The sequence below is a fragment of the Aurantimonas sp. E1-2-R+4 genome (assembly GCF_036549515.1).
Taxonomy (GTDB): Bacteria; Pseudomonadota; Alphaproteobacteria; order Rhizobiales; family Rhizobiaceae; genus Aurantimonas; species Aurantimonas coralicida_A.
The window spans coordinates 1-91,016 of sequence record NZ_JAZHLK010000013.1 but is presented as its reverse complement, the minus strand read 5'-3'; the positions used below and the strand labels follow the sequence as shown (position 1 = coordinate 91,016).

Sequence of the window (91,016 nt, the reverse complement as noted above, 5' to 3'; positions counted from 1 at the left end):
CGACGATCTCTGGCGTGCAGTCGGCAACATCTGCGACCTGTTCGAGCCCGAAGAATGTTGGAACTACCTCAAGGCCGCTGGCTATGTTGCAGATTAATCGCCTGACGCTCTAGATCACCGGACGCGGAAAACCCGTTCCATTTTTGCTCAACGCGCGCTCGCGTCGGCGGGTTGACGGACCGGTGCGAGAGGGTCAGATTCGGTCACCTGCAACGAAGGAGATCGTCATGTCCACAGACGCTACCGAGCAAGGCAGGCTCGCCTTCCGCAACAACTTTCCGATGTCGTCCTGCCAGTATCCCGTCGGCTCGTCCTTGCGGGCAGCCTGGATGAATGGCTGGACCGAGGCGCGCAACGCTGCGCCAGAGAGTTCGGTCGGCCATCCCAGCATGATGAAGGACGCGCGGACCGCCGTGAATCTCGGCCGGATCGACGCACCACACGAATCCTGAGTTCCCGACAAGAAAACGGCGCCCTTTCGAGCGCCGTTTTCATTTACCAGGAAAGCAGGGTCAGGCGGCATTCGCCTCGTGCTGCTTGGCGTTGCCGTTATCGGCCGTCGCGATCTCGATCTTGCGCGGCTTCATCGCCTCCGGAATGACCCGGACGAGATCGATGTGGAGCAGGCCATTCTTTAGGCTCGCGCCCTTCACCTCGACATATTCGGCGAGCTGGAACCGGCGCTCGAAGGCGCGGCCCGCGATGCCGCGATAAAGGGTCTCGTTTCCGGACCCTTCCTCGGCCTCCGCCTTTTCGCCCTTCACCGTCAGCACGTTCTCGCGCGCTTCGATCGACAGCTCCTCGTCGCCGAAGCCGGCGACGGCGATGGTCACGCGATAGGCGTTCTCGCCGGTGCGTTCGATATTGTAGGGCGGATAGGTCGGGCTGTTGTCCGCGACACTCTGGCTGTCGAGCAGCGAGAAAAGCCGGTCGAAACCGACGGTGGAGCGGTACAGCGGAGCAAAGTCTACGTGACGCATGGTGTTCTCCATTCAGAAGCAACGATGTTTGCGTTTGGCGCGAAGCGTGCATCCCAAATCTGGCGATGCTGCCCGGCCAGCGGCCCCATATCGGCGACCGCACAAATAAAATGGTGAGCCGGATTTTGCGGTTCAAGGGTTTGTGGAGGGCTCGGATTGCGCCGTTCGGCAGAGCCGAAGGGCTTGCATCACGAAATATAACCCTTTGATTCGTCGCAATTTTTCTCCTGAACTGAAAATGAACGTTGCCTTCCGCAACCGTTCAGGTGGCTCTGGGCATAGTGGCGCTCATGGTTCGGTCGATCAGCCCAGCCGGCCCCCGACGGGAACGGGGTGCGGCGCCAAGATCATTGAGCCGGACAGTTTTCCACCGGACTCCGGTGGAACCGAAACGGTCGCAGCGTCCCGTCCCTTCCGCTGTGGCCGCTCCAGCCGGGAGCCTCGAAGGGGGCTCCCGGTTTTTTCATGCTCTCTCGCCGTTCGGTTAAATTTTGACCGGCTCCGCCTGCGACTCTACAAGCCGAATCGTCCATGCTGTTCGGGATGCGCCCGTGGCGGCGCGAAACGTTATTTGTAGGCCGAGTGGCGATGAACGAAGCCTTCGATCCAAGCGAACTGGTCAGCAGCGCTGGCAATCCCGCCCCGCCGGGGATCAGCGCGTCGAGTTTTCGCACTCCGGACGGCAAGCGCCTGCGCTATGCCATTGCGCCCAGTCAGCTGCCACGCACCCGCGGCACGATCATCCTGCTGCAGGGGCGCAACGAGGCGATCGAGAAATATTTCGAGACCATCGGCGACCTGACCGGTCGCGGCTACATGGTCGTGACCTTCGACTGGCGCGGCCAGGGCGGCTCCCAACGCCTGATTCGCAACACCCGGCTCGGCTACGTCCGCAAATTCCGCAATTACGTCAACGACCTGGAAAGCTTCGTCCAGGACGTGGTGCTTCCCGATTGCCGCGGCCCCTACGCGATCCTCGCCCATTCCATGGGCGGCCTGATCGCGCTGCAGGCCTCGCCGCGGCTGATGAACGTCATCGAACGGATGGTCCTCAGCGCGCCGCTGATATCCTTCCCGCCCGGCCGGATCGGCCTGCGTGGACTGAACCGCGTGGCGCGGCTGGCACAACTGGTCGGGCTGGGCCGCCTGCCGACGCATCCCTTCCAGAATCGCAACCACTCACCGAGCCCGGCGACCAGCGTGCTGACCAGCGACCCGCGCCGCCTCAAACGCAATCAGGCCCTCGCCCAGGCCGCCCCCCAGCTGTTTCTGGGCAGTCCTACGATCGCCTGGCTCGCCGCAGTCTCCGGCGCAATGGTGCGACTGACCGATTCCGACTGGATCGCCCGGCTCGCCATTCCTACCCTGATTATCGGCGCCGGCGACGACCGGGTGGTGGCAACCCCCGCGGCCGAGCGGCTGGCCTGGCGCATGCGTTCCGGCTCCAGCCTGACGATTCCCTTCGCCCGTCATGAATTGTTGCAGGAGGCCGACCGGTTCCGCGAGCCCTTCCTCGAAGCGTTCGATGCTTTCGTGGGCGGCGCTCTGCCGCTGGATTGATCGGGACCGGCGAACGCCGTCAGCCGTTGAGAATCGCCAGCGCCGCCGCATGCAATTCAGGTGTCGCGGCGGCGACGATATCGCCGCCCGCTTCCGGCCGGCCACCATCGAAGGTTGTCACCACGCCGCCCGCCTGCTCGATGATCGGCACAAGCGCCACGATGTCGTAGGGCTTCAGATCCGACTCGACCACGAGATCGGCGTGACCGGCCGCGAGCATACAATAGGCGTAGCAGTCGACGCCAAAGCGGGTCAGCTGCGCCCCGGCTTCCAGTTTCTCGAAGCAGCGGAGTCCCTCACCCGAAAACATCCGCGGCGAGGTGGTGAACAGAGTCGCCTCGTCAAGCCTGCGCGTCGGCCGCACGCCGAGCCGGCTTCGCTGGCCCCGATGCTCGCACCAGGCGGCTTCACCGTCGGCGAAATAGCGCTCGCCGGTAAACGGTTGCGACATCAGCCCCATCCGCGCCCGGCCCGCCTGACAATAGCCGATCAGCGTGCCCCAGACCGGAACGCCGGATATGAAGGCTCTGGTGCCGTCGATGGGGTCGATCACCCATAGATGCTCGCTGTTTCCTTGGGCGCCGAACTCCTCACCGAGCACCGCATGGTCCGGGTAGCGCGCGCCAATGGCCGCAACGATCGCCCGCTCGGCGGCCCGATCGGCCTCCGTCACCGGATCGAAAGCCGCGGCCAGCTTGTTGTCGACGCTGCCACCGGCGCGAAACCGGGGCAGCGTCTCGGCGTCGGCGACATCGGCGAGATGGAAGAGCGACGCGATCTCGGGCAGTTCCATGGCACGGACTCGCTGCTGGACGGTGAACGGTTGGAAGGATCCCAACTCGCTAAGAGCCACACGCCTCGATATGCGGCAATTTTACGCAACCCCACGAAATGTGCCAAAATGGGATTGACAGATTTCGCACTGCAACATAAATCCTGCCATGCGGCTTTGATTTGCCGCCGCCCTGATGGGCGTTTCCTCCCTAGACTCTTGACCGCACTGTTTCAACGCAGTGCGGTTTTTTTGTCCGCGTATCGCCCTGCGATCGGAGATCGCGACCGCGCTATTCGGCGGCCGCTGGCCAAGCGTAGTCCGCCGCAACCTCCGCGGCGAACCCGGCCACGAAAGTTGTGAGTCGCTGGCGCAGGGCATCGAACCCCGCATGGGGACGGAATTGGCGTTCGTCGGCGTAAAGGCCGCGATTGATCTCGATCTGCAAGGCATGAAAGCCCACCGGCGGGCGGCCGTAGCGTTCGGTGATGAAGCCGCCGGCATATGGCTTGTTGCGCGCAACGTCGTATCCGAGCGCGACGATGCGGCTGGTCGCGATAGAAACCAGCCGGCCGGCCGCGCTGGTCCCGAATCGGTCGCCGATCACGATATCGGGCCGGCGCCCCCCCGGCAGCGCGCGCACGCTCGACGGCATCGAGTGGCAGTCGATCAGGATCGCCAGACCGAAGCGCTCCCGCGTCCGCTGCAGGGCCTCTTCGATTGCTTGGTGAAACGGCTTGTAGAGCTCCTCGATCCGCCGCAACCCCTCTGCCAGCGGCAGGACGTCACGATAAATCTCCTCGTTCTCGGCGACGATACGCGGAATCGTGCCGAGGCCCCCCGCCACGCGAATCGAGCCGGCATTGACGAAGGCGGGCAGCGTCTCGGCGAACATCTTGGGATCGAGTTCGTAGGGTTCGCGGTTGACGTCGAGATAAGCCCGGGGAAAACGGGCCGCCAGAAGCGGAGCCCCGAGCTCGGGCACGAAGTCGAACAGCCGATCGACGTAAAGATCCTCCGACCGCCGAATCGATTCGCCCGACAGGCGCGTTGCCGCGATAAAATCCGACGGATAGTCCCGCCCGCTATGGGGCGAGCAGAAGACGAAGGGGATGGTCGGCTCGTCGGGTTCGAGGATTTCGAAGGCCGGGATCGTTCCGGCTGCGGTCTCGATTGTCGGGGTTTTCGCCAAACTGAGCCTTTCCAGCCGGGTGACGCATCATATTTTTTCGTACAGGTTGGCCAGACGTTCATTCCTTTTAGAAAATCTTGGGCCATTCTGCTATGGAATTGTCCCTAGAACGAACCAGCCGCCGGGATCGTTGCCCGACCGTATCCGGATAACATGAATGCCAAAGATACTACTCGCCGAAGACGACAACGATATGCGCCGTTTCCTCGCCAAGGCGTTGGAAAAAGCCGGCTACGAGGTCGTCAGCTACGACAATGGCGGCAGCGCCTACGAACGGTTGCGCGAGGAGCCGTTTTCGCTGCTCCTGACCGACATCGTCATGCCGGAGATGGATGGGATCGAACTCGCCCGCCGGGCGACCGAACTCGACCCGGACCTCAAGGTGATGTTCATCACCGGATTCGCGGCCGTCGCCCTCAACCCGGATTCGAAAGCGCCCAAGGACGCCAAGATCCTGTCGAAGCCGTTCCACCTGCGCGAGCTCGTCGACGAAGTCAGCAAGATGCTGGAAGACGCGGCCTAGCAGAGTTGTCGGGGGGTCTCTCGGCCCGGTTCGAAAACAGTCTTTCGGCCGGCCGCGATCCTATTGACGCGGGCTCAAATCTCGTGTTCTAAGCCGCCTCGTCGGATGGGCGTGTAGCTCAGCGGGAGAGCACTTCGTTGACATCGAAGGGGTCACAGGTTCAATCCCTGTCACGCCCACCATCCGCCTTCAACTCTTTGCCTGAGCGATAGACAGGCCGGATCGTCCGGCAATGTGCGGGCTTATGCTTCGCAGGGACCGAGAGCTTGACGCTCCGCCGCCGCCAGGGCCTGTCCGGGACATCGGCACCGACCACGGCAGATGCGGCCGCCGACCGACAACACGGAATACGCCAATATGCCCGCCATGGATGACCAAGCCGACGCAGATCGCTCCACCGCGCCGGTGGACCCCGAGCGCGCCGGGCAGGCCGAAACTGGCCACCGCGCCCGGCGAACCTTCGCCATCATTTCCCATCCGGACGCCGGCAAGACCACGCTGACCGAAAAGCTGCTTCTGGCCGGCGGCGCCATCGAAATGGCCGGTGCCGTCCGCTCGAAGGGCGACGGGCGGCGGGCCAAATCCGACTGGATGGACATCGAGAAGAGCCGTGGCATCTCGGTGACCTCCTCGGTGATGACCTTCGAAAAGAACGGCATCACCTTCAACCTCCTGGACACGCCCGGCCACAGCGACTTTTCCGAGGACACCTACCGGACCCTGACGGCGGTCGACAGCGCCATCATGGTGATCGACGCCGCCAAGGGCATCGAGACCCAGACCCGCAAGCTGTTCGAGATCTGCCGGCTGCGCGACATTCCGATCGTCACCTTCGTCAACAAGATCGACCGGGAGGGCCGCGACCCGTTCGAGCTGCTCGACGAGATCGAGGAGATGCTGGCGCTATCCGTCGCGCCGGTGGTCTGGCCGGTCGGCCAGGGTGGCCAGTTCAAGGGCTGCTACGACCTCGCCTCGAACGACTTCCTCGCCGCCGGCGGCACGCGTGACGTGACGCACACCGAGGGGCTCGACGATCCCGCCTTGGCAGCCCTGATTCCGGCCGACATCTACGCGCCGTTCCGTGACGCCGCTTCGCTGGCCAGCGAAGGTTATGCCGATTTCGACCCGGTCGCCTATCGCCAGGGCCATCTGACGCCGGTGATCTTCGGCAGCGCCCTGCAGAACTTCGCCGTCGACCGGCTGCTCGACCTCATCGCCGCACACGCGCCCTCGCCGCGTCCGCAACCCTCCGACAAGGGGCCTGTCGATCCGGACGGCGACCGGGTCTCCGGCTTCGTCTTCAAGGTCCAGGCAAACATGGACCCCAAGCATCGCGACCGTGTCGCCTTCGTGCGGTTCTGCTCGGGTCATTTCAAGCGCGGCATGAAGCTCGACCATGTGCGCTCCGGCAAGGCGCTGGCCGTGTCGAACCCGATCTATTTCTTCGCCCAGGAGCGCGCACGCACGGAGGAAGCCTTTGCCGGCGACGTCATCGGCATCCCCAACCACGGGACGCTGCGCGTCGGCGACACGCTGAGCGAGGGCGAGAGCTTCCGCTTCACCGGTCTGCCAGCCTTCGCGCCGGAAGTGCTGCGTCGCGTGCGCCTCGAGGATTCGATGAAGCTCAAGCAACTCCGCCGGGCGCTCGACGATCTCGCCGAGGAGGGCCTCGTCCAGGTGTTCCGGCCGTCGATCGGCTCGACCTGGATCGTCGGCGTTGTCGGCCCGCTTCAGCTCGACGTCCTCGCCTCGCGCATCGCGGCCGAATACAAGGCGGACGTCACCTTCGAGCCGGTGACCTCCAGCGTCGCCCGCTGGATTCGCTCCGACAGCGAAAGCGCGCTTGCCGCGTTCATCAAGGAGAACATCACCCATGTCGCGCGCGATCGCGACGAGCGGCCGGTATTCCTGTGCCGCGACGATTGGGACCTGCGCTTCACCATGGAGCGCAACAAGGACATTATCTTCGACGCCACCCGCGAGATCGTCGGTCAGTAAGCCCACCAGGGTCGGCGTGAGCGGCTGCTCGTAACCTGCGGAGATGCCGTGACTCGTCTATCCGACAGGACGATCGCCTACGGACATCACAACGACAAAACCGGACGCACCTGCCTCTGCCTACTCAACGGAAAGCCTCCAACCAGTCACGACGATTCCTTTGTGATAGTATTCTTCCGCACCTAACTCTGGGGAGGATGGCATCCATGACTTTCGCGCCTGACAACATCATGAAGCTTGGAATGGGGTTCTGGGGATCCAAGGCCCTTTTGAGCGCGGTCGAACTGGGCGTGTTCAGCGTTCTGGCAAAAGCTCCGGCTGATCTGCCGACCTTGCAAAGGAAGCTCGATCTCCATCAGCGTGCATCTCGCGATTTCCTCGATGCTCTGGTCGCGCTCGGTGTGCTCGACCGGGAGAACGGGGTTTATCGTAATGCCCCTGACGCCGACCTTTTTCTCGACAAGGCCAAGCCGTCCTATGTCGGCGGCATGCTGGAAATGGCAAACGCCCGACTGTTCGGATTCTGGGATTCCCTGACCGAAGCCTTGCGGACCGGCGAGATGCAGAACGAAGGCAAGCGCGGCGATACCGACCTGTTCGATTCGCTCTACGCCGAACCCAAGCGGCTGGAATCCTTCCTGCAAGCCATGAGCGGGCTCAGTGCCGGAGCAGCCCAGGTTCTTGCTGCCCGGTTCCCTTGGAGCGACTACAGCAACATGATCGACGTCGGCACCGCGCAGGGCATGGTTCCTGTCACGCTGGCGCGGACGCATAGCCATCTCACGGGGGTCGGCTTCGACCTCCCGCCGGTGCGACCGATCTTCGAAGCGTTCGCGGCGCAGAACGGACTGTCGCAACGCGTAAAGTTCCACGCCGGTGATTTCTTTCAGGACGAGTTCCCGGCCACCGACGTGATCGTCATGGGACATATTCTGCACGACTGGGATTTGGCCACGAAGAAATCACTCATCGAAAAAGCCTTCAGCGCAGTTCCGAAGGGCGGCGCGCTGATCGTCTACGACACCGTCATCGACGACGATCGCCGCGAGAACGCATTCGGCCTTCTGATGAGCCTGAACATGCTGATCGAGACCCGAGGCGGCTTCGACTATACCGGCGCCGACTGTCAGGAATGGATGCGCGAGGTGGGGTTCTCGGCAACCCGCGTCGAGCCGTTGACCGACCCGGATTCCATGGTAATCGGCATCAAGTAAGTCCGCCACAACAAAGCCGTCTCTGCCGCAAGTGCCGGTACCGGACCATCGGAGCAGGACCGTCACGCTCAATTTCCGGTGCAAGGAGGCGTTATCTATTGCGTCAACGTCGATGCCTTTTACGACAGCGGCGGCGCCGGGATCGGCGACTGCCCGAGAAGGCCGGTGCCGGCACGCTCCGTCCATTGCTGGCGAGCGAGACTCTACAATTTCGGTGATGTTATCCGCATACCGCTCGGCGCCTACGGGTTGTAGCCCGCCCGATGATCGCGCGCTACAGCCGCCGGTAGCGCACCCGCGCCGAATGCTCGATCGCTCCGCTCACCAGCCGATCGAGTTCGAGCCCGTCGCGCAGCATTTCCAGGAACCGCAACTCCGCCTGCGTCGCGTGAACGTCGGAGGCCGCCACCTCGATGGCCAGCGCATAGGCGGTCTCGTACATTTTGGCCGGCAGCACCTGCTTCACATTGGCGATGATCGTATCGAGGCCGTCCTCGCGCTCCAGGATGTCGCTGCAATGGCGCTCCATCTCGGCGAGGCTCGCCATGTCGAAGCCTTCGAACACCGGAAGCGTGTGCAACAGGGCCTCCAGCTCGCGCATTTCATTCTCGCTGATCGCGCCGTCGGCTGCGGCCATCGAAACCATGAGATGGACGAGGGCTTCCTGCGGTTCGAGGTCGGCCATGATGCGCTGCTCCTTCAGACTTGCGATTGCTCGAAGCTAGCCGTCGACCGGCACCGCAACAAGGCGTAAGCGGGTTTTGTTGACGGCCCCCCCGCTTCTTTCTAGACCGGGCGCGACCTTCCCTGCCCGCAATGCCTTCTGTTACCAAGAGGAGCCGAGCGCAGCGGAAAAGCCAACCATGCAAGGACGCACCATGCAGACCCCGGAGACGGACACGGTCGCCGAACGACCGTTGCGCGAGGAAGCCCTGGCCTCCAACGCCTGGCCCTTCGAGGAGGCGCGCAAGCTCCTCAAGCGCTTCGAGACCAGCGGCATGCCGGCGACGGTGCTGTTCGAAACCGGCTATGGTCCGTCCGGCCTTCCGCATATCGGAACCTTCGGCGAGGTCGCCCGCACGTCGATGGTGCGCCACGCCTTTCGCGTCCTGACCGACGACGCGGTTCCGACGCGCCTCCTGTGCTTCTCCGACGACATGGACGGCCTGCGCAAGGTGCCGGACAACGTGCCGAACCGGGAGATGATGCTGACCCATCTCGGCAAGCCGCTGTCGCGGGTGCCGGACCCGTTTTCCAATGAGCACCCCTCGTTCGGGGCGGCGAACAACGCCCGTCTGATGGCATTTCTCGACCGCTTCGGCTTCGACTACGAATTTGCCTCGGCGACCGATTATTATGCCTCAGGGCGCTTCGACGCGACGCTGATGAAGATGCTCGGCGCCTATGACGAGGTGATGGAGATCATCCTGCCGACGCTCGGCCCCGACCGTCGCGCGACCTATTCGCCCTTCCTGCCGGTCCATCCGAAGACCGGCATCGTCCTCCAGGTGCCGATGGTCGATCGCAACGCCGACGCCGGCACCATCACCTATCTCGATCCCGACAGCGGCGAGCGGATCGAGACGCCGGTAACCGGCGGCGCGGTCAAGTGCCAGTGGAAGGCGGACTGGGCGCTGCGCTGGGCGGCGCTCGGCGTTGACTATGAAATGGCTGGCAAGGATCTGATCGATTCCGTCACCCTGGCGTCGAAGATCTGCCGGGCGCTCGGCGCGACACCACCGGAAGGCTTCAACTACGAGCTGTTTCTCGACGAGAAAAGCCAGAAGATCTCCAAGTCGAAGGGCAACGGCCTGACCATCGACGAGTGGCTCGCCTATGCCTCCCCGGAGAGCCTCGCCTTCTACATGTTCCAGAAGCCAAGGGCGGCCAAGCGGCTGTTCTTCGACGTCATCCCGAAAGCAGTCGACGACTATTACCAGTTCGTCGCGGCCTATCAGCGCCAGGAACCGCGTCAGCGGCTGCAGAACCCGGTTTGGCATGTCCATGACGGCCACCCTCCGGAAAAGGCCGTCGCGGTACCCTTCGCGATGCTGCTCAATCTGGTCTCGGCCTCCAACGCCTCGAACACGGCAACGCTTTGGGGCTTCATCACCCGCTACGCGCCGGGCGTCACCCCCGAGACCGATCCGGACCTCGACCGGCTCGTCGCCTATGCGCTGCGCTATTTCGAGGATTTCGTCAGACCTTCGAAGACGTTTCGCGCGGCCGACGACGTCGAGCGCGAGGCGCTGGAGGCGCTCGACGCCAAGCTTGCCGCCTTGCCGAAGGATGCCGATGGCGAGGCGATCCAGAACGCGCTGCTCGATGTCGCGCGGCCGATCGAGCGCTATCAGGACCATAAGAAGACCGGACCGCAGGGCGGCCCCGGTGTCTCGGTCGAATGGTTCCAGGCGCTATACCAGATCCTGATCGGGCAGGAACGCGGACCGCGTTTCGGTTCGTTCGCGGCCCTGTATGGCCTCGACGAGACCCGGAAGCTGATCCGCGACGCGCTGAACGGGCGGCTGATCGCGGAGGGCTGACGCTCCACGAAGGCGCAGCGCGGCTCCCGACGGTCTCATTATCCGGCCTTAAGCCGAGTCGGCCGCCTTGGCGCGCACGACCCGCTCGAACGCCGCCAGCGTCTCCTCGCTGACGTGATGCTCGATGCCCTCGGCATCGCGCTGGGCGGTCTCATTGCTAATGCCGATCGCGCGAAGGAAGCTGACGACGAGTTCGTGCCGTCGCCTTGAGCGGACCGCCATTTTTCGGCCGGCCTCGGTCAGAAACACCGCCCGGTAGGGCTGGCTCGAAACCAGTCCGTCCCGCTGCAATCGCGCAATGGTCTTGACGACGGTGGTGTTGGCAACGCCCAGCCGCCGGGCGATATCGACCGCGCGGGCCTCCCCGGTGCTGTCGATCAGGTCGGCGATCAACTCGACGTAATCTTCCGCCACCTCCTGCTGATGGACTTCTCGCACCCGCTGGAAATTGGCCGCCTGCTGATCCGCATCGGGCAAGGCGGGAATGGCGCTCGTTTGAACCTTCGTCATTACCGTCATGCATAGCCAATCGGGTTGGCATCGCCAACCGCGAAATCGGACACCTTTGTTGGTTGACAAAACTCCCGCTTCAAAGTCATTTGTAGCCAAGGCTATATTTTATAGCATCATGCAATTATGACGAATGCCGAGATTCCTTCAACGGCCAAGGAATCGACACGGGAGCAGCTACGCAATGCCATCTTGGTTCGAATATCCCACCACACGCCGCTTTCTGCTGGGGGCAGGAGCGCTTCTCGGTGGATCGTCGGCGGTTCGCCTGGCGTTGGGCCAGGCGTCGACATCGCCTGCCGCCCCGCAGGCCGCGGCTGACAGCGAGCAACATGCTGGCCACCAGACATCGGAGGACGCACACAACACCCATGACGGCATGACCACGGTCGGCGAGGTGGATTACGAGCGCAATGGCTTCGACCCGCATGACATCCTGACCGACTGGGACACCGGGACCGCGTCGCGTTTGCCGGACGGCCGTACACTCCGAGAATTCGATATCATCGCCGAAGACAAGGAGATCGAGATCGCGCCGGGGATATTCTTCCCCGCCTGGACCTATAATGGCCGCGTGCCCGGCCCGACCTTGCGGGTCGGCGAAGGCGATCGCGTTCGCGTTCGCTTCCGCAATTTCGGCTCGCATCCGCACACGATCCATTTCCACGGCATCCATGCGGCACGGATGGACGGAGTTCCCGGCGCGGGCAACGTGCTGCCGGGCGGCGAGTTCACCTACGAGTTCGACGCCTTTCCCTTCGGCTGTCACCTCTATCACTGCCATTCGGTGCCGCTGAAGCGGCACATCCACAAGGGGCTTTACGGCGCCTTCATCATCGATCCGGACCCGGCCCGTCACCTCGAGCTAGCCGATGTCGCCCGTTCGCGCGTTCTCGGCTCCCCCGAAAACGCGCTCTGGCAGGAGTTCGTTCTGGTGATGAACGGCTTCGACACGAACTTCGACGACGAGAACGAGATCTACGCGGTCAATTCGATCGCGCACGCTTATTCCAAGCGCCCCATCGTCGTCGACCGGGCGCGGCCGATCCGGCTCTATCTGATCAACATCACCGAGTTCGACCCGATCAACTCGCTGCACCTGCACGCGAATTTCTTCGACTATTTCGATCACGGAACGACGCTAACACCGACGCTGAAGACCGTCGACACGATCATGCAATGCCAGGGCCAGCGCGGCATCGCCGAGATCAGTTTCAGGGACCACGAGCCGGGTCTCTACATGTTTCACGCCCACCAGTCGGAATTCGCCGAGCTTGGCTGGATGAGCCTCTTCGATGTGCAAGACGGCACAACGAAGCCGGCACGGGAAGGTTGATCGCGATGACCCGAACCATTCTTCGTATTGCCCTGCCCCTCGTGTTGATCCTCGCGGTCGCGGCGGCTTTTCTGGCCAGCGATCCCTTTCGCTATTTGAACGGAGGGACACCGCCCACCGAAGAGCTGACGGTCGAGCGGACCGTCCTCGACAGCGATGGCATCGCGCTACACGTCCGCGCTGGCGGGTCCGAACCGATGACCATCGCCCAATTACAGGTCGACGGCGCCTATTGGACCTTCACCCAGGAGCCCGCCGGGGCATTGGAGCGTATGAGCGACGCGTGGCTCCGCATTCCCTACGCCTGGGTGCAAGGTGAAACTCACCATGTGACCCTGCTGACGTCGACCGGCGTCACCTTCGATCACACCATCGATGTCGCGATCGCCACCCCCGTCGCCACGGCGGGCATGCTGGGTGCCTTCGGCCTCATCGGATTGTTCGTCGGAGTGGTTCCCGTCGCGCTGGGCATGCTGTTCTACCCCGCGCTTCGCTCCGGCGGCAGGCGGACGTTTCAGTTCGCCTTGGCGCTGACGATCGGACTGCTGGCGTTTCTGCTGATCGATACACTGGAGGAAGCGCTGGAACTGGCGGGCGAAGCCGCGCCGGGCTTCCACGCGGGCGTTCTGGTCTGGCTGGTCGCCGCGCTGACATTCGCGGTGCTGATGATCGTCGGCAGGCGGAAGGGCGGCACACTGGAGGGCGTTCGCCTCGCCACCGCGATCGCGCTGGGGATCGGTTTGCACAATTTCGGCGAGGGATTGGCGATCGGCTCCGCCTTCGCGACGGGCGCGGCGGCGCTCGGTTCGTTCCTGGTGCTCGGCTTCACCCTGCATAATCTGACCGAGGGCATCGGCATCGTGGCGCCAATGACGAAAAAACGGCCGAGCCTATGGGTCTTCGTCGCCCTGGCGGCGTTGGCTGGCTTACCTGCCGTCGCCGGAATATGGATCGGCAGCTACGCCTTCTCCCCGCATTGGGCGGCCCTGGCCTTCGCCGTGGGAGCTGGCGCGATCCTTCAAGTCATCGTCGAGGTCGGCGCCCTTTTGATCCGGCAGGCGCGCGCCGAGGGGCAGCCTTGGCTGTCGGCCACCGCGCTGTCCGGCATCGGCGTCGGCGCGGTGGCGATGTACGCAACTGCGCTACTCGTCCAGGTTTGACGGTGCCGCTCTCACCCTTGGTGATCGGGCAGAGGCCGCTAGATGGTTCGGCACGGATGGCAGGCCGAGGCGACATCGAGGGCCATAGCAAAGGTGAACGAAATGAAGAACGCGATGACGATGCGCTGCGACAAGTGCGGAGCCGAGAATCGGATCAATCTCGACGAGAGCACGCCCGATCATGAAAAGATCGCGTGCAGCGCGTGCGGCCATGCTCTCGCGACGGTGGGGCAGCTCCATGCGAAGATCGCCCAGGAGGCGCTTGGGCTCGGTGCGGATGATTTGTCCGACGACCACGTCCCGCTCGGCGGTCCGCCCTTCGGCGAGACGACCTAGCAGCACCTGCGAGAGTCTGGAGGCTGGAGCGGGCGATGGGGATCGAACCCACGACATCAAGCTTGGGAAGCTTGCGTTCTACCGCTGAACTACGCCCGCGCTCCGGCCGGGACCATGACCGGGCGCCGTTGCCGCGTCAAGATGCTTGTGCGCCGTGGTCGACATCGCCCCGACAAGGGTCTGAACCGTGCCGCGAAGAGCGTGCCCCCGGATCAGGCACGGCGCGAGGCACCGCGGCTCAGCCGCCGCCGCGAAGCGCCACGGCCTCCCGCGCGAGGCGGGTGATCTCCGCCCAGTCGCCGGCCGCCACCGCGGCCTTCGGCGCCACCCACGAGCCCCCGACGCAGATGACGTTCGGCAGCGCGAGATAGTCGCGTACGTTGCTCATGGACACGCCGCCGGTCGGGCAGAAACGCAAGGCAGGAAAGACCGGAGCGATCGAGCGGAGGAAGGCGGCGCCGCCGATCTGTTCGGCCGGGAAGAATTTCAGCACCTCGTAGCCCTCTTCCAGCATCGCCATCAATTCGCTGGCCGTTGCCGATCCCGGCAGCAACGGAACGTCCGAAGATCTCGCGGCGTCGAGAAGTTCCACCGTCGCGCCGGGCGATACGATGAACTTCGCGCCGGCCTTCGCCGCGCGGTCGAATTGCTTCGGCTCGAGAATGGTGCCAGCGCCGCAGGCCGTCTCCGGCACTTCGCTGCTGATCGCCCGAATCGCGTCGAGAGCGGCCGGCGTACGCAGCGTGACCTCGATGGCCTTCAGGCCGCCGGCGGCCAAGGCGCGCGCCAGTTCGACGCCTTCCGCGGCGCTGTCCACCGCAACGACGGGGATGACCGGCTGGGCGGCCAGGATATGGAGCAGGTGCTTGGTTTTCTGAGCCATGTGTCCGACCGTTGCAAATGAGGAGCTTTGGGCTCTAGCGCATTTTTCGGCGGCGGCAAAATGACCGGGTCGCGCGATCCGACCGATACAGCCGAATGCGGAAATATTTCACGCGGGAATGAGCGCTCGAAATTCGGCCAAAGCCGGGGGATTCGCGATGGCGCGTGCTACTTACCAGCCGCCGTTGAAGGTACGGTAGAAGATGTGCTTGCCGATCTTATCGACCTTTTCCATGGCGCGCGCCCAGCGCGGCCGAACGTAATTGGCGTGATAATGGGTCGCCGAGCCGACCGCGTTGATCCAGAGTTCGCCCTTGGTCACCTGTTCGGCGACGCGCGACACGCGCGCCCAAGCGCCGCTGTCGGCGATGCGATCACGCGCGCCATCGCAGGCGAAGGAGAACTGGCAGCGATTGCGCCAGCTCTTGTTCTGGTAGACGACGCCGCAGATCGTGTTCGGGAATGCCGGGTTGCGAACGCGGTTCAGGATAACCTGCCCCACTGCCGCCTGCCCCAGCGTCGACTCGCCTCGCGCCTCGAAATACAGGCCATTGGCAAGACACTTCTGCTCCTTCTCGGAATAGGCGGTCGCCGGCAGGGGCGTCGCGGCCCAGGCATGATCATTCTCGCCGATCGGCGGAATGAACGCCTGCGGCGTATCCTTCAGGATTTTCTCGAACAGCGAGGAAGCGCGGCCCGACTGCGGTCCCGAAGGTGCATAGCCGAGCGCGGCGGTCGCGGCGTCCGAAGGCTTCAGGGAAGCCAGCATTAACATGTCGTTGGTCGCCCTCTCCTTGCCCGGCTTGATCGTCGGCGGACCCTTGAGCTGGAAATTCATGGCGACGGTCATCGCGTCCTTGGTGGACTGCGTCACCTTGGAGAAGGCGCTCCGAATGCGCTCTTGGCCACCGGTGACCCGCGATCCGAGCAGCGACTGCCGCTCCAGGATCGAGCCGGCGGAGAAGCCGCGCGGCGGCAGTTGGGCGGCAGGCATGAGAGAAATGACCCGGCGCCCCTTCTCTGCTCGCGCCACCCGGTTCTCGTCGGGCGTGTCGAGCGCCTGCTGAACCGTGTCGATGGTGAAGAGGTCGCCATTGCCGGCCTTTACGCCGCTACCGGCCGGCAGGCGGCTGTTCTTGCCGGAATCGGCGAATGCGATCTTGGCGGTTTCCACCGAGCCCGCCGGCGATGGAACAAAATACGACTGCCAGCGGTTTGCTTCTCTGGAACCGCCGAGCAGGCTTGTCATATCCTGATAGGCGAGTTGACCGGTAAACGCGGTGAGAGTCGCGAAGCTGCCGGCCGCGACGACGATAGCGCGTGCGGCGCGTTTCGACGAACGGCGTTGCATGCGTCCCCCTGCTACCAAATCAACAGCCGTCATTACGTCCCCAAAACAGTCTTCATTCGATGGACTTCCACCGAATTTCCCCCATTAACCTTGTTTCTTGGTTAACAGATGATGGTGATTTCATGACCGCCGCTTCGCTTTTGCGGCGTAAGGATTGTCCGGTTTGCGCAATCCGAGACGGATCGGCACGCCGAGAAGCCCGAAACTGTCCCGTAACCCATTGATAAGATAGCGCGTGTAAGCGGTGCCAAGCGCTTCGGGACGAGTTGTGGACAACATGAAGGTCGGCGGGCGCGATTTGACCTGGGTCATGTATTTGATCGTCACCCGCCGGCCCGCCACCGCCGGAGGGGGATGGTGACCGACCATCCGATCGAGCCACTGATTCAATTTCGCGGTCGAGACGCGGCGGTTCCAGATTTCATGTGCTTCGGCGATCCCGCGCATCAGCCGGTCGATTCCTTCGCCGGTTTCGCCCGACACCGTCACGGCCTGTATGCCGCGCGCCTGGGGCAAGAGACGACCGGTCTTCTCGCGCAAATCGGCGAGCACGGCCTGCCGATCCTCCACGAGGTCCCATTTGTTGAAGGCGATAACCGGCGCCCGGCCCTCGCGCACGACGAGGTCGACGATCGAAAGGTCCTGACGCTCGAAGGGAATGGTGACGTCGAGCACCACGACCACGACTTCGGCAAATTTGATCGCGCGGAGCGCATCGGCGACGGAGAGCTTTTCGAGTTTTTCCTGGATTCGCGCCTTGCGCCGAAGGCCAGCCGTATCGAACAGCTTGATCTTGCGCCCGCGCCATTCCCACTCGACCGAGATGGAATCGCGCGTGATGCCGGCCTCGGGGCCGGTCAGCATGCGATCCTCGCCGATGAAGCGGTTGATCAGCGTCGACTTGCCGGCATTCGGCCGTCCGACGATGGCGATTCGCAGCGGCTTGGTCGCATCGTAGGCCGGCTCTTCCGTTTGATCCGTAAAGGCCGCCTCGCTCTGCGCGTCTCCGCTATCGTCGCTGTCCTCGTCCGCATAGTCCAGGACCGCGTCGCCCAATGCCTCGACAATGGCGTCGCGAAGCTCCGCCATTCCGACGCCGTGCTCGGCCGAAATGCCGATCGGCTCGCCGAGCCCGAGCGAATAGGCGTCGATGAGGCCCGACTCGGCGCCCTTCGCCTCGGCCTTGTTGGCGACCAGCACGACCTTTGCGGCGGTCCGCCGCATCAGATCGGCGAAGGCGAGATCTTGGGGATTGAGACCGGTTTTGGCGTCGATCATGAACAGCGACAGGTCCGCCGACGCGATCGCCGCTTCCGTCTGGGCGCGCATGCGCCCCTCCAGTGTCTCCGCCCCGGCTTCCTCCAGACCCGCCGTGTCGACGATCTCGAACTCGAGGTCCATCAGCGACGCGTCACCCGAGCGCCGGTCGCGGGTGACGCCCGGCCGGTCGTCGACGAGCGCCAGCCGCTTGCCGACGAGGCGGTTGAACAGGGTCGACTTGCCGACATTCGGCCGGCCGATGNCCCCCCCCGGCCGGTCGTCGACGAGCGCCAGCCGCTTGCCGACGAGGCGGTTGAACAGGGTCGACTTGCCGACATTCGGCCGGCCGATGATGGCGATGGTGACCATGACGGTCTCCGCGCTCCTCCGGAGCGATGGGGCGCCCGACGATTCGCCGGACGCCGATTGGGATCAGTTCGCGCCGGCTGCTGGCGCCGGTTCGCTCACCGCCTGCGAGGGCATCGAGGGCGGCGCGGCCTGCGAATTCGTTTCGTCCACCGGCGCGGCGGCGCTCGCCGGTTCGGGCGCATCGGCGGACGCCGGCTGGCTTGTCCGGCTGTCTGTCACACCGGAATCGGTGGCCGATTGTGTTGCCGGCGCTGCGTCAGCAGCCTCTCCACTCGGAGCCGCGGTGTCAGCGGGCTCGCCCGGTGCTGCGGCGGCCGCCATCGGGTCGCTGGCGGCGATCACTTCGAGCATCATGCGCGCTCGCCCGGCAATACCGTTGGGCGCCCCGGCATCGTCGAGGAGTTGCTGGAAGAGCAGGCGTGCGGTTTCCCGATCCCCCGCCTTCCAGGCCGCCAGGGCAATCGCCTCGCGCGCCGGAAAGCGCAGCGCTTCGCTGTCGCCGGTCAGACGTTCGACACGGCTGCGGACGTCGTCGAGCGTACCGCTGTCGACAAGAATGTAGGCCGCCCGGACGGCGGCCATATCGCGGATCGGCTGCGGCACGCCCGAATCGTTCGCAACGCCGTCGAAGGCAGCGACGGCTTCATCGGGTTTGTCCTGTTCATGCAGGACGCCGCCGATGCTCATCCGGGCAAGGTCGGGATAGGCTCCGTAGCCGTCCGCCGCGATCGCTTCGAGGGCCACCACGGCTTCGTCCCGTTTGCCATCCCGGGCCAGATCCAGCGCGGCGAGATATGAGTCTCCGGAGGCATTGGCCTGCGCGGTCCGGTAACGATCCCAGCCGACGACACCGGCCGTAATGGCGACAGCGAGGACGACGGCGGCGAAGATCCACGTACCGAACTTCGTCCAGACGGCCTTGACCTTGTCCTGGCGAAGCTCGTCGCTGACCTCCCGGAAGAAACTGTCGTCGCTCATTCACCCACTCTTCGAAAAATCATCGCGGCACACCATCCGTCGCAGCTGACGCACACAACGGACATGGCGTCTTCTAACGATTTTTCGCGTCTGTGAAAGGGCAAGCTCTTGCCGATCCTATCCAAGCAGCGGCACGCCGATGAGCCAGTCATGCAGTCCGAACAAAAAGGCGGCGGAAAGGACGAGGCCAATGACCACCGCGATCATGTCGCCGCGAAGGCTTTTGACGGCGGCCGCTTGCACGACGTCCGTTTCGGTTCGCCGAAGCGCACTGGCATAGTCGACGAGCGCCCAGGCAAGGAAGCCGCCGAACAGCACGAGGTCGGCGTCGGTGCCGTTGACGAGAAGATGGGCCAAGGCCCAGACCGCGACGCCGAGCACCATCGGATGACGAACCATGGCCTTGATGTGACCGGCCGGGGAGTAAGCACTGGCAATAAGGATGAACGCCACCGGCACGAGAAGGAATGCCAGATGGCGAAGGCCGGACGGCGGTGACCAGAGCACGCTGGCGTCCGCCCTCGCCTGCCCATAGCCGAAGATGATCAGCAGCAGCCCGATCAAGGACAGGGCCGAATAAGTAAGCTTGAACTGGCTCTCGCCCAGGCGAGCGATCAGCCGGCCCCGCCCATCTTCAGCGAAGATCTGCAAAGAGTGAACCCCGAAGAAAACGATCAGTCCCAGCAGCAGTGGCATCATAGTTTCGCCCCTTTGGTTCGCACGCGCATGACATCAGCCGAAGTCCTGCCGGCAAAACGAAGACTAACTGAAAGATGCGGTGAACGCGCCTCCCTTCATGCCGGCACAGGTCTGCCGCAGGGCAATAGATGGAGACAACCTGGGGTTACAACCCGGATCGACATCCCGGCGACACCGCCTTAAACCCTACGGATCAGGCCGCGAACGCGCCGCCGCTACGGGATGAACACCATGTTGGAAGCGACCACCGATGCGATTGGGGCTCTCGCGATCTACGCGGGCCTCAACACGCTGATTCTCGTCTGGCTGGCGTTCCAGACCGGGCGCGTGCGCCAGAGCGAGAAGGTGTTAATGGGCGACGGCGGCAATCCGCGCATGATCCGGATCATGCGCGGCCACGCGAATGCCATGGAATTCATCCCGGTGACGCTGATCACGCTGCTTGCCGTGGCTCTTCTCGGCGGGCCGGCCTGGGCGATCCACGGATTCGGCCTGCTTCTGACCGCCGGCCGATTCCTGCACGCGCTGCATTTTATCGCCGCGGATGCGCCCGGCTGGCAGCGCTCCGCGGGTACGGCACTGTCGCTGCTGGCGATGGTTGGCGCCGCGTTTTGGGCCATTGTCGCCGGGCTTTCCACGATCATCTGACGAATGTCGCTTACGGCAGCCCCGGCGTATCGATAAAGCGCGAGAAGTTAGAGCGCTTCCTTGACCTTCTCGGCAACCTCCGGCGAGACCCACTTGGTCCAGACCTCCTCCTCGGTGTCGAGGAAGTAGAGCGCGGTGTCCTCTCCCGTCGCCTGGTTCTCGTCCTTCCAGGCCAACATCTTGTTGACGGTCTCATTGCCCCAGGCGCGCTGCTCGAGATAGGCGGCGGCTTCCGGCGAATCCTCGGCAAGCTTCGGCGTCATCAGCGTGTAGACCTCGGCTTCCGTCCAGGCGTTCAGCTTGGGGTCCTCGCAATCCGCCTGGGTCGTGCAGTTCAACCACTCGGCGTCGTCGTAAGGAACGTCCCACTCAAGCTTCTTCATCGGATACCGCGCGATGATCGCGGTGGGGGACCAATAATAGCCCAGCCAACCTTGCCTGGCTTCGAAGGCGTTTGCGATGGAGCCGTCGAGACCGGCGGCCGATCCGGTCGGCACGAGTTCAAACCCCTTTTCCTCGGCATCATAAGCCTTGAAGAAGTTGTGGAGGACGATCTGGCAGCCCCAGCCCGCCGGACAGTCATAGAAGGCGCCCTTGTCCGACGATTGCGGCGACGGGAACAGCTCGGGACGCTTCAACGCATCCGAGACCGTGACGATGTCCGGATTCGCGTCGGCGAGATATTGCGGAATCCAGAATCCCTCTTCCGACCCATCCTTGAGCACCTTGGCGCCATAGGCAATCCGGCCTTCCTTCAGCGCCGTCTCGATCTGCTCCTTGAACTGCTTGACGTAGATCTCCGGGGCGACGTCCGGCTCGCCCTTTTCGGTCATCGACGTGAAGGTCGGCATCGTGTCGCCGGGCACGAGTTGCGCGTCGCAGCCGAAACCGTTCTCGAGGATAAACTGGTCGATCGCGGCCATCACCTCGGCCGAGGCCCAGTTCATCGAGGCGATCTGGATGGTGCCGCAACCTTCTTGAGCCTGACCGGCGGAGGGTATCGCGACGAGTCCGGCAAGGGCGGCGGTGACGGCGAGAACGGATTTCATGGCAATGGCTCCAAGGCACGGCGTCGGGGGGCAGGAATTGGTGTTGGGGCTATGACATAGGCGCCGCTCCCGCCGGGAAAAGGACCGCCGATTCTCACGGATTCGTGGCTGGCTTTCGTCTTTTGCGGACGGTGCGCTAATCTGCGCCCGGACAACGAGGATGCACCTCAATCCCGGCGGTGATTCCGCTAGGGTCGAATGCCTGCATCACGGCGGATCATGAAGGAAGCGGCATGCAACGAACCCTTTCACTGGCAATCCTTTCGGGTGTGGCGATCATCACGGCCGGCTGCACCGCGAGCAACCGCGCCGAGCCCGTACCGCCGCCGCAAAGCTTGCCCATGCCGGTCGGTGGGCCGAGCATGCCCGCGCCCGAGTTGGAAGCCTGCAACGCCAACGCCGCGCGCGTCGTCCTCGGCCGAATCGCCAATGTCGAGGCGACGGAGGCGGCGAAAGCGGCCTCCGGGGCCGAGGACGTTCGCGTGCTCTATCCCAATCAGCCGATTACCCAGGAATTCGTCGAGACCCGACTGAACCTCGAAACCGACGCGGAGAACCGGATCGTCAAGGTTCGCTGCGGATAAGGCCGACGGAGCGTCGCGAACCACATTCCTCGGTTGACGCTTCCCTGATCCTCCGCTTAGTCTGATTGTCGGACAATGAGAAACGTCGACGGCCGGAAGAGCCGCGGCACTCATGGGAGGAGGCCCGGCCTTTGTCGGGACGTGTGTTGCCAATGGCGGATCGAACGCCGGGGGCGGTATCGAGTGTTGCCGCGCCCCAGCAGACCCAGGACACCGCGACGCATTTTGCGGCGATCGAGTCCGCGCCGGCCTATCGGCTGGTGTTCGAGACGATCGAGCGGGAGATTCTCGACGGCCGTCTCGCGCTCGGCGATCGGCTGCCGACCGAGGCCGAACTGGCGGCGCGCCTCGGCGTCCATCGCTCTACCACGCGGGAAGGCTTGCGGCTGCTCGAAGAGAGCGGCCTGGTGCAGCGCCGCACCGGCCGGCGCCTTTATGCCTCGGCACCACGCGCCGAGGATCTAAGCACCCGCGCCAGCCGCGCTCTGGCGCTGCAGCGCGTCAGTTTCGACGAACTCTGGCAATTGCTGCTGGCGCTGGAGCCGGCGGCGGCGGCGCAGGCGGCGCTCGCGATCCAACCCGAGCAGATCGAAGCGCTGGAGGACAACCTCGCCCGCACCCGCGTGGCCGTGGCCGAGGGAAGCATCCTGACCACGCTGGATCTCGAATTCCATGCGCTGATCGCCGAAGCAACCGGCAATGCCACCTGGCAATTGGCGCGTGAACCCGCGGCGATGCTGCTGTTTCCGGCAAATGAACGGATGCTGCCACGCCTGAGCCAGGCCGGCGCGCGGCTGATCGAGGCGCACGAACACATCATTGCAGCCTTTAAGAAACGCGACGCGACCCTGGCGGCGGATTGGATGCGCCGGCACATCAACGACTTCCGGCGTGGCTACGTCCTTGCGGGCTGCGATCCGGACGAGCCGGTGCATCTGTCCGCGACGCAAAAGGGAGGCGCCCGCCGTTAACGACAGAGCTGGCCGACCGGTATGGGAGACCGGCGGCCCTGAACACCCACCGCAAACCGATAAACAAGGTCCGCCGCGGTCTGCGCGAAACGGACCTCCAAAGAGGAGGAAACGTCAATGAAACAGAAATCTTCACACGCCGGCATCGCCGCCGCGCTGATGGCCACCACGGCCGCCTTCGCCTTGACCGGCGCAGCCGCGGCGCAGGAAACGTTCAAGATCGGCGTGGTCACCTTCCTGTCCGGCCAGGCCGCCCAGAGCTTCGGCGTCCCCGCTTGGGACGGCGGCAAGATGCTGATCGAGAAACTGAACGCCGGCGAGGCCCCCGCCCCTTACGACACCAAGGGCTTCGGCGGCTTGACGATCGAGCCGGTGGTGATCGACGAAGCCGGCGGCGCCACTGTGCAGGTGCAGGAATACCGCAACCTGGTGCAACGCGAGAACGTCGACGTCGTGGTTGGCTATGTCGGCTCCGGCGACTGTCTGGCCGTCGCGCCGGTGGCCGAGGAACTCAAGCAGTTCACGATCCTCTATGATTGCGGCACACCCCGGGTCTTCGAGGAAAATGACTACGAATACGTCTTCCGCACCGCGGCTCACGCAACCCAGGACAACGTCGGGCTGGCCCGCTACCTGAAAGCACTGGATATCAAGGTCGAGACGTTCTCCGGCATCAACCAGGACTACGCCTGGGGTCAGGACAGCTGGGGCGACTTCAAGGCCGCCATGGGACAGATCTATCCCGACGCGACCGTGACCGCCGAGCTTTTCCCCGCCTTCGGCGCCGGCCAGTACGGCACCGAGATTTCGGCCCTGCTGCAGGGCAAGGCCGACGTTGTGCACTCCTCGCTCTGGGGCGGCGACTTGCAGGCGCTGATCCTGCAGTCACTGCCGCGCGGCCTGTTCCAGCGCAGCCAGGTAGCATTTTCCGCCGGCGATCACTCGCTGCCGCCTCTCGGTAAAAACATGCCCGAGGGGGCGATCGTCGGCGCCCGTGGTGCCTACGGTTTCATGGCGCCTGAATCCGAGCTGAATACGTGGTGGAAGGACAACTACGAGTCCACCTACGACGTCATGCCGGTGCAGGCGCCTTACCGCATGGCGCAGGCGATCCTCGGCCTGAAGACCGCCGTCGAAAAGGCCATGGCTGAAAACGGTGGCAAGAAGCCCAGCAGCGAGGAACTCGCCGCGGCCATGAAGGGGCTGAGCTGGGAAAGCCCGGGCGGTCTGATCGAGATGGTCAACGGCAACGGCCACCAGGCGATCCAGCCGATCGGCTTCGGCCGTTCGAAGAAGGATGAGAACGGCGAGATCATCCTCGACGACATCATTCGGTTCGACGCGCGCTGCGTGAACCCGCCGGCCGACATGAAGGGTCTCGAATGGATCAACGCCGGCTTCCCCGGCGCCACATGCAAATGATGATCTGACACGGCAAAACGACCGGGCCGCTCGGCGGCCCGGTTTACCGCAATCCTGCGACGGGTGGACCACGCCGCGATGGACATCGTTCTCACCATCATTCTCGACGGACTGATCTACGCTTCCTGGCTGTTCATCGTCGCGCTCGGGCTGACGCTCGTTTTCGGCGTGTTGCGCATCCTCAACTTCGCCCATGGCGGCCTATACGCCCTCGGCGCCTATGCCGCGGCGGTCGCCGTGCCCTTGTTCGCCGGCTGGGGCTTGCCCGAATGGTTCAGCCTCGTTGCGATGTTCATCGCCGCGCTGGCCGTCGCCATCGTCGTCGCCCCGCTCATCGAGCGCGGGCTGCTGCGGTTTTTCTACGGCCGCGACGAGGTTCTCGTCCTGCTGGTCACCTACGCGGTGTTCCTGATGCTGGAGGACATCACCAAGATGGTCTTCGGGGTCGACCCCTATTACGTCTTCGAGCCGCGCAATCTGTTCGGCAATGTCGAGGTCGGCAGCCTGTTCTATGTCGGCTACGACATCGCGCTGATCGGGCTGGCGATCGTCTGCGGCGTCGGCGTCTGGCTTGGTCTCACCCGCACCCGGATCGGCAAGATCACCGTCGCGGTGATCAACGAGCCGGAGGTGAGCGCGGCGATGGGCGTCAACGTCACCCGCATCTATCTTCTCGCCTTCGGCCTCGGCGTCTTTCTCGCCGCCCTCGGCGGGGCCTTCACCAGCCCGCTCATCTCGGTGCAACCGGGCATCAGCGTCAGCGTGATCATCGTCAGCTTCGCGGTCGTCATCATCGGCGGCCTCGGCTCGATTCCCGGCGCCGCGATCGGGGCGCTGATCGTCGGACTGGCGCGATCCTTCGCGGTCTACGAGATACCGGAGGCGGAGATTTTCATCATCTATCTGGTCATGGTCGTCGTGCTGATCTTCCGGCCCGAAGGCCTGTTCACGCCGGTCCAGGCGCGCAAGATATGAGCGCGCCCATGCGAACCCTCGTCATCGCGGTCCTCGGCGCCATCGTCTTCATCGCGCTGGGCTGGATGCTGCCGCTCTGGCTGCTCTTCACCATGACCAAGGCGATCGCCTTCGGACTGATCGCGCTCGGTATCGTTGCGCTGATGCGCGGCGGTCTCGTCTCCTTCGGCCAAGGGCTCTATTACTGCGTCGGCGCCTATGTGTCGGGCATGTTGGCCAGCCGGCTCGGGATCACCGACGTCTTCGTCCTGCTGATCGTCGGCGGGCTTTCCGGCGGCCTCGTCGCCGCCCTCGTCTCGCCGCTGATCGCGCGCTATCGCGGCATCTTCTTCGCCATGCTCACCATGGCGCTGTCGATGGTGCTGTATGGCGTTCTCGCCAAGGTCACGGCGATCGGCGGTTCGGACGGATTCAACGTGCCGCAGCCCACTTTTCTCGGCTATCTGCCGGGCACCGGGTCCGCCGATTTCGCGCTCTACGCCGTGGCAGTGGGCGTCGCCGCCATCTCTGCCACGGTCTGCCGAATCTATTTCGACAGCGGCCCGGGGCTAATCTCGCTGGCCGCGCGGGAGAACGAACTGAGGGTCGAATATCTCGGCGCCTCGGTCTTCGCCGTCACGGCCCGTAATTTTATCCTCGCGGGCGTTCTGGCCGGCCTCGGCGGCGTTCTGAACGGCGTTGCGCTGGGGCATATCGACCCGTTCTTCGCTTACTGGACGACGTCGGGCGAAGTGGTTTTCATCGCCGTTCTCGGCGGCTATGCCAGCGTCGTCGCGGTGTTCGGCGCGGCGCTGATTACCGAACTCGTGCGCTCCTTCGCCAACCAGTATTTTCCCGACAGCTGGCAACTGGCGCTCGGCCTGTTCCTGCTGCTGGTCATCCTGTTCCTGCCGCGCGGCTTCGGATCGCTGTGGGCCGGCGCTACGGGCGGGCGGGCCGCATCGAAATGGCGCGCGCGGAACACCACCCCGGACGAGGAGCCAGCCGAATGAGCGAAGCCGTTCTCGAGGCGCGCGGCCTCATGAAATCCTTCGGCGCGCTGGTGGCGGCCAATGACATCAATATCTCCGTCACCCCGACAGCGCGGCTTTCCCTGATCGGCGCGAACGGAGCAGGCAAGACGACCTTCGTGAACATGGTCACCGGCTATCTCAAACCCGATTCCGGGCAGGTGCTGCTCGACGGAAAGGACGTGACCGGTCTTGCGCCACGGCACATCACCCGGCGCGGCATGTGCCGCTCCTTCCAGATCCCGCAGCTTTGCGAAACCATGACGCCAGTCGACAACATTCTGGTCGCCGTGGACATCGCGAAAAAGGACCGCCCGTCCTTCTTCCGGCCAGCCCATACCGAGGAATCGCTCGACCGAGCGCATGAAATGCTGGGCCGTTTCGGCCTGTCCGACTATGCCGAACAGCCGGTCGACGAATTGCCCGGCGGGGTGCGCAAGCTGATCGATATCGCCATGGCGCTGGCGAGCCGCCCGAGGGTGCTATTGCTCGACGAGCCGACCTCCGGCGTCAGTTCCGAAGAAAAGTTTCCCCTGATGGACCGGGTAATGAAAGCCCTGTCGGGCGAGGACGCCGCGGTGATCTTCGTCGAGCACGACATGGATATCGTGACCCGCTACGCCGACCGGGTGCTCGCCTTCTACGCCGGCGAGATCATCGCCGATGATGCGCCCGACGAGGTGCTCTCGGACCCGGCGGTGCAGAAATACGTCACCGGAACGGCGAGGTAGACCGATGCTCAGCCTGAAGGACGCCCATGTGAAGATCGGCTCGGTCGAGGCCGTGCGCGGCTTTTCGCTCGAGGTCGGCGCCGGCGAGATGGTCGGCCTCGCCGGCCGCAACGGCGCCGGCAAGACCACGGTGATGCGCACCATCATGGGCATCACCAAGCTGACGCGCGGGTCTCTGCATTTCGACGGCACCGACATCACCGGCCTGGAAGTGCATAAAAGGGCCGGCCTGGGCATCGGCTACATGCCGGAGACGCGTGGACTGATCCCCGATTTGACGGTCGAGGAAAACATCCTTCTGCCCACTTGGGTGACGTCCGTCGATGGCGCCGCGCGCCTCAAGGTGGTCTACGAGATCATGCCGGAACTGGCGAGCATGTCGGACCGCAAGGCGCTGTTGTTGTCCGGCGGGCAGCAGAAGATGGTGGCGCTGGGCCGGGCGCTGACGGTCGGCACGCGCCTCCTTCTGCTCGACGAGCCGTTCGAGGGCGTGGCGCCGGCGCTGGCGCAGCGCCTGTCGGACGTGATCTCGGCGTTAAAGGGCGACGCGCTCTCGATCGTCATGAGCATGTCGGAACTCACCCATTCGCACACCGTGCTCGACCACGTCTGGGGCATCGAGCGCGGCGCCAATGTGGTAGCCGAGGCCGCATGACAGCCTCCCGGCGCTTCTGGAAAGACGCGCCCGGGACGCGCGCCGAGGCGCATTTTGGCGACCGCGTCGTCACCTGTTTCGTGGATCGTCCGGCCAACGCCGACGCCATGCTTCGCGCGGCCGCCGCCGCCAACCCGCAAGACGAGGCCGTCGTGGACGGGACCGTCCGGATTTCTCACGCCCAGCTCGACACGATGAGCGACGGCGTGGCCGGCGGGCTGGCCTCGCGCGGCGTCGCAAAGGGCGACCGGGTCGGCCTCCTGGTGCGCAACCGCTGGCAATTCGTCGTGGCGCTCACCGGCATCGTGCGCGCCGGCGCCATCGCGGTGCCGTTGAGCGTCAGGGCGAGCGCGCGGGAAATTGCTTTCATTCTCGACAATTGCGGCGCCGGCCTGACCATCTGCGACGCTGAAAAGACTAAGATATTGCCCGACACCATGCCGCGCGCGGCGATCGACGGGCCGGCGGACAACAGCTTCGAGGATCTGCTTGCCGAGGCACCGACGGCGAAAGCGCCGGATGTCACCGAGGAGGACGTCGCCGTCATCCTCTACACGTCCGGCACCACCGGAACGCCCAAAGGCGCGATGCTGACCCATCTCAACATCGTCCACTCCTGCCTCCACTACGCCCACTGCTTTGCCCTGACGGCCGCCGACCGCTCGGTGGTGGCGGTGCCCGCGAGCCACGTCACCGGGCTCATCGCGAGCGTCTATGCGCCGCTCGCCGCTGGGGCAGCGGTGGTCATGATGGAAAAATTCGACGCCGACGCCTTCCTCGCCCTCGCCACCGACGAACGGATGACAGTGACGATCCTCGTCCCGGCGATGTACAATCTGTGTCTGCTGCGCGCCGACTTCGCCCGGCACGACCTCGGCGCCTGGCGCATCGGCGCCTTCGGCGGCGCCCCAATGCCGGTCGCCACGATCGAACGCATCGCCAAGCTCTTGCCGAACCTCGACCTGATCCAGGCCTATGGATCGACCGAAACCACGTCGCCGGCCACGATCATGCCGCCCGGCGGCCAGGCCGCCGCTCCCGCCAGCGTCGGCGCGCCCGCGCCCTGCGCCGAGATCCGCGTCATGGACGCGGCGGGACACGAGGTCGCGACACGGGAATCCGGCGAGGTCTGGATCGGCGGGCCGATGGTCGTGCCGGGCTATTGGAACTTGCCGGAAAAGACCGCCGAGAGTTTTCACGCGGGGTTCTGGAAATCCGGCGATGTCGGGCGTTTCGATGGAAACGGGCTGCTTTATATCCACGACCGGCTCAAGGACATGATCAATCGCGGCGGCTACAAGGTCTACAGCGCCGAGGTCGAGAACGTCCTGTCGTTCCATCCCGGCGTCGCCGAAGCCGCGGTCGTTCCCCGGCCCGATCCGGTGCTCGGCGAAAAGGTCCACGCCTTCGTCCACCGGTCAGATCCGGACCTCGACGAGGCGGCCCTCAGAACCTTCTGCGGCGAGCGCCTGTCCGACTACAAGGTGCCGGATTTCTTCACCTTCACCAGTGAGCCCCTGCCACGCAACGTCAACGGCAAGCTGATGAAACAGGCTCTTCGCACCAGGGCGGCGGCGGCCGACGATCGGGACGGCGACTGATCGCGTGTGTTTCAGTCGTCGCCTCGATCTCTGGCGACGCGGTGGATCGGACCGTCCGAAGCCCCCTCGACGACGCGGCGCGCCGCCTCGGCCACCGCGCTGATCTCGGCCTCGCTCGACAGACGCGTCCAATCGGCCGGCGCCTGCGACCGGCTCACCTGATCGCGCACCACCTGCGGCGTGGCATCGGAGGGATCGCCGCGACGGGCGGCGACGCGCTCGACCAGCCGCTCGGGCGGCGCTTCGAGCCAAAGACCCAGGAAGGGGAGCGCCCCGCCCTCGCCGATGCCGGCGATCCGCTCCCGGTCGGGTGCGCGGTCGAACACCGCGTCGGCGACGACGCCGTGCCCGAGGGGCAGGATCGCGCCGGCCTGTTCGGCCAGACGCGCGTAAACGGTTTCCGAGACCTCAGGCCGGTAGCACTCGGCCGGCAAGGGGGTTTCGGCGGCAACGCCGAACAGATGCTTGCGGATCCGGTCGCTGGCGAGGATTCGCGCGCCAGGCGGTGGCCCGATTTGCGGCGCGATTGCCGCCGCGACGGTGGATTTGCCGGAGCCCGACAGTCCTCCGACCGCCACCAGGCGGCCGGCCCGGGGCCGCAGGAGATCGACCGCGAGATCGAAATAAGCATGCGCCTCGGCTCTCAGTGTCGGCGCGTCGGAGCCCGCATCGGCGACCCGCGTCGCGGTGACATGGGCGCGAACCGCGGCACGCAGCGCCATCAGATACGCCAGCAGCGGCAGGCCGTCCGTCTCGTCGCTCTCGTCCAGATAGCGGTTGAGGACGAGGTTCGCGACTTCCTCCAGCCCCCGATGCCAGAGATCCATCAGCAGGAAGGCCAGGTCATAGAGGATGTCGGTAGTGGCCATCGCCTCGTCGAATTCGATGCAATCGAACAGCGTCGGCTCGCCCTCGAAGACGCAGATGTTGCGCAAGTGCAGATCGCCATGACAGCGGCGGACCTTGCCCGCCGCGCCGCGCGCGTCGAAGAGCGGCATCAGGCGAGCGAAACCCTCGCGGAACCGGCGATTGAAATCGGCGACCGCCTCTTCGGGAAACACCTCGGTGGTCGCCAGCGCGCGCTCGTTGATATCGAGGACCAGGGCCACCTGAGCCGAGCCGCTGACGCTGCGATCGGGCGCGATGCCGGCATGGAATGCCGCGATCCGGTGAGCGAGCCGCGCCATCAGAGGCGCCGTCAGCGTGCCCTCCATCGCCATGCGATCCAGCAGGCAATCCTCGTCGAAACGGCGCATCTCGACAAAGGCGTCGACGAGCTGCCCTTCGCCGTCGATGGCGAGACTGCCGTCCGGCTCGCGCGTCACCCGGCGCACGGCGCGGTAGAGCTTTGGTGCGGTGCGCCGGTTGAGCACGAGTTCCCGCTCGCAGGTCGCGAGCCGGCGCTCGGGCGTCGAGAAATCGACATAGGGCAGATGCACCGGCCGTTTCAGCTTGATCGCCCGCTCACCCGCGAGAAGGACAGTGGAAATATGCGTGACGATCGTTTTGACCGTCGACGCATCGCCATCGTCGAAGGCCTCAGACGTCAGGAAGGTGATCGTTTCGTCCTGGCTATGGGCGGGCATCGTGCGTCACCGGTGATCGTTCTGCCGAGCGGCCATTGGGCGGGAGGCGTCAGTGCGCCATGAGCAACGCAATCGTGCTGCGTTCCAGGAGTTCGCGGGTGACGCCACCGAACAGCATTTGGCGAAGCCGCGTACGCCCGTATGCGCCGACGACGATCAATTCCGCGCCGAGGCTCGAGGCCTCGTTCAAAAGAACAGCGGCCGGATCGTCCGACTGCGGCAGGTGCCGTATCTCGACGGCGACGCCGTGCCGCGCGAGATGCCGGGCCATATCGGCCACCGACTCCCGATGCCGTTCCTCGTCCGAGGACGTCTCCGCGACCGAAACCAGATACACCCCCTTCGCCCGTTGGAGAAACGGGAGGGCCGCCTTGATGGCATGGGAACACTCGGTCGCATCCTTCCAGGCGATGAGAATGGTCTCCGGTTCCCTGGCATTCACCGCATTCGGCGGAACGACATAGGCGGGAGCTCCGGCATCGAAGATCACGGCCTCGAACATCTCCGGCCACTGCCCCCCGTCGCCATGCGGGCGTCCGACGACCACAAGATCGACAGAGCGCGCCGGCGGTCCGATCCGCGCGCCGAGTTCCTGGTAGGCATAGTCGATCCGTCTGATCTCGCTGGGCGCGTGCAACCCGGCCAGACGCTCCCGCGCGCGTATTTCCGCGGCATCGCCCTGTTCCACGCCACGCTTCCGGAGCTCGGCGTTGAGCCATGAACGGCCGGGCCCGGGCGGGATGGGAGCCGCCTGCAGATAATTCATCAGGAGAGCGATGAGCGGAGCGTCGAACATCGTCGCGATCATGTCGGCATGGCTCGTCTTCGCCGCATCACCGTCCGAACCGTCGACATGGACGGCAATGTCCCGGATCGCCTGGGAAGGCCTGGCAAGGTTCATGGATGACGACCTTTCGATTCTGCGGACACGCGACCGGCATCATCTTTGTCGGCGAATCCCGTTGTCGCCCTTGATCCCGGTCAATCGTTTCCACGCTATCAGGAATCGAACGGGCCACGTTCAAGCTTCCATCCAGCACCCTGTAGGCCCCGCTGCCGGTCCTCGCCGCGCGGTCAAACGTGCCGGATGCCGGAACGCGCGCTCGTCACGGTGGCACGCAGGGGTGGCGAGCAAATCATGGCCCGTCAGGTCAAGCCTTGCTGGCTGACGATGAACGTCGCGATCGCGGCGACATCATCCAGATCGAAAACCGGAACGACGGTCTCATCCACCGGGTGATCGGCGGCGATGGCGGCAATCGCCGGAATGGTGCCGAGCATCGGCGTGCGCTCTTTCGACGCCGTCCGGCGGCATTCGATCTTGGGATGCGGCGCGGCCTTGAACCCTTCCACCAACACGATGTCGCACGGTTCGAGCCGGGCGATAATCGCGTCGAGCGTCGGTTCGCTCTCGCCGCGCAATTCGTGCATCAATGCCCAGCGCATGGATGAAACGATCGCCACCTCGCTCGCGCCGGCCGCACGATGGCGAAAGGAATCGGTGCCCGGCGTATCGATCTCGAAGGCATGATGCGCATGCTTGACCGTCGAGACACGATATCCGCGCTGGGTCAGTTCGGTGACGAGACGCTCGGTCAACGTCGTCTTGCCGGAGTTCTTCCAGCCGGTGATGCCGAACAGGCGTTGCGTCATGATCGAAGCGATTCCAAACAGGTTCCTGCCCGCCGGGCGATGTGCGGTCAGGAACGTGTAAACGTGGGCTCGGCGGCGTCAACTCCGGGGGCCCGCTTTTCCCGGCGCGCGATCCTTTGCGTCGCGGTTTGCCGCGACCGCCCCGACGCGGCTAAATGCGGCGATGTCCGAATCGACGCCCCCCTATCTGACGACCCGCGAACTCGCCGATCTGCTGCGCATCAAGGAACGCAAGGTCTACGACCTCGCCGCGAATGGCGAGGTCCCGTGCGTCCGCGTCGTCGGAAAGCTGTTGTTCCCGGAAGATGAAGTGGCGGCCTGGATAGCGGCGTCGCGCTCTGGCCCTGTCGTGGCCAGCCGCCAATTGCCGTTGATCCTCGCCGGCAGCCATGATCCCCTTCTGGAATGGGCGCTGCGTCAGTCCGGCAGCGGATTGGCTGCCTTTTTCGATGGCAGCCTGGACGGGATCACGCGGCTTGGACGGGGAGATGCGGCGGCCTGCGCGACCCATATCAGGGAAAGCGACGGCTGGAACGTCGACACGGTTCGTCGAATCCTCGGCGAAGCGCCTGTGGTGCTGATCGAATTCGCGCGGCGCCAATGCGGCCTGATCGTCGAGTCAGGCAATCCCAAACTGATCGCCGCAATCGCCGATCTCAAGCCGCTTCGGTTCGCCCGCCGCCAGCCGGGCGCCGGTGGCCAGCGCCTGTTCGAGATGTTGGCGCAGGAAGCCGGCGTCGACGTCTCCAGTCTCGCCGGTCCGCAAGCGCCGGCGAAAACCGAGGACGACGTGGCCCGCCTCGTGCTCGACGGCAAGGCGGACGCGGCTTTCGGCCTCGCCGCGATGGCCGAGCAATATCGGCTGGGATTCATCCCTCTGGCGGAAGACCGCACCGATTTGCTGGTCTGGCGCCGAGCCTATTTCGACCCGCCGTTTCAGCGACTGCTGCGGTTTCTGGTCTCCGACGAATTTGCCGACCGCGCTTCCGAGATGTCCGGCTACGACGTCAGCGGGACCGGGACCGTCCACTACAACGCGCCCACCCCATAGGATCCGACGCCCTTGTTCCGTTCCGCCGGGCGCAAGGTTTTCGTCCGGCGGAACAGCTTCGGCGACGATGGGTCGGGCCGGCAGCTCAACCCGAAGGTTTGCGTCCCGACATCGACATGTCTGCCGTCACTTGGCGTTCGAAAAGAACAGCTGCTGGCCGTCGACCTTGTAGTTGGCGATCGCGGCCTGCCCCTTCTCGCCCGTCAGCCAGTCGATGAACGCCTGCCCCTCGGCGACCTTGACGCCCGGATGCTTCTTCGGATTGACGAGAATCACCCCGTATTGGTTGAAAAGCTTGGGGTCGCCTTCGACGGCTACGGCGAAATCGCCCTTGTTGCCGAAGGAGATCCAGGTGGCGCGATCGGTCAAGATGTAGGCGCCCATGCCGACGCCGGTGTTCAGCGTCGCGCCCATGCCCGAGCCGGTCTCCCGATACCAGTCGCCGGAGGCGGCGCCGACATCGACGCCGGCTTGCTTCCACAACCGCTGTTCGGCCTTGTGGGTCCCTGAATCGTCGCCTCGGGAGGCAAACGGCGCCTTGGCTTCGGCGATCTTCCGCATGGCGGCGACGGCGTCGTTCATACCACTGACGCCGGCCGGATCGCTCGGCGGTCCGACGATGACGAAATCATTGTACATGACGTCGAAGCGCTCGACACCGCCGCCTTCGGCGACAAATTTTTCCTCCGCCGGTTTGGCGTGGACCAGGAGAACATCTCCGTCGCCGTTTTCGGCGTTCTTGATCGCCTGCCCCGTACCGACGGCAACGACGCGCACCTCAATGCCAGACTCTTTCGAGAATTCAGGAAGAATGGCGTCCAACAGGCCGGAATTCTGCGTCGAGGTCGTCGACTGGACGACGATGAACTTGTCCTGTGCCACCGCCGAAGTCGGCCCGGTAGCGGTCAGTGCGGCCAACCCCATGGCCAGGGAAAAATAGACGCGTTTCAACATGGTATTCTCTATCCTTGCTGGTTGTTGTCTTGGTTCAAAACAGAAGTGCCCCGGCGAGAAATGCCCGCGCCGGTTGTGTGCTCGGTTGCTTGAAAAACGCGGCCGCCGAAGCCTGCTCGACGACCCGCCCTTGGTGCAGGAAGACGATTTCGGCGCCGAGCCGGCGGGCTTGGCCGATGTCGTGCGTGACCATGACGACCTTCACACCCCGCTCCACCGCCTGGAGGATCAGGGCCTCGATCCTGTGGGTCGCCGTCGGATCGAGGCTCGACGTCGGCTCGTCGAGAAACAGGATGTCCGGCTCGGTCGAGATGGCCCGCAGCAGCGCCAGCCTTTGTTGCTCGCCGCCGGAGAGGGTTCGAGCCGGCTGCCTGGCCTTGCCCGCGAGATCTCCGATTTCAAGCAGCGAGCGGATGCGGCCGGCGCGCTCGCGGCGGCAAACACCGTGCGCCTGGAGGGCGAAATCGATATTGGCGGCGACCGAGCGACGCAGGACGACCGGCCGCTGGAACACCATCGCCTGACGGCGGCGTATGCGCGCGCACATCGGCTGACCGCCATACAATACCTGCCCTTCCGCCGGATCAATCAGTCCGTGGAGCAATCTGAGGAGCAAGCTCTTGCCGGCACCGTTCGGTCCCATGACCATGGTCGACCCGCGACCCGACAGGGTCAGAGCATCGATATCGACGAGACGCTTTCCGGATGCGCTGAGCACCAGCCCCTCGGCATGGATCGGCAGGACCGACGCCGAGGCCGAGGCCTCGTCCAGGGAGCGCAACGGCGTGTCCAGCCCGCCATCGCGTGCTTGCGGGATCGCCCGATCAGGCATTGAAGCGATTGGCATAAGCCGCTCCCTTCGTCGTGCTGTCGAGCAGGGCAACCGACGCGTTCACCGCGACTGCGAGGAGGATCAGAATGGCCCCGAGCGCCAGGGCCAGCGCCAAATTGCCCTTCGATGTCTCAAGGGCGATCGTCGTCGTCATGACCCGGGTAACATGATTGATATTGCCGCCGACGATGATGACGGCGCCGACTTCCGCGATCGCCCGCCCAAAGCCGGCGAGGAAGGCGGTCATCAGGCTGGCTCGTCCGTCCCAAAGCAGCGTCGGGATGGAGGCAGCGCGCGAAACTCCCAGCGAACACAGCTGTTCGGCATATTCCGCATGCAGGTCTTCAACGGCCTGACGCGTCAATGCCGCGATGATCGGCGTCACCAGCACGAACTGCGCGATGATCATAGCCGTCGGCGTATACAACAGTTGCAGCACGCCCAGCGGGCCGGCGTTCGACAACATCAGATAGATCACCAGACCGACCACCACCGGCGGCAAGCCCATGAGCGAATTGATCACGATCACGGCCGCGCGCTTGCCCGGAAATCGGCCGACTGCCAGCGCGGCGCCGAGGGGCATGCCGAACAGCGCGGCAAGGGCGACAGCGCTCAGCGAGACCCGCAATGACAGAAGAACGATCGCCCAAAGCTCTCGATCGCCCCCGACGATCAAGCTCGCCGCATGGCTAAAGCTTTCTGCAAAATCCTGCATTTTTTACATTTCAACACGGATATTCGGATATTTCGCAGGACTTATGTCAAGGACAACGCCGTAAGTCCACCCGTACCAAGCCACGCGCCGTCGAAAGCCGCCTCTCTTGTACGGCGCTGCGCGTTACCAGCCACCGCTAACGCGCTGTAAACCGGTCGTGTGGGAAGCCGCGGGCTGGCGCAGAAAAAAGCCGAATCACCGGCTCGGAAACGGCGCTTATACGTCTTTAGTCTTATGCAAATCGCGTTGCCGAATCCCGGATTTGCTGGTTTAGTTGCGCTAGGGAGAATCCGGTTGCCACAGGAAAACGTCGCCATTTCGCACGGACTGCCAGAACCGGAACAATTGCGCGTCAATCTCTACCGTTTGATGGCTCGCCTCTTGGCATTGCCGGCCGATCGCACGTTGCTTGATATGCTGGGCGCCCTGTCGGGCGACGACACGGACTTGGGCGCCGCGATTGGCGATCTGTCCATGGCGGCGCAGGCGCTATCCGAGGATGCTGCGCGCGAAGAATATCACGATCTATTTATCGGCGTCGGCCGGGGCGAGTTGGTGCCCTTCGCCTCCTACTATCTGACAGGCTTTTTGAACGAGAAGCCCCTGGCCCGCCTCCGCGACGATATGGCGCCGCTCGGCATTGCGCGCTCGACCGGCGCCAAGGAGCCCGAGGATCACATCGGCGCCTTGATGGACATGATGGCCGGCCTCATCGACGGATCGTTCGGTCAGCGCCAGCCGCTAGAAACGCAAAAAGCTTTCTTCAAGAAGCATATCGGCTCTTGGGCCGGACATTTTTTCGCCGATCTGGAAAAGGCGCCATCGGCGCGATTGTTCCGGCCGGTCGGCGCGATCGGCAGGCACTTCCTGGAGGTCGAGGAAGCCGGCTTCGACATGTAATCGACGACGTTATGCCGACTGACCGGGTGGGTGAGGCTCGCAACGGTTTTTGGGAATATTGGAAACGGGTCTCGCGAACAGAGGAGATACTCATGAGCGCCAAGGGCAAAGACGCCAGGACAGATCGCCGCGCTTTCCTGAAATTCGCCGGCTTGGGGACCGTCGCGACCGGCGCGGCCCTCGTGACGGGCGGGCAGGCCGATGCCGAGGTCGCGGATGCAAAATCCGTGGCCCCCGGCTACCGGGAAACCGACCATGTGAAGACGTTCTATCAGACCGCGCGTTTCTGACGCGAACCACTAACAGGCCAGTTTGCAGGCGACTGCGACGGAGGAAACGGAGACAACCATGCTCAGGAAGAAGGCTGTAGGGACTGCGAGAAGTCCCCGGGTGTCATCTGCGCTGTCGGAATTCGGAAACCGAGCGGTCGATCGCCGCACGTTTCTGAAACGATCCGGGCTCGCCATCGGCGGCGCGGCCGCGATTTCGTCGCTATCCGGCGGGATGGTGCGCCGGGCGGAAGCCGCGACAGACGCCGCTAACGGCAACATCGAGATCAAGAAATCGATCTGCACCCATTGCTCTGTCGGCTGCACGGTCATCGCGGAGGTTTCCAACGGCGTCTGGATCGGCCAGGAGCCGGGCTTCGACTCCCCGTTCAACCTCGGTGCGCATTGCGCCAAGGGCGCTTCGGTGCGCGAACACGCTCATGGCGAGCGCCGGCTGAAATATCCGATGAAGCTCGTCGGCGGGAAATGGCAGCGCGTCAGTTGGGACGAGGCCATCAATGAAATCGGCGACAAGATGCTCGAGGTTCGCGAATCCAGCGGGCCCGATTCGGTTTATTGGCTGGGTTCGGCCAAGCATTCCAACGAGCAGGCCTATCTGATCCGCAAATTCGCCGCCTATTGGGGGTCGAACAACATCGATCACCAGGCGCGTATCTGTCATTCCACCACTGTCGCGGGTGTTGCCAACACCTGGGGCTATGGCGCGATGACCAACTCCTACAACGACATCCACAATTCCAAGGCGATCTTCCTGATCGGCGGCAATCCGGCGGAAGCCCATCCGGTTTCGCTGCTGCATCTGTTGAAGGCCAAGGAAGAAAACAACGCCCCGCTGATCGTGCTCGATCCGCGCTTTACGCGCACCGCGGCGCATGCCGACGAATATGTCCGCTTCCGGCCGGGCACCGACGTGGCGCTGATCTGGGGCGTCCTCTACCACATCTTCGAGAACGGCTGGGAGGACAAGCAGTTCATCCAGAGCCGCGTCTGGGGCATGGACCAGATCCGCGCCGAAGTGGCGAAATGGACGCCGGAGGAAGTCGAGAGGGTCACGGGCGTGCCAGGTTCGCAGCTGAACCGCGTTGCACGCACGATGGCGGAAAACCGTCCCGCCACGCTGATCTGGTGCATGGGCGGCACCCAGCACACCAACGGCAACAACAACACCCGCGCCTACTGCATCCTGCAGCTGGCCCTTGGCAACATGGGCACGGCCGGCGGCGGCACCAATATCTTCCGCGGCCACGACAATGTGCAGGGCGCGACCGATCTGGGCGTGCTCGCCGATACGCTGCCCGGCTATTACGGGCTCAGCGACGGTTCGTGGGCCCACTGGGCGCGTGTCTGGGAAGAGGAGCTGGACTGGCTGAAGGGTCGGTTCGCGGTGATGCCGGGCGCAGGCGCCGACGGCAAGGATCGCATGATGATGAACGAGACCGGTATTCCCGTGTCCCGTTGGATCGACGGCGTTCTGGAAGCCAAGGAAAACCTGCAGCAGCCGGACAACACCAGGGTGATGGTGTTCTGGGGCCATGCCCCGAACTCGCAGACCCGCTTGCCGGAGATGCAGAAGGCGATGGGCATGCTCGACCTTCTGGTCGTGATCGATCCCTATCCGACCATGACGGCGGTTCTGCAGGATCGCACCGACGGCGTCTATCTGCTGCCGGCGGCCACGCAGTTCGAGACCGTCGGTTCGGTCACCGCGTCGAACCGCTCGCTGCAATGGCGCGAAAAGGTGGTCGAGCCACTGTTCGAGTGCCTGCCCGACCACACGATCATGTACAAGTTCGCGGAAAAGTTCGGCTTCGCCGATCGCATGTTCCGCAACATCGAGGTCAAGGACGGGGAACCCCTCGTCGAGGACATCACCCGCGAGTTCAACCGCGGCATGTGGACCATCGGCTACACCGGTCAGTCGCCGGAGCGGATGAAGTCGCACATGGAAAACCAGCAGACCTTCGACAAGACCACCCTGCGCGCCGTTGGCGGCCCGCATGACGGCGAGTTCTACGGCATGCCCTGGCCCTGCTGGGGAACGCCAGAGATGAAACACAGCGGCTCGGCCAATCTCTACGACACGTCGATCCCGGTGGCCCAGGGCGGCATGGGTTTCCGTGCCCGCTTTGGCGTCGAGCGCAACGGCGACAATCTACTGGCCGAAGGCTCGTGGCCGGTCGGCTCGGAGATCGAGGACGGCTATCCCGAGTTCACCATGGCGATGCTGAAAGAACTCGGCTGGGACAAGGACCTGACGCCGTACGAGCGCAAGTATATCGACTATGTCGCAGGCTTCGCCGACCAGCGTCCGACAGCGGGTCAAGAGGTCGGCGAAACGTCCGATCAAGGCGAACTTCCGTCCGACTACGAGAAGAAGATCGGCGGCGTGAACTGGAAAACCGACCTCTCCGGCGGCATCCAGCGGGTCGCCATCGCACACGGTTGCACGCCTTACGGCAACGCCAAGGCGCGGGCGGTCGTGTGGACCTTCCCCGACCCCGTCCCTATCCATCGCGAGCCGCTCTACACGCCGCGCCGCGACCTGGTCACCGACTATCCGACCTATGAGGACAAGACCTTCTGGCGCGTGCCGACGGCCTATGCGTCGATCCAGAAGAACGACTTCTCCAAGGACTTCCCGATGATCATGACATCGGGGCGGCTGGTCGAATATGAGGGCGGCGGCGACGAGTCGCGGTCGAACCCCTGGCTTGCCGAATTGCAACAGGACATGTTCGTCGAGATCAATCCGTCGGATGCCAACGATATGGGCCTTCGTGATCGCGACACGGTCTGGCTGCACAGTCCGGAGGGCGGCAAGATCCGCATCATGGCGATGATCACCGAACGTGTCGGCAAAGGCGTCGTCTTCACGCCGTTCCACTTCGGCGGCTATTTCCAGGGCGTCGATCTTCGCTCGAAATATCCGGAAGGGGCGGATCCCTACGTTCTCGGCGAGGCCTGCAATACCGCGCAGACCTACGGCTACGACTCGGTGACCCAGATGCAGGAAACCAAGACGACCCTGTGTCGGATCGAACGGGCGTAAAGGGAGGAATAAGACAATGGCTAGAATGAAATTCCTTTGCGACGCCGAGCGCTGCATCGAGTGCAATGCCTGCGTGACAGCATGCAAGAACGAGAATGAAGTGCCGTGGGGGGTCAACCGCCGGCGTGTCGTTACCATCAATGACGGCAAGCCCGGCGAGCGCTCGATCTCGGTCGCCTGCATGCATTGTTCGGACGCACCGTGCGCGGCGGTGTGCCCGGTCGACTGCTTCTACACGACGGACGACGGCGTAGTGCTGCACTCCAAGGATCTGTGCATCGGCTGCGGATACTGCTTCTACGCCTGCCCGTTCGGCGCGCCGCAATATCCACAGGCGTCGAATTTTGGTTCGCGTGGCAAGATGGACAAGTGCACCTTCTGCGCTGGCGGCCCCGAGGAAGACAATTCGGCGGTCGAGTTCCAGAAATATGGCCGCAACCGCCTCGCCGAGGGCAAGCTTCCGCTCTGCGCGGAAATGTGCTCGACCAAGGCGCTTTTGGCCGGCGACGGTGACACCGTTTCGGCGATCTACCGCGAGCGTGTCGTTGCCCGGGGCTTCGGCGCCGGGGCTTGGGGTTGGGGCACCGCCTACGGTCAGAAGACCGGCGGCTGAGCCAGCCATCGTCTGTGACCGGCGGGCGGCTCCGGCTGCCCGCCGTTTTGTCCGAACAGTAAGGCGCGGTGTTTGCCGTCTTGCCCGGCAGTCTATGCTGGGTTCGGTGTTTTCGATCCGCTCAGGAGAACAGCAAATGCCCAGCTTGAGGATGCTCCGCGCTCGCTTGACCCGGCTTGTGTCGATGCGTTTGCTGACGGCGATCGCACCCGTCATTGCCGCGGCATTATTCATGACATTGGCGGCAACCAGTGCAGGAACGGCGCAAAGTTCGGTCAGACCGCCTGAGAGCGCGATCTCCGCGACCGGGTCGCCGACCGGCGGCGCGGTGCCCGGAGACGCCCTGGGCACGACCTCGGATGCGGAAATCTGGCGGGCTGTCCGCCAAGGCGTGTCGGGCAACGTCTCGATCCCGGACAAGAAGGCCGGGGTGCTGGTCCAGTCCGAAGGCGAGTCCTGGCGCTTGCTGCGCAACGGACCGATGTTCGACTATCTCGGCCTCGCCATGATCGCCACGCTGATCCTGCTGGCGCTGTTCTTCGCCATTCGTGGCCGCATCCGCGTCGAACACGGCCTGTCTGGCGTCAAGATCAAGCGTTTCTCGACCGTCGAGCGCACCGGCCATTGGCTGATGGCGCTGTCGTTCATCATCCTGGCGATCAGCGGCCTCAACGTCTCGTTCGGGCGAAGCGTCATCATTCCGCTGATCGGCAAGGAGGCGTTCGGGCCGATCTCCGAATTCCTGAAGCTGTCCCACAACTACGTCGCCTTCGCCTTCATGCTTGGTCTGGCGATCGCATTCGTCACGTGGATCGCGCACAATCTGCCGAGCCGGCACGATCTGGTGTGGCTCGCCCATGCCGGCGGCTTGTTCTCCGAAGGCGTCCATCCGCCAGCAAAGAAATTCAACGCGGGCCAGAAGATTATCTTTTGGCTGGTCATGCTGGGCGGGCTTTCGCTCGCCGTCTCGGGCTGGGCCTTGCTGTTTCCGTTCGAGCACAGTTTCTTCGGCGACACTTTCACCGGCCTCGCCTCGATCGGCCTTGATATCCCGGCGCTGTTGGGACTACCGCAGCCACCTTATTCGGCAATTCTGGAGCAACAGTTCAACACCGTCTGGCACGTCGTCATGGCCGTCTTCATGATCTGCGTGATCTTTGGTCACATCTATATCGGCAGCATCGGCATGGAGGGGGCTTTCGGTGCTGTCGGCAGTGGCAAGGTCGACCTGAACTGGGCCAGAGAACACCACTCGCTTTGGGTCGATGAGCTCCGCGAGAAGGACGCCATGCCCCCGGCCGCGGCCAATCCCGAGCCCGCGGAATAACAATCGGAAAGCAGGCGCGATGGACCGGACGCTCCGGCGGGTGACATTGGCAGCGCTCCTCACCTTCTTTGCGCCGGCGCAGTCCGCTTCGAGCGAGCAGGAATGGCCTGAGAAGCTCGTCGGCCATGGCGGCCCCGTCATGGCGATCGCCCTGTCCGATGATGGCTCCGAGGCGCTGACCGCATCCTTCGACTATTCGATCATTCGTTGGCGAATGCAGGGCCCGGAGGGCACGATCGTCGCGCGGCTGGTCGGACACAATGCCGCCGTCAATGACGTCGCCTTCGTCCCCGGCGCCGCAAAGGCTGTTTCCGTCTCCGATGACGGCGCGTTCGCGATCTGGGATCTGCGGGAAAACCGTCTCGAAACCCTGATCGAGGATACCAAGGACAAGGTCCAGGACGTCGCGGTGAGTCTCGACGGCCGGTTTGCGGCCGCGGCCCGCTGGGACGGCACGGCGCGAATCTTCGATATCGCCGCGGGGCGTGAAATCGCCCGCGCCGAGGGTCATCGCGGCAATGTGAACGCCGTTGTCTTTTCATTGGACGGCCGGCAGCTCTTCACCGCCGGTTACGACGGCACGGTTCGCGAGTGGCCGCTCGACGACGGGCTGATCGCCGGCCCCTCGCGCCTGCTTTACGCCCATGGCTGGGGCGTCAACGTGCTGGCTGCCCTGCCCGGCGGTTCGCTGCTGGCCTTCGGAACGCTGAACGGCGTCAGCGGCGTCATCGATCTTCCGACTGGCGAGGTCGCCGAACTGGCATCGAACGAGCACCCGATCCTGTCGATTGCTTCGTCGCCGCGCGCGGGATGGTTCGCCACCGGCAGCGCCAACGGTAAAATTCGCGTCTTCGATGCCGATTCGGGAAGCCTCGTGGAGGAATACGGCGATATATACGGTCCGGTCTGGGGTCTGGCGTTTACCCCTGAAGGCGCTCAGCTCTATCGCAGCGGGCTGGACGATTTCGCGATCCGTTGGCAGGTCGCGCCGCGCCATCCTCGCGAGCCCATCCAGTCGGTCTATCCGCGCCGGTTTCAAACCGTTAACCGGGCTGGCCCCGGCGAAATCGAGTTCCTGCGCAAATGCTCGGTCTGTCACACGCTGACGTCGGATGACGCCAATCGCGCCGGACCGACGCTCTACGGCCTGTTCGGCAGGGTGGCCGGGACGGTACCGGGCTACAAATATTCTCAGGCCTTGGTAGAATCGGATATTGTCTGGACTCCGGAGACGGTTTCGCGGCTATTCGACGATGGACCGGATATCGTAACGCCGGGGACCAAAATGCCGGTCCAGCGGCTCAAGAGCGTCGAACGGCGGGACGCACTGATCACCTACTTGCTGCAAGCCACGGCGGCGGACGAAACAACGCCGCTGCCGGGCGAACAGCAGAACACGAACTGACGGAGTCGAACCGACGATGAGAGCCTTTTTGTTGAGCATCGTAATCATGCTGGTCGTCGCCCTCGGAGTCGGGTTTCTTCTCGATGAACCCCTCGAAACTCCGGCGAGCCAGGCCTATTCGACGGAGAACGTCCGGCTGTAATGCACATCACCCGCGGCCTCGCAGCTCTCCTTGCGCTGGCTTTAGCGGGGTTTGCGGCTGGCGCGGGCACGGCGGACGCTCTTGAAGCCGGCAATTGGCGCACGGCCATCGCAACCGTCGCGACGCAATCCGTGGTCGCCGTCCTTCCGGTGTTGCCGACGCACGAGATCAACCAGGAAGAGCCCGAGGGCACCGGGTTCGCGATCCGCGACGGCCGCACCATCGTGACGGCGGACCACGTGCTCGGACGTGCCAATGCGGTGCGGTTGCGGCTGTCCTCGGGAGCCGTCCGGAGCGCGGACATCGCTCTGCGTGACGCCGATACCGATATCGCCTTGTTGCATGTCAGCGATGCCCTTCCGCCCCTGGCCTTCTCCGCCGACGCGCGGACAGGCGCCGATGCTTGCGTCCTCGGAAACGCATTCGGCCTCGGGATCAGCCTTGCCTGCGGCGTGATTTCGGCGACCGAGCGACGTGGCGTCGGCTTCAACCGTATCGAAGATTTCATCCAGACCGACGCGGCGATCAATCCTGGAATGTCTGGAGCGCCGCTCATCACGGAAGATGGACACGTCGCCGGTATGGCCAGCGCGATTTTCACCAAGTCGTCGGACGGCAATCTCGGCGTGAATTTCGTCGCCTCAGCGCGGTTGCTCGAAGCGGTGCTGGATGACGCCGAAGATGGCCGTATCGACCGGCGCGCGGCGGGCGTCATCCTGCGCCCGCTTCCCGCGCCCGGCGAGACCGGAGAACCCGGCGCCGAAGTCGTGCGCGTGGCACCGGGATCGCCGGAAGATCGGGCCGGAATCACTGCGGGAGACCGAATCCGAGCCATCGGCGATCTGCCGGTGCGGGGCCAACCCGACTATCTCACCGCGCTCGTCCTCGACGCCGGGCAAGAAACGCTCACCTTTTCGATTGAACGGGCCGGCGAATTGTTGGACATCCTCGTCCACGACAAAAGCGAAAAGGGAAAAAACCGATGAGCGAAGAAGCCTTCAACATGTCGCTGAGAAAATTCCTGAAACAGGTCGGGGTGACCTCGCAGCACGAAATCGAGGATCTGGTGCGCACGGGAAAGGCGGGCTCGGGCTCCCTAAAGGTCAAGATCGTCCTGACCGCCGAGGGCGCGCCGCTCAATCATGTGGTCGAGGGCGAAATCCAACTCCCGTGATGACCGCAGCGCCTGAGGTCCAGCAACTGGCCGATCCGGAATTTCCGCCTGTCTTCGCCGGTCACGCGGTCGCTGCGGACGCGGATCCCTTCGCCGTCGCGGTGGAGGGTGCAGCGTCCGGTTCGTATGGAGCTGGAGATGTCGTCTGGAGCGAGGATCGACGCCGCGCCGCGGCTGCGTTCATTCTCGAACCGGAGACGCCTCTCGTCGTTGCGGCGCAGATGGTCCCCGTCATGATGGTTGCGCTCGGCGACGCGGTGGGCGCCATCGGCCCGCCCAATCTGGCATTGACCTTCCGCTGGCCCGGCACGATTCTGGCCAATGGCGGGATCGTCGGCAAGGTCGCGTTCCGCGCTCCGGACAACGCTGCCGCTGCCGATATTCCGGACCAAATCGTTGTCGGTTTCGAGCTGGCGCTCGACACGTCGGCCAATTCGCGCGGCGAACCCGGCCTCGACCCGAATGTGACCGCGCTTTACGAGGAAGGTTGCGGCGAATTGGACCGAACCAGCATCATCGAGGCCGTGGCGCGGCACTTCCTGTCATGGATCGACGGGTGGACGCATGATGGATTCCGCACCGCCCATCAATCCTGGTTGTCGCGCGCCAACGATCTGGATCAGCAGATCGACGTGGCTGTCGAGGGCGGTAATCGCTCTGGCAAGATGGTCGGCCTTGATGAGGAGGGCGGCCTGCTTGTTCAGGCGGAAGGGCAAACGGTGCTGATCCCTCTTTGCACAGCCTTGGGAGTCGGCGCGTGATGGTCGCTCAACCCGCCCACTCCGATGACGAGAAACGGATTATCTGGAAATCCGCCGGGCTGCATTTGACGCACCGGCTCGAAAGCGGCTGGCTGGCCGTGACCCCGGACTTCCTGCGCGCCTATTATACGCGCCCGGAAATCCATCCGATCGAAGAGAGCTGCGAGAACGAGCATCGCCTGTTCGAAAAGTTGATGGAGACACCGACCATCCCGGTCCTCGACGCGGAGCTCGCCGCGATCGCCGATACGGACGCCGCCGACAATTATCGCCTGGTGCTTGGCTATCGCGATCACCTGCTGAAACATGGTTCGATCGAAGCGGGTTATCTGGCACTGTTTCAGCCGGGCGCACCGCAGGTGCCGCCGGTCTTCATTGAGCAGATGGTTCATCTCATACTGTCCGGCCTGTTGGCGGATGAGCGCGATCCCTTCGTGCTGCGCGCCGCCGAATTGTTCTTCCGCGACCAGAAGGCGACGACGAGCGATGGGCAACTCATGCTCGCGGACGCGGAAGTGGTCGAGATGTATTCGGAATCCGGCGGTTTCGGCGGCCTTGGAGCCTTGCTGGCCGAGGCCGGAACGCCGATGCGCGAGGTCTCGCTCGACGTGATGACCGAGGACAACGCCGCCGCCTATTGGGAGCGTGCCGATCAGTTCAACTTCGCGCTCGACTTCCGCTTTACTCAGCCGGGACAGGACGCGCTGGCGCGCGTCATCGAACGATGGGTGGGTCATTTCATGCGGCTGCCGGTGCGCGTGCAGGCCATGCAGGCGATCAGCGACGAGCGCTGGACCTGGCATATCGGCCTCGACGCGGAAGCAACGCTGATACTCAACGGGCTCTATGAGGGGGAGCAGGTCGACGAGAACCGTCTCAACCGCATCGCCGCGCTGTATCGCATGGAGTTCCTGGAATCCGACCGCCTGATCGAGACGATGCGGGGCAAGCCGGCTTATCTGGGCCTCGCGGCGTCGGGCGATAATCTCATTCGACTGAAACCGCAAAACCTGTTGACGAACCTTCCCCTGACACCGGGCATACAGTGAGCAAGGAAACGATATGACGACCTCATCGACAAAGATCGTGAATACCCCGTGGATGCGGCTCGTGGCGTTGCTGCTCGCGGTCCTGCTCGCAATCGGTGCCTATTTCCTCTGGCTGAACACCGAGGGATGGGTGTCGACCGTCGGAGAACGGGCCGAGCGACTTCAGAAACTGACCGTCTCGGACGAGGTAGCCGCCTGTATCGACAAACGGAGCGCCGATATCGACGCGATGGTCGAGCAAGGTATGATCAGCGCGGACGCCGCCGAGCAGTCCCGCTCGCAGGCGCGCTCGCTCTGCTACGACCGCAACTGAGGAACTTCGGTCAGTCCTCGCTGAAGAAATCGTCGATCGACAGTCCGCGCTTGCCGGCCTCGAGATAATCGTCGGTGGTGCGAATTCGGGACCGGTGGGCGATCGCGAAGGGATCGCCACCGTCGGCGGCCAGGGCTTCGAGCCGACAGCTTTCGCACATCTGCAACAGCGCGACACGCTCCTCGCTCTGGAACATCCAGTGCTTGCCGCCGAGTTTCTCCTTGACCTTGTCAAGCATGCCGCGCGCCGCGAATGGTGTGCCGCAGCGGATGCATTCGGCCGGCTCGTCCTCGTTCAACGTCACTGGCTGCATGACGGTCGGCGCGAAATTATAGCGCGGCTCCAACGAAATCGCCGTCTCCGGGCAGGTGGCCGCGCAGATGCCGCACTGGACGCAGGCCGATTCGACAAACCGCAATTGCGGCTTGTCAGGATTGTCGCGCAGCGCGTCGGCGGGACAGGCCGAGACGCAGGCCATGCACAGCGTGCAGCGTTCCTGGTCGACGTTGATCGCGCCATAGGGGGCGGATTCGGGCAGTTGGATGAGGTCGGACTCCGCATGCCCCGCCTTGGCGAGGATCGCGATGGCGGCCCGTGCCACCTCCCGCTTGCCGCCCACCGGCGCAAAAGCCGTACGCGCGATTTCCGCTGCGGGTTGCAGGTCGTACAGAGCCGATTCCACGAGATCGGGATCGCCTGCGTCGAGGACCAGAACGCGACCGTCTCCGAGCGCCATCCCGCCGGTCAATGCATCGACGAGAAGGATCTCCTCATTCAGCGCATCCAACTCGCCCGCCTTACGCGGATCGACCAGCACCACCAGAGAGCGGAACCCGGTGGCCAGCGCCGAGGCCATCAGATCATGTCCGACGCCGGTAGCCGAGTGCAGTTCGAGCGGAATGACGTTGGCCGGCAGGCCGCGGCCGAGCCGCGCCATGGCATTGATCAGCGGCGCGCCATGTCCGCGATCGTGAACCAAGAGGACCGGCGATTTTCCACCTGCGGCGAGATAGGTCTGCGCCAGCGTCTGGACGCGCTCGACCAGTTGGGTGCGCGCCGGATAATCGTAGGAGACGGCGCCCGTCGGGCAATGGGCGGCGCAATTGCCGCAACCACCGCAGATATCGGCGTCGATCAGGACCTCGTCGCCCGCCGGCGTGATCGCGCTCGGCGGACAATTGTCGATGCATTTCGTGCAGCCGGTCTTTTTCGACCGCTCATGGGCGCAGATCGAGGCGTCGTAGGAGACATAGATCGGCTTTTCGAACTCGCCCTCATAGGCGCTCGCCTCGAAAACGGCGCGCATGACGGCGGCCGGATCACGCGGCTCAGCTCGGAAGTAGCCGTCGCGACCCGTCGGCCGCGGAAACAGGGCGGCGTCGCCGGTCATGTCGAACAGGACGCTGCAATTTGATTTGGCGCCATCGCGGGCGAGGCCGAACTGCGGCTCGCCGCGCGAAGAGGGCAGCATCGCCGCATAGCCATCGACGACGACGTCGAACGCGCCGAGCGAGCCATGCGCCATGGAGACCTTGCCGCGGAACACGGGAAAATCGAGAACGGCCGGCAGCAGAATATCGTCGGCTCCGGTCAGGAGCAGCGTGACCGAAAGGGACCGATTGAGCATCGCGGCGGCGTCGAAGGCCGCCTGCCCCTCGCCCATGACGAGGCACAGCCCGTCGCTGGCGATGGTGCGCAGACGGGCCGGCTTGATCGGCAGGGAGGCAGCGGCGATCAGCGCGGCCATCTTCGGCGCTGTCGACGTCTTGTCCGTCGTCCAGCCGGCGGTCTCGCGAATATTGACGAAGGCCGCGACCTCGCGTCCTCCCTCTTCCGCGACTTCGGCAAAGAGCGGGCTTTCCTGTGTACACGCGACGACAATCTCGTCGCCGGACTCCAGTGCGCCTTCGAAAACGCCGATCTGGCTGCGACAAAGATTGGTATGAACGGTCAGTTCCGTCTCGCCAAACGCGCGCGCAATGGCTTTCCCATCCATTTTCATGGACTTCTCGCAATTGCAGATCAGGACCCGTTTACTCTTTGCAGACATGGCTTCTCCCTTGTGAGCGAGCCTTAACACGTTATTCTATCGGCGGAAGCGCGCAAATGCGCCCGTCTCATACGAAAGGATGACCCTGTTTGGCCCGGGAGTTGACGATCATGTTGGGAGTGCTCGCCGAGAAGCGGCGATCGGTCTCGAAATGGGCGAAGGAGTACTGGATTCCGGTCGGTGTGACGCCCGCTTCCGGGAACTTTTCGGCCGGCGATGAACTTCTGCGCGACGACACCATGACCCGCTATTTCATGGGCGTCCACAATCTCACATGCCACGCCGCCGACACCGAGGCCTATGTCCATAATTTCAACAGCCAGACACCGGCCTTATTCGTCATCTTGCGGCGCTCTGAGGACGATACCCACCCATTGCCGTGGTTTGTCCATTCGGTGACCGCCTCGCCCTATCTGGCGCAGGACTACGACGACAGCGCCGAGGACATCGTCGAGCGGGTCGCGATGCCGCCTGAAATTGCCGGGGCGATCATGGATTTCGTCGATCGCTATCACAAGGAAGAGGTGTTCAAGAAGCGGCGGCGCGACAAGCTCGATACGGACGCGCACAAATTCGGCCAGGAGCCGATCTTCCTTCATCGCGAGCGACCGGCTGGAGGCAAGTACGATGGTTGACGACGCCGGCAAGACAGAAGGCTTCTTGTCGCGCTGGTCGCGGCGCAAGCGCGAGCCCGACGAGATCGAACCGGCGGTAGAAATCGCGCCCGACGATGTCACGCCGGTCGTCGAAGCCGACTCGCCCGATCCGGAAGCGGAGGAGAACCGCATCGCCGCCGAAGCGGTCGACATCGATTCGCTGGTTCAGGGCGACGATTTTTCGCTCTTCCTTAGGCGCGGCGTTCCAGAGCTTTTGCGCAAGCAAGCCTTGCGGAAGCTATGGCGAACCAATCCCGTTTTCGCCAATCTCGACGGTCTTAACGACTATGACGAGGATTTCCGCAATCCCGCGCACAATGCCTACAAGTCCCTCTGGCAGGTCGGGCGCGGTTTTCTGAGCGTCGAAGAGCAGGAGATCCAGCAGGCGACCGGCCGCATGTCGCGCGACGTCATGGTTGACGAGCCGGTCGCCGGTGAAGCCGATCCCGTGGAGGAGATGCGCGACGCCGAAGCTCCAACGATTGCTGGCGACGAAGAAGGCGCAACGGCGGCGTCAACGGGCGAAGAAGAACCGCCCGTCGAGATCGCCATCGAAAGCGATGAGGCGGATGAACTCGCGTTCGCGCCTGTGCAATCTATCGAGCCGGAAGAGGCGGAACAGCCGCGACGGCGCGTGTCTATACGCAGCCGCCTGGAGGGGTAGGACTGAGGCTTCGGGGCCTCGGTCGGCCCTCCGTTCACACGTCCGGATCGGCCAGATGTGTCCGCAGCATTTCCTTGTAGATGCCCGCCATTTCCTCGACGTACACCTCGTGGTCTGCGACATCGCGGACATTGCGCCCGACATGGGCATTGTAGCGCGCCGCGGCATAGAGGAAGGCCATGTGAATGTCCGTCGCGGGGACCTTCCGATTGGCGCGGTTGGCGACATCGATGAATCGGTCGGCCAGCCTGACGAATGCCTCCGGGCTGCTCGTTTCCAGCGGTTCGCTCGCTTGCCCTTGCGTGCCATTTCCCTGCGACGGCATATCCGTGTCTCCTCCTGGCGCGTCCCGGCGGCCGGCATTATCTGCAATCACGAAGCGCGATTGGCCGCGCGACCGCATTTGCCGTATGTGACGGTCCAGACTTCCATAACAGCGAGAGTTCAGTTGGCAATCAGCAAGGACAACATTCTGGAGCAGCTCAAGCGGGTCAAGGGACCCGACCTGAGCGGTAACATCGTCGATCTCGGCCTGGTCTCGGAAATTTTCCTCGCCGACGGCAAGGCGTTCTTTTCGCTGACGGTGCCGGCCGACCGTGCCGAGGAATTGGAACCCTTGCGCGCCGCCGCCGAAAAGGCGGCGATGAACGCCGAGGGCGTCGAGAAGGCGGTCGTCGCGCTGACCGCCGAGCGCAGCGGCTCCGCCTCCGCGTCGGCCGTGCGTCCGGCACCGAGCGCCCAGCAAGCCGCCGCCGTGCCCCCGCCAATGGCGGCCCACGCCGCTCACGCCAGACCAACCCCGCCGGCAAAGGCCGGAGTTCCCGGCATCGGCGCGATCATCGCCGTCGCCTCGGGCAAAGGTGGCGTCGGCAAGTCGACCACTTCGGTCAATCTGGCCCTCGGCCTTCAGGCGAACGGGTTGAAGGTCGGCATTCTGGATGCCGACATCTACGGTCCCTCCATGCCCCGTCTGCTGCATATTTCCGGCAGGCCGCAGACGGTGTCCGGCCGCATTCTCAAGCCGATGGAGGGCTACGGCCTGAAGGTCATGTCGATGGGTTTCCTCGTCGATGAGGAAACCCCGATGATCTGGCGCGGGCCAATGGTCATCTCCGCGCTGACCCAGATGCTGCGCGAAGTCGAATGGGGCGAACTCGACGTGCTCGTCGTCGATATGCCGCCCGGCACCGGCGATGCCCAGCTGACCATGGCCCAAAACGTGCCGCTGGCCGGCGCGGTCATCGTCTCGACGCCGCAGGATCTTGCTCTGATCGACGCTCGCAAGGGCCTCGCCATGTTCCGAAAGGTCGATGTCCCGATCCTCGGCATCGTCGAGAATATGAGCTATTTCATCTGCCCGAGTTGCGGCAGCCAGCATGACATTTTCGGCCATGGCGGAGCGCGCAAGGAAGCGACACGAATCGGCGCGCCGTTCCTCGGCGAGGTGCCGCTCGACATGGCCATCCGCGAGACGTCCGACGGCGGCACGCCGATCGTCGTTTCCGATCCGGATGGCGCGCATGCGAAAATCTATCGGGAGATCGCCGAGAAGGCATGGACCAGGGTGTTGGAGGAGCGCCAGATGAGCGGCGGGCCGTCGATCGTCTTCGAGTAAGGCCTCCGCGCGGCGCCTGAGCCGGGCCGGAAGCGGGCCCTCCCCCGTCCAACTGGTCCGGCTTTGGCGCGCTACCCCGATACAGCGGCTTCCTGGCGCTTTTCGATCAGGAAAACCACGCGGTCTTTACCCCGATCGGTGATCTCGACGCTATCGCCGGTCTCGCGGATCAGATTCGGGATGTCGATCGTCGCCAGCGGATCGCTGCAATGGACTTCGAGGCGATCGCCCGCGGCGAGACCGCCGAGCGCCTTGCGGGTTTTCAGGGCCGGCCAGGGGCATTTCAGACCGACGAGATCGAGTTTGGTTGTAACGGGCATGGCGGGCAAGTTGGCCGAGGCGGCCGGCGTCGTCAATCGCTTTGTCAGTAGAGGCTCGAATAGGGAATGAAGCCCACGATATCGCCCTGCTGGATCTGCGTCACGTCCTCGGCAAGCTCGATGAGCCCGTCCGTCTCGACCAGCGACGACAGCAGGCCGGCACCCTCGCGGGGAAACTTCACGGCTTCCACCGATCCATTTGCGGCAGGGCGCAGGTTGACACGCACATATTCGCGGCGGTCCTTTTTCTTCTTATAGGAAAACGCTGTCCGGACCGGCGTCGAGACGATCGGCTTGCGCCCGGCTCCGGAAAGCGCCAAAATCGCCGGTCGCGCGATATAGGCGAAGGTGACGAAGCTCGCCACCGGATTGCCCGGCAGCCCAATGAACGGCGTCCCGTCAATAACGCCCATCGCCACCGGGCGTCCCGGCTTGATCGCGACGCGCCAGAACACCAGCGACCCGGCGCTTTCCACTGCGTCTTTGACGAAATCCGCCTCTCCTGTCGACACACCACCGGAGGTCAGGATCAGATCGTGCGCCGATGACGCCTTCCTCAGTGTGTCCGTGATCGCGGCCCGATCATCCGGCAGAATACCCAGGTCGGTGATCGCACAGCCGAGCCGCCCGAGCATCGCCATCAGCATGAACCGGTTGGAATCGAAAAGCTGCGTCGGTCCACGCGGTGTACCGGCGGCGACGATCTCGTTGCCGGTCGAGAACACCGCGACGCGGACACGGCGGCTGACGTCTACCCGGATCTCACCCAGCGCGGCAGCGAGGGCGATGTCCTGGGGACGCAGGCGACGGCCGGCTTTCAAGACGACCGCCCCCGCTTCGACGTCCTCGCCCACGGGCCGCATATTGGCGCCGATCGTCAGACCGGCGGGAAGGGTCACCTCGCCGGAATCGCCGAGCCGCACATCCTCCTGCATAAAGACCGTATCGGCGCCGGCCGGCATCGGCGCACCGGTGAATATCCGCACGGCCTCACCGGGCGCTACGGTGACCCTCTCCCCCGAACCCGCCTGAATCCGTCCGCTGACCTGAAAGCCGCGCTCCCCTGTCGCCGGAAGGTCGACGCCACGCATGGCATAGCCGTCGACCGCGGAATTGGCATAAGGCGGCAACGCTATCGACGCGATCAGGTCACGGGCGAGAATCCGTCGGTCCGCGTCACAGAGTGGAATCGATTCGGTTTCCGCAAGCGGTAGCACCCGCGATGTGATCAGTGCGACCGTCTCGGCCACCGTCATCATCGGTCTGCCGAATGCGAAGCAATCGTCCGAAAGTTGAGCCATCGTCTAAAACCCGTATTCGTCGCGCCATCGCCGGGAATGACCGGGCGCCCTGTAATGCGCACTATATGACATGGTAACAACACTCTAACCTTATGCCGCAATCTTCCGCGGCCGGCGACGCCGCCCACTCACATCATAGACTGGCAATAGGAACACCATGCAGGAATTGAAGGATCGCGCCTCGGTCGGCGTCGTCATGCCGGATCCCGGCAATTCGCGCCTGACGGAGCGGGTGACGGGCATCGACCAGACCGGCGCGCCGGTGGAACTCAGCGTCCCCGTCGAGCGCGCCCTGACGCTCTATCTCAACGCCCAGGAGATCGTCACGATGATGACGATCAACGACTATCCGGATTATCTGGCGCTCGGCTATCTGTTGAACCAGAACATGCTGAAGCCTGACGATGTGGTCACCAGCGTCGAATATGACGAGGATCTCGAGGTGGTGGTCGTAAGGACCGAGCGCGGCACCAATTACGAGCAAAAGCTGAAAAAGCGGACCCTGACATCGGGATGCGCGCAGGGCACCGCATTCGGCGACCTGATGGAGGCGCTGGATGACATCGAGCTGCCGACCGCGGAGCTCCGCACCTCGTGGCTCTACGCGATGACGAAAACGATCAACACGACCCCCTCGCTGTATCTGGAAGCCGGAGCGATCCACGGCTGCGTCCTTTGCGTGAAGGGCGAGCCGGTCTGCTACATGGAGGATGTCGGGCGGCACAACGCAGTCGACAAGATCGCCGGCTGGATGTTCAGCCACAAGATCGATGCGGCGGACAAAATCCTCTACACCACCGGCCGGCTCACCTCGGAAATGACAATCAAGACCGTGCGGATGGGCATCCCGATCCTGGTTTCGCGCTCCGGCTTCACCGCCTGGGGCGTGGCGCTGGCGCGGCAGGTCGGCCTGACGCTGGTCGGCCGTGCGCGGGGCAAGCGTTTCGCGGCGCTGTCGGGCGATGACCGGATCGTCTTTGACCAGGACATCGCGACCGTCGAGGACGAACCCTCGCGCAGCAAGCGAAAAGGCGCCGGCTATGACGAGTGATGCGACATTGCCGATCGGCGTCATCCTCGCCGGCGGTTTGGCGCGGCGTATGGGCGGCGGCGACAAGCCGATGCGGGCGATCGGCGGACGCACCATCCTGTCGCATGTCGTCGATCGCCTCGCGCCGCAATGCGCCGAACTGATCCTCAACGCCAATGGCGACCCGGCCCGCTTTGCGGCCTTCGGCCTGCCGGTGGTTGCCGACACGCTCGAAGACTACCCCGGACCGCTCGCCGGCATTCTGGCGGCGCTCGACTGGACCGCGGAGAATCGGCCCGGCACCGCATGGGTCGTAAGCGTGGCGGGCGATTGTCCGTTCCTGCCGCGCGATCTCGTGGCCCGTCTTGAGGAGGCTCGGGAGGCCGAGAACGCCGATCTGGCGGTCGCCGCGTCCGGTGGCTGGTCGCATCCGGTGATCGGTCTTTGGAAGGTCGCCTTGCGCGACGAATTGCGCGACGCCCTTGTCCGCGAGGACATGCGCAAGATCGACCGATGGACGGCGCGCTATCGCCTGGCGACGGTCGCCTGGCCGAAAGAGCCGGTCGATCCCTTCTTCAACGCCAATACGGTCGAGGATATTGACGAAGCCGAGACTCTGGCGGCTCTGCTTCCCGATTGACAATCAGGCGGGCCGGAAACCCGCCTGTTTCAACGCCTCGCGGCCTTCCGGAGCGTGGAGCGCCGACAGGAACGCTTGGACCGCGCTCCGCTGTTTCCGCGCCGAAACCAGCACGAAATCATAAGACTCCTCGGTGAGCGGGATGAAGCCGAGCCCCGCCGCTTGCGCCACCGGCTCGATAGTCACGCCCCAGTCGGCACGTGCTTGCGCGATCGCGGCCGCCACCGCGTTGTGCGAGCGCGGCTGGTTCCAGTAGCCGCCGGGGCGGTTCTGGCCCAGCAGCCGGTCGATCAGAATCCGCGTGCCCGCACCCTGATTGCGGTTGACCATCAGGCATTCCGGATCGGCGAGTGCGTTGGCGACGGCCTCGTTTGCGCCAGCGCCCTCGAAACGCGGATCGCCGAGGCGGAACGCGATCCCCTGCATGCGCCGCCAGCCGGGAACCAGTTCCAGACCTTCGACCAGGAACGGCGTGTTGTAGCTGTCGGTTTCAGGATCATAGAGATGGATCGGCGCAAGATCGCACTCGCCGCGCTTGGCCGCAGCAAGGCCGCCCAGACTGCCGACCGCGAGGGAGCGTACCGTCAGCCCGTCGCGGGCCAGCGGCGCCAGGATCGGGTCGAGGCCGGTACAGTGGCTGCCGATGATGACCAGATCGGGAATCCGCACATGCGGCGTGAACAGCGTGACCTCGGCTTGCGCCCCCGCGGGCAGATGGTCGGCCAGCGCTTCGATGCGCAAAAACCCGTCCGCCTGGGAAAACGACGTGATGGCGCCGGACCCCTTGCCGGTCGGATAGGCGATCAACCCGTCATCGCCCTGAACCAGCGACACCATCGCGAATTCGGTGCGGCCTAGTTCGGACGCGATCCGCACGGGAACGCGCACTGATACCCGCGTCTCGGCACGCGGCGGCAGGCCGGCCATGCGCCGCAGGATCGGCGCGACCATGTCGTGAAACGTGAACATCGCGGATGTCGGGAAGCCCGGCAGGATCACCACCGGTTTTTCGTCGCAGACCGCCAGACAAAGCGGCTTTCCGGGCTTCAGCGCGACGCCATGCGCGATGATCCCCGGCTCACCCAGCCTATCGACGATGCGATGGCTGACGTCACCAGCGCCCTTCGAGGTGCCGCCGGACAGGATAACCATGTCGTGGGTTTCCAGCGCCGCGCGCATAGCAGCTTCCAGCTTTTCCTCGTCGTCGGGAAACGCGCCGAGGAAATCCGGCACGCCGCCATTCTCGAAAATGGCCGCGGCGACGATCGCGCCGTTGGTGTCGTAGACCAACGCGGGACCGAGCGCCTCACCGGGCTGCACAAGCTCGTCGCCGGTCGACAGGACCGCCACCTTGACCTTCCGCACCATCTCCACGCGGGCAATCCCACAGGCGGCAAGCATGCCGATTTCGCGCGAGCCGATGCTGATCCCGGCACGCAGCAGCAATTCGCCGCGCGCGATGTCCGAGCCCGCATAGGAAATGAACTGGCCGGCCGAGGCGGCGCGGCGGACTTCGACCGCTCCGTCTTCAAGGGGCTGCGTGTGCTCGACCATGACGATAGCGTCGGCCCCGCGCGGAACCATCCCGCCCGTCGAGATCGGCGTGGCCGTGCCGCTGGGCACCGACAATTTCGGAGCAATGCCGCAAGCGAGCGTCTCGGGATTGAGAGCCAGACGCGCAGGCTTGGCCTGACCGCAGGTCGCCAGATCACCCGACTGCACCGCGAACCCGTCGACATTGGACCGATCGAAAGACGGCACGTCGATTGGCGAGACGATATCGGCCGCAAGCACTCGGCCCAGAACGTCCTGAAGCGCGCATTGCTCGCTCGCCAACGCGCGCGGGAATACAGCCGCTTCGAATCGTTGAAACGCCTCTTCGCGTGACAGGATCGACAGGAACTGCTCCTGCTCCACGCCCCCGCTGCGGGCTGTGGTCGGGGCGTTCGACGCGATTGTGAAATTCTTCGTCATGGCTCCTCGTGGAGAGAAAATCCGGCGACCGGCGTACCAGCGGCATGGCCTTCGCTCATCGCGGGAATCAGGCACCATGCGTCCGCCGACACAAGCTGTGCCGGGGACAGGGCGCCGACCGAAAGCGGCGTCCAGGCGCGTTCCGTCTGCTTCAGTAAAACGATCTCCGTAACTCCGATTCCCGACGATATCTTGCGCGCAAGCGGCATGAATACCGGGTCTCGCGGTCCCGATCCAGTCAACGCTCGCAGGATCGGCTCGACAAGGGCCAGCCAGACCGCCAGCGCCTGATCCGGCTGCCCCGGCAAGGCGATCACCGGAATATGCCCGACCCTGCCGAAGGCGGCGGTGCGTCCGGGTTGCAGCGCGATCCCATGGGCGAAGCGTTCGCCCGCCTGTGCGATGGCAGCCGGCGTGTGGTCGTTCCGGCCCGCGCCCGTGCCCCCGACGAGGACGATCAGGTCCGCAGGTTCGTCCAGAATGCCGTTCGCGATAGAGGCCACGTCCCGCTTGCACGTGACGCGCGTGACATCGGCGCCCGCCGATCCAGCCCTCATCTCGGCGAAATCCGCAGTGAGGCGCGCGGCATCGGCGGAGTCCAGATCGATCAGGCGGACCCGCGGCCGTCGGACGGGCAAGCGCGCGAGACCGCCCCGCCGCGCGCAAAGAATGTCGAAGGCGGAGATCCTGCGGCCAGGGATTGCAGGCAACTGCCCCACCGCGATGTCCTCGCCGGCGCGGCGCAGACCCTGTCCCGGAATGGCGTCGGTGAGGACCTGGACGAGCGGTCCTTGCGCATCGACACCTTGCGCATCGACAACACAGTCACATCCGGCCGGCATGACGTCACCGACCTCGACCCAGACAGGAGGAATCCCCGGCACGGCGGGCGCGAAAGACGAGGCGCCAATCAGATCCCGCGCCGCCAATGCCCAGCCGTCGACCGCCGCTTCATCGCGCGACGGAGAGGCGCGCGCAGCCGGTGCGGGCTCCGCGGCGATCGCGCCAAGCGCATCATCAAGCCGCAGATCGACGGGTGCAACAGGCGCCAGCTCATCCAACAGCCAGTCACGGACCACATCGAAAGCAGCCAAAGCCCCGTTGGTTTCCTCGAGAGCCGTCATTTTCCTCACGTCTCAGATAGCGACCCGCCCCGTATAACAGCGATCGTCTGCGGGGATATCCCAATCACCGCGATTTCCGGGAAGCGCTGACGGAGGAGGTGGGCGGGCAGTTCGAGACCGGGCGCCGCCGGCGTCTAACCCAAGGCTCAGGCGTCAGACCATCATTTGTGCATCGCCGTCGATGCTCAGGGCCTGTCCGGAAATGCTCGAACCTTGCGCAGATGCCAGGAACACCGCCATCGCCGCGAGGTGCTGCGGCGGAATGAGCTTTCTGAGCGACGTCACCGCGAGAGCCGCCGCCTCGACCTCCTCGTAACTCTTGCCGAGCGCGGCGGCCTTGTTGGCGAATACCGATTGGATGCGCGGTCCGTCGACGGAGCCGGGCAGGATCGCGTTGACGCGAATACCGAACTCGCCGAGCTCGATAGCCAGCGACTTGGTGAAGCCGACGACGGCCCATTTCGACGCGGCGTAGGGAGTGCGCATGGAAAACCCCAGTCGCCCCGCCAGCGACGCCAGATTGACGATACTGGCGTTCGAACTCCGCTTGAGCATCGGCACGGCCAGACGGGTGCAGTTGAACTGGCCGGTGATGTTGACGTTGAGGGTCTGGTCCCAATCCGAGGGATCGATGTCCTCGACCCGCCCCGTCGGCCCCGCGATGCCGGCATTGTTGACCAGAACGTCGAGCCCGCCGAGCGTCTTCTCCACTTCCGCGAACAGCCGCGCGACATCGCCGCGATCCGAGACGTCGGCCCGGCTGGCGGTTACGCCATCGAGGTCGGTTCCGGGCCCCTCCCCATCGCTGATGTCGCAGTAATGCACGCGCGCGCCGCCGGCCTGGAAGGCCCGCACCATCTCCAGCCCGATGCCCGACGCGCCCGCCGTCACCAATACCCGCAAACCGGCTATGTCCGATACCATCGTCACTCTCGTTCTCAGATTGAGGCGGACGGCAGATTGCCGTTCGCCAGGATGAAATCCGCCGCGTCCCGGATATCCGCCGCGACGGCGGCGCGGGCCTCATCGGCCTGCCTTGCCTTCAGCGCCGCGATGAGCCGGGCATGGTGCTTGTGGGCCTCGACCTCTTTCAGCCGGCGCCCGCTAGCGCGCAGATCGAGGTTGATGACCGGCCCGACCTGCAGCCACAACCCGTCGATGATCTGTTGCAGTTGCGGCATGTCCGCCGCCGCATAGACGGCGAAATGCAGCTCCTTGTTGGCCTTCAGCGCGACCGCCCCGTCGGGGTCGCGGTGCCGGCTCTCGGCGGCAAAGCGTTCGTGATGGGCGCAAGCGACGGCGATCTGCGCGGCGTCGGCCCGTTCCGCCGCGAACTGAGCGGCGAGACCTTCCACTTCCATGCGGATGATCGTCAATTCGCCGAACCGCTCGCGGGTCATGATCGGCACCCGGATCGCCCGGTTCGGCAGGATTTCCAGCGCCCCTTCCGCCGATAGCCGGCCGACTGCCTCGCGCACCGGCATCGGACTGGTGCCGACGGCCTCGGCCAGGCCGCGCAGCGTGAACTTCTCGCCGGGCGCCACCTGCCCCGCCAGAATCAGCTCCCGCAGATCACGGTAGACGTGCTCTCCGAGCGTGACCCGCGACACCCGCGGCATCTTGTCGGCGATACCCGTCTCGACGACGCTCATGAAATAAATTCCTCGTTTGCCAACCTTATGGCTGGACTCAGACACGAAAGCACGTTTTGCTAGATGTGTCATGTGTGATCACAAATGACAATCTGAGTGGAGGGACAGCAGGCCGTCCCCGCGGGTCCCGCGGATCACGAGCCGAGGGAGCCCCTTCAGACGGATCCATTGGGAGGAAGAAGAATGTCCAGTTCGCATATCCGGCCCCACCGCAGACAGGTCATCAAGGGCATCGGCACGGCGGCGCTCGTCGCCGGCCTCGGAACACCCTTTATCGCCCGGGCACAAAGCGAGGTCGTCAAGATCGGCCATTTGACGCCGCTGACCGGCTTTCTCGGGCCCCTCGGCGAATACGCCCAGCTCGGCGTCCAGCTGGCGGTCGAGGAACTCAACGCCGCCGGCGGCATCGACGGCCGCCAGATCGAGCTCCTGATGGAGGACAGCGTCAATCCGGCCACGGCGTCGACCAAGGCCGAGCGCTATATCACCCGCGACAACGTCGCCTGCATCATCGGCGAAATCAGCTCGGCGTCCGGCCTCGCGATCGCGCAGGTCGTCGAACGGAACAAGAAGCTGTTCTTCAACACCGGCTGCAACTCCGATGCCCTGCGCGGCAGCGACTGCAGCCGCTACATGTTCCACGTCGAGGCGTCGAACTCCCAATATGTGAAGGGGGTCGGCTCCGCCTTCCTGCGCGACGGCCTGATCGACGGCAAGAAGATCTACTTCCTCACCGCCGACTACGCCTACGGCCAGGATCTTTCCCGCGTCGGCAAGAACTTCATCGAAGCCAACAACGGCACCGTCGCATGGGAGGATCTGGTTCCGACCGACGCCACCGATTTCAGCGCCTACATCCTGAAGATCCGGCAGGCGAAACCCGATCTCATCATCTCCAACCTCGCCGGAAATCAGATCACCAATTTCGTCAAGCAGTATACCGAGTACGGCCTCGACTTTCCCTATGGCGGTTTCGGCTTCGACACCGCCGTCGCCTGGGGCGCCGGCAAGGGCAATTTCGGTGGCGAATGGCCGGTCGTGTGGCATCACAAGCTGGAGAACCCCGGCGCGCAGGCATTCGTCCAGGCCTTCACCGCCAAATGGGGCAAACCGCCAGACAACCAGGCCTGGGGCGATTATCTCGCCACCAAGCTGGTCGCGCAGGCGATGACCGAGACCAAGTCGACCGAGACCGACGCCGTTCTGGAGTATTTCGAGGGCGAGCCGAAACTGGATATCCTGAAGGCGCGCGAGGGCTATTTCCGCAAGCGCGACCACCAGCTCATCCAGGAAATGTACACAATGACGGCCAAGCCACTCGACCAGCTGGAGGACGAGTGGGATCTGATGCTGCTCGGCGCGGCGGTGCCGGGCGAAGGCGACGATCTGGAGGCGATCGCGCCGACCGAGGCCGAGAACGCCTGTAGCTTCAACGCCGCATAGGTTCGTCGTATCGGGTTCGTCGGCGCGGCGCCGCTCGTCGCGCCGACGGGTTTTGAAGTCTTCCGATCACCGCTGAGGGTCGTACCTTGCCCCTGGAAGCCATCTTTGTCCTCGAACAGGTCGTCAATGGCCTGTTCGTCGGCGTCAATTATCTGCTGATCGCGCTCGGCCTGTCGCTGATCTTTTCGCTCGGCGGCATCGTTAATCTGGCGCATGGCGGTTTCTACGCGATCGGCGCGTATCTGGTCGTCCTGCTGTTCGACACCATCGGCTATCCGGCCTTCGTGGCCGCGCCGCTCTTGGTGGCGGTTATCGGCGTGGGGGTCGAACGGGTCTTCCTGCGGCCTTTCTACAAAGCCGATCCGGCGCTGAGCCTGCTGCTGACCTTCGGGCTCGCCATGGTCATCGAGCAGTCGCTTCGCATGATCTTCGGCGCGAGCCCGCGTCCCTTTTCGATCCCGCAATTTCTCAGCGGCCAGATCTTTATCGGCGACTTCATCTATTCGCGCTATCGCTTCGCCATCCTGATCGTCGCCACCGCCGCGGTGGCCGGTCTCTGGCTGCTCTTGCAGCGAACGCCGTTCGGCCGGATCGTGCGGGCCGGCATCCAGGCGCCCGACATGGTCGGCGCGCTCGGCATCTCCCTGAAGCCGTATCTGACCGCCGTCGCCGCCCTTGGCCTCGGCCTCGCCGGACTGGCCGGAACGATGATGGCGCCCATCACCGGCATTCACCCGGCCATGGGAGCCGAGATTCTCATCCCCGCTTTCGTGGTCGTGGTGATCGGTGGGCTGGGGTCGTTCTGGGGGGTGATCGTCGCGGCGCTCCTCGTCGGAGTGGTCCGAGGGCTAACCATCTATTTCTATCCGCCGGCCGCCGAAGCCTCGATGTACATTTTGATGCTGCTCGTGCTGCTCGTCAGGCCTCGCGGCCTATTCGGCGAGCGGATCGCCAGGTTCGAGTAGGGCGCTCCCATGCTGTCACGGTCTCTCAACATCGTCATCGCGTTGGCGGCGCTTGTCGTCCTGCCGTTCTTCATGGAAGCGATCGGCCTGACGGTCGATTCCGCCATCGACGTGATCGTGCTCGCCACGGCCGCGCTCGCGCTGAATCTTTTGTTCGGCTACACCGGGCTGATCTCCTTCGGCAACGGGCTGTGGTTCGGCATCGGCGTCTACGCCGCCGCGCTGGCCCATCTCCACTGGTTTCCTGACCAGATGCTGCTGCCGGCGCTGATCTCGATCGCCACCGTGGCGATCATGGCCACCGTCCTTGGCTTCCTGATCCTGCGGCGCAAGGGCGTCTATTTCTCGCTGCTGACCCTCGCCCTCACGGCCCTCGGCTACGCCATCGCATTTCGCTGGACGGAGGTGACCGGCGGTGAAAACGGCCTCGGCGGCATTACCCGCCCGGCCCCGTTCGGCCTCTCGACGGTGAACAGCGACTCCTATTACGTGCTCGCCGCCATCGTGGTCTTCGCCGTATTCTTCGGACTGCAGCGCTTCGTCCGCTCGCCGATCGGCACGGTTCTCGTCGCGATCCGGGAAAACGAGGAGCGGGCGCGCTTCCTCGGCTACGCGACACCGTCCTACAAGCTGATCTGTTTCGTCGTCTCGGCGACTGTCACCGCCCTTGCCGGCGTCCTGTTTCTCTTCCATCACCGCTTCGCTTCGGCCGACCCCGTATCGCCGGCCTTTTCCGGCGAACTCCTTGCGATGGTGCTGATCGGCGGCTCGCGCAGCTTCCTCGGCCCGGCCCTCGGCGCGCTGTTCTACGTGCTGTTCCGCGAGTTCCTGTCGCAATGGACCGGCGATTGGCTGTTCTATTTCGGCCTGCTGTTCGTCGGTTTCATCATGTTCTCGCCCTCCGGTCTCGTGGGCGTGGCCGGGCGCATCATCGACCCGTTCCTGCCGAAGCGCACGGGCGCCGCCGCGATGGCCAACCGCAGCATCGCCGAGGGCGAACCGCTGCCCGCCTTTCTGCGCCGCAAGGATGCCGACCGCGAGCCGCTGCTTCGCGTCGCCGGGTTGGCCAAGAATTTTGGCTCCGTCCAGGCGGTGCGCGACGCAAGCTTCATCGTCCGCAATCGAACCCTGCATGCGCTGATCGGTCCCAACGGCGCCGGCAAGACGAGCGCGTTCAACCTCATCTCCGGCATGTTCGCGCCCAGTCGCGGCAAGGTGACCCTTGGCGATGAGAGCATTGCGGGCCTGCCGCCCGAGGCGGTCTGCCGCCGGGGTTTGGCCCGCTCGTTCCAGATCACCAATCTCTTCCCGACCCTCAGCGTCGAGGAGAACCTGCGACTGGGCGTCCAGGCGACCCACGCCAGCCGGTTCAATCCGTGGATCGGCGCGAAAGGGATCACGGCGATCAATCAGGAAACCGCAGAGATCATCCGCTTTCTCGGCGTCCGCGGCATGGAGACGGCCGAGGCCGGCGCGCTGTCCTATGGCGGACAGCGGGTGCTCGACATGGGACTCGCCATCACCTCGAAGCCGCGCATGCTGCTGCTGGACGAGCCACTGGCGGGCCTAGCCGCGGCAGAGCGCGAACGGATCGGCCGTCTGATTCGCCAGATCGCCGACGACATCCCGGTGCTCCTGGTCGAACATGACATCGACCGCGTCTTCGATCTGGCGGATGCCGTTACCGTGATGAATGGCGGCGAGGTCCTCGTCGACGGGAGCGCGGAAGAGGTTCGCACCGACAAGCGCGTCCAGGACATTTATATCGGCTCGGGCGTCGCCGCGCTCGCCGCGCGCGAACTCGTCTCGGCCGCCCGGCCGGAACTGCTGCTCGGCCTCAAGGGGATCGATACCTTCTACGGCAAGAGCCAGATCCTTTCGGACGTCTCGCTGGACGTCCATCACGGCGAGATCGTCGCCCTGCTCGGCCGTAATGGGGCGGGCAAGACCACCTTGCTGAAGACCTTGATCGGCATCGCTCCGCCCGCGACGGGCGAGGCGACCTTGGCTGGCGAGAACATCGCAGGCCTTGCCTCCGCCGAAATCGCGCGCCGTGGGGTTGGATACGTCCCGCAGGGCCGGGGACTGTTTTCCGGCATGTCGGTGCGCCAGAACCTCGAATTGGGACGCCTGCGGCGGCTGACCGGCAATGGCCGCCACTGGACCGAGGAACGGGTGCTCGAATTCTTTCCGCGGCTTCGCGAACGGCTCGACATCGATGCCGACCGCCTGTCGGGCGGCGAACAACAGATGGTCGCGGTAGCCCGCGCGCTCGTCGGCGACACCCGGCTGTTGCTGCTGGACGAACCCTTCGAGGGATTGTCCCCGGCGATCACCGAAGAGCTGTTCGATGCCTTCGACAAGCTGCGCAGCGAGGTTTCGATCCTGATCGTCGATCATCATCTCGATCTCGTGCTCAATCTCGCCGATCGGGTGACAGTGCTCGAACGCGGTCGCGTCGTGCATGAAGGACCCGCCCGGCCGCTGGCGCGCGATCTCGATCTGCGCCGGGAGGTCCTTTGGCTCTGAACGGCAAGGAGAATCCATGACCAAGATCGCCATCGTCGGTTGCGGCCTGATCGGCCGCGCCTGGGCCATCACCTTCGCCCGCGCCGGGCACGACGTCGCGCTGTTCGACCGCCAGGACGGCGCTCCCGAAAGCGCGCGGGCCTATATCGCCGAGGTCCTGCCATCATTGGCCGAATTCGACCTTTTGAACGGCGCGACGCCCGAGGCCGTGCTTCGCCGCATCGCCCTGGCGCCCTCCCTGCCCGCCGCGCTCGACGGCGCGGTGCATGTGCAGGAGAACACGCCCGAAGATCTGGCGATCAAGCGCGCGGTCTTCAGCGAACTGGAACAGCATGCCGACGCCGACGCGGTGCTCGCCTCATCGACCTCGGCGATCCTGCCGTCCTTGTTCAGCGAGCATCTTCGCACCCGTGAGCGCTGTCTGGTCGCCCATCCGATCAACCCGCCCTATCTCGTACCGGCCGTGGAAGTCGTTCCGGCGCCCTGGACCAGCGCCGACGCGCGCGATCGGACCGCGAGTTTGATGCGCCAGGCCGGCCAGTCGCCGATCGTGATGAAGCGCGAGATCGACGGCTTCGTCATGAACCGCATGCAGGGGGCGTTGCTCGAAGAAGCGTTTCGCCTCGTTCATGACGGCTTTGCCGATCCAGAGGACGTCGACATCGGCATTCGGGAAGGCTTGGCGCTACGCTGGAGTTTCATGGGGCCGTTCGAGACCATCGACCTCAACGCCCCCGGCGGCGTCCGCGACTACGTGACGCGCTACCAAGGCATCTATGAGACCATCGCGCCATCGCAGCGCCGGCGCGTCGATTGGGCCGGCCCGGTTATCGAGACGGTCGAAAAGGTCCGCCGCGAGCGCTTGCCTGAAGACGAGTTAGGCGCCCGGCAGCAATGGCGTGACCGGCGCCTGATGGCCCTTGCCGCGCACAAGCGGCAATCCGACCGCGACATCAAATCCTGAAGGAGACGGCTATGGCCCAACGCAAAGTCATCATCACCTGCGCCGTCACCGGCGCAATCCACACGCCGACCATGTCGCCGCATCTGCCGATCACGCCGGATGAGATCGTCACCGATGCCGTGGCCGCCGCCGAAGCCGGCGCGGCGATCCTGCATCTCCACGCCCGCGATCCTGAGACCGGCAAGCCGGATCAGACGGTCGAGGCTTTCGCGCGCTTCCTGCCGCGCATCAAGCAACAGACCGGGGCGGTCATCAACATCACCTCCGGCGGCAGCCCCTACATGAAGGTCGAAGAACGCATCCTGCCGGCGGCGCGGTTCAAGCCGGAGGTCGCATCCCTCAACATGGGGTCGATGAATTTCGGCCTGTTTCACCTGCTCGACAAATACAAGGAGTTCCAGCATCCGTGGGAGAAGGAACACCTCGCCAACACGCGCGATCTCGTCTTCCGCAACACCTTCAAGGACATCGAGTACATCCTGGAGACCTGCTACGATAACGGCACGCGCTTCGAGTTCGAGTGCTACGACATCGGGCATCTCTACAATCTGAAGCATTTCCTCGACCGGGGTCTGGTGAAGCCGCCGCTGTTCGTGCAGTCCGTCTTCGGCCTGCTCGGCGGGATCGGGCCGCACCCGGAAGACGTCATGCACATGAAGCGGACGGCCGACCGGCTGTTCGGGGATCAGTATCGCTGGTCGGTACTCGGCGCCGGCCGTCACCAACTGGCCATCGCCGCACAGGCCGCGGCGATGGGTGGAAATATCCGCGTCGGACTGGAGGACTCGCTATGGGCCGGTGCCGGCAAGCTGGCGACCTCGAATGCCGATCAGGTTCGCCTGGCCCGCTCCATCATCGAGGGCCTGGGGCTGGACGTGGCCTCGCCCGACGAAGCCCGCGAAATCCTGCAGCTCAAGGGCGGCGACAAGGTCGACATCTGATCCCTGCACCCGCCCGGGACGGCCTGGCGTTCAGACCTTCGGGCGTTTGGGGCGGCGCGGCTTGCCCTGGGGCTTATCCGAGGTTGGGGCGCCGTCCTGGCGCTTGCCTTGATAGGGCTTCTTGCCGCGCGGCTTGCCCGACGGCCCCCTGCCCGCGCGCGCTCCGCCATCGCCGGGTGAATCGGTCATCGAGATCGTGATGTCGTCGCCGTCGCTGACCTCGGCCGCGGCGGCGAATTTTTTGGCGACACTCTCGCTGATCTCGACCTTGGTCTCGCGGTCGAAGATCTTGATCGCACCGATCTCTTCGCGGGTGATCTTGCCGCGCCGGCACAGCAGCGGCAGAATCCATTTTGGATCGGCATTGTTGCGCCGGCCGACATCCATGTGGAACCACACCGTGGGGCCGCCGCGCACGTGCTCCTTGCCGCGCCCCGGCGTTCGGTCACGACCGGCCGCGTAGTCCTTGCCGGCCTTCGGATCGGGGCCGAAGCCGGGATCGAAGACGTCCTCCGGCGACGGCAGGCGCGAACGATAGAGCCGCGCCAATGCCGCAGCGATCTCTTCGGGCGATCGTGTCGCCAGCAAATTGCGGGCGGCGGCCAGATCGTCCTCGCTGGCTTCCTGGGTCAGGATCGGATCGGACAACAGCCGCTGTTCGTCCAGCCGGCGAATGTCGTCGGCGGAGGGGGCCCCGCCCCATGTCGCCTGGATCCGGGCCTCGGCCAGAAGCCGCTCGGCTTTGCGGCGTCGCGAAATCGGCACCAGCAGCACCGACACGCCCTTGCGGCCGGCGCGGCCGGTTCGACCGCTGCGGTGTTGCAGGGTTTCGGCGTCGCTCGGCAGATCCGCGTGGACGACGAGGCCGAGGCTCGGCAGATCGATGCCCCGCGCCGCGACGTCGGTGGCCACGCAAACCCGCGCCCGCCCGTCACGCAACGCCTGCATGGCCTGATTGCGCTCGCTCTGGCCAAGTTCGCCGGACAGCGTCACGGCCGAGAAGCCGCGCTCCAAAAGTCCCGAAGAGAGATGGCGCACCGCCTCACGCGTGTTGCAGAAGACGATCGCGCTCGGCGCGTCTGCCAGACGCAGCACATTGACGATCGCGTGCTCCATCTCGTTCGGCGCGATGCGGATGGCGCGATACTCGATATCCACATGGCCGGCGGCACCGCGCGTCGCCTCGATGCGCAGCGCGTCGCGCTGATAGCGCTTGGCCATGGTGGTGATCGTCTTCGGCAGGGTCGCCGAGAACAGCAAGGTGCGGCGCTCGCGCGGCGTCGCCTCGAGCAGGAATTCCAGATCCTCGCGGAAGCCGAGATTGAGCATCTCGTCCGCCTCGTCCAGGACAAGGGCCTTGAGCCCGCCGATCCGCAGCGCGCCGCGCTCCAGATGATCGCGCAGGCGGCCGGGCGTTCCCACCACGATGTGGACACCATGGGCCAGCTTCCGTTTTTCGGCACGCGGGTCCATGCCGCCTACACAGGTCACGATCTGCGCGCCGGTTTGCGCATAGAGCCAGGTCAGCTCGGTGGTGACCTGCATCGCCAATTCGCGCGTCGGCGCGACGATCAGCGCCAGCGGCTCGCCGGCCGGCCCCAGCCGCTCCGCGTCACCGAGCAGCGTCGAGGCGATCGCCAGGCCATAGGCGATGGTCTTGCCCGATCCGGTCTGCGCCGAGACGAGGAGATCGCGCTCTGCCGCCTCCGTCTCCAGAACCGCATCCTGGACGGGCGTCGGGTCTTCGTAGCCGCGTTCCGCGAGAGCGCGGGCCAGCGGGGGGCTCGTTGGGCGAAACGCCATGGGGCAGTCCTTGCATAGTGTCGGTCGCGGCATCGCATGGAGCATGCGACGTGCGCCCCGGCGCGTTTGCGCGCTTTGCTATGGCACAGGCCGTTACCAGGCTCAATCGACGCGGTATTCGCTCTTCCGCACAATCAGGCAGGAAGCGGCCGGCTCTCGGACGATGCGATCAGCTCAGATAGCGCTTGACGTCCTCAGCCAGCGACATTGGATCGAACGGCTTGGCGATCAGGCCGGCCGCCCCGAGCGAGAGAAAGCGCTCGACCTCGTAGCTCTGGGTTCTGGCGGTGATGAACACGACCGGGCACGAGGCCGTCCTGTCGTCGCTCCGGAGGGCCTTGAGGGTTTCGGGACCGTCCATTCCAGGCATCATCACGTCGAGCAGGATGAGGTCGGGCTGCCACGCCGGCGCCGCCATGAGCGCATCGGCCCCGGAGGAACAGGTTCTCACCTCGAATGCCGGATCCAGCTCCAGCGACATTTCCGCGACTTCGCGGATATCCGCCTCGTCATCGACATAAAGGATACGGTATTTCGACATAGGCTCACGCGGCCCCCTGCTTGATGAGATTATTTTGCTTCGACCGCTTGAAGGTCAGGGATTTGATCAATCTGGCCATCGATACCTCCGACGTCTTCGTTTTGGTCATCGCGGCATGCACTCTCGACGCCAGATCGTCGTCGATCTCGTAGGCCGAGAAGATGACGATCGCCGTATCGGCGGGGATGTCGCTCAGCAGACTTGCCCCCGTGCCGTCCGGAAGGGAAAGATCGAGAATGATGAGATCGAAGTGCGCGGCACCGAGTTTCTGTCGCGCTTCCGCGACCGTCCGGGCGCCGGTGATATCGACCCCGTCGCCAAGGCTGGCGGAAATCACCTGCAAAACTCCCTCATCGTCTTCCACATGCAGGATTTTAGGGCCGGCTCTCAAATCGTCCGCCGCGATATCTCGGATGACGGACGTAAGGCGATCGGAGTCGATCGGCTTCGCAAGCCAGTCCACGATGCCGACTGCCTGGCCATTCAGTGTTTTCCGTGTCTCGTCGGCGATGGCTGAAACGACGATCACCGGCAGATCGGCGCAGCGATGCATCGATCGCAGTTCATCGTAGAGCGCAATGCCGGACCCTCCGCCAAGCTTGATGTCGAGGGTCATCGCCATGTAGTGGTTCTTGGTGAGATAGGCCCGCGCTGTTGCCACATCGGGCGCGATATCCGTCGCGATTCCCAGTTCGTCGATCATATGCGCGATCACCGCCGCGACATCGGCGTCGTCTTCGCAGATGAGGATGCGCTTTCCCCCGGTGACCCGGCTGAAAACCTGGACAACTTCCTCGCCGCTGGTTTTGGCGCCTCGCGCCTCCGGCAGATCCACATGGAAGATGGTGCCGACACCAACCTCGCTGTCGAATGAAAGCTGACCGCCAAGGCGTTCGACGATCGCCTTGGCAATGCTGAGCCCCAGACCTGTGCCGCCCTTCGCGCGGGTGTCGGAGGCGTCGGCCTGCTCGAACTTGCCGAAGATCCGCTCTCGGAAGGCTTCGGGAATTCCGGCTCCCCCGTCCTTGACCGAGATACGAAGATAATCCGTCGAACGGGTTAGGCGCACCTCGATCTGGCCGTTCTGCGGCGAAAACTTGATGGCGTTGGAAAGTAGATTGGCAATCAATTGATGGAACCGGTCCGGATCGACGACGGCCACGGCTCCAGGTGCCTCATCCTTGATCTCGATGGAAACGCCGCGATCGCTGAGATAGTCCCGGCTCGCTTCCACGGCTTCCTCGGTCAGCGAGCGAAGCTGCAACGGGCGGGGCGCGAACGGCATGTTACCGGTTTCGATCTTCTCGATGTCGAGGATGTCGTTGATCAACCGGACGAGGCGTTCGCTGTTCGAATGGGCGATCGCGATGAGCTTTGTGGCCTTGGACGACATTTCGCCGGCCGCTCCGGCGGCGACCAGGCCGAGCGAACCGCGAATCGAGGTTAGGGGTGTGCGCAATTCGTGACTGACGGTGGAAATGAAATCGTTGCGGAGCTGCTCGTTACGCTTTTCTTCGGAGATGTCGAACAGCGTTCCGTCCCACACCAACGTTCCGGTCTGGTCCCGGCGCGGTTCGGCCGAGGCCCGCATCCAGAGCATCCGGCCGTCCGGCCGGGTGAATTCGGTCTCGATCGTCCAGGGAGCACCGCTTTCCGCCGATTGCGCGAGCAACAAGGAGAGCCGCTGCATGGTCTTCGGGGGCACCATCCCGGTCAGCATCTCTGGCTTGGCGAGCGCCTCCTCCGCCGAAATGCCGATCACGCGCTTCGCGCCGCCCGACAGGTATCTCAGTCGCGGCGTGTTGCTCGACGTGAGCGCCATTTGAAAAAGGACACCGGGCGCGTTGTTAGCCACCGCCTTCATCTGAGCCTGGCTATCGAGCAGCGCCGCCAGAGCCCAACGGCGTTGCTGTTCCCTCAGAAAGAGGATGCCGAAGACGATCACGCCTAAAAGATTGGTCGGCACGACGTAGGAGAGGATTTTGACGGCAATTTTCGGGTCGCTGATGGGCAGGAGAAACGTAACGCTAAACACCGGCACCGCAGCTGCCACGGTCGCAACGGCAAGAATAATCGTGAAATCGAGACGACCCTTTTTCCTGAAGTGAATCCAGAGCCATCCGAGAGTTGCGAATACGGCGACCAGCGTGATGCTGGCCACCCCGGTTAAAGCCCCTGCTCCGCCTTCCGATACACGGAAGATCGACAGCGTGAGCACGGTGAAAACGACGCTGACCGGCCCGCCGATGATCGCGGACAATGCGATCACGACATTCCGGGCATCGATGAAAATGCCGGGCGCGGGACTGACCGGCGATAACATGCTGATGAGGCCGGTCAGGCTGAAAACGATGCCCAAGAGTATGCTCTTGAGCCAGAACATTCGGTCGAGCCGATCGCCGATGAAGTTGACGCACAAAACCGCAAGCGTGATGACTGAGGCGCTTTCGATCAGATTCACGACTGGCATTGTGACGGTCTCGTGTAGTTGGTGGTCGAAGGAGGCATAAACGCCGTCGATCTTGCGGAACGATCGGTCATTTGGACCGCGTCGCCGGAAGGTTGGTGTGCCGCCCGGCATTCAGCCGCGGCATTGGGATAAGCGGTAAACGATAACTGGCTCTGTGTGATCGCGCGGTGCCATTTCTACCACGAGCCAATTCACCGCCGATCGTGCAGCCCCATCGTCCATGCGGTCCTGCAGAGCGGTCGCTCATCTCTGTCAGCGACTGCGGAACCGGGTGGCGCGGTGGGCAAATTCCATTGCTGTCGATCACGCTCTGGCGCCGCCGTAATGCACGACTTCCGGATCTTTCCCACCTTCCGCGATCATCAGAATCGTGTCCACGATCTGATCGTCCGGCGTTCTGGATTTCACCAGGCTCTGCCGTATGCGCGGATCCTTCTTGGAAAGATCGCTGGCCGACAAGACGATAACCGGCACGCCGGTGTCGGCCAGGCGCTCGTGATCGAGCAACCCGAGGCCATCCCCGTCCGGCAGCTCCAGGTCGATGATCACGAGATCGAATTCCTGGTCGTCAAGCCGCTGCCTCGCGCTAGCACAAGTTGCCGCATTTATCAGCATCACGCGATCCTTCAGTGAGGCGGCCAGTACCTCGCTGAAGTCCTTGTTGTCTTCGATATGAAGCGCTTTCGGCAGGTTCCGAGTGGCGTCGGTCAACGCGCTGTTCTCAATAGCCAAGACATCCGCATGCGACCGCATATCGAGAGCGGGAAGTTCGATCCAGAAGGTGGAACCCTCGCCGGCTTGACTGTCGAACCCGATGGTTCCCCCCATTTTTTCGATGAGCTGCTTGGAGATGTGCAAGCCCAGGCCCGTGCCCCCCTTCTCGCGCGTCGCCGAGCCATCGGCCTGTGAGAATCGGCTGAAAATCCTCGACCGGAACTCCGGCAAGATCCCGGTGCCATGATCGACGACCGAGACGCGCACGGTCTCGCCGAGGACCTCGAGGCGCACATCGACCGTGCCGGAGCGCGGTGAGAATTTGGCGGCGTTCGACAGGAGATTGGACAGGACTTGCTGGAGCCGCGCCTGATCAACATCGACAAAAAACTCGGCTTTCGGCCGCTCGAACTCCAGGGAAACGTCGAACTGTTCGGCGTAGGCCTCGTTCGCCTCGACCGCCTGAGCGACCAGGGATCCAAGCTCCTCGGCCTTCCTTTCGATATGCATGCTTCCGTCCGCGATCTTTTCGAGATCGAGGATGTCGTTGATGAGAAAGATCAGCCGCTCACAGTTTTTATGCGCGATCGTCAAGAGTCGCTGCACGTTGGTGGGAAGATCTTTTGACATCGCGCCGACGACGAGACCGAGAGAACCGCGGATCGAGGTCAGGGGCGTTCGCAACTCGTGACTGACCGTGGCGATAAACTCGGTCTTCACCCGATCCATTTCCTTGCGGTCGCTGATATCCTGGATCTGGGAAATGAAATATTCCGGTTTGCCCTCGGCGTCCTTCGGCAGGGAGACGCTCAACTGCCCCCAAACCGAATGGCCATCCTTGTGGATATACCGTTTCTCAAGCTGATAGGTCTGGATGTCCCCGCTCAGAAGCTGATCGACGAGCACGAGGTCGGTTTCCAGATCGTCGGGATGGGTGATCGACTGGAAATCCAGTTGTCGGAGTTGATCTTCGCTGTAGCCGAGCAGCTTGCAGAGCGCCTCGTTGACCCTGAACCATCGTCCATCGAGGTCGACCAGGGCCATCCCGACGGGCGCATGCTCGATGGCGGAGCGCAGCTTTTCCTCGCTTGCTCGCATCGCGGCTTCGGCAGACTTCAATTCCGTGATCTCGGTCTGGGTGCCGATCATCCGCAAAGCGGTTCCATCGGAAGCGCGTTCGATAACGATCGCATCGGACCGCAACCAGATCCACTGTCCGTCCTTTCGGCGAATCCGGTACTCGGACTGGGAGCGCGGCGCCCGGCCCTCCATGCAAGCGTCGTCGGCGGCCTTCACCGTAGCGATATCGTCGGGATGGATGCGGGACAGCCATTCCCGCTGAGCATCGATTTCTTCTTGGCGATCGAAGCCAAGCATCGACTTCCAAGTATCGGAGACGAATGACGTCCCGCGCGTCAGGTCGATATCGAAAACGCCGATACTGGCGCCTTCGAGCGCAAAGTTCCAGCGTTTCTCGGCTTCTTCGAGCGCCAGGGTGACGCGTCGCTGCACGGTGACGTCGCGGATGATGGCGGTGTATCGCAATTCGCCGGCTTCGGTGAACCAGTCATTGAGTTGCACATCGAGAAACAGTTCGGCGCCATCCTTCCGCCTGGCTTCCACCAGATTGGGGAGACGGTCGGTTTCCGGCTCCTGCTCGCCACGCTTGTGGAACTGGGCAAGGCTGCTCGCGTCGAAGCCATCGAGCAAGCGCGCGATCGGACCCCCGACGACTTCGTCGGCGGGAAAGCCAAAAATCAGCTCGGTGGCGCGATTGGCCGAGCGCACCTCGCCATTTCGGTCGAGCAGGATGATGGCGACGACGGCGGTGTCGACGATGGAACGGTTCTCATGTTCGCGGGCAGCGATCTCCCGCGTCTTCAAGGCGACAGTCCGCCGGATGGACGCTTCGCGACGGACGTAGGAAATCTGCAACGCGCCGAACAGCGCCGACAGAGCGATGCCGCCGAGAAGGACCAGCAACGGTTCCCCGCGGGTCACGCTCGCCTCGAACGCCGGCGTGCTTTCCCAGACCACGGTCCAGCGTTGCTCCATGGCCGAAATCACCTTCGTGATCTTGTAGGCCGCCGGCGCCGCGGTGCTGTCGCCGGCTTTGCTGGAGAAGATAAGCTGATCGCCGTTCGCGACCTCGCCGTCATAGACCGTCAGGTGAAGGTTGGTTCCCTGGCTCGACGTCAATTCGCCGAGAAACCGATTGCTGATGAAGGGAGCGTATATCCAGCCTCGAAAAGCTTGCCTGCGGGCCGCCACTGAATCGAGGCGCGGGCCATTGCGATAAAGCGGTCGCAGCAGCAAAAATCCGGCGCTTCTGGTCGAATCCTGAACCAGGAAAATCCGTTTGGTGATCGTCGCCTTCCCGGTATCGCGAGCGGCGGCCGCACCGTTTCGGCGATTGTCCTCGAAGGCAATGTTCAGACCGAGCGCCTTTCTATTCGGCGCAAGCGGCTCGATGAAAGTGATCGCGAAAACGTCCGGTGACGGCGTATCGGGATGGACAGCGAATTCGGGTACGCCCTGGAGCCGCATACGTGCTTCGAAGGAAGCGACGTCGCCCAGGCCGATCGGCTCGATATAGCCGATCCCGTTGATGCCCGGCAGAGTCCTTTCTATGTCGAGCTCGTCGACATAGGTCCGCCATTCGTCGAGAGAGACGGTTTCGGATGCTGCGAACAGACCGGCGCCGCCGTCCAGACTGCGTTTGTAGGATTCCAGCCGATCCCGCAAAGCGTGGGCGCTGTCCTCCGCCAGCGTTTCAAATGCCGCGTGATTGCGTTCGAAGGTGATCTCGCTCGTCAACTTCCACGCATAGAAGGTCACGCCCAGCGGGACGATCAGGCTCAGCATTGCAACCATCGTAAAGCCGGCGACCGGACCACCCGACCACCGCACACTCCACGGGCGCCACGGATTGAGAAGCCCGATCGGCACGAAAATCAGAACGCCGAGTATGTCTCCTAACCACCATGTCAGCCAATTGCCGAGCAACGCATCCGCTGAGAGGATGCCACTGACATAAAGCGTCGCGACGCCGACGCTGGCGGCGACAAGACAGGCGAGCGGACCGCAGATCGCGCCGAAAAACGTGAGATCTTTCAGACCTGAAAATTGCACCGGAATGCCGAAAAACCGACGCACCAAAGTTGCCGCCAGCAATGCCTGCAATGTCGATCCGACCGCGACGAGCCCTGCGACGGTCATCGCCAGAAGGTCAGGGCTGCTTTGATGGATCCCGCCACTCACGACGACGTTCAATACGAGGGATCCGAGGAAGACGCCTGGCCAAAGCGCTCGTCCATAGAGCAACAGCCCCACCGTCGCGATTCCGGATGCCGGCCAGATGATGGTTGCGTATCCGGGTGGAACGGCAAGCTGGAGACCAAGCGCCCCGCCGAGAACATACAGCAGCGCCATGAGCGCCACGCCGCCCAATTTTCGCCTGCTCAAGATCGACATGTCAGGTAGCGCGCGCATAAGCGGGTACTCGATTGCAATGGGCGCCGACCGTAGCCCTACAATACTTAAAGACTTCTCATCATAACGCGACGATCGTAATCATAACGCTTCGATCGTGAATGTCCGTATGCTTACGTTACGAATAAACCGCAATTTCACCTTGAATATTACGTGAGCCGTCGCGAATTCGCGGGATCGACTTGAATCGCTGTCATGCGCACAGCCTGGCCAAACCCTGACCTGCCGGAGGGCCGCTCCCCGCCTTCTCCGCGCGGCGGCCGAACGGTTGATCTGAAGGGAGCCGCGCCCCTCTGCATTCACCTCGCCGCCGAGCGAAGTTTTGCACGTCAGCAAGTTTTGCAACCGGTTGCAAAACTATCTCGCTTGTGTTTGTCTTGGATCAGCGACCCGAACCGGTTGGCCGTTTCCGTTCGCGAAAAACAGGGAGGACGATCACAGTGAAAAAACTCATCTCGAAATTCCTTGGCGCGACCTTCGCCGCTTCGCTGGCGGCGACCGCCATGGTCGGAGCCGCGCAGGCGGAAGGCGAGCGTTTTGTGCTGGTCAGCCACGCGCCGGACAGCGACAGCTGGTGGAACACCATCAAGAACGCCCTCGCCTTGGCCGGCGAGCAAATGGGCGTCGAAGTTGAGTACCGCAATCCAACGACGGGCGACATCGCGGACATGGCCCGGATCATTGAACAGGCCACGGCCACGAACCCCGACGGCATCATTACCACGCTGGCCGATCCCGACGTCCTGAAGGGGCCGATCGAGGATGCCGTCGCCAAGGGTATTCCGGTCATCATCATCAACTCCGGCACACCGGAGCAGGCAGCGGAACTCGGCGCGCTGATGTATGTCGGCCAGCCCGAATACGATGCCGGCCTCGCCGCAGGTCAGCGGGCCAAGCGGGACGGCGTCGCATCGTTCCTTTGCGTGAATCATGTGGTGTCGAACCCGGTCGTGGGCGAACGCTGTCGCGGCTTCGCCGACGGCCTCGGGGTTGACCTCGGCGATTCGATGATCGATTCCGGCCAGGACCCCGCCGAGATCAAGAACAAGGTCATGGCCTACCTGTCGGCCAATCCGGACACCGACGCGATCCTGACCTTGGGGCCGACGTCCGCCGACCCGACGATCGAGGCGGTCAAGGAAAACGGCATGGCCGGCCAGATCTACTTCGGGACGTTCGATCTCGGCACCGAGATCGTGAAGGCGATCAAGGACGGCACGATCCAGTGGGGCATCGATCAGCAGCCCTTCCTGCAGGCTTATCTGCCCGTGGTCGTGCTCACCAACTACAAGCGCTACGGCGTTCTGCCGGGCAACAACATCAATTCCGGCCCGGGCTTCGTCACCAAGGACGCCTTGGAGATGGTCGAGAAATACGCTGGCGAATACCGGTAGAGCTTAGGCCGGCGCGGCCCTCGGGCCGCCTCGCGACACACCGCATCGCGGCGCCGAAATCGGCGCCGCGATCTCACCAGATCGAAGGAACAATGGGACGCACGCCATCCGTGCTCCATCGGTTCGACCGCTGACGCGGTTGGGAGGAGAGACATGGCCGATCAACCGTCGCCTCAAGTGCAAGCCACCCCGGATGTGGACGAGCGGATCCGCAAGCGCTCGCCGCTTCGAACGGCCCTCATGCGGCCTGAACTCGGCGCGATCTGCGGCACCATCCTCGTTTTCTTCTTCTTCATCGGCGTTGCCGGCGACAGCGGCATGTTCGCCCCCGAGGGCATCGTCAACTGGGGCGTCGTCTCGGCCCAGTTCGCCATCATCGCCGTCGGCGCCTGCCTGTTGATGATCGCCGGCGAGTTCGATCTCTCGGTCGGCTCGATGATCGGCTTTTCCGGCATCGTCATCGCGTTGGTCTCGGTGACGGGCGGCTATCCGCTGTGGCTCGGTATTCTGGTAGCCTTCGCCTGCGCAATCAGTATAGGCGCGCTGAACGGCTATCTGGTCGTCAAGACCGGCCTGCCGTCCTTCATCGTCACTCTCGCCTCACTCTACATCCTGCGCGGCCTGACCATCTTCGCGGCCATCGTCACCACTCGCAAGACCATCATCGGCGGCATCAGGGACGTCACCGAGGGGGACCCGTTGGCGTGGCTGTTCGGCGGAACGCTATTCAAGGGCCTGTTCGTCTGGTTGGCCGATATCGGAATCGTCGGCAAGTTCGTCGCCGGCAGCCGGGCCGGCCAACCCATCGTCGACGGCGTCCCGATTTTGATCGTCTGGGCGCTCGGCCTGATCCTCTTCGGCCATATCCTGCTCACCCGCACCAAATTCGGCAACTGGATCTTCGCGTCCGGCGGCGATGCCCAGGCGGCACGCTATGTCGGCGTACCGGTGAACCGGGTGAAGATCCTGATGTTCATGTTCTCGGCCTTCTGCGCCACGGTCTTCGCCACCTTGCAGGTGATCGAGTTCGGGTCGGCCGCCGCCGACCGCGGCCTGTTGAAGGAGTTCGAGGCGATCATCTCGGTGGTGATCGGCGGCGCGCTTCTGACCGGCGGCTACGGCTCGGTGGTCGGCGCGGCGCTCGGCGCGCTGATCTTCGGCGTGGTGCAGCAGGGCTTGTTCTTCGCCGGCGTCGAGAGTTCGCTGTTCCGGGTCTTCCTCGGCGGAATCCTGCTGATCGCTGTGATCCTCAACACCTACATCCGCCGCATGATCACGGGGGAGCGCTGACCATGTCCACACCATTGATCGAACTCGTCGATATCGAAAAGCATTTCGGCCCGGTCATCGCGCTGGCCGGCGTGTCGCTGTCGATCATGCCGGGCGAATGCCATTGCCTTCTGGGCGACAACGGCGCCGGCAAGTCGACCTTCATCAAGACGATGTCGGGCGTCCACAAACCGTCGGCCGGAAAGATCCTCGTCGGCGGGAAGGACGTTCATTTCACCAGCCCGCGCGACGCCATGGCCGCCGGCATCGCCACCGTCTACCAGGATCTGGCGATGATCCCGCTGATGTCGGTCACCCGCAATTTCTGGATGGGTCAGGAGCCCGAAAAGAGCGTCGGGCCGTTCAAATTCTTCGACTTCGACAAGGCCAATGCCATCACCATGCAGGAGATGGCGAAAATGGGTATCCGCCTGCGCGAGCCGACCCAGGCGGTCGGAACGCTCTCGGGCGGCGAACGCCAGACGGTGGCGATCGCCCGCGCGGTCTATTTCGGCGCTGAAGTCTTGATCCTCGACGAGCCGACCTCGGCGCTCGGCGTGCGCCAGACCTCCAACGTTCTGGCGACGGTCGACCGGGTCCGCAAGTCGGGGATCGGCGTCGTTTTCATTACCCACAATGTCCGCCACGCCATGGCCGTCGGCGATCGCTTCACGGTGCTCAATCGCGGCAAGACGCTCGGCACCGCCAAGCGCGGCGAGATCAAGGCCGAAGAGTTGCAGGACATGATGGCGGGCGGCCAGGAACTGGCAGAACTGGAAGGCACGCTGGGCGGGACTGTGTAAGATCGCGAGCGCCCCGACCCCGCGTCGACACGGCCCAGACGATGGTAGCTCGCGCCAGCCTGCCCTCATATAAGGGCCGTCCATCGACATTTGCGGGAGTCGGGGCGGCGACGTCGAGCGGGGACCCGGCCGGCTGGATTTTTCCGCCTAGGATAAGGGAAACAACCGCTGAATGGCAGTAACCCTCAAGGAAGTGGCGGAACGCGCCGGGGTCTCGCGCTCGGCCGTGTCGCGCGCCTTCACGGAAGGCGCCTCCGTCTCCGTCAAGACCCGTCGCAAGGTCGCCAAGGCAGCAGCGGAGTTGGGCTACAGCCCGAATTTGTTCGCCAGCAGTCTGACGACCCGGCGCACCAAGCTGATCGGCCTGGTTTCCAACAACTTCCACAACCCGATCTTCCTGCAGGTCTTCGATCTCTTCACCCGCGGGCTTCAGGATCGTGGCCTCCGGCCGTTGCTCGTCAATCTGACGGACGAGACGGACCCGGAGAACTCCGTCCGGATGCTGCGGCAATATTCGGTCGATGGCGTAGTCGTCGCCTCCTCCACATTGCCGCCCCGCTTCGCCCATGCGTTTCGCGAAGCCGGCGTGCCGGTGGTTCATTCCTTCGGCCGCTATTCGAGCGCGCCCGAGGTGCACGTCGTCGGCATCGACAACCGCTACTGCGGCAAGATGGCGGCAGATTTGCTGGTCGCCCGGGGCTATCGCCGGATCGGATTCATGGGCGGCCCGGCGACCGCCACATCCACACAGGATCGCCTCGCCGGCTTCATCGCGGCGATGCAGGCCCATCCAGACGTTGCCGTCAGCCACAGCTACGCCGCCGCCTATTCCTTCGACGCCGGGCGGCAGGAGATGGCACGGCTGATCCGGGAAGAACCGGCGGAGGCCTATTTCTGCGGTGACGACGTCCTGTCGATCGGCGCCTTGAGCGCGATCCAGTCCGCCGGCCTGTCCGTGCCCGACGACATCGGCATCATCGGCCTCAACGACATGGAAATGGCGCGGTGGGAGAACATCAATCTCACCACCATCCACCAGCCGATCCGCCAGATCATCACCTCGTCGATCGAATTGATCGTGGCGATGCTCGAGGAGCCGGACCGCTATCCCGAATCCCGGCTGTTTCCCTGCCGGATCGTCGAGCGGGGAACGCTCAGACCGCCTGCGGCAGAGGCACACGAAACATAGGCGGCCGCGCGTCGACCCAGGCGCCCTGCCGGCCGGAAGAGGCGACCGCGCCATGCACGGCGGCCATGGAACGCAGCCCGTCCTCGGCACGCGGGTAGAGACCAGCGGCCGGATCGGGCGACCGGCCTTCCTTCTCGGCGCGGATGATTTCCGCCAGATCCGAATAGATGTTGGCGAAGGCCAGCGGCATTCCTTCGGCATGGCCGATCGTCACCCGCGACGCGCGATCGGCTTCCGGCGACAATCCGGCCTCGCCGCGTTCGATCGTCTGCACCCGGCCGCCGAGCGGCGTCCAATAGAGCTGGTTGGGTTGCTCCTGCGCCCAGCGAAGGCCGCCACTCTCGCCGAATACCTGCAGTGTCAGGCCGTGCTGGCGGCCGATGGCGACCGACGATGTCCACAACCGGCCGACCGCGCCGCCATCCATGCGGAAATTGACCATGGCGTCGTCCTCGAGCGTCCGGCTATCGATACAAGAGGCGAAATCCGCCGACAGCGTCTCGACCTCCTGGCCGGTGACGAAGCTTGCCATGTGCAGCGCATGGATGCCGCAATCGGCGAACTGCGCCGACACACCGGCCTGCGCCGGATCGTAACGCCAGCGCACGCGCGGATTGTCGGCATCGGCCGCGTTGGCATGATGGCCGTGCGCGAATTCGGCGACGACGAGGCGCACCCGGCCGAGATCGCCGCGCGCCACCATCGCCCGCATGTGCCGCACCAGCGAATAGCCGCTGTAGCCATAATTGACCGCGCAGATCCGTCCCGTCGCGCGGGCGGTTCGGACAATCTCCTCGCCCTCCTCGACGGTCATCGTCATCGGCTTTTCGCACAACACGTGGAAGCCGGCTTCGAGGAAGGCTTTGGTGATCTCGTAATGGGTGGCATTGGGGGTCGCCACGGTGACGAGGTCGACTCGGTCGTCGCGATCGCGCTCACCCGCCAACATCTCCCGCCAATCGCCATAGGCGCGGTCGGGAGCGATACCGAGGGTCCGCGCATAGGCCCGCCCGGCATCCGGCACATGGTCCAGCGCCCCGGCGGTGAAGGCGAAGGCGCCGTCGAGCCCGGCCCCCAGCCGGTGTGCCGGCCCGATCTGACTGCCCGCGCCGCCGCCGACCATGCCCCAGTTCAGCTTGCTCATGGCGTGTTCCTCAATTGAAACCGATCGATTCCAGATAGGCGCGGTTGGCCGCCGCGTCGTCGACCGGCGAGGTATCGCCCGCCGGGTCGCAGTCCTGCTCGACCGTGCACCAGCCTTCGAAGCCGGTATCCAGGAGAACCTGGCGCACGGCGGGAAAATCCACATCGCCCTCGCCAAGATTGCAGAAGATGCCCTGCCCGCAGGCGTCGTAGAAGCCGGTGCGGTTGGCGATCGCGGCGGCCTTCACCTTCGGGTCGATGTCCTTGAAATGCATGTAGGAGATGCGGCCGATATGGCGCCGCATGAAGGCCACCGGATCGAAACCGGCATAGGAATGATGGCCGGTGTCGAAGCAGATCTTCAAGATGCCCTCGTCCACCTCGTCGAGGAGACGCTCCAGTTCCGGCTCGAAGTCGATGAAGCCGGCCGCATGGGCGTGCATCCCGACGGTCAGGCCGTATTCCTCCGCGCCCATTCTGGCGATGGTGCGGATTCGGTCGACGAATGCCTTCCACTCGGGGGCGTCCATCTGCTCGGCCTCGCTCGCGCGGCCGGCGGTCGGCGCCCGGCGCGGCGAAATCGAATCGATCAACACCAGATGGCGCGCGCCATGGGCGCTCAGCGCCTTGCAGGTTCGCACGGCGCCGTCGCGCACATCGTCCCACTGATCCGGATCGTGAAACGCCAGGAACACGACGCCGCCGATCAGTTCCAGATCGTGCCGCGCGAGCCCCTCGGACAGCAAGGCCGGGTCCTCCGGCATGAAGCCCACCGGGCCGAGCTCGATGCCCTTGTAGCCAGCCTCCGCGCATTGGCTGAGCACCGTCTCCCAGGCCGGATTGCGCGGATCGTTGGCGAATTCCACGCCCCAGGAACAGGGGGCGTTGCCGATACGGATGGTCATGGTCGGATAAGCCTTTGCCAAACTCAGAAACTATCGAGCGACTGCCAGGATTTCGCCTGACTCGACGCCATTGCAGCCGCGACGACGCGGTTGACGTCCATGCCATCGCGAAAGGTCGGGAAGACCGGTTCACCCGTCGCGATCGCGGTGAGAAAATCCTTGGCCTCAATGATGATCTGGTCCTGATAACCGGTGCCGTGCCCCGGCCCTTGGCAGAACCCCGCATAGTCGGGATGCTCGGGACCGGTCAGGATCTTCGTGAACCCGCGCCGCTCCTCCGGGCCGTCCATGCGATAGAGCCAGAGCGCGTTCTGGTTCTCCTGATCGAAACGGATCGCGCCCTTGGTGCCCGTGATCTCATAAGCGTAGCCCATCTTGCGACCGGTCGCGACGCGGCTGAAGAACAGATGCCCCATCGCACCGTTCTCGAACCGGCACATGATCTGCGCCTGATCGTCATTGGTGACGGCCTCGTCACCGCCCGGACCCGGACGGGTGGCATGGACGGTCTCGACCTCGGCGATCAGGTCGCGGATCGGACCAGCCAGCGCCAGCGCGCCATTGATCATATGCGGCGCCAGATCGCCCATCGTGCCATTGCCCGCACCGCGCGTGCGCCAGGTCGCCGGAGCCTTGGGGTCGGCGTAGAAATCTTCCGTGTGCTCGCCCCGGAACCAGGTGGTGTCGCCGATCTCGCCGGCGTCGATCAACTGGCGGGCAAATTGCGAAGCCGGCGTGCGGATGTAGTTGAAGCCGACCATGTTCGCCGCCCCGCAGGCCTCCGCCGCCGCGACCATGGCCCGGCTGTCCGCCAGCGACGCGCCGAGCGGCTTTTCGCAGAACACCGGCTTTCCGAGGGCGAACGCCGCTTCCGCTATCGCCCTGTGAGTCTCCTGCGGCGAGGCGATGACGACCGCCTCGACCGCCGCGTCCGTTACCAGCGCGCGCCAATCCGACGTGCAGCGCGCGAATCCGAACGCCGCGCGATAACGCTCCGCCGATTCAGGGCTCGTGGCGCAGACCATCTCCAGCCGTGGGCGCAGCGCCGTCTGGAAAACCGCGCCGGCGGCCTGCATGGCGACCGCGTGCGCCTTGCCCATATAGCCGCCGCCGACGATACCGATGCCAATTGGGGTCACGGGTGATCCTGCCTCAAAAAGAGGTTTGCAACCGGTTGCAAAACACGTAACCTCAATAGCGGTTGGCCGGTCGTTCGACAATCGGCTTCTGAAGAAAATTTCACGCCGACCCACCAACGGAGGAAAGCATGCGCGCAGGAAGCGAAACGGTCCGTCTGACCACAGCGCAGGCCGTCATCCGCTATCTGGCCAGCCAGTACATCGATATCGACGGCAGCGAGAAACGTCTGTGCGGCGGTGGTTTCGCCATCTTCGGCCATGGCAACGTGACCTGCCTCGGCGAGGCGCTGTACGACCACCGCGACGAACTGCCGGTCTATCGCGGCCAGAACGAGCAGAGCATGGGCTTTGCTGCGGCCGCCTATGCCAAGCAGCAATTGCGCCGGCGCTTCATGTTCTGCACCGCCTCGGCCGGGCCGGGAACCAGCAATCTGTTGACCTCGGCCGCGCTCGCCCACGCCAACCGCCTGCCCGTGTTGATGCTGTGCGGCGATACCTTCATTACCCGCCTGCCCGATCCGGTGCTGCAGCAGCTGGAGCATTTCGGCAATCCGTCGCTGGGGCTCAACGATGCGTTCAAGGCGGTCTGCCGCTATTGGGACCGGATCACCCATCCAGCCCAGATCATCCAGTCGCTGCCCGCCGCCATCGCCACCATGCTCGATCCGGCCGATTGCGGCCCGGCCTTCCTTGCCCTGCCGCAGGACGTCCAAGGCTGGACTTACGATTATCCTGTCGAATTCTTCGACAGGATGGTGCATCGCATCCGCCGGCAGGCCCCGGACTTGTCCGAGATCGCCGATGCCGCGGCGCTGCTCAAATCGGCGAAACGGCCGATGATCATCGCCGGCGGCGGCGTGCAATACTCCCGCGCGGTGGCGGAACTGACCGCCTTCGCCGAGGCGCACGCCATCCCCGTGGTCGAAACCATCGCCGGGCGCGCCAACATGCTGGCGACGCACCCGCTCAATATCGGCCCGATCGGGGTGACCGGCTCCAGTTCCGCCAACGCGATCGCCGAGAAGGCGGACGTGATCCTGGCCGTTGGCACGCGGCTGCAGGATTTCACCACCGGCTCCTGGACGGCCTTCGACAAGAGCGCCCGGCTCATCTCCATCAACGCCGCGCGTCATGACGCCGGCAAGCACCGCTCGCTACCGGTGGTAGGCGACGCGAAACTTGCGCTGACGGCACTGGGCGAGGCGCTTGCGGAGTATAAAGCGCCAGACGCATGGACCGACACGGCCAAGGCCGAGCGCCACGCCTGGGATGCCTATGTCGCCGACAATGTGCGGCCCGGCAACCGGCCGAATTCCTACGCTCAGGCGATCGGCGTCGTGAACGATCTCTGCGACCCGCGCGACCGGATCGTCACCGCGGCCGGCGGCCTGCCGGCGGAGATAACGGCCAACTGGCGCACTCTCGACATCGGCACCGTCGATGTCGAATTCGGCTTCTCCTGCATGGGCTACGAGATCGCCGGCGGCTGGGGCGCGCGCATCGCCCAGTCGGAGACCGAGCCGGAGGCCGACACCATCGCCTTCGTCGGCGACGGATCGTACCTCCTGATGAACTCCGACATCTATTCCTCGGTGCTGACGGGCAAGAAGCTGATCATCCTGGTGCTCGACAATGGCGGCTTCGCGGTGATCAACAAGCTGCAGAACAACACCGGCAACACCTCGTTCAACAACCTCATCGCCGACTGCAACATCGCGGTCGAGCCCTTCGCGGTGGATTTCGAGGCGCACGCCCGCGCCATGGGCGCCGAGGCCGAAACGGTCGCCAATCCGGCCGAACTGGCGGAAGCCTTCGAGCGCGCCAAGGCAGCCGAGCGGACATCCGTCATCGTCATGCGGGTCGATCCCCATGACGGCTGGACCGCCGAGGGCCATGCCTGGTGGGAGGTCGGCACGCCCCATGTCACCGACACCCCGCGTATCCGCGCCGCCCATGTCGAGCAGGAGGCCGGCCGAGCGCGACAGCGCAGAGGCGTATGATGGATCGGATCGCGCGCGTCACGCGCAACGACTTCGTCATCGTCGGCCGGGCCGGCATGGACTTTTACCCCGACCCGCCTGGCACGAAGACCGAAGAAGCTACGCGATTCGTCGCCTGCCTCGGCGGCTCCTCCGCCAATATCGGTGTCGCGATCACCCGTCACGGCGGTCGTGCGGCGCTGGTGACCTCGGTTTCGGATGATGCGATCGGGCGGTTCTGCCTCAACGAGCTGGCGAAATACGGCGTCGATTCCCGCCACGTCCGCTCGGTCGGCGGCGAGGCGCGCAACTCGCTGGCCGTCGTCGAAAGCCGGGTCGAAGACCATCAGTCGGTGATCTACCGCAACGGCGCCGCGGATTTCCAGATGACGACGGAGGACGTCGCGGCTGTGGACTACGAAGCCTATGGCGCGTTGATCACGACGGGCACGGTCTTCGCCGCCGAGCCGTCGCGCGGCGCGGCGTTCCACGCCTTCGACCTGGCCAGAAAGGCCGGGCTGCCGCTGATCTTCGACATCGACTACCGCCCCTATTCCTGGCCCTCGCCCGACGTCGCTTCGGAGGTCTATTCGCGCGCTGGCCGGCTCTGCGACATCGTCATCGGCAATGACGACGAGTTCGGCTTCATGGCCGGCGGCAAGGATAAGGGCCTCGCCAAGGCGCGCGAACTGGCACGCAGCACCGCCAGTATCGTCGTCTACAAGATGGGCGAGCACGGCGCGATCACGATCACGCCGAACGAGGAATTCCGCACCGGGATCTACCCCGTCACGGCGCTGAAGCCGACCGGCGCGGGCGACGCCTTCATGGGCGGCTTCGTCGCCTCGCTCGCCCAGGGCCATGAGTTGCGCGACTGCGTCCTGCGCGGCTCCGCCTCCGCCGCGATCGTCGTGTCGCGGGTCGGCTGCGCGCCCGCCATGCCCACGACGGCCGAGTTGGAGGCTTTCCTCGCCGGCCACCCCGGCCCGACCGATTCCTGAAAGGAAAGCCGATGCATATCGCGCCCTATGACAACCGCAACAAGCCGATCGTCGATATCGACGACGCGCTGGTTCCGCTGAACTATTTCAACATCGTCAAGCTGACCAAGGGCCAGGCCTTCGAATATCGCGTGCCGGGCTATGAGACCTGCATCGTGCCCGCCACCGGCACCGTCGACGTGACGGTCGAGGGCGAGGCCTTCGCCGCGCTCGGGACACGCGGCGACGACGTCTGGGACGGCGAGCCGGAAGGCGTCTACGTGCCGACCGGCGCGACCGCCCAGATGGTTTGCGTATCGGACGCGGCGGAAGTGTTCGTCGCCGGGGCTAAATACGACAAGGTCCTGTCGCCCTTCGCCGTGCGCGCCAACGAATTGGACAAGGTGCAATACGGTTCCGACGACACCAAGACCCATCGCAAGATCAAGCACATCCTCGGCCAGAAGCAGCACGACAAGGTCGGCCGGTTGCTGGTCTCCGAACTCTACACCGTCGGCAAGGGCGGCTGGTCGGGCTTTCCCAGCCACAAGCACGACACCGATCGTCTGCCCGACGAGACGCGGCACGACGAGACCTACAATTTCCGCTTCCGCCCCAATCACGGCTCCGGCGTGCAGATGCTCCAGCGCGAGGACGGCAAGCCGGGCGACGCCTACCATATCGTCGACAGCTCGACGATCTGCCTCGACAAGGGCTACCATCCCTGTGCGGTGCTGCCGGGCTACGAGATGTATTATTTCACCATCCTCGGCGGCCTCAGCCAGCGCAGCCTGGTGCAGTATTTCCAACCGAGCCATGCCGACCAGCTCGAAACCATCCCCGGCATCAAGGACATGATCGCGAAGTTCAAATGACGCTGGCAACGCTTTCCCAAGTTCTGCAACCGGCGCTTAAGGGCGGCTACGCGGTCGGCGGCCTCGTCGTCCTCGGGTGGGAGGACGCCCGCGCCTATGTCGCGGCGGCCGAAGCGGAAAACGCCCCCGTCATCCTCCAGGCCGGTCCCGGCTGCCGGGCGCACACCCCGCTTCGCGTCCTCGGCGCGATGTTCCGAACGCTGGCCGAAGGCGCCAGCGTTCCGGTCGTGGCGCATCTCGACCACGGCTATACGGAAGACGAGTGCCGCGAGGCGATCGACTGCGGCTTCAGCTCGGTGATGTTCGACGGCTCGCGCAAGCCGCTCGACCAGAACATCGCCGAGACCGCCCGCATCGCCGCGATCGCCCATGCCGCCGGGGTCTCGATCGAGGGAGAGATCGGCTTCGTCGGCTATTCCCAAGGCGAGGCGTCGGCTGGAACCACGCCCGAAGAGGCCGCCCGCTTCGCCGCCGAGAGCGGCGTCGACGCCATGGCGGTTTCCATCGGCAACGTGCATCTGCAACAGGAAAAGGCCGCCGAGATCGACCTCGACGCGCTGCACGCCATCGAGGCCGTCACCGACCTGCCGCTGGTCATCCACGGCGGCTCGGGCGTTCCGGTCGCCATACGCAGCCGGCTGGCGCGCGAGTCGAAGATCTGCAAGTTCAATATCGGCACCGAACTGCGCATGGCCTTCGGTCAAGCGCTGCGCGAGGCGGTCGACAGCGACCCCAAGCGCTTCGACCGTCTGGCGATCCTGAAAGACACTGAAGCGCCGGTCCGCGACGCCGCCCGCGCCGTCATCCGGACGCTCCGCGGCCCGTCGCCGAAATAGACACCCGCGACGTACGGGTTCCTATCGCCGCCGGTTTGTGTAACGTCCGATCGGCTTTGTCGGGGGGCGGAGCCGAGTCGCGTTGCAGGGGGGGAGAGGCAGCCATGACCGCAAGCGAGGACACCGCGCCGGAGGCCGCCGAAAAACCCGCGCCGACCTTTGCGACCCGACTGCGGGACTATGCGCCGGGTGTGCTGGTTGCGGCGACGGTCGCCGTCGCGGCGAAGTTCCTGTCCGAACATTACGGCGCGCCGGCCATGCTGATGGCGCTGCTGCTCGGCATCGCCCTGAACTTCCTCACCGAGGAAGGCAAATGCGCGGCGGGCATCAACTTCACCGCCAAGACGATCCTGCGTATCGGCGTCGCGCTCCTCGGCGTGCGCATCTCCGTCGCCCTGTTGATCGGCCTCGGCCCCGGCCTGATCGCGCTGCTGGTCGCCGGCGTCGTCGCCACCATCCTGTTCGGCTTCGCCGCGGCGAAGCTGCTCGGCCGCGGCTGGCGGTTGGCGCTCCTGACCGGCGGCTCGGTGGCGATCTGCGGCGCCTCGGCGGCCATGGCGATCGCCGCCGTCCTGCCGAAGAACCAGTACTCCGAGCGCAACCTGATCTTCACCGTGCTCAGCGTCACCGTGCTCAGCACCGTGGCGATGATCGTCTATCCGCTGCTGATCCCGATCTTCGGGCTGAAGGACCAGGCCATCGGGGTGTTTCTCGGCGGCACCATCCACGACGTCGCCCAGGTCGTCGGCGCCGGCTTTTCGGTTTCCGACGCGGCCGGCGAGACCGCCACTTTGGTCAAGCTGATCCGCGTCACCATGCTGGCGCCGGTGGTGCTGGTGTTCACGCTGGTGTTCCGCGCCACCCACAAGAGCGAGGCCGAGGCCGGCAAGCGGCCGCCGCTGATTCCGGGCTTCGTGCTCGGCTTTCTGGCGCTCGCCGCGCTCAACTCCTTCGGCCTGATCCCGAAGCAGGCCGCCGACATCACCGCCGACGTCTCCGGCTGGGCGCTCCTGTTCGGCATCGCCGCCGTCGGCATGAAGACCGCGCTGAAGAGCATCCTTTCCGTCGGCCGCGAGGCCGTGCTTCTGGTCGTCGCCGAAACCGTCTTCCTCGCCGCCTTCATCCTCATCGGCATCAAGTATCTCGGCTGAGCGGACGCCTTGCGTTGAACGGTCGTCACCGTCTTTTTTCAGCATGATTTTATCCCCGCCCCGCCGCGCTCGCATAGCCTGAACCCGTCACGAGACGGGGAACGGCGCGGATGGAGCAAGGAAACGCAAACAGGATCGGCCCGGATTCTCTGGGAGAGCTTCGCCGAGGCTTCGCGGCCCGCCACGGGAATAGGGGTGGTAGGGTCGGACGACCCTCTCACGTCTTCTCACACCCGAACTTTTCGCGGTAAGCAGAGGATCATGAACGCTTCAGGGGATCAGCGCTCAATGTTTCAATTTCTCATTGCGTCCTTTGATCTCACAAGGCTGCTTGCCGTTGCAGGGCTCTGTATCTCTCTCGTCAGTTTATACGTTACCTGGCAGAATCGCCGGCTAACCTTAGCACAGGAAAGGCGTCGCTTTCCCCGCATCATCCCGACCCTAGTCCACGGCTACTACCAAGATAGTAATGACAATATTGGGCGCCTCTATGCCTTCCAAATCACGGTCAAAAATCCGACCGACAGCAATAACGCCATCGTAGCGGCAGATCTCTCGATCAGATACCTCACCGCCGATCGCATGCAGATGACGATGAAGCTCAGGGCAAATGAGCCGTTGGCCAAATCCTTTGTGAGGGATCAGGAGGAAGCGCTCGCAGTTCCGACCGCGATCTCAGCCCACAATGCCCTTTCAGGATGGCTCCGCTTCTACGCGCCCGCCGTCCTGGTTAATCGCGAAATCGAAGCCTATCGCCTGACACTCACCGATACCCATGGCGAAACCGCCAGTGTGGTACCCATCCTCGTTCAGGAGTACCGGGATGAGACTTAGACTGCGCCGACACCGACGCATCCCTATGCAGACCGCTGAGGAAGCGCAGGTCGCGCCGATCGTAGGCGATGCCGCAATTGCAAGGGTTGAGATCGGTCACGGCCGTCTCATCCCCCTCATAATCATCGACACTACAAAACGGCCTGACCTCGCAGAAGTCATCACGGCGCAGGCGCATCTACCCCCAGGTGACGTCATCATACAATGGGGTTCGCTAGCCAAACGTTACGGTCGCATCGCACTCATTTTGACGTTTCAGCGTCCGACCGAGCGCTCGGCTGTTATTGAGTTCGATGTCGCCACACAAGGAAACCTCGTCGAACACATCCTTCAATCCAACGCTCTTTATATTCAAGGCGGGAAAGTCGGCGACCGCCTAAAGCATGATCTCAACCGGCCTAATACCAACGGGCGCTGATCAAGACCCATGCGCCCAATCTCGCATTCCGATGGACGTGATTTTCCAGGGCTGATCGACGAGCTTGTTCCAAGCTGCGCAGCAGTGGGC

83 protein-coding genes, 2 tRNA genes and 1 pseudogene are annotated in these 91,016 nt (G+C 64.3%); 52 read left to right on the top strand and 34 right to left on the bottom strand.

Translation table 11 applies throughout. The features are described from left to right. The first annotated feature begins 227 nt into the window (after positions 1-227). The gene (locus VQ045_RS08495) at positions 228-452 is read left to right on the top strand and encodes a ribosome modulation factor (protein ID WP_327623387.1); all 225 of its coding nucleotides are present in this window, start codon (positions 228-230) and stop codon (positions 450-452) included. 60 nt (positions 453-512) lie between these two features. Here VQ045_RS08495 and VQ045_RS08490 read toward each other — a convergent pair whose 3' ends face one another. Further along, complete coding sequence (locus VQ045_RS08490; RefSeq protein ID WP_331829813.1) at positions 513-980, bottom strand: Hsp20 family protein; 468 nt, start codon at positions 978-980, stop codon at positions 513-515. 588 nt (positions 981-1,568) lie between these two features. Between VQ045_RS08490 and VQ045_RS08485 the strand changes: the two genes are divergently transcribed. Next, the gene (locus VQ045_RS08485) at positions 1,569-2,540 is read left to right on the top strand and encodes an alpha/beta hydrolase (protein ID WP_331829812.1); all 972 of its coding nucleotides are present in this window, start codon (positions 1,569-1,571) and stop codon (positions 2,538-2,540) included. A gap of 19 nt (positions 2,541-2,559) precedes the next feature. Here the strand turns inward: VQ045_RS08485 and hisN are convergent, their stop codons facing one another. Both hisN and VQ045_RS08475 read right to left on the bottom strand, forming a co-directional pair. Continuing rightward, complete coding sequence (gene hisN / locus VQ045_RS08480; RefSeq protein WP_331829811.1) at positions 2,560-3,333, bottom strand: histidinol-phosphatase; 774 nt, start codon at positions 3,331-3,333, stop codon at positions 2,560-2,562. 271 nt (positions 3,334-3,604) lie between these two features. Further along, the gene (locus tag VQ045_RS08475) at positions 3,605-4,504 is read right to left on the bottom strand and encodes an N-formylglutamate amidohydrolase (protein ID WP_331829810.1); all 900 of its coding nucleotides are present in this window, start codon (positions 4,502-4,504) and stop codon (positions 3,605-3,607) included. Positions 4,505-4,661: 157 nt separating this feature from the next. On the opposite strand from VQ045_RS08475, the gene cpdR reads away from it, so the two are divergent. From cpdR to VQ045_RS08455, 4 genes are all read left to right on the top strand, one after another. Continuing rightward, positions 4,662-5,027 carry a cell cycle two-component system response regulator CpdR gene (gene cpdR / locus VQ045_RS08470; protein WP_327623392.1) on the top strand — a complete coding sequence of 122 codons (366 nt, stop codon included), beginning with the start codon at positions 4,662-4,664 and terminating at the stop codon, positions 5,025-5,027. A gap of 107 nt (positions 5,028-5,134) precedes the next feature. After that, positions 5,135-5,209, top strand: a tRNA-Val gene (locus VQ045_RS08465). A gap of 184 nt (positions 5,210-5,393) precedes the next feature. Next, the gene (locus VQ045_RS08460; RefSeq protein ID WP_442879839.1) at positions 5,394-7,025 is read left to right on the top strand and encodes a peptide chain release factor 3; all 1,632 of its coding nucleotides are present in this window, start codon (positions 5,394-5,396) and stop codon (positions 7,023-7,025) included. Positions 7,026-7,231: 206 nt separating this feature from the next. Beyond that, positions 7,232-8,239: a methyltransferase gene (locus VQ045_RS08455; RefSeq protein WP_331829808.1), complete on the top strand. Its 1,008-nt coding sequence runs from the start codon at positions 7,232-7,234 to the stop codon at positions 8,237-8,239. Between the two features lie 274 nt (positions 8,240-8,513). On the opposite strand, the gene VQ045_RS08450 is transcribed toward VQ045_RS08455, so the two are convergent. Beyond that, complete coding sequence (locus VQ045_RS08450) at positions 8,514-8,924, bottom strand: tellurite resistance TerB family protein (protein ID WP_327623393.1); 411 nt, start codon at positions 8,922-8,924, stop codon at positions 8,514-8,516. A 193-nt stretch (positions 8,925-9,117) separates the two neighbouring features. On the opposite strand from VQ045_RS08450, the gene VQ045_RS08445 reads away from it, so the two are divergent. After that, the gene (locus VQ045_RS08445; protein ID WP_442879838.1) at positions 9,118-10,782 is read left to right on the top strand and encodes a lysine--tRNA ligase; all 1,665 of its coding nucleotides are present in this window, start codon (positions 9,118-9,120) and stop codon (positions 10,780-10,782) included. Positions 10,783-10,830: 48 nt separating this feature from the next. Here VQ045_RS08445 and mntR read toward each other — a convergent pair whose 3' ends face one another. Then, complete coding sequence (gene mntR, locus VQ045_RS08440) at positions 10,831-11,292, bottom strand: manganese-binding transcriptional regulator MntR (protein ID WP_327623464.1); 462 nt, start codon at positions 11,290-11,292, stop codon at positions 10,831-10,833. Between the two features lie 184 nt (positions 11,293-11,476). Between mntR and VQ045_RS08435 the strand changes: the two genes are divergently transcribed. The 3 genes from VQ045_RS08435 to VQ045_RS08425 all read left to right on the top strand — a co-directional run bounded on the left by VQ045_RS08435 (position 11,477) and on the right by VQ045_RS08425 (position 14,124). Next, complete coding sequence (locus VQ045_RS08435) at positions 11,477-12,628, top strand: multicopper oxidase domain-containing protein (RefSeq protein WP_331829806.1); 1,152 nt, start codon at positions 11,477-11,479, stop codon at positions 12,626-12,628. Positions 12,629-12,633: 5 nt separating this feature from the next. After that, a complete protein-coding gene (locus VQ045_RS08430; protein WP_327623396.1) occupies positions 12,634-13,788 on the top strand; it encodes a ZIP family metal transporter in 1,155 nt (384 codons plus the stop codon). Positions 13,789-13,890: 102 nt separating this feature from the next. After that, entirely contained in the window at positions 13,891-14,124 is a 234-nt protein-coding gene (locus VQ045_RS08425; RefSeq protein ID WP_327623397.1) for an MJ0042-type zinc finger domain-containing protein, read from the top strand. 24 nt (positions 14,125-14,148) lie between these two features. Here the strand turns inward: VQ045_RS08425 and VQ045_RS08420 are convergent. From VQ045_RS08420 to VQ045_RS08395, 7 genes and pseudogenes are all read right to left on the bottom strand, one after another. Then, positions 14,149-14,223 (bottom strand) — tRNA-Gly (locus VQ045_RS08420). Between the two features lie 139 nt (positions 14,224-14,362). After that, positions 14,363-15,007 (bottom strand): 2-dehydro-3-deoxy-phosphogluconate aldolase, encoded by a 645-nt coding sequence (locus VQ045_RS08415; protein ID WP_327623398.1) that lies wholly within the window; start codon positions 15,005-15,007, stop codon positions 14,363-14,365. Between the two features lie 171 nt (positions 15,008-15,178). Then, positions 15,179-16,357 (bottom strand): cell wall hydrolase, encoded by a 1,179-nt coding sequence (locus VQ045_RS08410; protein WP_327623399.1) that lies wholly within the window; start codon positions 16,355-16,357, stop codon positions 15,179-15,181. Between the two features lie 120 nt (positions 16,358-16,477). Further along, the gene (gene der / locus VQ045_RS08405) at positions 16,478-17,878 is read right to left on the bottom strand and encodes a ribosome biogenesis GTPase Der (protein WP_442879837.1); all 1,401 of its coding nucleotides are present in this window, start codon (positions 17,876-17,878) and stop codon (positions 16,478-16,480) included. An 18-nt stretch (positions 17,879-17,896) separates the two neighbouring features. Then, positions 17,897-17,986, bottom strand: a pseudogene (locus VQ045_RS21980) (GTPase); the annotation flags it as partial. 63 nt (positions 17,987-18,049) lie between these two features. Then, positions 18,050-18,964 (bottom strand): tetratricopeptide repeat protein, encoded by a 915-nt coding sequence (locus VQ045_RS08400; RefSeq protein ID WP_331829804.1) that lies wholly within the window; start codon positions 18,962-18,964, stop codon positions 18,050-18,052. 117 nt (positions 18,965-19,081) lie between these two features. Further along, the gene (locus tag VQ045_RS08395) at positions 19,082-19,660 is read right to left on the bottom strand and encodes an NnrU family protein (protein WP_331829803.1); all 579 of its coding nucleotides are present in this window, start codon (positions 19,658-19,660) and stop codon (positions 19,082-19,084) included. Between the two features lie 234 nt (positions 19,661-19,894). On the opposite strand from VQ045_RS08395, the gene VQ045_RS08390 reads away from it, so the two are divergent. Beyond that, a complete protein-coding gene (locus VQ045_RS08390; RefSeq protein ID WP_331829802.1) occupies positions 19,895-20,311 on the top strand; it encodes an MAPEG family protein in 417 nt (138 codons plus the stop codon). A gap of 47 nt (positions 20,312-20,358) precedes the next feature. On the opposite strand, the gene VQ045_RS08385 is transcribed toward VQ045_RS08390, so the two are convergent. Beyond that, positions 20,359-21,360, bottom strand: coding sequence for a glycine betaine ABC transporter substrate-binding protein (locus tag VQ045_RS08385; RefSeq protein ID WP_331829801.1), 1,002 nt, complete (start codon positions 21,358-21,360; stop codon positions 20,359-20,361). 233 nt (positions 21,361-21,593) lie between these two features. Between VQ045_RS08385 and VQ045_RS08380 the strand changes: the two genes are divergently transcribed. The 8 genes from VQ045_RS08380 (at position 21,594) to VQ045_RS08345 (ending at position 29,309) form a co-directional block, all read left to right on the top strand. Further along, positions 21,594-21,944 (top strand): I78 family peptidase inhibitor, encoded by a 351-nt coding sequence (locus tag VQ045_RS08380; RefSeq protein WP_331829800.1) that lies wholly within the window; start codon positions 21,594-21,596, stop codon positions 21,942-21,944. A 152-nt stretch (positions 21,945-22,096) separates the two neighbouring features. Continuing rightward, the gene (locus VQ045_RS08375; protein ID WP_331829799.1) at positions 22,097-22,915 is read left to right on the top strand and encodes a FadR/GntR family transcriptional regulator; all 819 of its coding nucleotides are present in this window, start codon (positions 22,097-22,099) and stop codon (positions 22,913-22,915) included. A 117-nt stretch (positions 22,916-23,032) separates the two neighbouring features. Further along, positions 23,033-24,337, top strand: coding sequence for an ABC transporter substrate-binding protein (locus VQ045_RS08370; RefSeq protein WP_331829798.1), 1,305 nt, complete (start codon positions 23,033-23,035; stop codon positions 24,335-24,337). 78 nt (positions 24,338-24,415) lie between these two features. Then, complete coding sequence (locus VQ045_RS08365) at positions 24,416-25,312, top strand: branched-chain amino acid ABC transporter permease (RefSeq protein ID WP_327623407.1); 897 nt, start codon at positions 24,416-24,418, stop codon at positions 25,310-25,312. After that, a complete protein-coding gene (locus VQ045_RS08360) occupies positions 25,309-26,304 on the top strand; it encodes a branched-chain amino acid ABC transporter permease (RefSeq protein WP_331829797.1) in 996 nt (331 codons plus the stop codon). The genes VQ045_RS08365 and VQ045_RS08360 overlap by 4 nt, the downstream gene beginning before the upstream one ends. After that, on the top strand, positions 26,301-27,053 hold the full coding sequence (locus VQ045_RS08355) for an ABC transporter ATP-binding protein (protein WP_331829796.1): 753 nt from the start codon (positions 26,301-26,303) through the stop codon (positions 27,051-27,053). Before VQ045_RS08360 ends, VQ045_RS08355 begins: the two co-directional genes overlap by 4 nt. A gap of 4 nt (positions 27,054-27,057) precedes the next feature. Continuing rightward, entirely contained in the window at positions 27,058-27,708 is a 651-nt protein-coding gene (locus VQ045_RS08350; protein ID WP_331829795.1) for an ABC transporter ATP-binding protein, read from the top strand. Beyond that, positions 27,705-29,309, top strand: coding sequence for a class I adenylate-forming enzyme family protein (locus VQ045_RS08345; RefSeq protein WP_331829794.1), 1,605 nt, complete (start codon positions 27,705-27,707; stop codon positions 29,307-29,309). Before VQ045_RS08350 ends, VQ045_RS08345 begins: the two co-directional genes overlap by 4 nt. 11 nt (positions 29,310-29,320) lie before the next feature. Here the strand turns inward: VQ045_RS08345 and VQ045_RS08340 are convergent, their stop codons facing one another. The 3 genes from VQ045_RS08340 to mobB all read right to left on the bottom strand — a co-directional run bounded on the left by VQ045_RS08340 (position 29,321) and on the right by mobB (position 32,548). Continuing rightward, entirely contained in the window at positions 29,321-30,895 is a 1,575-nt protein-coding gene (locus VQ045_RS08340) for a bifunctional aminoglycoside phosphotransferase/ATP-binding protein (RefSeq protein ID WP_331829793.1), read from the bottom strand. Positions 30,896-30,944: 49 nt separating this feature from the next. Next, complete coding sequence (locus VQ045_RS08335; protein WP_331829792.1) at positions 30,945-31,796, bottom strand: universal stress protein; 852 nt, start codon at positions 31,794-31,796, stop codon at positions 30,945-30,947. Positions 31,797-32,041: 245 nt separating this feature from the next. Beyond that, positions 32,042-32,548: a molybdopterin-guanine dinucleotide biosynthesis protein B gene (mobB, locus tag VQ045_RS08330; protein ID WP_331829791.1), complete on the bottom strand. Its 507-nt coding sequence runs from the start codon at positions 32,546-32,548 to the stop codon at positions 32,042-32,044. 163 nt (positions 32,549-32,711) lie between these two features. Between mobB and VQ045_RS08325 the strand changes: the two genes are divergently transcribed. Next, positions 32,712-33,599, top strand: a complete 888-nt coding sequence (locus VQ045_RS08325) for a helix-turn-helix transcriptional regulator (protein WP_331829790.1) — start codon at positions 32,712-32,714, stop codon at positions 33,597-33,599. Positions 33,600-33,725: 126 nt separating this feature from the next. Here VQ045_RS08325 and VQ045_RS08320 read toward each other — a convergent pair whose 3' ends face one another. From VQ045_RS08320 to VQ045_RS08310, 3 genes are read right to left on the bottom strand one after another with little or no spacing between them, the layout of a single operon-like run. Beyond that, positions 33,726-34,553, bottom strand: coding sequence for an extracellular solute-binding protein (locus tag VQ045_RS08320; RefSeq protein WP_331829789.1), 828 nt, complete (start codon positions 34,551-34,553; stop codon positions 33,726-33,728). Between the two features lie 34 nt (positions 34,554-34,587). Continuing rightward, entirely contained in the window at positions 34,588-35,400 is an 813-nt protein-coding gene (locus VQ045_RS08315) for an ATP-binding cassette domain-containing protein (RefSeq protein ID WP_331829788.1), read from the bottom strand. After that, positions 35,378-36,100 carry an ABC transporter permease gene (locus VQ045_RS08310; RefSeq protein ID WP_327646602.1) on the bottom strand — a complete coding sequence of 241 codons (723 nt, stop codon included), beginning with the start codon at positions 36,098-36,100 and terminating at the stop codon, positions 35,378-35,380. The genes VQ045_RS08315 and VQ045_RS08310 overlap by 23 nt, the downstream gene beginning before the upstream one ends. A gap of 159 nt (positions 36,101-36,259) precedes the next feature. On the opposite strand from VQ045_RS08310, the gene VQ045_RS08305 reads away from it, so the two are divergent. The 11 genes from VQ045_RS08305 to VQ045_RS08255 all read left to right on the top strand — a co-directional run bounded on the left by VQ045_RS08305 (position 36,260) and on the right by VQ045_RS08255 (position 47,123). Then, complete coding sequence (locus VQ045_RS08305; RefSeq protein ID WP_331829787.1) at positions 36,260-37,000, top strand: TorD/DmsD family molecular chaperone; 741 nt, start codon at positions 36,260-36,262, stop codon at positions 36,998-37,000. Between the two features lie 92 nt (positions 37,001-37,092). Continuing rightward, positions 37,093-37,290, top strand: coding sequence for a twin-arginine translocation signal domain-containing protein (locus tag VQ045_RS08300; protein ID WP_331829786.1), 198 nt, complete (start codon positions 37,093-37,095; stop codon positions 37,288-37,290). 58 nt (positions 37,291-37,348) lie between these two features. Continuing rightward, on the top strand, positions 37,349-40,339 hold the full coding sequence (locus VQ045_RS08295; protein ID WP_331829785.1) for a formate dehydrogenase subunit alpha: 2,991 nt from the start codon (positions 37,349-37,351) through the stop codon (positions 40,337-40,339). A 16-nt stretch (positions 40,340-40,355) separates the two neighbouring features. Next, entirely contained in the window at positions 40,356-40,952 is a 597-nt protein-coding gene (gene fdh3B / locus VQ045_RS08290) for a formate dehydrogenase FDH3 subunit beta (RefSeq protein WP_327623422.1), read from the top strand. A 136-nt stretch (positions 40,953-41,088) separates the two neighbouring features. Continuing rightward, positions 41,089-42,279: a formate dehydrogenase subunit gamma gene (locus VQ045_RS08285; RefSeq protein WP_327650841.1), complete on the top strand. Its 1,191-nt coding sequence runs from the start codon at positions 41,089-41,091 to the stop codon at positions 42,277-42,279. A 19-nt stretch (positions 42,280-42,298) separates the two neighbouring features. Then, on the top strand, positions 42,299-43,684 hold the full coding sequence (locus VQ045_RS08280; RefSeq protein WP_331829784.1) for a cytochrome C: 1,386 nt from the start codon (positions 42,299-42,301) through the stop codon (positions 43,682-43,684). 141 nt (positions 43,685-43,825) lie between these two features. Beyond that, positions 43,826-44,812, top strand: coding sequence for a S1C family serine protease (locus VQ045_RS08275; protein ID WP_331829783.1), 987 nt, complete (start codon positions 43,826-43,828; stop codon positions 44,810-44,812). Next, on the top strand, positions 44,809-45,000 hold the full coding sequence (locus tag VQ045_RS08270; RefSeq protein WP_327623427.1) for a DUF6494 family protein: 192 nt from the start codon (positions 44,809-44,811) through the stop codon (positions 44,998-45,000). The genes VQ045_RS08275 and VQ045_RS08270 overlap by 4 nt, the downstream gene beginning before the upstream one ends. Beyond that, positions 45,000-45,761, top strand: a complete 762-nt coding sequence (locus VQ045_RS08265) for a biotin/lipoate--protein ligase family protein (protein ID WP_331829782.1) — start codon at positions 45,000-45,002, stop codon at positions 45,759-45,761. The genes VQ045_RS08270 and VQ045_RS08265 overlap by 1 nt, the downstream gene beginning before the upstream one ends. After that, positions 45,761-46,810 (top strand): DUF6352 family protein, encoded by a 1,050-nt coding sequence (locus tag VQ045_RS08260; protein WP_331829815.1) that lies wholly within the window; start codon positions 45,761-45,763, stop codon positions 46,808-46,810. Before VQ045_RS08265 ends, VQ045_RS08260 begins: the two co-directional genes overlap by 1 nt. Before the next feature lie 13 nt (positions 46,811-46,823). Further along, the gene (locus VQ045_RS08255) at positions 46,824-47,123 is read left to right on the top strand and encodes a hypothetical protein (protein ID WP_327646609.1); all 300 of its coding nucleotides are present in this window, start codon (positions 46,824-46,826) and stop codon (positions 47,121-47,123) included. A 10-nt stretch (positions 47,124-47,133) separates the two neighbouring features. Here the strand turns inward: VQ045_RS08255 and VQ045_RS08250 are convergent, their stop codons facing one another. Then, positions 47,134-49,173 (bottom strand): 4Fe-4S binding protein, encoded by a 2,040-nt coding sequence (locus VQ045_RS08250; RefSeq protein ID WP_331829781.1) that lies wholly within the window; start codon positions 49,171-49,173, stop codon positions 47,134-47,136. A gap of 110 nt (positions 49,174-49,283) precedes the next feature. On the opposite strand from VQ045_RS08250, the gene VQ045_RS08245 reads away from it, so the two are divergent. Beyond that, positions 49,284-49,808 carry a DUF3305 domain-containing protein gene (locus VQ045_RS08245; RefSeq protein ID WP_327623431.1) on the top strand — a complete coding sequence of 175 codons (525 nt, stop codon included), beginning with the start codon at positions 49,284-49,286 and terminating at the stop codon, positions 49,806-49,808. Next, on the top strand, positions 49,801-50,493 hold the full coding sequence (locus VQ045_RS08240) for a DUF3306 domain-containing protein (RefSeq protein WP_327623432.1): 693 nt from the start codon (positions 49,801-49,803) through the stop codon (positions 50,491-50,493). The genes VQ045_RS08245 and VQ045_RS08240 overlap by 8 nt, the downstream gene beginning before the upstream one ends. Positions 50,494-50,527: 34 nt before the next feature. On the opposite strand, the gene VQ045_RS08235 is transcribed toward VQ045_RS08240, so the two are convergent. Further along, positions 50,528-50,818, bottom strand: coding sequence for a DUF3144 domain-containing protein (locus VQ045_RS08235; RefSeq protein WP_327623433.1), 291 nt, complete (start codon positions 50,816-50,818; stop codon positions 50,528-50,530). A gap of 123 nt (positions 50,819-50,941) precedes the next feature. On the opposite strand from VQ045_RS08235, the gene VQ045_RS08230 reads away from it, so the two are divergent. Next, a complete protein-coding gene (locus VQ045_RS08230; RefSeq protein ID WP_331829780.1) occupies positions 50,942-52,108 on the top strand; it encodes an Mrp/NBP35 family ATP-binding protein in 1,167 nt (388 codons plus the stop codon). 71 nt (positions 52,109-52,179) lie between these two features. Here the strand turns inward: VQ045_RS08230 and VQ045_RS08225 are convergent, their stop codons facing one another. Together VQ045_RS08225 and VQ045_RS08220 are read right to left on the bottom strand one after the other, a co-directional pair. After that, the gene (locus VQ045_RS08225; RefSeq protein WP_331829779.1) at positions 52,180-52,428 is read right to left on the bottom strand and encodes a sulfurtransferase TusA family protein; all 249 of its coding nucleotides are present in this window, start codon (positions 52,426-52,428) and stop codon (positions 52,180-52,182) included. 44 nt (positions 52,429-52,472) lie between these two features. Then, entirely contained in the window at positions 52,473-53,729 is a 1,257-nt protein-coding gene (locus VQ045_RS08220; RefSeq protein WP_331829778.1) for a molybdopterin molybdotransferase MoeA, read from the bottom strand. 157 nt (positions 53,730-53,886) lie between these two features. Between VQ045_RS08220 and VQ045_RS08215 the strand changes: the two genes are divergently transcribed. Continuing rightward, positions 53,887-54,780 carry a formate dehydrogenase accessory sulfurtransferase FdhD gene (locus VQ045_RS08215; protein WP_327646613.1) on the top strand — a complete coding sequence of 298 codons (894 nt, stop codon included), beginning with the start codon at positions 53,887-53,889 and terminating at the stop codon, positions 54,778-54,780. Continuing rightward, complete coding sequence (gene mobA, locus VQ045_RS08210) at positions 54,770-55,399, top strand: molybdenum cofactor guanylyltransferase MobA (protein WP_331829777.1); 630 nt, start codon at positions 54,770-54,772, stop codon at positions 55,397-55,399. The genes VQ045_RS08215 and mobA overlap by 11 nt, the downstream gene beginning before the upstream one ends. 3 nt (positions 55,400-55,402) lie before the next feature. Here mobA and VQ045_RS08205 read toward each other — a convergent pair whose 3' ends face one another. The 4 genes from VQ045_RS08205 to VQ045_RS08190 form a co-directional block, all read right to left on the bottom strand. Next, positions 55,403-57,373 (bottom strand): molybdopterin biosynthesis protein, encoded by a 1,971-nt coding sequence (locus VQ045_RS08205; protein ID WP_331829776.1) that lies wholly within the window; start codon positions 57,371-57,373, stop codon positions 55,403-55,405. After that, positions 57,370-58,497: a molybdopterin-binding protein gene (locus VQ045_RS08200; protein ID WP_331829775.1), complete on the bottom strand. Its 1,128-nt coding sequence runs from the start codon at positions 58,495-58,497 to the stop codon at positions 57,370-57,372. The genes VQ045_RS08205 and VQ045_RS08200 overlap by 4 nt, the downstream gene beginning before the upstream one ends. A gap of 153 nt (positions 58,498-58,650) precedes the next feature. Beyond that, a complete protein-coding gene (locus tag VQ045_RS08195; protein ID WP_331829774.1) occupies positions 58,651-59,421 on the bottom strand; it encodes an SDR family oxidoreductase in 771 nt (256 codons plus the stop codon). Between the two features lie 14 nt (positions 59,422-59,435). Further along, positions 59,436-60,149, bottom strand: coding sequence for a GntR family transcriptional regulator (locus VQ045_RS08190; protein ID WP_331829773.1), 714 nt, complete (start codon positions 60,147-60,149; stop codon positions 59,436-59,438). 183 nt (positions 60,150-60,332) lie between these two features. Between VQ045_RS08190 and VQ045_RS08185 the strand changes: the two genes are divergently transcribed. The 5 genes from VQ045_RS08185 to VQ045_RS08165 all read left to right on the top strand — a co-directional run bounded on the left by VQ045_RS08185 (position 60,333) and on the right by VQ045_RS08165 (position 66,991). Continuing rightward, positions 60,333-61,592, top strand: coding sequence for an ABC transporter substrate-binding protein (locus tag VQ045_RS08185; protein ID WP_331829772.1), 1,260 nt, complete (start codon positions 60,333-60,335; stop codon positions 61,590-61,592). Between the two features lie 92 nt (positions 61,593-61,684). Then, positions 61,685-62,557, top strand: a complete 873-nt coding sequence (locus tag VQ045_RS08180) for a branched-chain amino acid ABC transporter permease (RefSeq protein WP_331829814.1) — start codon at positions 61,685-61,687, stop codon at positions 62,555-62,557. Between the two features lie 9 nt (positions 62,558-62,566). Continuing rightward, positions 62,567-65,086, top strand: a complete 2,520-nt coding sequence (locus VQ045_RS08175; protein ID WP_331829771.1) for a branched-chain amino acid ABC transporter ATP-binding protein/permease — start codon at positions 62,567-62,569, stop codon at positions 65,084-65,086. Positions 65,087-65,102: 16 nt separating this feature from the next. After that, positions 65,103-66,050: a 3-hydroxyacyl-CoA dehydrogenase gene (locus VQ045_RS08170; protein ID WP_331829770.1), complete on the top strand. Its 948-nt coding sequence runs from the start codon at positions 65,103-65,105 to the stop codon at positions 66,048-66,050. Positions 66,051-66,061: 11 nt separating this feature from the next. Continuing rightward, on the top strand, positions 66,062-66,991 hold the full coding sequence (locus VQ045_RS08165; RefSeq protein ID WP_327623445.1) for a 3-keto-5-aminohexanoate cleavage protein: 930 nt from the start codon (positions 66,062-66,064) through the stop codon (positions 66,989-66,991). A gap of 30 nt (positions 66,992-67,021) precedes the next feature. Here the strand turns inward: VQ045_RS08165 and VQ045_RS08160 are convergent, their stop codons facing one another. From VQ045_RS08160 to VQ045_RS08145, 4 genes are all read right to left on the bottom strand, one after another. Next, positions 67,022-68,794: a DEAD/DEAH box helicase gene (locus VQ045_RS08160; protein WP_327646621.1), complete on the bottom strand. Its 1,773-nt coding sequence runs from the start codon at positions 68,792-68,794 to the stop codon at positions 67,022-67,024. 169 nt (positions 68,795-68,963) lie between these two features. Then, entirely contained in the window at positions 68,964-69,335 is a 372-nt protein-coding gene (locus VQ045_RS08155; protein WP_327646622.1) for a response regulator, read from the bottom strand. A gap of 4 nt (positions 69,336-69,339) precedes the next feature. After that, on the bottom strand, positions 69,340-71,805 hold the full coding sequence (locus VQ045_RS08150) for a hybrid sensor histidine kinase/response regulator (RefSeq protein ID WP_331829769.1): 2,466 nt from the start codon (positions 71,803-71,805) through the stop codon (positions 69,340-69,342). Between the two features lie 303 nt (positions 71,806-72,108). Further along, a complete protein-coding gene (locus tag VQ045_RS08145) occupies positions 72,109-76,011 on the bottom strand; it encodes a PAS domain S-box protein (protein ID WP_331829768.1) in 3,903 nt (1,300 codons plus the stop codon). 503 nt (positions 76,012-76,514) lie between these two features. On the opposite strand from VQ045_RS08145, the gene VQ045_RS08140 reads away from it, so the two are divergent. From VQ045_RS08140 to VQ045_RS08125, 4 genes are all read left to right on the top strand, one after another. Continuing rightward, complete coding sequence (locus VQ045_RS08140) at positions 76,515-77,405, top strand: sugar ABC transporter substrate-binding protein (RefSeq protein ID WP_327623469.1); 891 nt, start codon at positions 76,515-76,517, stop codon at positions 77,403-77,405. 153 nt (positions 77,406-77,558) lie between these two features. Beyond that, positions 77,559-78,695 carry an ABC transporter permease gene (locus VQ045_RS08135; protein WP_327646625.1) on the top strand — a complete coding sequence of 379 codons (1,137 nt, stop codon included), beginning with the start codon at positions 77,559-77,561 and terminating at the stop codon, positions 78,693-78,695. Positions 78,696-78,697: 2 nt separating this feature from the next. Continuing rightward, positions 78,698-79,477, top strand: a complete 780-nt coding sequence (locus VQ045_RS08130) for an ATP-binding cassette domain-containing protein (protein WP_331829767.1) — start codon at positions 78,698-78,700, stop codon at positions 79,475-79,477. Positions 79,478-79,649: 172 nt separating this feature from the next. Then, complete coding sequence (locus VQ045_RS08125) at positions 79,650-80,666, top strand: LacI family DNA-binding transcriptional regulator (RefSeq protein ID WP_327623452.1); 1,017 nt, start codon at positions 79,650-79,652, stop codon at positions 80,664-80,666. Here VQ045_RS08125 and VQ045_RS08120 read toward each other — a convergent pair. Genes VQ045_RS08120 through VQ045_RS08110 form a run of 3 tightly spaced genes read right to left on the bottom strand, consistent with a single transcriptional unit; the run spans position 80,632 to position 83,853 of the window. After that, positions 80,632-81,810, bottom strand: a complete 1,179-nt coding sequence (locus tag VQ045_RS08120; RefSeq protein ID WP_327623453.1) for a Gfo/Idh/MocA family protein — start codon at positions 81,808-81,810, stop codon at positions 80,632-80,634. The two genes, VQ045_RS08125 and VQ045_RS08120, sit on opposite strands and share 35 nt — an antisense overlap. A gap of 10 nt (positions 81,811-81,820) precedes the next feature. Then, positions 81,821-82,714, bottom strand: coding sequence for a sugar phosphate isomerase/epimerase family protein (locus tag VQ045_RS08115; protein ID WP_331829766.1), 894 nt, complete (start codon positions 82,712-82,714; stop codon positions 81,821-81,823). A 23-nt stretch (positions 82,715-82,737) separates the two neighbouring features. Further along, a complete protein-coding gene (locus VQ045_RS08110) occupies positions 82,738-83,853 on the bottom strand; it encodes a Gfo/Idh/MocA family protein (protein ID WP_331829765.1) in 1,116 nt (371 codons plus the stop codon). 128 nt (positions 83,854-83,981) lie between these two features. On the opposite strand from VQ045_RS08110, the gene iolD reads away from it, so the two are divergent. From iolD to VQ045_RS08075, 7 genes are all read left to right on the top strand, one after another. Further along, entirely contained in the window at positions 83,982-85,853 is a 1,872-nt protein-coding gene (gene iolD / locus VQ045_RS08105; protein ID WP_331829764.1) for a 3D-(3,5/4)-trihydroxycyclohexane-1,2-dione acylhydrolase (decyclizing), read from the top strand. Next, entirely contained in the window at positions 85,853-86,833 is a 981-nt protein-coding gene (iolC, locus tag VQ045_RS08100; RefSeq protein WP_331829763.1) for a 5-dehydro-2-deoxygluconokinase, read from the top strand. Before iolD ends, iolC begins: the two co-directional genes overlap by 1 nt. 11 nt (positions 86,834-86,844) lie before the next feature. Continuing rightward, entirely contained in the window at positions 86,845-87,687 is an 843-nt protein-coding gene (locus VQ045_RS08095; RefSeq protein WP_331829762.1) for a 5-deoxy-glucuronate isomerase, read from the top strand. Then, on the top strand, positions 87,684-88,523 hold the full coding sequence (locus tag VQ045_RS08090) for a class II fructose-bisphosphate aldolase (protein ID WP_331829761.1): 840 nt from the start codon (positions 87,684-87,686) through the stop codon (positions 88,521-88,523). The genes VQ045_RS08095 and VQ045_RS08090 overlap by 4 nt, the downstream gene beginning before the upstream one ends. Before the next feature lie 104 nt (positions 88,524-88,627). Next, the gene (locus VQ045_RS08085) at positions 88,628-89,674 is read left to right on the top strand and encodes a YeiH family protein (RefSeq protein WP_331829760.1); all 1,047 of its coding nucleotides are present in this window, start codon (positions 88,628-88,630) and stop codon (positions 89,672-89,674) included. Positions 89,675-89,962: 288 nt separating this feature from the next. Beyond that, on the top strand, positions 89,963-90,508 hold the full coding sequence (locus VQ045_RS08080; RefSeq protein WP_331829759.1) for a hypothetical protein: 546 nt from the start codon (positions 89,963-89,965) through the stop codon (positions 90,506-90,508). A gap of 25 nt (positions 90,509-90,533) precedes the next feature. Further along, positions 90,534-90,926: a hypothetical protein gene (locus VQ045_RS08075; RefSeq protein ID WP_331829758.1), complete on the top strand. Its 393-nt coding sequence runs from the start codon at positions 90,534-90,536 to the stop codon at positions 90,924-90,926. The last annotated feature ends 90 nt before the right edge of the window (positions 90,927-91,016 follow it).

Coding starts and splice junctions, on each gene's coding strand:
- VQ045_RS08130 (WP_331829767.1), top strand. CDS start 78,698: ATGTCCACACCATTGATCGAACTCGTCGATATCGAAAAGCATTTCGGC.
- VQ045_RS08215 (WP_327646613.1), top strand. CDS start 53,887: ATGCAGGAATTGAAGGATCGCGCCTCGGTCGGCGTCGTCATGCCGGAT.
- mobB (WP_331829791.1), bottom strand. CDS start 32,548: ATGACGCAACGCCTGTTCGGCATCACCGGCTGGAAGAACTCCGGCAAG.
- VQ045_RS08285 (WP_327650841.1), top strand. CDS start 41,089: ATGCCCAGCTTGAGGATGCTCCGCGCTCGCTTGACCCGGCTTGTGTCG.
- fdh3B (WP_327623422.1), top strand. CDS start 40,356: ATGGCTAGAATGAAATTCCTTTGCGACGCCGAGCGCTGCATCGAGTGC.
- VQ045_RS08085 (WP_331829760.1), top strand. CDS start 88,628: ATGACCGCAAGCGAGGACACCGCGCCGGAGGCCGCCGAAAAACCCGCG.
- VQ045_RS08135 (WP_327646625.1), top strand. CDS start 77,559: ATGGCCGATCAACCGTCGCCTCAAGTGCAAGCCACCCCGGATGTGGAC.
- VQ045_RS08170 (WP_331829770.1), top strand. CDS start 65,103: ATGACCAAGATCGCCATCGTCGGTTGCGGCCTGATCGGCCGCGCCTGG.
- VQ045_RS08145 (WP_331829768.1), bottom strand. CDS start 76,011: ATGCGCGCGCTACCTGACATGTCGATCTTGAGCAGGCGAAAATTGGGC.
- VQ045_RS08225 (WP_331829779.1), bottom strand. CDS start 52,428: ATGCCCGTTACAACCAAACTCGATCTCGTCGGTCTGAAATGCCCCTGG.
- VQ045_RS08125 (WP_327623452.1), top strand. CDS start 79,650: ATGGCAGTAACCCTCAAGGAAGTGGCGGAACGCGCCGGGGTCTCGCGC.
- hisN (WP_331829811.1), bottom strand. CDS start 3,333: ATGGAACTGCCCGAGATCGCGTCGCTCTTCCATCTCGCCGATGTCGCC.
- VQ045_RS08325 (WP_331829790.1), top strand. CDS start 32,712: ATGTCCGAATCGACGCCCCCCTATCTGACGACCCGCGAACTCGCCGAT.
- VQ045_RS08280 (WP_331829784.1), top strand. CDS start 42,299: ATGGACCGGACGCTCCGGCGGGTGACATTGGCAGCGCTCCTCACCTTC.
- VQ045_RS08165 (WP_327623445.1), top strand. CDS start 66,062: ATGGCCCAACGCAAAGTCATCATCACCTGCGCCGTCACCGGCGCAATC.
- VQ045_RS08460 (WP_442879839.1), top strand. CDS start 5,394: ATGGATGACCAAGCCGACGCAGATCGCTCCACCGCGCCGGTGGACCCC.
- VQ045_RS08120 (WP_327623453.1), bottom strand. CDS start 81,810: ATGAGCAAGCTGAACTGGGGCATGGTCGGCGGCGGCGCGGGCAGTCAG.
- VQ045_RS08235 (WP_327623433.1), bottom strand. CDS start 50,818: ATGCCGTCGCAGGGAAATGGCACGCAAGGGCAAGCGAGCGAACCGCTG.
- VQ045_RS08375 (WP_331829799.1), top strand. CDS start 22,097: ATGGCGGATCGAACGCCGGGGGCGGTATCGAGTGTTGCCGCGCCCCAG.
- VQ045_RS08445 (WP_442879838.1), top strand. CDS start 9,118: ATGCAGACCCCGGAGACGGACACGGTCGCCGAACGACCGTTGCGCGAG.
- VQ045_RS08345 (WP_331829794.1), top strand. CDS start 27,705: ATGACAGCCTCCCGGCGCTTCTGGAAAGACGCGCCCGGGACGCGCGCC.
- VQ045_RS08385 (WP_331829801.1), bottom strand. CDS start 21,360: ATGAAATCCGTTCTCGCCGTCACCGCCGCCCTTGCCGGACTCGTCGCG.
- VQ045_RS08270 (WP_327623427.1), top strand. CDS start 44,809: ATGAGCGAAGAAGCCTTCAACATGTCGCTGAGAAAATTCCTGAAACAG.
- VQ045_RS08200 (WP_331829775.1), bottom strand. CDS start 58,497: ATGACGGCTCTCGAGGAAACCAACGGGGCTTTGGCTGCTTTCGATGTG.
- VQ045_RS08265 (WP_331829782.1), top strand. CDS start 45,000: ATGACCGCAGCGCCTGAGGTCCAGCAACTGGCCGATCCGGAATTTCCG.
- VQ045_RS08485 (WP_331829812.1), top strand. CDS start 1,569: ATGAACGAAGCCTTCGATCCAAGCGAACTGGTCAGCAGCGCTGGCAAT.
- cpdR (WP_327623392.1), top strand. CDS start 4,662: ATGCCAAAGATACTACTCGCCGAAGACGACAACGATATGCGCCGTTTC.
- VQ045_RS08255 (WP_327646609.1), top strand. CDS start 46,824: ATGACGACCTCATCGACAAAGATCGTGAATACCCCGTGGATGCGGCTC.
- VQ045_RS08360 (WP_331829797.1), top strand. CDS start 25,309: ATGAGCGCGCCCATGCGAACCCTCGTCATCGCGGTCCTCGGCGCCATC.
- VQ045_RS08425 (WP_327623397.1), top strand. CDS start 13,891: ATGAAGAACGCGATGACGATGCGCTGCGACAAGTGCGGAGCCGAGAAT.
- VQ045_RS08350 (WP_331829795.1), top strand. CDS start 27,058: ATGCTCAGCCTGAAGGACGCCCATGTGAAGATCGGCTCGGTCGAGGCC.
- VQ045_RS08410 (WP_327623399.1), bottom strand. CDS start 16,357: ATGCAACGCCGTTCGTCGAAACGCGCCGCACGCGCTATCGTCGTCGCG.
- VQ045_RS08260 (WP_331829815.1), top strand. CDS start 45,761: ATGGTCGCTCAACCCGCCCACTCCGATGACGAGAAACGGATTATCTGG.
- VQ045_RS08140 (WP_327623469.1), top strand. CDS start 76,515: ATGGTCGGAGCCGCGCAGGCGGAAGGCGAGCGTTTTGTGCTGGTCAGC.
- VQ045_RS08220 (WP_331829778.1), bottom strand. CDS start 53,729: ATGGCTCAACTTTCGGACGATTGCTTCGCATTCGGCAGACCGATGATG.
- VQ045_RS08185 (WP_331829772.1), top strand. CDS start 60,333: ATGTCCAGTTCGCATATCCGGCCCCACCGCAGACAGGTCATCAAGGGC.
- VQ045_RS08150 (WP_331829769.1), bottom strand. CDS start 71,805: ATGCCAGTCGTGAATCTGATCGAAAGCGCCTCAGTCATCACGCTTGCG.
- VQ045_RS08455 (WP_331829808.1), top strand. CDS start 7,232: ATGACTTTCGCGCCTGACAACATCATGAAGCTTGGAATGGGGTTCTGG.
- VQ045_RS08095 (WP_331829762.1), top strand. CDS start 86,845: ATGCATATCGCGCCCTATGACAACCGCAACAAGCCGATCGTCGATATC.
- VQ045_RS08295 (WP_331829785.1), top strand. CDS start 37,349: ATGCTCAGGAAGAAGGCTGTAGGGACTGCGAGAAGTCCCCGGGTGTCA.
- iolD (WP_331829764.1), top strand. CDS start 83,982: ATGCGCGCAGGAAGCGAAACGGTCCGTCTGACCACAGCGCAGGCCGTC.
- VQ045_RS08335 (WP_331829792.1), bottom strand. CDS start 31,796: ATGAACCTTGCCAGGCCTTCCCAGGCGATCCGGGACATTGCCGTCCAT.
- VQ045_RS08160 (WP_327646621.1), bottom strand. CDS start 68,794: ATGGCGTTTCGCCCAACGAGCCCCCCGCTGGCCCGCGCTCTCGCGGAA.
- iolC (WP_331829763.1), top strand. CDS start 85,853: ATGGATCGGATCGCGCGCGTCACGCGCAACGACTTCGTCATCGTCGGC.
- VQ045_RS08250 (WP_331829781.1), bottom strand. CDS start 49,173: ATGTCTGCAAAGAGTAAACGGGTCCTGATCTGCAATTGCGAGAAGTCC.
- VQ045_RS08300 (WP_331829786.1), top strand. CDS start 37,093: ATGAGCGCCAAGGGCAAAGACGCCAGGACAGATCGCCGCGCTTTCCTG.
- VQ045_RS08205 (WP_331829776.1), bottom strand. CDS start 57,373: ATGACGAAGAATTTCACAATCGCGTCGAACGCCCCGACCACAGCCCGC.
- VQ045_RS08245 (WP_327623431.1), top strand. CDS start 49,284: ATGTTGGGAGTGCTCGCCGAGAAGCGGCGATCGGTCTCGAAATGGGCG.
- VQ045_RS08380 (WP_331829800.1), top strand. CDS start 21,594: ATGCAACGAACCCTTTCACTGGCAATCCTTTCGGGTGTGGCGATCATC.
- VQ045_RS08190 (WP_331829773.1), bottom strand. CDS start 60,149: ATGAGCGTCGTCGAGACGGGTATCGCCGACAAGATGCCGCGGGTGTCG.
- VQ045_RS08400 (WP_331829804.1), bottom strand. CDS start 18,964: ATGAGCGACGACAGTTTCTTCCGGGAGGTCAGCGACGAGCTTCGCCAG.
- VQ045_RS08495 (WP_327623387.1), top strand. CDS start 228: ATGTCCACAGACGCTACCGAGCAAGGCAGGCTCGCCTTCCGCAACAAC.
- VQ045_RS08320 (WP_331829789.1), bottom strand. CDS start 34,553: ATGTTGAAACGCGTCTATTTTTCCCTGGCCATGGGGTTGGCCGCACTG.
- VQ045_RS08390 (WP_331829802.1), top strand. CDS start 19,895: ATGTTGGAAGCGACCACCGATGCGATTGGGGCTCTCGCGATCTACGCG.
- VQ045_RS08315 (WP_331829788.1), bottom strand. CDS start 35,400: ATGCCAATCGCTTCAATGCCTGATCGGGCGATCCCGCAAGCACGCGAT.
- VQ045_RS08340 (WP_331829793.1), bottom strand. CDS start 30,895: ATGCCCGCCCATAGCCAGGACGAAACGATCACCTTCCTGACGTCTGAG.
- VQ045_RS08370 (WP_331829798.1), top strand. CDS start 23,033: ATGAAACAGAAATCTTCACACGCCGGCATCGCCGCCGCGCTGATGGCC.
- VQ045_RS08450 (WP_327623393.1), bottom strand. CDS start 8,924: ATGGCCGACCTCGAACCGCAGGAAGCCCTCGTCCATCTCATGGTTTCG.
- VQ045_RS08490 (WP_331829813.1), bottom strand. CDS start 980: ATGCGTCACGTAGACTTTGCTCCGCTGTACCGCTCCACCGTCGGTTTC.
- VQ045_RS08435 (WP_331829806.1), top strand. CDS start 11,477: ATGCCATCTTGGTTCGAATATCCCACCACACGCCGCTTTCTGCTGGGG.
- mntR (WP_327623464.1), bottom strand. CDS start 11,292: ATGACGAAGGTTCAAACGAGCGCCATTCCCGCCTTGCCCGATGCGGAT.
- VQ045_RS08075 (WP_331829758.1), top strand. CDS start 90,534: ATGCAGACCGCTGAGGAAGCGCAGGTCGCGCCGATCGTAGGCGATGCC.
- VQ045_RS08115 (WP_331829766.1), bottom strand. CDS start 82,714: ATGACCATCCGTATCGGCAACGCCCCCTGTTCCTGGGGCGTGGAATTC.
- mobA (WP_331829777.1), top strand. CDS start 54,770: ATGACGAGTGATGCGACATTGCCGATCGGCGTCATCCTCGCCGGCGGT.
- VQ045_RS08155 (WP_327646622.1), bottom strand. CDS start 69,335: ATGTCGAAATACCGTATCCTTTATGTCGATGACGAGGCGGATATCCGC.
- VQ045_RS08395 (WP_331829803.1), bottom strand. CDS start 19,660: ATGCCACTGCTGCTGGGACTGATCGTTTTCTTCGGGGTTCACTCTTTG.
- VQ045_RS08355 (WP_331829796.1), top strand. CDS start 26,301: ATGAGCGAAGCCGTTCTCGAGGCGCGCGGCCTCATGAAATCCTTCGGC.
- VQ045_RS08195 (WP_331829774.1), bottom strand. CDS start 59,421: ATGGTATCGGACATAGCCGGTTTGCGGGTATTGGTGACGGCGGGCGCG.
- VQ045_RS08090 (WP_331829761.1), top strand. CDS start 87,684: ATGACGCTGGCAACGCTTTCCCAAGTTCTGCAACCGGCGCTTAAGGGC.
- VQ045_RS08275 (WP_331829783.1), top strand. CDS start 43,826: ATGCACATCACCCGCGGCCTCGCAGCTCTCCTTGCGCTGGCTTTAGCG.
- VQ045_RS08310 (WP_327646602.1), bottom strand. CDS start 36,100: ATGCAGGATTTTGCAGAAAGCTTTAGCCATGCGGCGAGCTTGATCGTC.
- VQ045_RS08365 (WP_327623407.1), top strand. CDS start 24,416: ATGGACATCGTTCTCACCATCATTCTCGACGGACTGATCTACGCTTCC.
- VQ045_RS08415 (WP_327623398.1), bottom strand. CDS start 15,007: ATGGCTCAGAAAACCAAGCACCTGCTCCATATCCTGGCCGCCCAGCCG.
- VQ045_RS08240 (WP_327623432.1), top strand. CDS start 49,801: ATGGTTGACGACGCCGGCAAGACAGAAGGCTTCTTGTCGCGCTGGTCG.
- VQ045_RS08175 (WP_331829771.1), top strand. CDS start 62,567: ATGCTGTCACGGTCTCTCAACATCGTCATCGCGTTGGCGGCGCTTGTC.
- VQ045_RS08080 (WP_331829759.1), top strand. CDS start 89,963: ATGTTTCAATTTCTCATTGCGTCCTTTGATCTCACAAGGCTGCTTGCC.
- VQ045_RS08430 (WP_327623396.1), top strand. CDS start 12,634: ATGACCCGAACCATTCTTCGTATTGCCCTGCCCCTCGTGTTGATCCTC.